The following is an 84,254-nucleotide window of genomic DNA, read 5'->3' on the forward strand; positions in this document are numbered from 1 at the left end:
GGGGGGGGGGGGTTGCCCCGGGGGGGGCCCGCCCCGGGGGTGGTGCGCCCGGATACCGGTGTTGTATCCGGACGAACCTCCAACGCCGCCGGTCGCCGTCTGGGGCCGCCGCAGCCCGGCAATGATCGGCAGGACAGGGCCTTGGCGTCCGGTGGCCCGCCCGTGGCGGGCCACCGGCGCCTCACGGCTTGGGCACGTCGAAGAGTGCGGGGAACCGGTTGACCAGGCCGAGGTCGCCGCGGGCCCGCAGCCGGCCCCGCAGGAACAGCATCCGGGCGTTGGCGTTGCCGGTGGTCATCTTGACGAAGTTGACCGCGTCGAGCGACAGGACCAGCTGGGGCGCCGGCGTCTCGGGCGGCGCCACGACGCACCGGCCCCCGGCGATGCGCAGTTCGAACACGTCCGCGTCGCCGTCGGGGCGTCCGGTGACGCGCCAGTGCACGACGACGTCCAGGGTGCCCGCGCGGTCGGACCGGAACACGTCGGGCATTCCGTCGACCAGCGCGGTGAGAACGTCGGTACGGGACTGCGCCAGGAGTTCTTTCAGCTCGTCGTCCGAGGCCTTCTGCACCCATCGCGCGAATGCGGCGCGATCGTCGGACGGCATGACCTTGATAACCATTTCGCCGCTCCCGTAAAGAACGAATGAATGAGCCGGACCGACAGTCCGGAAACCCATCATTTCGGCCTTGGATGGGCCGGCCAACTCCGAGAATGCCCGCCGCCCGACGGGCGCGAGGGAGGCACCAGTGACCATTCTGATCACCGGCGGCACCGGGTTCGTGGGCTCGCACACCGTGGCCCTACTGCACCGCCGGGGCCGCGCCGTACACCTGCTCGTGCGCGACCGGCGGCGCGCGGCCCGGGCGCTGCGACCGCACGGCGTCGACCTGGCCGAGCTGCGGGTGACGACCGGGGACGTCACCGACCCGGCGACGGTCGCGGCCGCGGTCCGGGACTGCTCGGCGGTCCTGCACGCCGCCTCGGTCTACAGCTTCGATCCGCGGCGCCGCGCCGAGATCCGGGCGGTCACCCGCCGCGGCACGGAGGTGGTGCTGGACGCGTCCCGCGCGGCCGGCGTACCTCGCGTCGTGCACGTCTCGACGTTCGGGGCGCTGGTCCCGGCGCCCGGTCCGGTGACCGCCGACTCGCCGGTGGCCCGGCCGCGCGAGGCCTACCTGTCCGCCAAGGCGGCGGCCGAGCGGGTGGCCCGCCGGCACCAGGACGAGGGGGCCCCGGTCACCATCGTGCATCCGCCCGCGCTGCTGGGCCCGCTGGACCCCAACCTGGGCGACCAGACCGCCCGGATCCGCGACGTGCTGCGCGGGCTGATGCCGATCTGGCCGGACGGCGGCTTCCCGATCGGGGACGTCCGCGATCTCGCCGCCCTGCACGCCCGTCTGCTCGACGGCGCGCCGGGCCCGGCCCGGGTCGCCGGGCAGGGCCGGTTCGTGACGACCCGGGAGCTGCTGGCCGGGCTGCGCCGCGTCACCGGGCGCCGGCTGCCGGCAGTGCACCTGCCCGCGGCCGCGCTGCTGCCGGTCGGCCGGCTCGCCGGGCTGGCCCAGCGGGTCCTGCCAGTGCACGTGCCGGTCGAGTACGGGGCGATCTACGCCTGCCGGGTGGCCCGGCCGCTGGCCACCACCGCGACCGACGAGCTGCTGGGAGCGGCCGCCCGGCCACTCGTCGAGACGTTGACCGACACCGTCCGGTGGCTGCACGAGGCCGGCCACGTCAGTGCCGCACAGGCGGGCCGGGCCGGCGCGGGGTAGCCGCGCCACGGCGGGGGCCGGCACGGCCGTGGCCCGCCGGAGACGATGTCGCGGCGGGCCATGGCGGTACGGCTGTCCTACTCGGACGTGCGGACGTGCAGGGACTGCTCCGCGGCGTTGCGGCGCACCGCCGCCCCGGTCCGGCTCAGTTCCGCCTCGGGGCTGAACATGATGACCTCGGTGCCGGCCTGGTGCTTCAGCGGGGTGTGCCCGGGCGGGGTGTAGAACGCCTCACCGGCGTGGTAGACCTCGTCGGAGTCGCCGACCCGAACGGTCATGGTGCCCTTGAAGACGTATCCCCAGTGCGGGCACTGGCAGCGGTCCCCCGGCAGGCCCTTCAGCAGCGGGGTCGCGTCGATGTCCTCCTCGAACACCGTGAAGTTCACCGAGTAGCCGTCGATGATCTCGAATCGATCCCGGACGGGGCCGACCTCCTCGGTCTTCGTGGCGCTGTCCCGGGAAACCTTCGGCATGTCCATCAGCTCCTTCGTCACGGTCTGGCCGCACCGGATCAGATACGGGAAACGTTAGGCGCGTGCCGCCTCGGGCTCATCTTCCAGGCTGCGCACCGAGGCGGGCCGGTCCTCCGCCGGCCGTCGAGACGTGCTCGGCGACCAGGTCCATCACGGCGCCGGGGATCTCCCCCACCCCGGATCCCAGGACCGGGCTGGACCGTGAGGTCATCGGGCCGGGCTCCAGCACGTGATGCCCGTCTCCGCGCAGCGTCGCGACGGCCCGCCGGACGGCCGGGTTGGCCCACATGCGCGCGTTCATGCAGGGCTGGAAGTAGATGCCGGGGCCGTGGACGGAGATGAGGGCCGTCACCAGCGTGTCGGCGATGCCGACGGCGGCCTTCGCCAGGGTCGTCGCGGTGGCCGGCGCCACCACGAAGGTGTCGGCCTTCTCCAGCAGAGTCACGTGCAGCGGGTCGTCGATCCAGTCCTCGTCGGTGTACAGGGCCACCGGCAACTCGGGGAGGAAGCGGGCGGCCGCCGTGCGGGTGGCGACCACGGTGACGTCGTCGGCGTACCGCAGGGCCTCCTCGACCAGGCGCCCGGTCGAGACGGCTGCGCTGGAGCCACAGACTCCGATCAGCACGGAGCCCAGGAGCGGGCGGGTCGTCATCGGTTCGTCCTTCCGGCCTCGAACGAGACGACGATGGTGCCGCGGGAACCGCGGCACCATCATCATCACGCTACTGCTGAGACGACGTCTCAGACGTCGCAGGGCTCCCCGAGCACGATCGACGGGGCGACGATGGCGTCGCTGAAGTCGACCGAGGCCACCTCGGCGGCGGTCAGCAGCTGCTCGTCGGTCGCGGCCAGCACCGCAGTCATGTTCTCCATGACGATCCTCCAATGTTCGCTGTTGTTTGGAATTTCCCCGGCCAAGGTGGTTCCAGAATGAAACCACTTCGGCCGTCCCGCCACTTCGGAATTGCGGCGCTCACAGCGCAACTCCGGAGTGGCATTCCGGCGGCGACGGATTCATTCTGGTGCCTCACGGGTGCGATGCGGATGGTGGCGCCTCGGGCTGGCGGGACGACCGTTTCCGGAGCCGCCGAGAAAGGTCTCTCGAGATGTCTCACAGCACGGCGCTCCGCGAGCAGGCCGGCGCCGGCCGCATCTTCACCGAGTCAGTGACGGCCGCCGAGGACCGTTCGGTCGGACGGTTCGGGCCGTGGTGGTCCGGCCGGGTGCGATCGAACCGCTTCCACGTCACGCCGATCCGCTTCGACGATCTCGAGCACTGGCGGTTCGACCCGGAGACCGGGAACCTCGGCCACGTCAGCGGGAAGTTCTTCACGGTCGAGGGGCTGGCCGTCCGCAGCGACTACGGGCCGGTGCCGCAGTGGTCTCAACCGATCATCAACCAGCCGGAGATCGGGCTCTGCGGCATCCTCGTCAAGTACTTCGACGGTGTGCCGTACTGCCTGATGCAGGCCAAGATGGAGCCGGGCAACGTCAACACGCTGCAGCTGTCCCCGACGGTCCAGGCGACCCGCAGCAACTCCACCCGGGTCCACCGCGGCGGCGGCATCCGCTACCTGGAGCACTTCGTCGGCGCCGGCCGGGGACGGGTGCTCGTCGACGTCCTGCAATCCGAGCAGGGCTCGTGGTTCTATCGCAAGCAGAACCGGAACATGGTCGTCGAGGTGACCGGCGACGTCCCGCCGCACGACGACTTCTGCTGGCTCTCCCTGCGCCAGGTGCTGGACCTGCTGCACGTCGACAACCTCGTCAACATGGACGCCCGTACGGTGCTGTCCTGCATGCCGTTCGCTCCCCCGGACCGGGACAGCGGCTCGCGGCACGCCCCCCGGGGGTTCCGGGAGGCGTTGGCCCGGTCGCTCGACAACTCCGCCGGCGCCCGGCACGACCTCGCTGAGATCCTCAGCTGGCTCACCGAGGAGAAGACCCGGCGCGAGGTCTGCACCCGGCTCATCCCGGCGCGTGAGGTCACCGGCTGGCGCCGGTCGGCCCGCGAGATCGCGCACGACGAGGGCCGGCACTTCCGGGTGGTCGCCGTGCACGTCGAGGCGAGCAACCGCGAGGTGCCGTCCTGGCGGCAGCCGCTGCTCGTACCGAGCGCGCGAGGGGTCATCGCGTTCCTCGCCAAGCGGATCGAGGGGGTCGTGCACGTGCTCGTGCACGCCCGGGTCGAGCCCGGCTTCATCGACAAGGTTGAGCTGGGGCCCACCGTGCAGTGCACGCCGGAGAACTACGCCGGCCTGCCCGCCGACCGGCGGCCGCGCTACCTCGACCACGTGCTCGGCGCGGACCCGGCGCGGGTCCGGTTCGACGCCCTCCTCTCCGAGGAGGGCGGCCGGTTCCTGGACGCGCAGAACCGGTACCTGGTGATCGAGGTCGAGGAGGACTTCCCGCTGCGGGCCCCGGACGGCTACCGCTGGCTCACCGTCGGCCAGCTGAGCGAGCTGCTCCGGCACGGCCACTACGTGAACGTCCAGGCGCGCAGCCTCGTCGCCTGCCTGCACAGTCTCTGGTGAGAGGACGACTGCGATGCGGTCCGTGGTTCGCGTCGGGGTGCTGGGTTGCGCGAGCATCGCGCTGCGCCGGACCCTCCCGGCGCTGGTCGAGGCCGAGGGCATCGAGCTCACGGCCGTCGCGAGCCGGGATCCCGCCAAGGCGCGGGACGTCGCGCGGCGGTTCGGGTGCGCCGCCGGCGGCGGGTACGACAGCCTGCTGGAGCGGCCGGACGTCGACGCGGTGTACGTCCCGCTGCCCACCGGCCTGCACGCCGAGTGGGTGGGCCGCGCGCTCGCGGCCGGCAAACACGTGCTGTCGGAGAAGCCCCTGACCGTCGACCCCGACACCGCCCAGGACCTGGTGGACCAGGCGGCGAAGGCCGGGCTCTGGCTGATGGAGAACTTCACGTTCCTCCACCACTCCCAGCACGAGACGGTCCGCCGGCTCGTCGCGGACGGCCGGGTCGGCACGCCCCGGGTCTTCACCGCGCGGTTCGGCATTCCCCCGCTCGCCCCGTCGGACGTGCGGTACCGCCCGGACCTGGGCGGGGGCGCGCTGCTGGACGTGGGTGTGTACCCGATCCGCGCCGCCCAACTCCTGCTGGGGGCAGAGCTCCAGGTCGTCGGCGCGGCGCGCCGGCTGGACCCGGCCCGGGGTGTCGACGTGGGCGGCCACGCCCTGCTGTGCACGCCCTCGGGTGTCACCGCCGAGCTGTCCTTCGGCTTCGCGCACGCCTACCGGTCCGGCTATTCGTTGTGGGGCGACCGCGGGCGCCTGACGCTGGACCGGGCGTTCACCCCGCCCCCGACGTGGCAGCCGGTGGTCCGGATCGACAGCCAGGACCGGGCGGAGGAGCTGACGCTCCCGGCGGACCACCAGTTCCGCAACACCCTCGAGGTCTTCGCCCGGTCGATCCTGCGGAAGGCGGACTTCGGCCCGCAGGGCGAGGCCATCCTGCGGCAGGCCCGGCTGGTGGACCAGGTGCGGTCGAGCGCGCAACGGTTCACCACCTGATGCCCGAGAGACGACTCCAGGAGGTCGACGTGAACAGCACGCGCAAGGCGCAGATCATGGCGGAGGTGCGCCGGCTGCACCGGGAGAACGCCACCGACGAGTTCGTCCCCGGCGTGACGCCGATCCTGTCGTCCGGCGCGGTGCTGGACGAGGACGACCGGGTGGCGCTCGCCGAGTCGGCCATCGAGCTGCGGATCGCCGCGGGTGTCGCCGCGCGCAAGTTCGAGAGCGCGTTCGCCCGCACGCTGGGGCTGCGGAAGGCTCACCTCACCAACTCCGGCTCGTCGGCGAACCTGCTCGCGCTCTCGGCGCTCACCTCGCCGCAGCTCGACGACCTCCGGCTGCGCCCCGGCGACGAGGTGGTCACGGTCGCGGCCGGATTTCCCACGACGGTGAACCCGATCATCCAGAACGGGCTCACCCCGGTCTTCGTCGACGTGGAGCTCGGTACGTACAACACGACCGCCGAGCGGATCGAGGCCGCGATCGGGCCGCGTACCCGGGCGATCATGATCGCGCACGCCCTGGGCAACCCGTACCCCGCCGAGGAGGTGGCCCAGCTCGCCGAGGACCGCGGCCTCTTCGTCGTCGAGGACAACTGTGACGCCGTCGGGTCGCTGCACAAGGGCCGGCTCACCGGGACGTTCGGCGACGTCTCCACGGTCAGTTTCTATCCCGCGCACCACATCACCATGGGCGAGGGCGGCTGCGTGCTGACCGCGAACCTGGCGCTGGCCCGCATCGTCGAGTCGATGCGGGACTGGGGGCGGGACTGCTGGTGTGAGCCGGGCGAGGACAACACGTGCTTGAAGCGGTTCGCGTACCAGCTCGGCGACCTGCCCGAGGGCTACGACCACAAGTACATCTTCTCCCACGTCGGATACAACCTGAAGTCCACCGACCTGCAGGCGTCGCTCGGGCTCTCCCAGCTGCGCAAGCTGCCGGAGTTCGGGGCGGCGCGGCGGCGCAACTGGCAGCGGCTGCGCGCGGGCCTGGCGGACGTGCCGGGGTTGCTGCTCCCGGAGCCCACCGCGGGCAGCGACCCGAGCTGGTTCGGCTTCGCCATCACCGTCCGGTCCGACGCGCCCTACACCCGCCGGGAACTCGTGGACTTCCTCGAGTCACGGCGGATCGGCACCCGTCGGCTCTTCGGCGGGAACCTCACCCGGCACCCGGCCTACCGGGACCGCGAGCACCGCGTCGCCGGCCAGCTCACCAACAGCGACATCATCACCGACCGTACGTTCTGGGTCGGTGTTTACCCGGGCATCACGGCGGAAATGATCGATTACGTGGCACAGTCCATTAGGGAGTTCGCCGCCCGGCGCCGCGCGGCGGCGCCCCCGCGACCCTCCGCCCCGGTTCCCGCTCCGCAACTTTGAAGAGGTAACTCCCCGACCCGACCGTGATCCTGACATGAGGGCCGTGGCGACCAGACAACCTGCCCGAACGCCAGGGCCAAACCCTCAAGGAGGTTCCCGTGTTCGACGTGATCGTCATCGGAGGTGGACCGGCCGGTCTGTCCGCTGCACTCACCCTCGGCCGGGCACTCCGGACAACGCTCCTGATCGACTCCGGCGAGTACCGCAACGCACCCGCCGCCGAGATGCACAACTTCCTCACCCGGGACGGAACGCCGCCGGCGGAGTTGCGCGCGATCGCCCGCGAGGAACTCGCCCGATACTCCACGGTGGAGACCCGGAACGTGGCGGTCGACGAGGCCCGGCAGCTCGAGGCGGGCGGGTTCGAGCTGGCGCTGGCGGGCGGTGACACCGTCCAGGCGCGTCGGCTGGTGCTCGCCACCGGGCTGGCCGACGACCTGCCGCCGATCGAGGGGATCGAGGAGTTGTGGGGGCGCGGGGTCTACCACTGCCCGTACTGCCACGGCTACGAGGTCCGGAACACGCCGATCGCCGTGCTGGGCGCCGATCCCGTCATGGTGGACCTCTCGCTGCACCTGCGCAGGTTCAGCGACGACGTGGTGCTGTGCGTCAACGGCCGCGGCGACGACCTCGACGAGGCGACCCGCGCCCGGCTGGCGACGTACGGCGTGCCGGTCCGCGCCGAGAAGCTCGTCCGGCTGGAGTCGGGCGGCGACGAGCTGGAGCGGATCGTCTTCGAGTCGGGTGAGCCCCTCCCCCGGCGGGCGCTCTTCGCCATCGGGCAGTTCGGTCAGCGCTCGCCGATCCCCGCCCAGCTCGGCTGCCGGCTGCTGCCGGACGGCTGTGTGGAGGTGACCGACTTCCACCAGACCAGTGTCGCCGGCGTGTACGCCGCCGGTGACATGGCGCACCGCCCGACCATGCCGGGCCCCACCCCGTTCGTCATCGTGGCCACGGCGGGCGGCACGATCGCCGCGATCGCGGCGGACAAGGACCTGGTCGCCGCCGACACCCCCGTTCCGCCGGCCTGACACCCCCGCCCTGGCTCCGCGGCGCCGTGGGGCCAGGGCCGGGGACGGACGCCTCAGCTCAGACTGAGAAGGCCGGGCAGCGGGTGAGGTACTCCGCTGCCCGGCCTTCGTCGGCCGCCGGTGATCAGTGATCGTGATCGTGGTCGACCTCGACCGGGAGCTCGGTCAGGTACTGCACCTGGCGCGGCCGCTCGCAGTACTTACTGGTGAAGTCCGCCAGCATCGGGTCCTCGACGGCGCACACCTGCCGGTGCATCTCACGGCTGCGCCACGGGTACATCATGATCACCCGAGTGGGCTCGGCGTCGTACTGGTAGAACCCCGCGTGCCCGGACCAGCCCGGATCGGCGTGGGCGTTGGGGCCGACGATGTCGTCGAGCTCCTGCATGATCGGGATGACCTTGTCCGTGAATTCCTCCTTGAGGAACCACGTCTCAATGACGGTGACCATTCTACCGCGCTCCATTCCTTCGAGACTTCCGTTGTCATGCCGCGCCCGATGCGATTGTTCTCGTGACACATTTTCGCGCCCGAGGCGATGGCCCGGCCACTTCGTCGGTGCGCTGGTCACCGCAGGGCTCGGGCGATTTCCCGCAACAGCGTCCGGACCATTCCGGCGGTGGCGGCCCGTCCGACCAGCCCGATCCGGAACGCCCCGTCCGCGAACGGGCTCAGGCCGCCGGCCACCATGATCCCGGCGTCGGCCAGCCGCGCGCGGATGGCGTCGGCGCGCGGGTCGGCCACCACGACCACCAGGTTCGCCGCGTGCTCCTCGGGCGCCGGCACGCGCAGGCCGAGCTGTCGCACGCCGTCGCGGCAGGTGGCGGCGAGCCGGCCACGACGGTCGGTCCAGTCCTGGATCCCGGTCGCCCGGATGCGCCGTACGCTGCTGCCCAGCACCTGGATCAGGCTGGTCGGCATGGTCACCGGGGTGGGTTCCCAGTCCGGGCTCTCCGCGGCCGCATGATCCCAGGTGGCGAGGTCGAGGTACCAGGTGGGCGGCCGCCGGGAGCGGCTCTGGACCCGTTGCCGGCCGCTGTCGCTGAGCGCCACCACGGCGAGCCCCGCCGCCCCGCCGAGCCCCTTCTGGGACGCGGTGACGAGCGCGTCGATGCCCATCCGCGCCATGTCGACGTACTCGCCGCCGGCGGACGCGATCGCATCCACCAGGGTCACCGCCCCGGCCGCTCGCGCGGCCGCGGCGAGCTGCGCCACCGGATGGCGTACCCCGGTGGCCGTCTCCACGTGGGTGACCAGCAGGCCGTCGCAGCCGGGCAGCAGCTCGGCGACGCGTTGCGGATCGGCGGGACGACCCGCGACGCAGGGCGCCACCCGCACATCCAGGCCGTGCGCGCCCGCCATCGCCCGGAGCCGGTCCCCGAAATATCCGGAATCCACCACCAGCACGCGCTGACCGGGTTCGAAGAGGTTGAACAGCGCGGCGTCCAGGCCCGCCGAGCCCGAGCCGGGCAGGACGTAGGTGTGCGCGGCACCGAGCAGCGCGGCCAGGTCGTCCAGGACCTGCCGCAGGTAGGCGGACCAAGACGGGCCGTAGTGCGGTTGGATCGGCCCGCCGAGGAGTTCCGCGTCGTCCGGGTCGAGCCGGCACGGTCCGGGGATCATGAGGTGCTCCACGTGGCCGGCGACCGCCGTGCCGCCCCGGTTGCCGTGGGCTTCGACCAGGTCAGGCATCCGCTGGTTTCTCCTCGTACACCTCGAACACGCCCTCGTCGTGGTCGGTGGGGCGGTCCTCCCAGTCCCAGGCGCCGGCGACCGCGAGGGTCGCTCCGGAGATGTAGGCGGCGCGGTCGGAGACGAGGAACGCCACCGCCTCCGCGATGTCGTCCCCGGTGCCGAGCCGGCCGGCGGGGACCCGCTTGGCCATCCATTCCGTCTGCGGGGGAAGCAGGTGACCGTTGTCGATCAGCCCGGGAGCGACGCAGTTCACGGTGATGCCGTGCGGGGCCTCCTCGACTGCGAGCGACCTGGTCAGCACCGCGATGCCGGTCTTGGCCACGGAGTACGCCGCGATGTTGGGCGCGCCCCGGACGATCAGGGACGCGGAGAGGCCGATCGTCACGACCCGTCCGTACCGCTGGTCGCGCATGGCCGGCAGCGCGGCCCGAGTGGTGTAGAAGGCCGAGTTGAGGTTGCTGTTGATGACCTCGTCCCAGCGCTGTACGGAGGTGGCGGCAACCGGGCTGAGGCTGAACTCGCCGACGTTGTTGACGAGGACCGACACGCCCGTGCCGAAGTGTGCGGTGGCCGCGTCGATCAGGTGGGCCGCCTGTTCGGGGTCGCAGACGTCCGCCTGGATCTCGACCGCCTGCGCGCCGGCCGACCGGAGCCGCTCCACGAGGGACCGGGCGGCGGTCGCGTCGGATCGATAGTTGACCGCGACGCGGAACCCGTCGCGGGCGAGCCGTTCGCACATCGCCCGGCCGATGCCTCGGGCGCCGCCGGTGACGAGGGCGACACGTCCGGAACCGTTCACATGAGTCATCGCTGCGCTACCTCTGTCGGTGTCGGCGATCTTTCTGGCCTGGTGTCTCTGCCACATCGTCGCGACGGCTCCGGCGCCCTCGCATCTCCGAGATTGCCGCCGGGGAGAAACCGGTCGGAAAATGGCGCCGGTCGAAAGGTCACCCGGCACGAAGCACGATCTGAGTAGCCCCCCGATCGCGCGGATGGGACCGTACCAGGCGACGAACCACATCGGTTTTCGAACGGAAGCTCCGTCAACCCCAATGAGTTGCGGAAGGCGCTGAGACCACCCATGAATGAAACCGCACTCCTCCATCGGCTGATCGAGCAGCAGGCGGCGGACCGGCCCGACGCCGTGGCGGTGACCGGCGACGACGCCGAACTGTCCTACGGCCGGCTGGACGACCAGGCCAACCGCCTCGCCCACCGGCTCATCCGCTCCGGCGCCGGCCCCGAGACGGCGGTGGCGGTCCTGGCGGCGCGGAGCAGCGACACGGTCGTCGCGCTGCTCGCCGTGCTCAAGGCCGGGGCGGCGTACGTGCCCGTCGATCCGGCGAACCCGCCGGAGCGCGTCAGTTACCTCATGCGAGACTCCGGCGCCACCGTCCTGGTGGCGCCGCAGCGGCTCGCCGCGACCGCGCCGACCGGTCCCTGGACGACCGTCACCTTCGACGCCGGGCCGGCAGCCGGCGAACCGGCCGGCCCGGTGCCGGACCGGGCCGGGCCGGACAACGCCGCCTACCTCATCTACACGTCCGGGTCGACGGGGCAGCCGAAGGGCGTCGTGGTGCCGCACCGGCAGATCGTCCGGTCCACGCTCGCCCACCAGGAGTTCGGCCGCCCGGAGCCGAGTTGCTTCCTGCTGTTGATCTCGTTTGCCTTCGACGCCTGCGCGGTCGGGCTCTACTGGACGCTGACCACCGGCGGCCGGGTCGTCATCCCCTCCACCGACGACCTGCGCGACCCGCTGGCGCTGCGCACCCTGGCCGCGAAGCATCAGATCACCCATCTGGACTGCACGCCGACCCTGTACTCCCTGATGCTCGCCGACGCGCCCGAACCGCTGTCGACGCTGCGGTGCGCGATCGTCGGCGGCGAGGCGTGCCCGGCCGACCTCGTGGAACGCCACCACCGGCTGCTCCCCGACTGCCTGCTCGTCAACAACTACGGCCCGACCGAGACCACGGTGTGGGCGACCTCGGCGACCGTCACGCCGGCTAACGGCGCGGTTTCCATCGGCGCCGCGATCCCCGGCGTACGGACCTACGTCCTCGACGAGGAGCTCCGGTCGCTGGCGGAGGGAACCGAGGGCGAGCTCTTCATCGGCGGCGAGACGGTGGCGCGCGGCTACCACGGCCGGCCCGGCCTCACCGCGGAACGGTTCCTGCCCGACCCGTTCTCCACCCGCGGCGAGCGGATGTACCGCACCGGGGACCGGGTCCGCCGGCTGCCCGCGGGCGAGCTTGAGTTCCGCGGCCGGTTCGACCACCAGGTGAAGGTACGCGGCTTCCGGATCGAACTCGGCGAGGTGGAGTCGGCGCTGACCGCCCACCCGGACGTGGTGGAGGCGGTCGCGGACGTACGCGACGCCGGTGGAACGGCGACCCTGGTGGCCTGGGCGCGGAGCACCGGGGCCGGCACCGGCGAGATCCTGCAGCACCTGCGGGATCGGCTGCCCGCGCACATGGTGCCCAGCCGGCTGATGCTCCTCGACGCGCTGCCCCGCAACGTCGCGGGCAAGGTCGACCGGGGCCGGCTGCCCGACCCGACCGCGCCGGCGGGCGCCGCGGGCACCGAGCCGACCACCCCGCTGGAGGCCGAGGTGGCGGAGCTGGCGGCCGAGGTGCTCGGCCTGCCGGTCGGCCGGACCGACAACTTCTTCGACCTCGGTGCCACCTCCCTGCACCTGTCCCGGCTGCTGCTCGGCGTCATGAGTCGCTTCCAGGTGTCCGTGCCGACCCACCAGCTGTTCCGGGTGCCGAGCGTGCTCGGCGTGGCGCAGCTCATCGAGGCCGCGCGCCGGCTGGACGACCGGGACGCGACGGGGACCTGGACGCCGGAACAGCTCGCCGCCGCCGGCGAGCTCGACGGGGACATCCGCCCCGACGGCCTGGCCCCGTCGACCTGGTTCGACCCGCGGCACGTGTTCGTCACCGGAGCGACCGGCTACCTCGGCGCGTACCTGGTGAAGGAACTCGCCCAGCGCACCGACGCCACCCTGTGGTGCCTGGTGCGGGCGGCCTCCGAGGACGAGGCGATCGAGCGGATCCGGGCGGCCATGAGCGGCTACCTGATCTGGGACGACGCCTACCTGAGCCGGATCCGACCGGTCGTCGGAGACCTGGCCGAGCCCCGGTTCGGGCTGAGCGAGGCTGCCTACGAACGCCTCGGCCGGGACATCGACGTGATCTATCACAGCGGGGCCGTCGCCAACTTCATGTACCCGTACAGCGCGATCAAGCGGACCAACGTCGACGGCACCGCCGAGGTGCTGCGCCTCGCCACCACGGGAACGCTGAAGGCCGTCCACCACGTCTCCACGATCGACGTCCTCGTGGGTACGGGCATCGAGCGGCCCTACCGGGAGGACGTCGAGATGATCGCCCGGACGGTGCCCGAGGGGTACGCCCGCAGCAAGTGGGTCGCCGAGGCGTTCGCCCGCGAGGCCCGCGATCGTGGAGTGCCGTGCTCCATCTACCGGCCGGGCCTGATCTTCAGCCACACCGAGACGGGCGCGACCCAGCTCAACGACTACCTCCTGGTGGAGATCAAGGGGCTGCTCGACTTCGGCATCGTGCCCGACATCGAGTACCGGTTGCCGGTGAGCACGGTGGACTACGTCTCGCGGGCCATCGCCCACATCTCGGCGCAGGAGCACTGCCTCGGCGGGACGTACCACCTGTGGGACCCCGACCCGGTCCCGGTGGCGTCGATCTTCTCCTGGATCAGGTCGTTCGGCTACACCTTCGATCCGGTCCCGTTCGAGACGGTGATCAAGCGGCTGGCCGAGCTTGACCCGAGCAGCCCGGTGCTGCCGCTGCTGCCGCTCTTCCTCGACGAGGAGCGGCGCCTGCGTACGGAGTCGTTCGAGCCCGACGTGCTGGCCGCCGCCGACCGGCAGGTCGAGTGCGCGCGCACCCTGGCGGCCGTCGAGGGCACCGGCATCGGCTCCGCGCCGATGTCCGAGGAGCTCGCGCACAGGTGTTTCCAGTACCTGGTCGACGTCGGCTTCTTTCCGGAGCCCGCAACGCAGCGGGCGCAGCTGGCCGCGCGTGAACAGGTCGTCGAGTGGAGGGAGCGGGAACATGTCGGGTGAGGCTGGAAGGCGGCGGTACCGGGTCGTCGTCAACGACGAGGAGCAGTACTCGATCTGGCCGGTGGAGCTGGACTGTCCCGGTGGCTGGCACGACGTGGCCGTCACCGGGGACAAGCAGACCTGCCTCGACCACATCGAGCGCACCTGGACCGACATGCGTCCACGCAGCCTGCGCGAGCGCATGTCCCGGGCGAGCGCCGCTCGATAGGCGGCTCGCCAGGCGGGGCCCCCTGTTATCGCGTAGGCGACAACAGGGGGCCGCTGCCAACTTCCGGTCTCAGCAGCGGAGGTAGGAGGCGCCGTTGAGGTGCAGCACGGCTCCGCTGGCCCACTCGGCTCCGGGCGAGGCGAGGTAGAGCACGGCGCCGGCCACCTCGTCGGGCTGGGCCACCCGCCCGAACGGGCTCTGCGCCATGATCGCCTCGGCGCCGGGACCGGTGACGTAGTCGGTGGTCATCTCCGTCTCGACCCACCCGGGCGCGACCGAGGCCACCGCGATGCCCCGCGGCGCGAGTTCGAGGGCGATCGTCTGCCCGAACGCGGTGAGCCCGGCCTTGCTGGCCGCGTCGCCCGAACAGTCCAGCTCGCCCCGGTAGGCGCCCCGCGACGACATGTTGACCACCCGTCCGCCCGCGCCCATGTGCCGTACGGCGCACCAGGTGACGTTGGCCGCTCCGACGAGGTTGACGTCGAGCTCCGCCCGCCACGCCGACTGCCAGTCCTGGTAGGACGACGACAGGATGGGGTGGTCGATGAAGACGCCGGCGTTGTTGACCAGGACGTCGATGCGGCCGAAGGCGTCCGCCACGGTCTCCACCATGCGGTGGACCGCGTCGGGGTCCGCGATGTCGGCCTGCACGGCGAGGTGACCCTCGCCGGGAAGCTCGTCGATCAGCGCCTCGGCGAGCTTGTCGTTGGTGCGATAGTTGACCGCCACCCGGTCTCCGTTGGCGGCGAACGCCTTGGCGATCGCCCGCCCGATTCCTCGTGACGCGCCGGTGACAAGCACGGCGCGTCCGCTGGTCCCGATCATTGCTCGCCTTCCCTCGGGTCGTGTCGCGCAGCCGGCTGCGCGGAATCAGCCGTCTCCTCCTGAGCCCGGAAGTGCTCCTTGAGCAGCGACCTGCCCTCCGGGACGAACTTCTCGCAGACGAGCACGTGGTTCTTGCGGTTGCGGGACTGCGCGGACCACAGCCGGGCGCCCGCCTCGCCCACCGCCGCCGGCAGCTCGCCCGCCCGCTGCAGCTGCTTGAACTGCCGGCGCAGCCCGCGGAAGCGGTCCAACATCTGCTCGTGTTCGAGGTTGAGCACCCCGGAGAATCCCGGGCTCAGGTACGGGGGGGCCATCGACGGGCGGATGAGCGTCTCGTAGGTCGCCGGGCTGAAGTCGGAGGCGTAGCGCATCGTCGCGGTCGCCGCGTCGTACAGGACGCGCAGCTGGTCGAGGCTCTCGGTGAGCTCGCGCCAGCGACGGGATTCGAGTGCCCTGCGCGCATCGACCAGCAGCGTGTTCATCGCGGCCAGGTGCAGGTGGAACAGCTGATGGCCGACCTTCCAGCGGAGCACCGCCTGGCCGGCGCCGGCCGGCACCCGGCCGGCACCCGGCCGGCCGAGCCGGGGCCGGCCGCTCAGCTGACCGCCGCTCACTAGGCCACCTCCCGGCGCCGGTGCCCGCCGGTGGTGACCCACCGCTCGAGTGTCGCGTGCAGGACCACGAGACAGCCCGCCAGGATGTCGCAACGGTCCTCGGCCGACAGTTCGGTCAGGTCGAGGTCGGCGAGGATCTGGCGCTGCACGTCCAGGCAGGACTGTGACCACGCGGTCAGGTCCGGACGCTCGCGGATCAGGCGGAAGTAGTCGTCGTACTCCGCCTTGCCGGCGGCGCCCGTCGCCGCGTCGGGCATCCGGCCGTCGATCGGCAGGGCGATGGGGGTGATGAGCCCGTAGTCCGAGAGCTGGGCTTCTGCCGTTGGCCGGTCAGCGGACATTGCCGTCCTCCAAGTCGCGCAGCACCACGTCGCTCGCGTTGCGGCCGGGCACCCCGAAGACGCCCCCGCCCGGACGGGTCCCGGAGCCGCAGAGGTACAGGTGTGGGACGGGCGTGCGATGGTCGGGGTACCCGGCGACGGGGCGGCCCGCGAACAGGTCGCGGGGCGACATCGCGCCGTGGTAGAGGTTTCCGCCCGGCAGCCCGAAGTCGCGTTCGAGGTCGGCCGGGGTGTGCATCCTGCGGTCGACGACGGACGCCGTCAGGCCCGGCAGGTACGACTCCATGTACTCCAGCACCCGATCGGCGAAGGCCTCCCTCGCCTCGTCCCAGGTCGTGTCGGCGAGCGCGTACGGGATGTACTGCAGGTAGACGCTCATGACGTGCCGGCCGGGCGGGGCGAGGCCGGGGTCCAGGACGCTGGGGACCGTGCACTCCACATGGGGTTGGCTCGGCAGCAGGCCCTGTGCCGCCTCGGCGTGGATCCGGTCCAGGTGGTCGAGGCTGGGGATGAGCATCAGGGTCCCGCGCAGGTGCGGGCCGGCGGCGTCGAGGCCGCGGACCTCGGGGAGACGGTCGAGGGCCAGGTGCATCTTGGCGACGACCCCGGGGTAGTCGGCTCCGGCGACCACGCTGCGGTAGGCGACGGGCACGGCATCGGCGTCCAGGAGGCGGAGGAACGTCGTTTTCGGGTCGGCCGCCGAGACGATCGCCCGTGCGGTGAGCCGAGCACCGTCGCTCAGCTCTACCGCCTCGGCACCGTCCGGCCCGGTGCGGATCCGTTCCACCGACCGCCCAGTGACGATGTCGACCCCGTACTCCCGGCAGGCGGCGGCCAGCGCCTGGGTGATCCCGCCCATGCCGCCCTTGACGTGGCCCCACGCCGGCCGTCCCCACTCACCGGTGGTGAGCTGGTGGTAGAGCATGAGATACGCGGTGCCGGGGGTGGACGGCCCGCCGTCGACGCCGGACGTGCCCTCGGTGCAGAGCGGCACCTTGACCTCGTCCGACTCGAACCAGTCGTCGAGCAACTCCCGCGCGCTGCCGAACAGGGCCGTCACGAGCAGTCGCAGATCCGGGTCGGGCAGGTCCGTGGCGGTCCGCAGCACAGCCTTCAGCGCCGACATGTCGTCGAACAGCGGTGTCCGGGACGGGCCGACCAGATACGGCTCGACCACCTTCGCGAGCCGGCGCATCGTCCGGCCGTACTCGGCGTACGCCTTCGCGTCGCGCGCCGAGAACCGGCTGATCTCGGTGGCGTTCGCGACCTCGTCGGCGCCCAGCGTCAAGCTGCGCCCGCCGGGAAAGAGTGCCGTCACCGAAGGGTCCCGCGCGATGACCTCCAGGCCGTGCCGAGCCAGGCCCAGATCGTCGATGATCTGCTGCGGGAACAGCGCCGTCACCAGGCTCGCCGTGGAGAATCGGTAACCGGGAATCAATTCCTCGGTGACGCAGGCGCCGCCCACGACATCACGTCGCTCGACGACGGCGACCCGGCGGCCGGTCCGCGCGAGATATGCCGCGCACACGAGTCCGTTGTGACCCCCGCCGACAATGACGGCGTCGTACGGAGTTGTCTGCAGCTTGGGTGAATTCACCATGCCATGGTCATGGCGGTGCGTATCTGGTCGCATCTTTGAAACTGCCGCCCTTCCTGGATGGCGCCGGTATTCGAAAGGAAATGAAGTCGTCAATCGATCGGCCGGCCGCGTACCCGCAGCAGCGTGCCGAGTTCGTCCAGGGCGTGCTGACAGGCCGCGTCGTCGGCGCCGACCGCGAAGCCGGCGGCCAGCCGGCCGTCCACGAACGACCGCGGCGGCAGCAGCAGCCGCTGACCCGGTCCGGCGAGGATCGTGCATTCCCAGATACCGGCCGGCAGGCCGGCGGAATCCAGCCGCAACTCCTCCAGCACCATGTCGTGCGGCGGGTAGTAGAACCGTACGGCGGCGGTGCAGCGGCGGCGCGGGGTGAGGTCCGGCACCCCGCCTGCGGCCAGCCGGCCGGCGGCCGCGGCCAGGTCGATCCCGGTGGCCAGCAGCCCGACGTAGGTGATCATGTCACCACCCAGTCGCCCGTTCACCTCGATGATGCGGGGGCCCTTGTCGGTCAACCGCACCTCGGTGTGGGTGACGCCGTGTGAGAAGCCCAGCGCGGTGTGGGCCGACTGCACCACCTCGCGCAGCCGCTCGTCCTCCAGCAGCGGGTCGTCGGCGGTGACGACGTGGCCCGTCTCCTCGAACGTCGGGGCGAGGCGCTGCTCCTTGTGCGAGATGAAGGCGGGCCGGACCTCGCCGCGCCGCACCACCGAGTCGACGGTGATCTCGGGGCCGTCGAGATACTCCTCGACGAGCACCCCTTCGGCGAACCGCGGCGCGTCGGTCACGTGCGCGCCGTCGGCGAAGGCGAACTCGGCGTCCAGCAGGTCGGGCCGGTCGATCCGGGTGACTCCCTCGCTGCCGGCGAGCGCCCGCGGCTTCAGCACCACGGGGTAGCCGATCCGCTCGGCGGCCCGGCGCGCGCCCGCGGCGTCGGCCACCGCGATGGAGCGGACCGCGCCCGCACCGGCGCCGGCCATCCGCTGCCGGGTCAGCCGCTTGTCCCGGCAGGCGAGGACGGCGTCGGGTGTGCTGGTGGGCAGCCCCAGTGCCGCCGCGATCCGCGCCGCGGCCCAGATCCGCATCTCGTCGTAGCACAGCACGCCCGCGATCGGCTGCCGGCTGGAAAGCTCCTTGGCCGCCGCGATGGCCTCGTCCAGGTTCAGCGCGTCGACGGTGGTCTGCCCGACGAGGTACGGCCGGTCCCAGGTGGCCTCCTGCGCGTCCAATAGCCACAGCCGGAACTTTCGGTGCAGGCCACGCAGCGCCCACTCGCGGTAGTCCGCACACATGCTGTTGACCAGAAGCAGCAGGGGGCGAGGGTCGGCCGTGCCGAAGGCGACGTACTCGTCGGTGTCGCGCCGCCGCTCGTCCGCCAGTGGGTCAGGTCCGAGATCTGCCGGGTGCTCCCTCATATCAGAAATGATCGACGCACCGTGATCGGACCGCCCACTCCCACGTTGCGGGAGCGCCCGCCGTCGGCGACGGCCCGGCAGGATGGGCGCCCGCCGGCCGAAAGACCGCCCGATGGAAGAAGACACGGGGGTGGTACCGGCCCCAGGCTGGGTCGTTGAACGCGGTGCGGCAGATCGCCGTCGCGTGTGTCCACCCAGCGGGCAACCGTTCGCGCGCCCACGAGGAGAAGCCTTCGATGAGCACCGTTGCCGCATACACCGTGCCCGCCGCCAAGGAGCCGTTGCGGCGCACCATGATCGACCGCCGCCCGGTCGGCGACCACGACCTGTCCATCGACATCGCCTACACCGGCATCTGCCACTCCGACATCCACCAGGCGCGCGCCGGCTGGGGTGAGGCGATCTTCCCCATGGTGCCGGGGCACGAGATCGCCGGCGTGGTGGCCGAGGTCGGCGCCGGGGTCACCGGCTTCGCGGTCGGTGACCGGGTGGGCGTCGGCTGCCTCGTCGAATCCTGCCGTACCTGCGCGTACTGCCAGCGTGGCCAGGAGCAGTTCTGCGCCGGCATGGTCTTCACGTACAACGCGCGGGACCGCAACGGCGAGCCCACCTACGGCGGGTACTCCCGGCGCATCGTCGTCGACGAGCACTACGTCCTGCGCATTCCGGAGACGCTGTCGCTCGCGGAGGCCGCCCCGCTGCTGTGCGCGGGCCTCACCACCTACTCGCCGCTGCGGTACTGGCAGGCCGGGCCGGGCAGCAAGGTCGCCGTCGTCGGCCTGGGCGGGCTCGGCCACCTGGCCGTGAAGATAGCGCACGCGCTGGGCGCCGAGGTGAGCGTGCTGTCCCGGTCGCCGGGCAAGCGGGAGGACGCGGTCAAGCTCGGTGCCGACCATTTCCACCCGACCAGCGACCCGGCGACCTTCGCACGGCTGACCGGCGCCTTCGACCTCATGCTGTCCACGGTGTCGGAGCCGATCGATCTCGGCGCGTACCTCGCCCTGGTGCGCAACGACGGCACCCTGGTGAACGTCGGCGCGCCGGAGGCGCCCGTGCCGCTCAATCTGTTCGCCCTGATCGACGGCCGCAAGCGACTGGCCGGGTCCATGTTCGGTGGCATAGCGGAGACCCAGGAAACCCTCGACTTCTGCGCGGAGCACGGGATCGGTGCCGAGATCGAACTGATCTCCGCCGATCGGATAAACGAGGCGTACGGCCGGGTACTGGCTGGTGACGTGCGCTATCGGTTCGTCATCGACACCTCGACGATCTGACAGGAGGGTGACCCGTGACTGACACCGTACGGTCCCGTTGGGTGGACTCGGCCGACGCGGTTCCGGCCGGTCCGTTCGACGGGCGTTTCTTCTGTACGACGGTGGCCTGGACCCGGGCCTGGGAGGGCGTCCGCGCCGAGCGGGTCCGCGCGTTCCGTCACCTGGCGCTGGAGGGCGGGCCGGTGCCGGAGCTGGTGCCGTACTACCTGGTGGACCACTCGCCGGTGTGGCGGGGGTACGAGGAGACGGCCGGGGTCGAGCCGGTCTGGTCCGGCCCGGTGGTCTTCTCGTCCACCGTCTACGGCGTGCACGGTGGCGCGGGCGGCAGCTCGGCCGGGTACCGGGAACGTGCCGTCGACCTCGGCCTGGAGCAGGCGCAGCGGTGGGGCGCCGAGGCGCTGGTCTTCGCCAACCTCGACGGCGCCGAGGTCGACGCGTGGTCCGCGGCCCGGCCAGGCGGGTGCCCGGTGCTGCTGGATCGGGCCTACGAGGCGCCGGTGGGCGGCTCCGAGTCGGCGTTTCTCGGCCGGATGACCTCCAAGCCCCGTCGCGAGCTCGGCCGCCAGTGGCGCCGGGCCCTGGAGAGCGGCGTGCGGCTGCGGGTGCTGACCGGCGCCGAGATGGTGCCGCATCTGGACGAGTTCACCCGGCTGGCGATCGGCTCGTCGGAGAAGCACACGGACAACATCTACGGGCCAGAGATGTTCCGCAGCGTGACCGGCGTGCCGGGCGCCGTCCTGCTCGTCGCCGAGCACGAGGGACGTATGGTCGGGGCGTTCTACTGTTTCCTCTATCGGGGGCGGCTCAGTCTGGTGTTCGCCGGGCTCGACAACGAGAGAATGAGCGAGCTGAACACCTACGCCTTCCTCATGTACGAGTCGTTGCGCTACGCGGTGGCCAACGACGCCGAGGTCATCAACGCCGGACGGTGCAACTACGCCTACAAGGAACGGCACGGTTTCGACGGCGCCGACGTGTGGACGTTGGTCTACCCGGTCGGTTCGCGGCCGGAGGTCACCGACGCGCTCGAGCGGATGAACAAGGGAATGCACGAGTACCTCGCGCTGAACACGGGCCGCGAATGATGGCCCTGGGCCGGCGGTTGGGCTATTCGGGGAACCTGGCCGTCCTGCTCACCACCATCGTGGGCACCAACATCGGATACACGGCGCTGTTGCCGTACCTGCCCCGGCTCTCCGAGCGCCTCGGGTTGAGCGCGACGGAGCTGGCGATCTTCCTCACCGGCTTCGCGGTGACGAAGATCCTCGGCCAGCCGGTGGGCGGCTATCTCGCCGATTCCTGGGGGCTGCGGGCGACGGCGCTGGTGGGTCTCGTCGCGGCCGCGATCGGCATGTCCTTCATCATCTTCGCGGACACCGCCGAGCCGGCGATCCTGGGCCGGCTGATCTGGGGGGCCGCCGACGGGGTCCTCACCCCGGTCCTGTACCGATCGTTGACGGTGATCTCGGCCGAGCACGGCCGCGACCCCACCAGCGGGTACGCCCACCTGGGCAGTGTCGCGGTGCTGAGCTTCGCCGGCGGCCCCTTGGTCGTCGGGCTGGTCTATCCGTTCGCCGACTATCCGGCGGTGCTGGCCGCCACCGCGGGCCTGACGCTGGTGAACGCCCTGGTGGCGTGGGCCGTGCTACCCGACCGGGCCAGGAGCGCGCCACCCGCCGAGGACGTGCCGGCGGCCGGATCCGAACGGTTCGGACCGCTGCTGCGCGCCATCGCCTTCTTCGCGATCGTCGACCTGTTCGCGAACCTGCTCTGGGCGGCCGCGGAACCGCTGGTTCCGCTCTACCTGGGACGGGCCTACGAGGACCCGACCGGCCGCGCCGCCTGGGTGCTCGGCATCGGCATGCTGGTGTTCGCCGCCGCGAATCAGCTGCTGGCCCGCCTCTCCGACTGGTGGCGGCTGCCGCGGATGGCCGGCCTCGGGCTCGCCGCGCTCGGCGTGTCCTGTATCGCGCTGAACGCGGTGGCCGTCCTCGCGTGGGGCCTGATCGGGATCGCCGTCTTCATGGTGGCCCAGGCGTACATCTATCTCATCGCCCGCCGGGGGATCCAGCAGTACGGTGGCGGCACCGGCCGGGCCTGGGGGATCTTCGGGATGTTCGGTGACACCGGCCTGGTGCTGGGCTCGGTGATCGCGGTGTGGCTCTTCGAGGTGTTCGGCACCAGAGCCTTCTCGCTGCTCGGCGTAGGCGCGCTGCTGGCCGCCGCCGTGCTGGCCGTGGCGGTCCGCGGCCTGCGGCCGGGCCCGGTCCCGGCCGGCGAGCCGGACCGGCGGATCGAGAGCCAGGTCTCCTGACCGACCGGCCCTGAAAGGCGGGGGCCCTTATCAACAGACGCCTGTTGATAAGGGCCCCAGCCTTGCACCCCTCCGCGGTCCCTTCGCGTCAGGAACCGGATTTGCGGATGAGGTCGGCGGCCTTCTCCGCGATCATGATCGTCGGAGCGTTCGTGTTGCCGCGCACGATGGTCGGCATCACCGAGGCGTCGACGACGCGCAGCTGCGAAACGCCGAGCACGCGCAGCTCGGCGTCGACCACCGAGCCCATCGCGCAGGTGCCGACGGGGTGGAAGATGGAATGGGTGTACCGGCGGATGTAGTCGGCCAGGTCGGCATCGGACTCCGAGGCCGGCGGGCGGAACGGCGACGCCGTGTAGGCACCGAGCGCCTTCTGCCGCGAGATCTCCAGGGCCATCCGCAGGCCCACCACGGCGGCCGCCAGATCCTGCGGGTCGGCGAAGTAGTTGTGCACGATCCGCGGCTTGGTCGTCGGGTCCTCGGAGGCCAGGGTCACGTGCCCACGGCTGCCCGGGGTGATCATCGACGGGCCGAAGGACAGCGCGTGTCCGGTCGGGATGCCGAGTCCGGTGTCGACGAACATCACCGGCGCGGCAAGGAACTCCACGTCGGGCGCCGGCAGGCCGCCGGACGTACGCGCGAAGCCGCCGACCTCCGGGCCGTTGCAGGTGAGCGGGCCGCGCCCCTCGGACATGAACTGCTGCAGGTTCTCCGGCGCGCCGGCGGCCAGCATGCTGATCGGGTGCTCGTGCTGGAAGATCAACGGGATCAGCACGTGGTCCTGGAGGTTCTGCCCGACGTGCGGCAGGTCCACCACGACCGGAAGCCCCAGCGGAGCGAGCCCGGCGGCCGGGCCGATGCCCGAGTACATCAGCAGCTGGGGTGAGTTGTAGGTGCCGGCGGCGAGGATGACCTCGCGCTCCGCCCGGATGGTGACGACCTCGTCGAGGCGCTGCGCGACGACGCCGGCCGCCGAGCCCTGCTCGATGAGCACGCGATGGACCTGGAGGTTGGTCTCGACGGTCAGGTTCGACCGGTTCATCGCCGGGCGCAGGAAGGCGGTCGACGTGCTGGCCCGGCGACCGCCCTTCTGGGTGAGCTGGAAGTAGCCGAAGCCGTCCTGCTCGGCGCCGTTGAAGTCGTCGTTGGCGTGGTGACCGGCCTCGATCGCGGCTTCCACGAACGCCGTCGACATCGGGTTGCGGGACCGGTTCTCCGACACCGCGAGCGGGCCGCCGCTGCCGTGGTACCGCGACTCGCCGCGCTCGTTGTCCTCCGAACGCTTGAAGTAGGGCAGCACCTCGTCGTAGCTCCAGCCCGGCTGCTGCCACCCGTCGTAGTCGAGGCGGTTGCCACGGATGTAGATCTGCGTGTTGATCGAGCTGGTGCCGCCGAGCACCCGGCCCCGCGGGAGATAGACCCGGCGCCGGTCGAGGTGGGGCTCGTCGTGGCTGTCGTAGTCCCAGTCCAGCGCGGTCCGGAAGAGCTTCGCGAAGGCCGCCGGGACGTGGATGTTCTGCGCGGTGTCCGCGGGGCCCGCCTCGATCAGGCACACCGAGACGTCCGGGTCCTCGCTGAGCCGCGACGCGAGCACACACCCCGCCGAGCCGGCGCCGACGATCACGTAGTCATAATTGCTCACCATTCCTCCAATCCTGTCTCCAGGGACAGAATGGGGTGCTCGCCGGTGGAATCCCACTCCGAGGTTGCACAGTTTTCAGCACTGTGGAACAAGAGGCGGAACCAATCCCCGGTTACGATCTGGGCGACAACCGCTCGCGGATCGAAAGGTCGTGACAATGCCGGGGCAGAATGGCACGGAGACTCGCACTCTGACGAGGACGCGGGCCGAGCAGGAATTCGACGAGATGTACCGCCGGTACAACGAGGCGTTCGACGCCCGGGACGTCGACGGTCTCATGCGTTTCTATCGCGACGACGTGACCAAAATCGACTCGACCGGCGACGCCCAGTGGAACAAGGAGCAGGTGGCCGCCCTGTTCGAGGGGTTGTTCCAGATGACCTTCACGTCGAGTTTCGTGACGATGAAGGAGGTCATCGGCGAGCACACCGCCCTGCTGGTCCTCGACAGCACGCTGACGTTCCCCGACTTCGAGGAGCATTTCCTCACCGCGCTGACGTTCACGAAGCAGGACGGCGAGTGGCAGGTCCTGGTCGCGGCCAGCACGAGCTTCCCGAGCTGAGCGCCGGTCGGTTCCTCGACCACACCACGATCCCCGCGCCGGATTTCCGACGCGGGGATCTTCAGGTCTGGTGGCGGTCTACCGCGTGCGGCCGCGATGCGCCGCGGTCAGCTTCTCCAGCAGCGGGACGAGCTCGCTCGGGGTGGGCTGGCCGGCCGATTCGATGCGCAGCTGCTCGGCGTTGCGGGCGAAGGACGGGTCCTCCAGGACGCGGAGGAGTTCCTTGCGCAGTTTCTCCGGGGTCAGGTTGTCGCCGTCGGCGACGTGGACGCCGGCGCCGCGGGACTCCAGGCCGTCGGCAGCGGCGATCGAGCCCCAGTACTTGACGTGCCAGTAGGTGCCGTTGACGATCAGTTGCGGGACGCCGTGTTCCAGCGCCGTGGCGAAGCTTCCCGGGCCGCCGTGGTGCACGATGGCCGAGCAGGTCGGCAGCAGCACGCTCAGCGGCACGAAGTCCACGACGCGGACGTTGTCGGGAAGGCCGCTCGTCCCCCCGATCTGCCGCTCGTTGAACGTGGCGACGACCTCGATGTCGAGATCGGCCACGGCCTCGAGCAGATCGCGTGGCGAGGCCTCGACACCGTGGCCCTCCCGGTTGGAGACGCCGAGCGTCAGGCAGACCCGCTTGCGGGTGGGCGGCTCGTGCACCCAGTCCGGCACGGTGGCCGGGCCGTTGAAGGGGACGGGACGCATCGGGACGTAATGCACGCCGGCGTCGGCCGGATGGAAGACCCACGGGGGCGCCGGATCGATGGTCCACTGCCCGAGCGCGATCTCCTCGTCGAAGTGCGCGCCGCGGCGCCGCAGGAACGGTCCCAGCCACTGCTCCATCGGATCGGGCAGCGCGTCCTCGCCGCGCTCGGCGCGCGCCTGACGGAAGCCGGCCCGGATCTGCGCGTGCGCGTCGACGCCCCAGGGCATGCGCGCGTGTGCCGCGCCGCTCACCCGCGCCGCGACCGGACCGGCGAAGGCCAGCGTGTTCCAGACGATCAGGTCCGGGCGCCAGCGCAGGGCGTAGTCCACCAGATCGTCGATCATCGCGTCCGGGGTGAGCAGCTTGTAGAAGTCCCAGGTCAGGTGCGCCAGCGTCGCTGCCGGATCACCCCACCCGTACTCGGCCTGGGTGGACCTCGCCCGGGTTCGCGGATCGGTTGCCGGAGCGACCGGGTCCTGCTCGGGCTCGGCCTCCTCCATGTCCTTCTTGAGGTCCGTCATCGGCCGGCCGACGGGCGCGGGGGTCAGGCCGATGGAGGCGATGTGCTCGGCCAGATCGGGCTGGCTGGCGACCCGGACCTGATGCCCGGCGGTCCGCAGCGCCCACGCCAAGGGGGTCATCACGTAGAGCTGAGACCTGTTGATGGCCGGTACGAACAGCACGCGCATGGGGAGTCCTTCCCTTGTCCGTGTTTGGTCTCAGCGTCGCCGTCACCGGCCGGGCGGGCATCTCCCAGCGTGCGATTTCGCTGACCCGCCGCTCAGCCGGCGGGTCAGCGCCCGTCCGGTCACCGCCGGGCCGCGCGCGCCACGGCGAGCGCGGCGTCGTACTCCGGGTGCTGCTCGATCGCCGGTACGTACTCGGCGTGCACCACCTCGTCGTGCGCGTCGACGACGAAGACCGCCCGGGCGAGCAGGCGCAGCTCCTTGATCAACACGCCGTACGCGTGGCCGAAGGAGAGGTCACGATGGTCGGAGAGGGTCTGGACGCCGGTCAGGCCGGCGGCTGCGCACCAGCGCTGCTGGGCGAACGGGAGATCGACGGACACGGTCAGCACCTGGAGGCCCTCGATGCCCTCAGCCGCTTCGTGGAAGCGCCGCGTCTGCTGGTCGCAGACCGGCGTCTCCAGCGACGGAACGGCGGAGATGATGCGTACGGTGCCGCGTGAGGAGTCGAGCGTCACCGGCGACATGTCGTTGGCGACGACGGTGAAGTCGGGAGCCTTGTCCCCCACGCTCACCGGCGTCCCGAGCAGGGTGACGGGCCTCCCCCGGAACGTCGTGACGCCGGTCCGCTCCGCGATGATGGTCATGATTTTCCTCTTCCGGAAGATCGCCGAGGATCCGCGGGACCTGGTGGAGCCGGTGCCGCTATCCGGCCAGCTCGACACTCACGTGGTCGCTGATCGCCAGGCGATGGTAGGGACTGCCGTGGTCGATGGACTTGATGGCCGCGGAGCGACCGATGACGGAGCTGCGCAGGCCGCGTACGGACGAGATCGACGATCCGTCCTGCACGATGGACTCGGCCAGGTCGGTGGCGTACAGGGTGCAGGCGCGACCGATCGCGGTGTTCGGCCCGACGTGGCTGTCCTCGATCAACGTGTGCGCGCCGACGATCGCCGGACCTTCGATCCGGGAGCGGACGACGCGTGCGCCGTGTTCGACGACCACGTCGCCGACCACGCTGCTGGCGTCGTCCACCTCGCCCGCGATGTCCGGCCGCAACGCACCGAGGAGCCGGCCGTTGCAGGCCAGGACGTCTTCGGTGTGCCCGATGTCCCGCCAGTAGCCTTCGTAGCGGCTCGCCTCGACCGCCGCCCCGTTCGCCAGCAGCCACTGGATGGCATCGGTGATCTCCAGTTCGCCCCGGTCACTGGGGGCGATGGACGCCACGGCCCGGTGGATGGCCGCGGTGAAGAAGTACACCCCGACGACCGCCAGGTCGGACCGCGGCTGCGCCGGCTTTTCGACCAGCCGCTCCACCGCCCCGTTCGCCGCCACCTCCACGATCCCGAACCGGTGGGGATCGGCGACCTTCTGCACGACGATGTGGGCGGCCGGGCGACGCGCCCGAAATTCCGCGGCGACGTCGGCGGCCCCGTCCGGAAGGACGTTGTCCCCCAGGTACATGACGAAGTCGTCGTCGCCGAGGATCGGTCGGGCCAGCCGCACGCAGTGCGCCAAACCGAGCGGCTGGTCCTGCTCGATGTAGCTGATCCGAAGGCCGAATCGCGCGCCGTCGCCGATCACCCGGACGATGTCCGCCGCCCAGCGCCCGACGATCATCGCGACCTCGGTCACGCCCATCCTGCCGACGTCCTCCAGCACGTACTCCAGGATCGGCTTGTTCGCCAGGGGGATGAGCTGCTTCGGCATCGAATGGCTGAAGGGGCGCAGGCGGGTGCCGGACCCACCCGCCAGCACGAGGGCTTTCACATCAGGTCCTCTCCGGAACCGTCGCCGGTTCCAGTGCTCATACGTCGGTGGAGAGCCTCGCCGAGAGAGGACACCGCCCGGTCAGCCCTTGATCGGGCTCGTCTGGCGCGAGACGATCCGCCAGTCGCGGTCGGTCTTGCGGATGATCCACGTACCCCTCACCAGGTTGGCGGGGTCGACGGCGTTCGCGCCGCGCGGGATGATGCCCCCATCGGTGACCGCCAGCGCGACCGTGTCGTTCAGCAGGCGGATCTCGATGGGCTCCTCGGTCAGCGTCGACCCCTGGTAGGGGCCGCTGAACGCCTCCGCCATGTACGACCGGATCTCCTCGCGGTTCGACAGCTGCCGGTCACCGACGAGCATGCTGCCGTTCTCCACGAACATGTCGGCGAAGGCGTCCGCGTCGTTGGCGTCCCAGGCGGCGCGAACGCGCAGGGCCGCGGTGTACGCGGCGCCCTTCTCGCCGTTCGGGTATCCGCCGTAGTAGGTCGCCCACTGCTTGGCGCTCTCGACGAGCGACGCGGCTTTCTCGGTCATCTGGTCCTCCCTCTTGCCGTGATGCGGTGCGGTTGTCACCAGCGGAGCGTGGCGCCCTCGCCACGGGGGCTGTTCTGGTAGGCGGCGAGTTGCCACTGGCCGTCGCGCCGGACGGTGACCCAGGTGGACCGGACGGCGAGCTCGGGGGCGATCTCGGTCTCGCCGGGCGCGAGGATCCCGCCATGGGTACGCAGCAGCGCGACGTCGTCGCCGACGAATCGCACGTCCACCGGCCGTCCGGTCACGCCGGTGCCCTTGAACGGCCCCGCGAAGGCCGCGGCCATGAAGGAGAGGACCTCCCCCCGGCCCTTCTTGTAGACGTCACCGGGGAGGATCATGATGCCGTCCTCGGTGAACACCTCGGCGATGCCGGCGGCATCGTTCTGCGCCCAGGCCGCTACGAGCCGCAGCGGAACGCTCAGGGCTTGCTTCTCCTTCTCGCCGGTGAACGGACCGTAGTAGGCGGCCAGCTGGGCGCCCTTGTCCACCACACCAGGTGAAGTGCTCGTCGACATGTCAGAACTCCATTCCGCATGGACCGATACAACGTCCAGGACAGGCCATTCGGTGGTGACCCGCGTTGCCACCCCATCCTCGGTCCGGGCGCTCGGGGAACGCATCTCCGTGCTTGCTCCGGGCCGGCGGCGGCATCTGGTGTCAGCCTCTTATCGGGCTGCCCTGATGGGACATCAACTCCAGCACCCCGGGCGCGCGCCGGGCGATTACCCAGACCGCCCTGATTTCCCGCTGCGGCAGCAATTCGTCGTCCGTGGCGTACATGATGCCGCCCTGGGTGACCAGGAAGGCGGCGTCGTCGTTGAGGAACGTGACCTCCAGCGGCCACCCGGTGACCCGGGCACCGCGCAGGGGGCCGGCGAAGCCCTTGGCCAGGTAGGCCCGGATCTCCTCCCGGCTCGTCAGCTGCTCGTCCCCCAGCAGCAGGCTGCCGTTCTCGGCGAAGACATCGGCGAAGGCGTCCGCGTCGTTGGCCGCCCAGGCGGCCTGTATCCGTAGCCCGATGGTGAGCGCGGCCTTCTCGTCGGGCCGGGTGAACCGCCGGTAGTACGACGGATCCTCCGCCACTCCCACGGTCGCCAGCATGGCGCCGGCATCACCCCACGAGGAATTCTCTTCGGTCATTGTCGGGACTCCCTTCGGCACAGCCGTCTGGATCACCAGCGGACCGCGGCCCACCGCAATTCTCGTCGTCGATAAAAAGCGTCAGCACGTCCGTCTCGCCACCGTCCGTGGCCAGACCGGTGGACACGTCGCCCGGGTCGGTCACCGGTCATTCCCGCCGACGGATTCCGGGCCCGCCGGCGGCACCGGAGAAAGGCGGCCGACACCATCGCCGGCCCGGAAAGAAGGACGTCCGCTCGAGCATGCCGTCGGCGGCACGCGCTGTCTTCTCCTCCTGTGCCGACCTTGCGGTCCCGGGCTCCCCGAGCCGGCGCCCGGGTCACCAACGGCGAGCCGGCGCTGCCTCGAACACGCCAGGCGGACTACGCCTTTCGATACCCTGCCTTGCACCCTTCGGCGGTTTGGTTGAACACGCTCACGGGACCTCCTAGGGTCCAAGACGAAGGACGTCGTCGAGCTAGGCAGTGGGCCGATATGACCGAGACTTCAGCCGTGGTGGTTCATCTCGATACGTGGCAGCCAACGCCGAAAGGCATCCAGGTCGAACTCCTGGTCGCCGATGAGTGTGTCCGCCATGGACTCGCCGTCATGTTGAACTCCCTGGCGATGGTCGACGGGGTTCACCTGTGGGGATCGGTGGACTTCGCCCCCCGGGCCGCCGCGGCCTCGCGGGACCGCCGGCCCGATCTGCTCATCCTTCGCTACGGCGACCTCGACGCCGCCGCCACGGAACAGCTGGCGCGCGATGCCCGGGCCCACGGCACGAAGGTTCTCATGCTGCTGAACCGGGATCACGAAGACACCCTGGACCGGGTCGTCACCATTCCGAGCGACGGCTTCATCGTGCAGGAGGATCTCACCTCCGCCTCGCTGGCCGCGGCCGTCACCAGGATCGCCGACGGGGAGACGCCGATGCCGACGATGCTGGCGGACAGACTGCTGACCCGGGCCCGCGAGAGTGCCCTGCGGCCGGCGGCGGCCGGCCCGAACCTGACGCCCCGGGAGCGACAGGTGCTTCAACTGCTCATCGAAGGGCTGAGCAACAAGCAGATCGCCCGGCGGCTGACCATCTCCCAGCACGGGGTCAAGCGTCTCGTGTCGAATGTGCTCGCCAAGCTCAACTGTCCTACCAGGACGCACGCCGTCGCGGTCGCGCTGACGGACGGAATTCTCGCCGGGACCTGACCACCGTGTGTCGCGGCGACTGATCGGGAAAACGGGAGCCGTCGCCCTTATCCTGGGTTCGACTGCCACGAGACCGCTGACGAACACGACAGGTTGGACTGATTATGGAGTTCAAAGCGCTCGACGTGCCGGTGCACTATGCAGAGCACGGCGACGGGGCCCCGGTCCTGGTGCTGCACGGCGCGAACGTGGATCACCGGGAAATGACCGGCGCCATGGAACCGATATTCGACGACATGAAGGATCACCGGCGTGTCTACCCGGATCTGCCGGCCATGGGGCACACGCCCGCGCCGGACACGCTCAACAGCGGCGACGACGTGCTCGACCTCCTGCTCGCGTTCGTCGACGGTGTGATCGGCGAGAAACCGTTCCTGCTCATCGGTCATTCCGCGGGTGCCTACTATGCCCGGGCCATCGCCGGCCGGCGGCCGAAGCAGGTGAGCGGGCTGGCGCTGATCTGCCCGCTCGGCGAAAACGTGCGGGATCTGCCGGCGCACCAGGTCCTGACCGACTCGATCGATCCGGGCGACACCCTGGACCCGGCCGAGGAGAGCACCTTCCGCGACTACTTCGTCGTGCAGACGCCGGCCACGCTGGAGCGCTACCAGGAATACGTGGCCCCCTCCGCCGAGCTGGCCGACGATGACGGCCTCGCCCGGATCGGCGCGAACTGGATGTTCAGCACCAGCCCGGAGAAGGGCCCGAAGTATTCCAAACCCGCCCTGATCGTCACCGGGCGTCAGGACTCCATGGTGGGCTACGCCGGCCCCTGGGACCTGCTCAAGCACTATCCTCGGGCCACCTTCGCGGTGCTCGACCGCGCCGGCCACGCGTTGCCGCACGAGCAGCCCGACCTGCTCAAGGCGTTGATCACCGAGTGGCTCGACCGGGTACGCGAACACGACTCCGCGTGACGGGTGCCGGCTCGGTGCCGCCGACCCGACGGGTCACGGCTTTCCGCTGAACTCGCGGTGGCTCCGCAGCGAGTCCCAGGTCCAGCCGCCGACGCGGCGGGCCGCCAGCAGGCTCGCCCAGGACGTGAGCTCGATGAGCGCCTCGTCGGTCAACCCGGCGTCCCGGCAGTCATCGACGACAGCCGGGCTGACCTGGTAGGAAGCCAGCGCGGTCAGCAGGGCCAGCCGGCCGGCCGGCCGATCGGCGGCCGCGAGCCCCGAGACGGCGTCGGAGACCCAGGCGCGACTCGCGCCCGGCGGCTCGCCGTTCCACCCGGCCAGCTCCGTCCGCACCAGCTCGCGGACCGATGCCGACGCCCACCGTGCGACGGCCGCCTCGACGGTGGCCGCCGCACGCGCGAACGCGTCGACGACGTGCGGGCTCCCGGCGGCCCACACCAGGTCCTCGGGCACCGCCGCGGCGGGCAGCAGATCGGCGGCCTCCCCGGGCCGTCGGGGTGCCCGGGTCACCGGCCGCAGGATCCGGACGAGCAGCCGGAGCAACCCGCCACGTGCGGGAGCGGGCAGGCCGGACGGGAACGGCGACTCGCGGAGGAACACGTTGACCATGCGGTTGAGGTAGTGGAAGGTGACGACCACCCCGATCAGCTCCGCGGCGTGACCGGCGGGAAACGGCACGCGTACGAGGCTTCTCGCGGAGGACGCGGTCGCGCAGTTCGTCGCCCAGGCGACCACCTGTTGCCGGCCGGGATCGGCGACCGGCCCGGCCCCGCCGGTGAGACCGTCCAGCGTGGCGCTGTGCACCTCCACGCAGTACGGGCAGGCGTTGCCGCGGGAGACCGCCGTGCCGACCGCCTCCTTGGTCGGTCGGTCGACCCGGCCGGTGGCGACGAGCGTCTCGCGCAGCATCAGCCAGGCGGCGGCGAGCACGTCGGGGGCCGGTGAGTGCAGCGCGATCGGCGGCGCGAGCATGCCGAAGTCCCGCTCGATCTGGTCGTAGACCCGGTTGACGAGACCGTCGCCGGCGCCGGGCCGGACCGGCACGACGTACCGGATCTGGGCCAGGGAGCTGCGGCGCGCGGCTCGGAGGAACACGCTGGCCATGCCTACCCCCAGTCGGTTGACATTCGCTCGGTCCGGCTCGATTATCCCAACTCGGAGCGGCCTGTCGTTGATTGATCGGCGTCACCTTTGGGGGTAGCCATACGGCTACCCCGGACCCTAGCCACGTTTGCAGGTCGGGCGGGTCTGTCGACATTGAACCGCATTGACGAGCATGAAGATAGCCGGCGCAAAGGACGATTGAAGCTGACATCTTTGGGAGTCGCAATGCAGGCGGTCGAGCAGGCGGTCGAGCGGGCCGTGGAGCATGTCATCGAGGCCATCCACGAGAACTACGGCGAGGAACTCTGCATCGATGACCTGGCCCGCACGGCGAGGTACAGCAAGTTCCACTTCACCAGGATCTTCCAGCGGACGACCGGGCTCACCCCGGGTCGATTCCTCTCCGCCGTACGCCTGCAGAAGGCAAAGCAGTTGCTCACCTCGACGTCATTGACCGTGACCGACATCAGCCACATGGTCGGCTACACCAGTGTCGGCACCTTCAGCTCGCGCTTCGCGTACAGCGTCGGCGTGCCGCCACGCACGTACCGGCGGCTCGGCGGTCGCCGGCCCTGGCGGTCCTTCCCGAACGGCCGCAGCGGTGGGGGACCCCGAGTCGTCACGCACTCACGGTCGACGGTACGGGGCACCATCTCGTGCACCGACACGGTCTGCGCGGGTCCCGTCTTCGTCGGGCTCTTTCCCGGCCGGATCCCGCAGGGCGAGCCGGTGCGGTGCGCCGTCCTCCCCCGCACCGGGCCGTACGTGCTCGACGACGTGCCGCCGGGCACGTGGTACGCGGTGGCCTGCTGCCCGCAGGGCCGGTCGGGCGGGCCGGGCACCGGACCGGGCGCGGCGGCCGACGGGTGCGAGGGGATGGCGATCGGGTACCACGGACCGATCACGATGCATTCGGGCGTGGTGCGGATCGCCGACCTGAAGATCCGTCCGGCCTGCCCGCTCGATCCCCCGGTGCTGCTGGCGCTCCCCGACATGCGCGCGGACATGGTCGTCGCCAACCTCGAGGCGGTCGCGTGACGCCGGCGGGCCGCGGCCCTGGTTCCCCGCCGGCCGCCGGGCACCGGTTAACTCGGTGATGCCGGTGTCGCCGTCCAGGTCGGCTGGGTTCTCCGCGGAAATCGCTCCGGGGCAGATGACGGGGCATCGGGGGAGGTAGTTTGGTGCTTCGCACGCGGCGGAACGGCTTGCCCGGGAGTCCGGTCCCCGGCTTGACTGTCCCGCGGGCGCTGCTGGGACCTGAGAGACGGGGGTCGACCGGGCATTGGCGGGGGCGATCGAGGGACAGTATGGGAACCGGAAAAGTAGGGCTGGCTGGCCCGGCCTTCCCCGCGCTCGGTCTCGGCTGCAACGCGTTGACCGGTGAGTACGGCCCGGCCGACAAGACCGCGATCAGCACGACGGTCCGGCGCGCCCTGGACCTCGGCGTCCGGATGATCGACATGGCCGGCGCGCACCGACCTGGCGATCTCGAGCGGGCCGTCGGAAAGGCGATCCGTGGCAGCCGGGTGCTGATCGCGACCCGGGGCGGACTGCGCTTCGGCGCCGCCGGCGAGCCGGCCGGTGCGGACGGCAGGCCGGGCGCCCTGGCACGCGCCTGCGACGCCTCGCTGCGACGCCTCGCCGTCGACGCCATCGACATCTTCTACCTCGCCGGGATCGACCCTCGGGTGCCGGTCGAGGAGAGTGTGGGCGGCCTGGGTCAGCTGGTCGACGCCGGGAAGATCAGGTACATCGGCCTGTCCCAGGCCTCGGCGGAGGAGCTACGCCGGGCCCACGCCGAACGTCCCGTCGCCGCGCTGGCGCTCGAGTACTCGCTGCTGGAGCGGGGCGCCGAGGCGGCGGAGCTACCGACCGCCCGGGCCCTGGGGGTCACCGCCGTCGCCTCCCGCCCGCTCGCCCGGGGGCTGCTCACCGGGCGCATCAGCTCGGTCGATCACCTGCACGTCGACGACGTTCGACGCGACGACCGGCGCTTCCAGCCGGAGAACCTCGAGCACATCGGGCACCGGTTGCTCGCCGCCCAGCAGCTGGCCGCCGAGAAGCACGTCAGCCTCGGTCGGCTCGCGTTGGCCTGGCTCCTGGCCCAACCGGGCGTCGTGCCGGTGCCGAGCACCCGCGATCCGCTGCATCTGGAGATGGATGCGGCCGCGGTGAAGGTACGGCTGACCGCCGAGGAGCGCGACCGGCTCGAAGCCATCTTCCCGACCGGCTCCGGATCCGGGGCGGCCCGCCGTCGCGACGACGACCTCACGCCTGGTCGTTAGGTGGGACGCCGCCCAGCTTCCGCGGCGTGGGCGGCCGTTCCTTGACCGTGATCAGCGATGCGGCCGCCGCCTTGTTCACGGCGTCGATGCGGGACACCGCGCCCAGCTTGACGAAGATGTTGCGCAGATGCCGCTTGACGGTGGCCTCCGTCAGGCTGAGCCGGGAGGCGATCTGCGTGTTGCTCAGGGCCTCCGCCGTGAGTTCGAGCACCTCGCGCTCGCGGGTGGAGAGCACGTCGGACGCGGCCCCGTCCGCCTGGGCGAGGCTCTCCCGGGAGACCGCGAGAACGACCCGTCCCTCGTCGGAGTGGACGCTGCGGATGGCCGCCACCAGCTCCTGCCGATGCACGTTCTTGAGCAGGTATCCCCGCACGCCGGCGGCGAGCAGGCTGCGCAACAGCTGCGGGCCGTCGTACATGCTCAGGATGATGACTTTGGAGTCCGGGGTGAGGGTACGCAGCCGGCTCACCGTCGTGGTGACGTCCTCCCCGGGGATCTCGACGTCGAGCAGGACGACGTCCGGCCGCGACTCGGCCGCCAGCGTGAGGGCGCTCGCGCTGTCCCCGGCCTCGCCCACCACGGACATGTCGCCCTGCGCTTCCAAGATCTCCCGCAGGCCCTCACGGAGCAACGCGTGGTCGTCGACGAGCAGGATCGTGATGTGATCATTTGGTTGCGACATGCGGTGCTTCCCTGCGGTCAGGTTCGTGAAGAATGTTATCCGAGCCGACCGGCGGCGATGCGGTAAGAATGACGACACCGCGATGACTCGCCCTCACCCCCGCGCACGCCCGGCTTTCTCCGGCGTCGTCGGCGCCGGCGTGCCGAGGAAGCGTGACACCAGGTCGTTGAACGTGTCGGGATCCTCGTAGAACAGCAGGTGCGCCCGGTCGCGCAGCACCGCCAACTGCGAGCCGGGAATGGTGCGGTGCAGCCACTCCTGCACCGAGACCGGGATGTGACTGCGGGTGGCACCGACGACCAGGGTCGGGACGGCGATCCGCGGTATGACGTCGCGCCAGTCGCTGTGGATGTAGTCGAACATCAGCGCCGCCGTGGCCTCGGCGGGCATCCTCAGCACCTCGCCGATCAGCCATTCCACATCCGTCCGGTCATCGGTGACGAACGAGCTCACCAGCTGGCGGACGAGATTTTCCTGGTCGGTGCGGATCGCGCTGACGATCCCGAGCGCGCCGGCCGCGTCCCACGCCGCGCCGGTGTCGGCGATGTCCCGTTCGGTCATGTCCGGCGTCTCGCAGAGCAGAACGCTGCCGTCGACCAGGATCAGCCGCTCCAGCCGCCTCGGCCCGAAGAGGTCGTAGTAGCTCCATGCCACGGCGCAACCCAGCGACCAGCCCATCAACGTTATCTCCGACAGGCCGAGAGCCTCGATGAGTTCGTCCAGGTCCTTGGCCAGCCGGGCGATGCGGTACCCGTGCGCCGGCTTGTCGGAGTCACCGTGTCCGCGCTGGTCGTAGACGATCACCCGGCACCGCTCGCGCAGCCCTTCCACCTGATGGACGAAGACGGACTTCGGCTGTGCGATGCCGGGAATGATGAGCAGCGGCGGTCCGCTCCCCGCCTCGGAGTAGGACAGGCGTACCCCGTCCGATGTCACCACGTCGGGCACAGTGCGACTCCCCCCAGGAAGGACTCCCGTTGCGCTGATCCTTGCCTAGCGTCGACGGGAAGCCAACTCGGGGGGAATCGCGGTGCGCGGGGGGCGCGGGTCAGGCATCCACTTTGGCCTGTCGTTGCGCCGCGAGGTCGGCCGGGGGGTACCAGGCCGGGGGGACGACGGGCTCGTCCGGTTGCACGCGGCCGACGGCGGAGCGGGTGGCGGCCATCGCGGCGGAGACGATGTCCTGGTCGAGCCCGGCCCCCCAGATCGGCCGTGCCTCACCCTCGACCCGGCACTCCGCGTACACGGCGAAGGGCAGGTCGGCGTCGACGGATCCGGCCGAGCCGGACGGCGCCGACTCCACGACGTGGACGGCCAGGACGTCGATCCCCAGCGAGGCCAGCACCGCCTCGATCACCCGGGTCTGCTCCGCGCCGGTCACCTCGTCGACCTGCCGGTTACGCCAGTCCACGTACAGGGTCGCGGCGGCCACCGACGCGCTGGCGCCCGCCGGGTCCAGGTACGCCGTCTCGAAGAGCCGCCACATCCGAGCCGGGTCGATCTCGTCGCCGGTCGCCTCCGAGTGGTCCTGCACCACGCGGGCGAAGTCGACCTGCAGGCCGTACGGAAGGGTGAGGCCGTGCCAGGACCGCATCACGTAGGCCACGCCGCCCTTCCCCGACTGGCTGTTGACCCGGACGATCGACTCGTACGTGCGACCGATGTCCTTCGGATCGATCGGCAGGTACGGCACCGTCCAGGCCGCCTCCTCGGGTGGCCTGCCCTGCGCCGACGCCTCCCGGGCGAGCGCCGTGAGCCCCTTGTTGATCGCATCCTGGTGGGACCCGGCGAACGCGGTGTAGACGAGTTCGCCGCCGTACGGATGCCGGGGGTGCACCGGAATGCGCGTGCAGTGCTCGGTGACGCTCCGGATCCGCGCCATGTCGGAGAAGTCGATCCGCGGATCGATCCCCTGGCTGAACAGGTTCAGTCCGAGCGTGACCAGGCAGACATTGCCGGTGCGCTCGCCGTTGCCGAACAGGCAGCCCTCGATTCGGTCGGCCCCGGCCACCATGGCCAGCTCCGCGGCGGCGACGGCGGTGCCCCGGTCGTTGTGCGGGTGGACCGACAGGCAGATGTGCTCGCGCCGGGAAAGCTGGCGGTCCATCCACTCGATCTGGTCGGCGAACATGTGCGGTCCCGAGCGCTCCACGGTGGACGGTAGGTTGAGAACAGTCTCGCGGCCCGGGCCGGGCTGCCAGACGTCCATCACCGCCTCGCACACCTCGAGCGCGAAGTCCATCTCGGTCTCGTTGAACATCTCGGGCGTGTACTCGAAGCCGAAGTCGCAGTCGCCGAGCAGCCGGTCGGCGTACTGCACCACCCAGCGGGCGCCCTGCACGGCCAGGTCACGGCACTGCTCCCGGTCGATCTGGAAGACCATGCTGCGGCTCGCCGGGGCCGTGGCGTTGAAGACGCAGACCGTGGCCCGGCGCGCGCCGCGCAGGCTGTGCACGGTGTGCTCGATCAGCTCGGCGCGGGCGGGGACCCCGACGGTGATCCGGACGTCGTCGGGAATGCGGTCCTGCTCGATCAGCAGCCGCACGAATTCTGTCTCGTCCTGGCTGGCGGCGGGGAAGCCGACCTCGATCTCCTTGTATCCCATGCTGGTCAGCAGCTCGAACATCCTGAGCTTGCGGCTGGGAGACATTGGTTCGACCAGGGCCTGGTTGCCGTCTCGCAGGTCGGTGGAGAGCCAGCGGGGCGCCTGAGTGAGCGTACGGTCGGGCCAGGTGCGGTCGGGAAGCTGGATGCGGCGGAAGGGGGCGTAGCGGCGGTACGAGTCCATAGCTGCTCTTCCTTAACAATCTCCCGCGCCGCACGTGGCGCAGTTCGGTTCGGCGCCGCAATCGTGCAAGATCGGGCAGCCATTGACCATAGTGAGTTGCTGAAGACACTGAACTCCGTGTCACGAGACAAGCTCGAAATTAACGTGTGACCGACTCCACGGCAAGCGGACCGGCATCTAGACGTCACGGCGCCGCACCCTAAGAGTCGTTCGGGATATCGAAAGTTGTAGTTTGAGCGCCAGCTCGATGCTCCATGTCGCGGCCACCCCCGTGTGATCCGCGATCGCCACGCCGAAGTTTCCAGCGATGAGCCGGAACATTAAGCAACCGGTATCGAAAGTTGAAGTTTCACCAATGTTCCGTCGTGCCGAGTTGGTGCCGGGTTCGCGTCACTCTCTTTATTGTCCCGCTTCGATCAGGCGATAATCCCGCTCATGACGGACATCGAAGTCGCACCGACCTCCCCACGACCGCAGGCCCTCCGGCGCCTGGTGGACGCCGCGCGGCTCTGCGTGGTCGAGGCACGCCCCAGCGTGCTGCTGGTCTTCCTGCTGCGATTCCTCGTGGGCAGTGCGCTCAGCGGCATCGGCGGTCCCCGCGGCGAGCTGGTACGCATCGCCGCGGTAGCGGTCGTGTGGGAACTCGCGGTGTTCGCCGTCTATCTGTTCAACGGCGTCACGGACGTCCAGGAAGATCGGATCAACGGGTCGCGCCGGCCGATCGCCCGCGGCGCGCTCGCCACGTCGACCGCCCGGTGGGTAACGGTGGGCGCGGCGGCGATCTCGCTCATCGGTGGCGCGGCGCTCGGCGGCGGCCTCTTCCTGACGGTGTTGGCCCTGCTCACGCTCGGCTTCTGTTACTCGAGCCCGCTGGTCCAGTTCAAGCGGTACGCGATCACCTCGACCCTCACGGGACTGTCGTTGGGCCTGCTGACCTACTACGCCGGCCACCTCGCGTACTCCGGAGACGGCTTGTCGTCCCCCGGTCCGGAGTTCCTCGTCTTCGTGGCGGGCGTGACCACGTGGATGGGATTGGTGGGCGGGCTGACCAAGGATCTTTCGGACGTCGCCGGCGATGCGGCGGCGGGCCGGCGCACCGTGGCCGGGATGTACGGCGAAACGAGGGCACGGCGCGCGGCGGCCGGCGCGGCGCTGGGGCTGGCCGTGGCCTTCTGCGCGGCCGGGGTGTCGACGTCGCCGTTGCTCATCTGGCCGGGCCTGGCGATGCTCGGCGGTGCCACCGCCATAGCCATTCTGTGTTTGGGTGGCTCCGCTAAGCGAGTCCGGTCGGACACTCGTCGACCATATCGGGCATTCATGGCAACGCAGTACTTAATGAACCTCGGCATGATTGTCGCGCTGGGCGGACAATTGTTGTTCGGTTGAGGGTTCTGTGTGAGGATGGTCGCCGGGGGAGGAGCCGGTACAGCACTTTGCACTAAATCCGGACAACCCCTCACATGAAGCTATCCGGATAACTGGGGTTCCGGAGGAAGCCTTGGCCGACGACGCCCGCGAAGGCGCGGAGCCCGCACGGAACGCCTTGGCGGAGCGCCTCGAGGCGGAACGATCCATCATCCTGACCGACTATGTGCGCGCACTGGACTCGCTGGACAGCACCGTCGCCAGCGACCCGACCGCCCGCGAACAGACCATCGCGCACGCGAGCCAGTCCCTGACGGACCTGGCGCGCAGCATACGGGCGGGCCGGGTGCAGATCGACGAAAGCTCCACGATGCTCGCCTGGGACATCGGGGAGACGCGCGCCGCCCAGGCCATACCGACCCGGGAATCGTGGCGGGCCGCCATGGTTTTCGTCGAGACGGTGCTGCGCTGGGTCATCCAGCATGTGGACGCCGACTCGATGGAAACACTCGGTGTCGTGATGCTGACATTGCACCAGAGCATCACCGTACGGGTTCGCGAAGCGACCGGGGCGTACACCAGCTTCCTGTTGAACCGGATCCATGAAGCCCATCTCGGCGAGCGGCAACGCATCGCCCGAGAGCTGCACGACCGGGTGGGCAACGGGCTCAGCATCGCGCACCGCCGGCTCGAACTCTTCGAGGACCACCGGAAAGACCCGGTCAAGGCGGCGGCCCAGGCGAAGAAGGCGCATCATGCCGTGCTGGACTCCCTCGAGAGCCTGCGGGCCGTGATCACGGACCTGCGGCTCGAGGCGCCGCTCAAGAGCCTCGAGAAGGCGCTGGCGAGCTACATCGAGTCGGTCCCCGCCAGCGACGGCCAGCTGCGGTTGCGGGTGAACGGCGACGAGAACTGGGTGCCGACCACCGTCCGCGACGAGTCGTTCCTCATCATCAGAGAGGCGATCCGCAACGCTCTCGCCCACGGCGCTCCCGGCAAGATCCTCATCCGGGTGGACATCGCGCCGCACGAGCTGCGGGCGGTCGTCGAGGACACCGGACGCGGCTTCGACCATGCCGACATCCGGACCTCCGCGACCGCCGGCCTGTCGTCCATGCGCGAGCGGGCCGCGCTGCTGGGCGGCATGGTGCTGGTCGCATCGCAGCCGGGGCAGGGCACCCAGGTGGAGCTGACCGTGCCGCTGCCGGAGCAACGGGCAGAAGGCGACTTCGACTGATCGGTTCAGTCCCGCGGACGTCGGCCCCAGGCCCGGACGTACGCCCAGAGGGTGTCCCGGAAGTTCGGGTCGTCCACCAGCGCGTGCGCCTCGGCGTAGCCGGCCTCGTCGACCAGCCCCTGCTGCAACAGGAACGGCTTCACCTGGGCGAAGGAGGATCGCCAGAATTCGTCGGTCACGCCGCCGCCGCCGAGGACGTCCACCTTGACCGACATGCCGATGTCGACCAGCCCGGCGCGGCCGAGGAGGAGGGGAAGCCGGCGCGCCCAGCGGGGGTCTGACCCCTGCGACCGGAACAACCGCTCGGCGGCCGTCCACATCTGCCTGATCGCGGGGTACGGTGTCGAGTCGACGGGGAACATGTCGGCCTCGCTGACCGCCAGCCAGCCACCCGGTTTCAGCCAGCGCACCGCCCGACTGAGCAACGCGTCCCGGTCAGCGAGGTGCATGAACAGGGCGCGCGCGTGGATGAGATCGAACGACCCCGGCGGGAACTCCTCACGCTCCACGTCCTGCTGCACGACGTGCAGATTGGGTGAGCGCGACTGGGCCAGGAACGAGGTGTCCACGTCGGCGGCGACCACCCGGCCGTCCGGGCACCGCTCCGCCAGCCAGCGCGCGATGGAACCGGCGCCGGCCCCCAACTCGAGGCAGTGCCACGTCGGCTCGATGCCCAGGCCGGCGAGCGCCGCCATCTCATCGGGATCCAGCATCCGCTCCATGACCTGCAGGCGCCGCATCTCCGTCGGCAACCGATGACTGAGTATGCCCTCGGCATAGCGGTCCGCCGAACCCTTGCCGGGCGCCTGGGACCCATCGGCGTCGAGCTGAAACGTCATCGACCCTCACCTTGATTGCACCGTCACGTCGTAGGCGCCTGACAGTCAGCGGACCGGGATGGCCATCCGACGTCAAGAGGTCAATTCGGCCGACGACGATGTCACTCTACGCCCACAGTGGTGCCGACGGCGCCCGCCGCTCGCCACCGTTGGCGGGCCGCCACCGCTACCCCGGTTCGGCCCGCACCGGGTGCCGGTCGATCACGATTACGGCCAGAAATTGCGCTGCAACAGCTGTGTCCGGAACTGCGCACAATTGAAGGGGAACGTAGTCGATGGCCCGGTTAGCGTGGCCGGACAGGAACAGCCAGGAGGGAAGGAATCGCATGGCCACCGTCGACACCGCCCCCCAGGAGGGGTTCATCGGCCGGCTCAACGGGCGCCATCACCGGGCGGCGCTCACCGCGTACCTGGTCATCGTCCTCGGGCACTGGGCCGAGCACCTGGTCCAGGCGTACCAGATCTGGGTGTTGGGGTTGCCCCGGCCGCAGTCCCGGGGGGTGCTCGGGCAGTGGTTCCCGTGGTTGATCAGCTCGGAGTGGCTGCACTACGGCTACGCGCTGGTCATGCTGGTGGGCCTGTTCCTGCTGCGTCCGGGCTTCACCGGCCGCGCGCGGACCTGGTGGACGGTGGCGTTGGCGCTGCAGTTCTGGCACCACATCGAACACCTGCTGTTGTTCCTCCAGGCGCAGTCCGGGGCGTACCTGTTCGGACGGGCGGAGCCCACCAGCATCATCCAGCTGCTGGTCGGCCGGGTCGAGCTGCACCTGTTCTACAACAGCGTGGTCTTCATCCCGATGGTGATCGCGATGTACCGGCACCTGCGCCCGTCCGACTCGGAGCTGCGGGCCGCGTCGTGCAGCTGCCTGGCGGCGCAGAAGCGAACCCTGGGCGGCGCCCCGTCGGCGCCGGTCCCGGCCTGAGATGCCGCGCGTCACGTACCCCCTCGCGGCGCTGGCCGCGACCGTGCTCGCCGTCCTGGCGGTGCCCGCGGCGGCCCACGCCGCGACGGGGCTGGCCGGCAGCGACCCCCGGGACGGGGCGGTCCTGGTGACGGCGCCCGCGGCGGTGCGGCTGGCCTTCGCCGGCGAGCCGGACCTCGACGACTCGCACGTCGCCGTGCTGGACGACCGGGGGACGATGGTCACCACCGTCGACCCCCGGCCGGTGGATCCGCGCACGCTGCGGCTGCCCCTCGACGCCGGACTCACCGGGGACTTCACCGTCGCCTGGCACGTCAGTTTTCGTGACGGCGGGCAGAGCGAGGGGACGTTGCGGTTCAGCGTCGGCACCGGGCGGCCACCAGCGCCGGCCGGGGCGCAGCTCGACCGGGCCGCCGCCGACCTGCTCGACTCCCACGCGCACGGCATCGACCCGCTCAGCGCGGTGCTGCTGGTCGTCAACGGGGTGGTGGTGCTCGTTGCCGTGACCCTCCTGCTCGTACACAACCCGCGCCGGCCACGGGCCTGGCGCCTACCGGCCGAGTTCGGCGGCGGTGGTACGCCGCCGGCCGGCCCACGGGCGGTACCGGACGCCGGCTCCGCCCGGATCCACGATTCAACAACCGGAAGGGGTACGACGTGACCGCTCAGCAGCAGGACGAGATGGCCGCGCTGGCGGCCGAGGGCAGGGATGTCGACGATCTGGTCGCCGGACTGGCACCGGAGCAGTGGTCGCTGCCGACCCCGGCGCCCGGGTGGACGATCGCCCATCAGATCGCCCACCTCGCCGCCACGTTCCGGGTCGCCGGGATGGCCGCGGCCCAACCGGACGCCTTCAACGCGATGGTCGCCCGGATCGCTGGTGACTTCAACGGCAACGTGGAGGCCGCCCTGTCCGAATACCTCAACGACCCCCCGGAGGTGCTGCTCGAACGCTGGCGGGCCGAGCGGAGCACCGCCGAGAAGGCGATCGCCGCGGTGCCACCGACCCAGTTGGTGCCCTGGTTGGTCCGTCCGCTGCCGCCGGGTGTCCTCGCCACCGCCGGCTTCATGGAGCTGTTCGGTCACGGGCAGGACATCGCCGACACGTTGGGGGTCCGCCGCACGCCCACCGATCGGATCCGTCACCTGGTCGGCTTCGCGGTGCGGTGCTGGGACTTCGGCTACCAGGCGCGCGACCTGCCCACCCCGCAGACGGAACTGCGCTTCGAGCTGACCGCACCGTCCGGCCAGGTGTGGACGTTCGGCCCCGAGGACTCCCCGGAGCGGATCACCGGACCGGCGTGGGACTTCTGCCTGCTGGCCGTCCGGCGCCGGCACCGTGCCGACCTGGCGTTGCGCGCCACCGGTGAGATCGCCGAGCACTGGCTCGACATCGCCCAGGCGTACCGCGGTCCGGCCGGTCCGGGCCGGGAGCCGGGACAGTTCGCCGAGCTGGACCGGCGCTGAACCCAAGGCCACCGCCCCGGCACCGATCGCCCGATCCGTGCCGGGGCGGTGGCCTGCTGTGGCGTCACCGGCGGCGCGGCGTGATCAGGCCCGACTCGTACGCCCACACGACCAGTTGGGCACGGTCGCGGCAGTGCAGCTTCGTCATCGCCCGGTTGACGTGGGTCTTGGCGGTCAGCGGACTGATCACCATCCGCTGCGCGATCTCGTCGTTGCTCAGCCCCCGGGCGACGAGCTCGACGATCTCCTGTTCGCGGACGGTCAGCACGTGACGCCCGGCCGCCGGGTCGGCCGGCGGCGGGCCGGCGACGAACTCGCTGATCAGCGCCCGGGTGACCGCCGGGGCGAGCAGCGCGTCGCCGTGCGCGACGAGGGCGACGGCCCGCAGCAGGTCGGCGGGGTCGGCGTCCTTGAGCAGGAAGCCGCTGGCGCCCGCGCGGAGCGCGGCGAAGACGTACGAGTCGAGCCCGTAGTTGGTGAGGATGAGGACGCGGACCGCGGCGAGGGCGCCGTCGGTGGCGATGCGGTGGGTGGCTTCGATGCCGTCGAGTCCGGGCATCTGCACGTCCATCAGCACGACGTCCGGCCGCAGGCGTCGTGCCAGCTCGACGGCGGCGGCGCCGTCAGCGGCCTCACCGACGACCGCCAGGTCGTCCTCCGCGTCCAGCAGCGCCCGGAATCCGGCCCGCATCAAGGCCTGGTCGTCGGCCAGCAAAACCCGGATCATGTCGACTCCTCCCTCCGGTCGGCGCCGCCACGATCCGTGCCCGACTGAGCCGCCCGGACCTCACGCAAGCGCTCGGTCATGCCGACTCCTCCCCCCGGCCGGCGCCGCCACGATCCGTGCCCGACTGAGCCGCCCGGACCTCACGCAAGCGCTCGGTCATGCCGACTCCTCCACCGGGAACGTGGCCCGCACGGCGAACCCGCCGGCCTCGGCGGCGGCGGCGTGCAGCGTGCCGCCCAGTCCGGTGACCCGTTCCCGCATGCCGCGCAGGCCCACCCCCGGGGTCACCGGCCGGGCCGGCGACGCCTGGCCGTCGTCGGTCACCGAGACGGTGAGCCGCGCCGGGGCGTACTCGATGTGGATCTCGGCGGTGGCGGAGCCGGCGTGCCGGGCCACATTGGTCAGGGCTTCCTGGACGACGCGGTACCCGGCCTGGTCGACCTCGGCGGGCAGGTCCCGGGGCTGACCGGTGACGGCCACCTGCACCGGTACGCCGGCCGCCCGAGTCCGCTCGGCGAGCTCGCCCAGCCGGGCCAGCCCGACCCGGTCCCCGTCGGCGGGTGAGCGCAGGACCTCCAGCGTGGCCCGCAGTTCCCGCATGGCGGCGCTGCTGGCCTCCTGGATCGCCAGCAGCGCGGCCGCCGGCTCGGCGGCCTGCTTGCGGGCCAGGTGCACGGCGATCCCGGCCTGCACCTTGATCACCGAGATGCTGTGGGTCAGCGAGTCGTGCAGATCCCGGGCGATGCGCAGGCGCTCCTCCCCCGCGCGGCGCAGCGCCATCTCCTCGCGGGTGCGTTCGGCCTCGACCGCCCGCTGCTCGACCTGCTCCAGGTACGCCCGGCGCTGCCGCGCGACGAGCCCGGCGACGTTGGCCGCCACGAACCAGCCCAGCAGCAGGGCGGTCCGCTCGGCGATCTGCTGGCCGGGCCGGTCGGCGGGCGCGACCGAGATGTCGCGGGCCAGGAAGCCGCCGAGGAAGACGATGCTGGCCAGGACGGGGACCGCCCGGTGCCCCCGCCAGGCGGCGACGTAGACCGCGCCGAGGACGGGGAACGCGGCGGACACCCCGGGGTGCACCCGCATGTGGACGGCCAGCATGGCGGCGGCCACCGCCACCAATGCCAGCACCGGGTGCCGCCGGCACACCCCCAGGCCCGCCGCCATGACCAGGACCAGGGCGCCGTCGATCGCCCCCGCCGGCGCGGCGTCCGGCGCGAGCGCGGCGTTGCCGAGCAGGAGGACACCGAGGGCGAGGCCGCTGAGGGCGTACGGCAGGTCGCGGCGCATGACCGCACTGTAGATCGGCGGTACGTCGGGCGACATCCTGCGACTGCGGTAGCTGCGGCGTACCACGGATGCGGTATCGGCGGCGGGGCAGGTGCCTACGGCGGCACGACGTTTTCCCGGCCGGTCGGGGCCAGCATCGAGGCCATGACATACCGCTTCTTCACGCCGCCGAGGGCATCGGCGGCGACCGGTCTCACCGCGGAGGTGTACCGGCAACTGCGGGGCGAGTTCCTCGGGCCGGTGCCCACCTTCCAGGCGCTCTCGGCGGTGCCGGAGCTGCTTGCCGCGGCGTGGGCGCTGCTGCGCGAGGCCCTGCTCGCCGGGGACGCGTCCCGGGTCGAGCGCGAGCTCGTCGCCGCGGCGGTGTCCCGGGCCAACCGCTGCCGGTTCTGCGTCGACGCGCACGTGATGCTGCTGCACGCGCTCGGCGAGCACCAACTGGCCGAGGTCATCGCCCGGGGTGGCAGGCCACCGGCGCCGCGGCACGCCGAGCTCACCGCCTGGGCCGAGGCCAGCCGCAGCCCGCGGGCCGCCGGCTGGTCCAGCCCCTACCGACCGGAGGTCACCGGCACCCTGCTCGCCTTCCACTTCATCAACCGGATCGTGTCGGCGCTGCTCGACCCGGATCTGCTGCCCGGTGGCCTGCAGCGGTCCCCGGTGGTGCGGTCCGTCGGGGGCCGGCTCTACGCCAGGGCGGCTCGGGAGCCGAAGGAGCCGGGCCGCAGCCTGTCGCTGCTCGACGCCGGCACGGTGGCGGGACCGGACTGGGCCGGGGACAGCCCGGTGGGCGTCGCGTACGCGTCGTTGCGCAACGCCGCCCTGCGGGGCGGGCACCTCCTGGGCGACGTGGCTCGGCAGACGGTCACGGCGACGGTGCGGTGGGAGGACGGGCGGCACCCGGCCCGGCCCGCGGAGTGGGCCGCCGACCTGATCCGGGACCTGCCCGGCACCGACCGGGTGGGGGCGCGGATCGCGCTGCTGGCGGCGTTCGCACCCGGCGCGATCCGCACCGGGGACGTCGCGCTGTGGCGGCTGTCCCATCCGGCCGACGCCGACATCGTGTGGCTGGTCGCGTACGGGGCGATCACGGCCACCGACCACGTCGCCCAGTCCCTGTCCCCCGCTCGTTCCTAGGAGGTCACCGTGCGCAAGGCCCTCGTCGTCGTCACCCTCGTGTCGCTCGTCGCGTTCGCCCTGCAGTTCGTCTTCGCCGCGGTGGGGGCGTTCACCAAACCCGCCAGTGAGGGCGCGTACGCGCTGCACAGCGTCACCGGGATGGCCGTCATCCCGGTGCTCATCCTGCTCACCACCCTGTTCGCCGTGCTGGCCAAGGCGCCGGGCCGGCTCATCGGCCTGGCGATCCTGCCGCTCGGCCTCGTCGTGCTGCAGGCGCTGATCGCCATGCTCGCGAACGCGTCCACCGACACCGCGGGCGCCAGTACCCCGTTCGGCCTGGCCATCGGCGGGCTGCACGCGCTCAACGGCATCATCGCGGTGCACGTCGTGGTCAGCGTCCACCAGGCGGCCCGCCGGCTGGCCGATCCGACGCCGGCCGGCGCCAGCGCGGTCGTCGGGGAACGGGAGCCGGCATGACCACCGGCTCACTGGTCGTGGCGGACCTCGTGATCGCGGTCCTGGCGACCGCCGGGTGGCTGGGCGGCGGCGCGGCCTCGGCCGCCCGGCGCCGCCGGCTCGCGCTGGGACTGGCCGTCGGCGCGCTGCTGGCCACGGTGGCCCGCGCGGTCACCATCACCGCGTTGGCCCGGGCCGGCTGGTGGTTCGCGGCGGAGAAGGTCCTCGTCGCCGCCCCGCTGTCGCTCGCCGGGGTGCTCGTCGCCGGGCCGCGGTTGCTGCGGCCGCGGGGCGACATCCGGTCCGCGGCGGTGCCGCTGCTCTTCGCCGGATACGCCGGGAGCGGCGCCCTGCTCGTGACGGTCCTGCACGGCTATCCGGTGTCGGCGGGCGCGGGACTGCTCGCGGTCGCCGGGGTCGTCACGGCCACCGCCGTCTCGTGGCGGGCCCTCGACGCGCGCCCCTCGCGAGGGTTGTCCCGGGCGGCCCTCGTGGTGGCGGTCGCGGCGCTGCTGACCGGGACCGGGCTCGCCGTCGCCCCGGGCGCCGCTCCCGCCGTACACGATCATGACTATCGGGAGGCGCGGGCCGTGGGCGAACCGACCAGGCGGTTCACCCTGACCGCCGGGACCGCCACGGTACGGGTGGGTGGCCGGGACGCCGCGGCGTGGGCGTTCAACGCCCAGGTGCCCGGGCCCGAGCTGACCGCCACCGTCGGCGACGTCCTGGCGGTGACCCTGCGCAACCGGGACATCGGGCGGGGCGTCACGCTGCACTGGCACGGGTACGACGTGCCGAACGGTCAGGACGGGGTGCCCGGCGTGACGCAGGCGGCGGTGCTGCCCGGGCAGGAGTTCGTCTACCGGTTCCGCGCCGATCAGGCCGGCACGTACTGGTACCACACCCACGCGGTGTCCGACGTCGGCGTGCGGATGGGGCTCTACGGCGTCCTGGTGGTGCGCCCGGCACCGGTGACCGGCGTCGACGTCACGGTGCCGGTGCACACCCTGGCCGGCCGCGCGTTGCCGACGCCGAGGACGGAGCCCGTCGAGGCCGGGGTGCCCGTGCGGCTGCGCCTGGTCAACACCGACAGCACGACCCACCGGTACGCCCTGGCCGGCACCCCGTTCCGGGTCGCCGCCATCGACGGATCCGACCTACGGGGCCCGACGCCGCTGGTGGACACCGCCGTGCTGATCCCGGCCGGGGGCCGCTACGACCTGGTGTTCACCGCGCCCGCCACGCCGGTGGCGTTGTTCGTCGACGGGCGGGCGGTCTGGTCCACCGGAGCCGTGTCGACGGCCACCGGTGGGTGGCCGTCGCTGGAACCGCTCAGCTACGGCGTCGCCGCTGCGGTGCCGTGGGCCCGGTTCGACAAGGAGTTCACCCTGGTTCTCGATCGCGGCCTCGACCTGCGCGGCCTGCTCCCCCGGTACGCGCACACCGTCAACGGCGCGGCCGACCCGGACATCCCGCCTCAGCTGGTACGCCGGGGCGACGTCGTCAGGTTCAGGATCGTGAACCGGTCACTGGTGGTGCACCCGTGGCATCTGCACGGCCATCATGTCCTGGTGTTGTCCCGCAACGGTGCGCCGGCGACGGGCAGCCCGCTGTGGCTGGACTCCTTCGACGTTCGCCCCGGCGACGTCTGGGAGGTGGCCTTCGCGGCCGACAACCCCGGCGTGTGGGCCAACCACTGCCACAACCTGCCCCACGCCGACGCCGGGATGACGCTGCACCTGATGTACGGGTAGGCCGCCGGTTCAGTGGCCGGCGTCGATGGGCACGTACCAGTCGCCGAGTGCCTGTCGCAGTCCGTAGAACAGGACGCTGGCCGCGATCGACGTCGCTATCCCGATCAGCAGGCCGACGTACCAGCGCTCCCGGGGGTCACGGCCGGTCGGGTCCGGTGGTGGTGTGTCGGCGGGACGCCAGGGGCGTTCCCGGGCCAGCCACCAGAGCAGTCCGAGCCCGAGCGGCACCCCGGTGAGCAGCCAGAACCAGAACCAGCGGGTGCCCCGGGCGGGGGCGGGGCCGAACACCAGCACGGTCAGGATGCTGAGCAGGAGCAGCGTCGGCAGCGCCCCCAACGGCTGTGGGGCATTGAGGACCTGCCCGCTTGGATACCGGTCGGCCGACTGCAGCGCCTGGTCGAAGGCGGCGGCCTGCGGGCCGAAGTACCGCGTCGCGTCGAAGGAATCGGGGAAGGCGGGCCCGGTGGACCCACCGTCGAACTCGGTGTGGTGCACCCGCCAGTCACCGGTACGCCAGACGAACAACGGGCCGGCCCGCCCGGTGAACCGCGGGGTCCGGGCATCGGTCCAGCCCCACCGGCCGCTGCTGTCCCACCCGTCGGTCCACTGGTAGGACACCATCCGACCAGCGGAGAGGTCCGATCGGGCCTGGGCCGTACTCGCCGCACGCGGCGCCGACCACCAACTCGACGCCGCCCAGCCGACCCACACCACCACCAGTACGATCCGCAGCACCCGCCACCACCCGCGCCAGCGAGCTGGCTCTCCCGCGCCGGTGACGTCCTGCCGCGCCACGTCCCCCGTCATGGTGGCATCGTGTCAGTACCACGCACGGCGGGGGCCGGGCGGCCGCGTCGGTCGCCCGGCCCCCGCCCGGAGTTGTCAGCTCCGCTGGCTCCACTGCTGGTTGGCGCCGCCGTGGCAGTCCCAGAGGACGATCCTCGTCCCGTTTGCGGTGCCCCAGTTGTACGCGTCGAGACACCGTCCGGACTGGACGCCGCGGATGGTGCCCGCCGTGAAGGTCCACTGCTGGCTGGCGCCGCCGGTGCAGTCCCAGATGATCACGCGGGTGCCGTTCGCGCTGCCACCGCCCTCGGCGTCCAGGCACTTGGTGCCCAACACCTGCAACTGGCGGCCGGAGGTGTAGGTCCAGCGCTGCATGCTGCCGCCCCAGCAGTCGTACAGCTGGACGAGGGTGCCGTTGGTGGTGCTGCCGTTCGGCACGTCCAGACACCGGCCGGACTGCGCGCCCACGATCGAGGTGGGCGACCCACCGGTGCCACCCGGGGTGCCGATGCTGCCGGGCACCGCCTGCAGGGCGGCGTACCAGACCGCGGCCATCTTGTCGTAGCCGTTCGCGGTGGGGTGGATGCCGTCGATCAGGTCGGCGGTCGTCACGGCGCTGTGCATGTCGACGAGATGGACGCGCTTGCCCGCGTTCACCTTGCTCTGCACGATGCCGGGGATGGCCGCGTTGAAGCCGCGCACGGCCGATTCCTGGCCGCTGTTGGCCAACGGAGTCAACTGCGCGACGAACACGTCCGCCGCGGGGGCGGTGTTCGTGATGCGGTCGATCAGGGTGGAGAGCCGGTTCGGCGCGGTGGAGACGTTGAAGTTCTGCAGGATGTCGTTGGTGCCGATGTGCAGCAGGACGGTGCGCGGCTGGTAGCTGTTGAGCCAGCCGACGATGTTGGCGTCGATCTGGTCGATGCGCCAGCCCGGGTGGCCCTCGTGGTCGTGGTCGCCGAGACTGGCGGGCCCGTTGTACTGGGATCCGACGAAATCGGTGGTGTACCGGCCGTTCGCGAGGCGCTGCCACAGGCCGATCCGGTAGCCGCCCGGCACCTGGGTGCCCTCGGTGATGGAGTCACCGAGCGGCATCACCCGCGTGCCACCGTTCGACTCCGCGCCGGCCGGGCTGGCCGGGGCGACCAGGCCGGCGACCATGACGGCCGTTGCGGCGCCCGCGGCGAGCCATCTTGCCATTGTCCGCATGACTGTTCCTCTCAGATCTCGACGGCGCGCAAGCGACCCTTGCCACCACCGCAGACCGCTCCGACCCCGTCGAATGCCGGGCTGCCGGAGGATCCGCCGATGGTGATCGAGGTCGCGGCCTGGGCCGCGCCGGTGGTCGCCCGTCACCACCGGCGCTCAGAACCGCAGCGGCCGGTGCCGCCACCGGTTCCGAACGGTCACCTGCATGTTATCGATAACATCGACATGGGTGATTAAAGCACATCCGCGTCGACCGCGCCGCATCCCGGCTTCCGCGGGCGATCTCCTGGCGGCCACGCGGAACTGCTCGCACGCGGACATCGCGACCTGCCCGAACTACCAGGCCCACTTCGCCAAGCTGGTGGAGGTCACGGGCAGCCAGGAAGCGGCGGGGCCGGCTCCGGCGGACGGCGCAACAGAAAAGGCAAGGAGACTTCTCTCTCCCTGCCACTATCAACGTATACCGCACCCGGGGGCTTGCGGCAAGACCCCTGCGCTGGCGCAGAATCGTCGGCCGAGACCACAACCTGCGGAAACGGGGAAAAGAACGTGCGTGTGATCGGGCGGTACGTGTTGGACCTTCACGATGTCGACGAGACGCAGATCGCGGTCGTCGGCGGCAAGGGCGCACACCTGGGCGGGCTGGCCCGGATCGAAGGCATCCGCGTGCCCACCGGCTTCTGCGTGACGACGGACGCCTTCCGGCGGATCATGGCGGAGGCGCCGTCGATCGACGATCGGCTCGATCAGCTGTCGCGCCTGAGCCCGGACGACCGGGACGTGGTCCGCACGCTCAGCGCGGAGATCCGCCGGACCATCGAGGCGGTCGCCATCCCCGACGACCTGGCGGCGGCGATCACCCGTGCGCTCGCTCGGTTCGGCGAGCAGGCCGCCTACGCCGTCCGATCCAGCGCGACGGCGGAGGACCTGCCGACGGCCTCCTTCGCCGGCCAGCAGGACACCTACCTCAACGTCGTGGGGGCGGCGGCGATCCTGCGGCACGTCAGCCGGTGCTGGGCGTCGCTGTTCACCGAGCGGGCCGTGACCTACCGCCAGCGCAACGGCATCGACCACCGTACGGTCCAGATGGCCGTGGTCGTACAGCAGATGGTCTTTCCAGACGCGGCCGGCGTGCTGTTCACGGCCGATCCCGTCACCGGCAACCGGAAGGTCGCCACCGTGGAGGCCAGCTTCGGCCTCGGCGAGGCCCTGGTCGCCGGCCTGGTGAACCCGGACGTCTTCACGGTGCGCGACGGCGGGATCGTCGCCAGGGCGGTGGCCGCCAAGCAGCGTGCCGTGCGCGCCCTGCCGGCCGGCGGTACGCAGGAGGTGACGATTGACCCGCAGCGGCAGGAGCAGCCGGCGCTGACCGACGCGCAGGTCGTACGGCTCGGACAGCTCGGCCGGCGGATCGAGGCGCACTTCGGCCGCCCGCAGGACGTCGAATGGTGCCTGGTCGACGACGACTTCCAGATCGTCCAGAGCCGGCCGATCACCACGCTGTTCCCCGTTCCCGCGGCGCGCGACGCGGAGAACCACGTCTACCTGTCGGTCGGCCACCAGCAGATGATGACCGACCCCATGCGGCCGCTGGGCATCTCGGTATGGCAACTGACTGCCATGGCGCCGATGCACGAGGCCGGCGGGCGGCTGTTCGTCGACGCCACCCCGGGCCTGGCCTCGCCCGCGAGCCGCGCCGGCCTGCTGGACCTGATCGGGAGATCCGATCCGCTGACCAGGGACGCGCTGGACACCGTCCTCGACCGCGACGACTTCGTCCCGTCGCTGCCGGACGCGGGCCCCGGCGGGCCACCGGCCGGCGGCCGGCCGGCCCCGATCGAGACCGATCCGGGCATCGTCACCGAGCTGATCGGGCGCAGCGAGGCGTCCCTCGCCGCCCTGCGGCGCGACATCCGCACGAGGACCGGACCGGCCCTGTTCGACTTCCTGCTGGCGGCCTTCGACGAGCACAAGCGACTCCTCAGCGACCCGCTGAGCATCCAGGCGATCATGGCGGGCATGGAGGCCACCTGGTGGCTCAACGACCGGCTGCGCGAGTGGCTGGGCGAGAAGAATGCGGCCGACACGCTCACCCTGTCCGCCCCCCACAACGTCGCCTCGGAGATGGGACTGGCGCTGCTCGACGTCGCCGACGTGATCCGTCCGCACCCGGAGGTGGTGGCGTTCCTGCGCGACGTCGAGGACGAGGGCTTCCTGGACGAGCTGCCGAAGCTCGCGGGCGGGACCGAGGCGCGCGACGCCATCGAGTCCTACCTCGACCGATACGGCATGCGCTGCGTTGGCGAGATCGACATCACGAGGCCGCGCTGGAGCGAACGCCCCAGCACGCTCGTACCGCTGATCCTCGACAACGTCCGGAACTTCGAGCCGGGCGCCGCCGGGCGGCGCTTCGAGCACGGGCGGCAGGAGGCGCGGAAGAAGGAACAGGACGTGCTCTCCCGCTTGCGGGCCCTGCCCGACGGAGCGCAGAAGGCCGACGAGACCAAGCGGATGATCGACCGGATCCGGACCTTCATCGGCTACCGGGAATACCCGAAGTACGGCATCGTCAGCCGCTACTTCGTCTACAAGCAGGCCCTGCTGGCAGAGGCCGAGCGCCTCGTGCGGGCCGACGTGCTCGCGGAGAAGGAGGACATCTACTACCTCACGTTCCAGGAGCTGCACGACGTCGCGCGCTCCAGCCGGGTCGACGACCGGCTCATCCAGCAGCGCAAGGACGCTTTCCGGTCGTACCACGCGCTCACGCCGCCCCGGGTGCTCACCTCTGACGGCGAGGCCGTCACCGGCGCGTACCGGCGCGACGACGTGCCGGCCGGCGCCCTGGTCGGCCTGCCGGTCTCCGCCGGGACCGTCGAGGGGCGGGCCCGCGTCATCCTCGACCTGGCGGAGGCCGACCTGGAGGCGGGCGACATCCTGGTCACGGCCTACACCGATCCGAGCTGGTCGCCGCTGTTCGTCGCGGTCGCGGGTCTGGTGACGGAGGTGGGCGGCCTGATGACCCATGGCGCGGTGATCGCCCGGGAGTACGGCCTGCCTGCGGTCGTCGGCGTGGTGGACGCTACCCGGCTCATCCGGGACGGGCAGCGGATCCGCGTGCACGGAACCGATGGGTACGTCGAGATCCTGCCCTGACCGACGCCGGATCGGAGCTTGCCATCGCATCGGCTCCTGGCTATGTTATCGATCACGGGGAGTGTTGCTGCGGGAGCAGCTCGCCGATCGCCGCGGACGCCTCGGGCAGCGTTCGCGCACCACGTCTCCGGCCGCGCCGTCAGGCGGCTCACGGCCTCGGCGTGACCGTCGCACCATCGGCCTTGCGGGCCGCCGTCGGCAGCACCATCCGGCGACTGGAGGACCATCGGGCTGGACGGGCCGGACCGGGTGGACGTGCGACGACCTCGCCAGCACGGCGAGGAGTCTCCGGATGAGTTCGCGGCATGCCTCGAACGACGCCCGGCGGCGACCCACACTTCGGACAGCCGATCGACAAGGCCAAAGTATCGGGGAGTATCTATTACATGAACGCCCGGTCCACTGACGCTCGACCAACCGGCGAGATCGCCACCCCCGGCGAGGACTCCGCCGTCCGGGAACCCGGTGGGCGGGGCAGGTGGCGCTGGCCCCGTCCCGAATGGACCTGGGCGACCCTGGCTGGCCTGCTGCTGGCGGTGGTGCTGACCTGGCCGACCCTGCGGCACCCGGCGAGCACGATCCCCGGCGACCTCGGCGACCCGACGTTGCAGGCGTGGCAGATCGCCTGGTCGGGGCATGCCCTGCTCAGCGACCCGGCCGGCCTCTGGCACTCGAACACGTTCTATCCCGAGCGGTACACGTACGCCTACAGCGACACCCTGCTCGGGTACGCCCCGCTCGGGATGCTCGGGTCCGGCTTCGAGGCGGCCGTGGTCCGGTACAACGTGGCGTACGTGCTGCTGCACGCGCTGGCGTTCGTCGGGGCGTACGCGCTGGCCCGGCAGCTCGGCGCGGGCCGGTGGGGCGGGGCGGTCGCCGGGGTCGCGTGGGCGTACGGGCCGTGGCGGTTGGCGCACGCCGGTCATCTGAACATCCTGTCCAGCGGGGGGATCGCGCTGTCCATGGCGATGCTGGCCCGCGGGCACGGCTGGTCGCTGCGCCACGGATACCGGCCGGAGCGACGACGGCCCGGCTGGGCGGTGGCCGGGTGGCTCGTCGCCGCCTGGCAGGTCGCCCTCGGCTTCGGCATCGGGCTGCCGCTGGTGTATTTCCTGCTGGCCGCGGCGCTGCTGGCGGCCGGCTGCTACGGCTGGTCCTGGTGGCGGAGGCGGGAGCGCCCGCCGTTCGGCCGGCGGCTGCTGCTCGCGGATCTGGTCGGCGGAGCCGCGTTCGGCGCGGTGACGCTGCTGCTCGGCCTGGTCTACCTGCGCGTCGTCGACCTCAATCCGCAGGCTGTGCGGACGCTGGACTGGACGAAGATGTTCTCCCCGCCGCTGATCGGGTTCGTCACCGCGCCGGCGGACTCGTGGTTGTGGGGCGAGCGGCACGCCGCCGCCCGCGAACAGCTGTCCTGGCCGCCGGAGATGGCGCTGCTGCCGGGGATGACACTGATCGGACTGGCCGCGGCGGGGCTGATCGTCTCGGTGTACCCGCTCCGGCACCGGGTCGCGCTGGGGCTCGGCGTGCTCGGCACGGTGCTGCTGGGTTTGGGCGCCACCCTCGGCGGTGACGGGGATCCCGGCTATCTGACCCTGTCCACCCACCTGCCGGGCTGGGACGCGTTGCGCACGCCGGGGCGGATGATGCACTGGACCAGCCTGCTGCTGGCGGTGCTGGCCGCCGGACTGGTGACGGCGCTGGCCGAGTCGTCGGGTCAGCCCACGACCCGCCGCCGGAGTCGGGTCCTCACGTCGGTGATCCTGCTGGTGCCGCTGGCCCTGGTCACCCTGGAGGGTGTCAACCGGACACCCCACCCGGTCGTGCCCCGGCCACCGGCCGCGATGCGGACGGCGCAGGAGCCGATCCTGATGCTGCCCGCCGGCGGGGCGGGCGACCTGACGTACATGTTGTGGACGACCGACGGATTCCCGCGGGTGACCAACGGTCTGGCCGGGTTCGAGCCGGCCAGCCAGGCACAGACCCGGGCGGCGGTGGCATCGTTCCCCGACCCGGGCAGCGTGGCGTACCTGCGCGGGATCGGGGTGCGGTCGGTGGTGGCCGTGCCGAGCAGCGCCGCGGGGACGCCGTGGGAGGGCATCGAAGCGCGGCCCGTCGACGGGCTGGGCATCACCCGGGAGGAACTCGATGGCGTGCTGGTCTACCACCTCTGAGGGGCATGCCGGACGGCCCGGCGGCGAATGCCCGGGCCCGGGCCGGGCAGGGTGACGACGATGCGGCTGTCCGTGGTGGTGCCCTGCTTCAACGAGGAGGCGTCGGTCGAGCGGTTGCACCAGACCGTGCGCGACGCGCTCGCCGAACTGACCGATGTGGACATCGAGGTGGTGTACGTCGACGACGGCAGTGAGGACGGCACCCTCGCGGCGCTGCGCCGGCTCGCCGCCGCCGACCCGGTCGTCTGCTACACGTCGCTGAGCCGCAACTTCGGCAAGGAGGCGGCGATGCTCGCCGGCCTGGAGCGGGCCACCGGCGACGCGGTCGTCATCATGGACGCCGACCTGCAGCACCCGCCGCGACTGCTGCCCGAGATGGTGGCGTTGTACCGGCAGGGCTTCGACCAGGTGATCGCCCGCCGCGACCGGCGCGGTGACCGGTTCGTTCGGATGGTCGCCTCGCGGTCCTTCTACCGCGTGGTCAACTGGTGGATCGACGTGCGGCTGCTGGACGGGGCGGGTGACTTCCGGCTGCTGTCCCGGCTCGCGGTCGACGCGGTGCTGGCCATGCCGGAGTACAACCGGTTCTCCAAGGGACTGTTCTCTTGGATCGGCTTCCGGACGGCGGTGGTGGCCCACCACAACGAGACCCGGCAGGCGGGGCGGAGCCGGTGGACGTTCAGCAAGCTCTTCAACTACGCGTTCGACGGCCTGCTGTCGTTCAACAACCGGCCGCTGCGCCTGGCGATCTACGGCGGCCTGTTCCTCACCCTGATCGCAGTGGCCTACATGACCTGGGTGGTCGCAGACGCCATCGAGAAGGGCATCGACGTTCCCGGTTACACCACCATCATCGTCAGCGTGATCGGGCTCGGCGGCATCCAGATGATGATCCTGGGGGTGATCGGGGAGTACATCGGCCGGATCTATTACGAGACCAAGCGCCGGCCGCACTACCTGGTGCAGGAGACCGAGCACCTGGTCACGGAGGCCGGCGGCGTGCCACGTCTGCCGGCCCGGCCCGCGGCGCGGTCGACCGAACGCGGCCAGCGGGCGGCGCCGGCCCGGGAGAACCCGACCCGACGCCGCTCACCACGGCGGGCCGCCGAGGACTCGATGACCGGCGACACCGGCTGACCGTGACCGGCTATCCCGCCAGGCAGTCGCGCACCGCCGCGCTGAGCAGGTTGGCCCGCTCGTCGTCGATGCCGCCCATCTGGTTCACCACGTAGCCGAAGCCGACCTGGTGGGTGTCGTCGGCGAAGGCCAGGTGCCCGCCCGCGCCGTCGTGGCCGAAGCTGCGCTCACCGACCATCGGGCGCGGCACCGAGTGCACCAGGAATCCGGTGCCCCACCGGTGGCCGGCGTCCGGATGCCCGTACACCTGCTGGCCGGCGGCGCGAACGGTGATGGCGTCGTCGACGGACGCGGTGCTGAGCAGTCGCGGCCCGCCGACCTCGGAGACGCAGGCGGCGTAGAGGCGGGCCAGGCTCTCGGCGGTGCTGACCGCGCCCGCGCCCGGGATCTGGGCGGCCTGGATGGCCGGGTCGTTGAAGCTGACCAGGCCGTTCTCGTCGGCCGGGAAGGCGAAGGCGCCGCCCATGGTGATGCCGCGCTCGGCGACCGGATGGCTGGCTGGGCCGGGGTCGCCGATCGGGGCCAGCATCCAGGCGACCGCGTCGCGCTCGGCGGCCGGCAGGCCGACCCAGGTGCGCAGGCCGAGCGGCTCGCCGAGGGTCCGGGCGAAGTAGGCGCCGGGCAGCTCACCGGTGATCCGGCGGATCACCTCACCGATCAGCCAGCCGTAGGTGATCGGGTGGTAGCTGTGCGCCGTACCGGGTTGCCACAGCGGGGTCTGCGCCTCGATCGCCTCGATCACCGGGTCCCAGGCGAGCACTTCCTCGCGGGTGAACGGCTTGTCCAGCGCCGGCAGACCGGACTGGTGGGTGAGCAGCCAGCGCACCGGGATCTCCGCCTTGCCGTGCTGGCCGAACTCGGGCCAGTAGCGGGTGACCGGCGCGTCCAGGTCGAGCTGGCCGTGCCGCACCAGTTGGTACGCGCAGATCGCCATGATCCCCTTGGTGACGGAGAAGACGACCGCGGGCGTCTGCGCGGTCCAGGGCCGGCCGGATCGCGGATCGGCCAGCCCGCCGTACAGGTCGACGACCTTACGGCCGGCGACGTAGACGGCGACCGCGGCGCCCACCTCTCCCCGGCTGGCGAAGTTGCCCCGGAACACGTCGGCGACCCGGCCGAAGCCCTCGTCGGCGTGCCCGTGGATCTGCGGGTCGGTCAACTCGTCATCCCTTCACGGACCCCTGCAACAGGGCCTTGATGAACTGCCGCTGGAAGATCACGAACACGATGAGGGTCGGGGTCAGGATCAGCAGCGATCCCGCGCAGAGCAACACCAGGTCGGTCCCCCACTGTCCCTGGAAGGCGCCGAGCGCGCCGGCCATCGTCCGCTTGGTGGCGTCGTCGACGAGGACGATGGCCAGCAGGAACTGGTTCCAGGTCCAGAGGAACAGCAGGATGGTCAGCGACGCGACGGCCGGTCGGGCCAGCGGCACGTGCACCCGCCAGAACAGTTGCCAGGTGTTGCTGCCGTCGACCCGCGCCGCCTCGGACAGCTCGCGCGGCACGTTGATGAAGTGCGCCCGCATCCAGAACACCGCGAACGGCATGTACAGGCCGATCAAGGGCAGGATGATCGCCCACCGGGTGTTGAGCAGACCCAGGTCCCGGATCTGGTAGTACAGCGGGGTGACCACCGCCTCGAAGGGCAGGGTCAGGCCGAGCAGCAGCAGCCCGAAGGCGATGTGCCCGCCGGGCACCCGCAGGTGGCCGAGCCCGAAGCCGGCCATGGTCGCGATGACCACGGCGAACGGCACCACCCCGGCCACGATCAGCATGCTCGACTTCAGCAGGGCGCCCATGTTCGCGGCGGTGAAGGCGTCGACGAAGTTGCCCCACTGCGGATCCGACGGCCAGGCCAGCCCGGTGGGCACGGTGCCGCGCGGCTGCAGGGCCGCCGACAGCATGCTGAGGAACGGCAGCAGGGTGACGACGACCAGCGCGATCAGGAAGATCCGTCCGGTCAGCCGCTCACTGCGACTGGTCAGGTTCATGGCTTCTCCCCCCGGGTGAGCCGTTGGATCGGCAGCACGCACACCAGGACCAGCACCATCAACACCACACCCAGGGCGGAGGCGAGCCCGACCTGCCGCTGGGAGAAGGCGAGCCGGTAGATCTCCAGGCCCGGCACGGTCGTCTGGATGCCCGGGCCGCCGCTGGTGGAGATGTAGACGATGTCGAAGCTGGCCAGGGCCGCGATGACGGTCACGGTGAGGCAGATGCCGATCTCCTGGCGCAGGCTGGGCAGGGTCACCGCGAAGAACTCCCGGATCGAGCCGGCGCCGTCCATCCGGGCGGCCTCGTAGAGCGACGGATCGATCTTGCTCATGCCGGTGATCAGCAGGATCGTGCAGAGGCCGAGCATGACCCAGGCACCGATCACGCCCACCGCCGGCAACGCGGTGTTGAACTCACCGAGCCAGGGCCGGGTGATCGCCTCCAGTCCGACGGCCCGCAGCACCTGGTTGACCAGACCGCTGCTGGACATCACCCAGCTCCAGGCGATGCCGGCCGCCACCAGGGGAATCACCTGGGGCAGGAAGAGCACGGTACGGACCATCGTGCCGGCCGGGCCGACGGCGATCCGCCGTACCAGGCTGGCCACCACCAGGCCCAGCACGACCGGAATGAAGCTGAAGAAGATGATCAGGATGAACGCGTTCGAAATGATCTTCAGCAGGTCCCGGTCGGTGAAGACGGTCGCGTAGTTGTCCAGCCCGACCCATCGGGCCGCCCCGATGCCGTTCCAGCGGTACAGCGAGTACTGCACGGTGAGCACGAGCGGGCGCAGCACGAAGAACCCGTACATGAGCAGCGCGGGCAGGACCCACAGCCAGCCGATCCACCGGGCCGTGCGGCCCCACCGCTTCCGGTGAGGCCGCACGGGTGATCCAGGATTCCCCCGGCCGGGTCGGGACGCGATGCCCGACCCGGCGGAAGCGCCGCCAAGGGCAGACGTCATCGGGACAGTTCCTTCTCGTACTCGGCCTGGACCGCCTTCACGTACCCCTCGGGGGTCTGCTGGCCGGCGATCAGCTTCTGCATCTCGGGCGTGATGGCCGAGGCGAAGATGCCGCCCGTCGCGTTCGCGGTGAAGTCGACCGCGCCGTTGTCGGCGCCGAGCTGCTGCGAGGCCTTCAGGGTCTCGGCCAGCACGGTGCCCTCGCCCACCGACGGCAGGGGCAGGTCGGCCGGACCGCCCGGGTGCGAACCGCCGACGTTCACCGAGATCTCCCGGGCCTTGTCGTTGGTGTGCACCCAGTTGAGGAAGAAGGCGGCGGCGTCGGCGTTCTTGGCCTTGGCGCCGACGCCGAAGGTGTTCGGAGCCGACATCGCCACGTGCTTGGCCTCGGCGGTCTCACCCGGGAAGAGGAAGAAGCCGATCTTGCCGGCCATGTTCTTGTCCAGGTTCGCCGACTCCCAGTCGCCGTTGAACATGAACAGGCCGTTGCCCTTCCCGAACTCGCCCATCATCGCGGTGTAGTCGATCGCGTTGGCGTCCTTCGGGAAGTAGCCGGCCTTGGCCCACTTCTGGATGGTCTGGGTGGCCTTCAGCGCGGCCGGGGTGTCGAAGGTGGCGCCCGGCTTCTGGAAGATCCAGTCGGCGATCTGGGCCGGGTCGCCGTACTGGTTCTGCAGCGCCTGGTGCGGGAAGTTGATGCCGGCGGTGTTCTTGTTGAACTGCATGATCGGCTGCAGGTTGGCCGCCTTGGCCTTGGCCAGCAGCTCCTCGAACTCGGCGATGGTGGTCGGCGGCTGGGTCATGCCGATCTTCGCGGCCTGCTCCTTGTTGTAGAACACGCCGGTCACGCTGTAGCCCAGGCCCATGCCGTACAGGGAGCCGGTGCCGCGCACCCCGCCGCCCTCGGCGATCCGCAGCTGGACCAGCTGCGAGGCGGGGAACTTGTCCCAACCGTACGCGTCGAAGTACGGGTCCATGTTCTTCAGCAGCCCGTCCTTGACCAGGTCGACCATGGTGGGCAGCCGGATGATGTCGGGCGCGTTGTCCGAGGCGAGCACCCGTGGCGCGTTCTCCACGATGACGGTGAACTGGTCCTCGCGGACATTGAACTTGACGTTCGGGTGCTGCTTGGTGAACTCGTCGGCGAGCGCCTTGGCCAGCGGGAAGCCGGTCTCGGCGTACATTTCCAGGGTGATCTGCGCAGACCCCAGCTCCGTGCTGACCTTGGCGTCGGAGCCACCCGATGTCGTCTGCTCCTCGCCGGGCGGGCTACAGGCGGTGATGGTCAGGCCGGCGGCGAGCAGTGGCACCAGCACTGCGAACCGACGGCGGGTGATCTTCGAGAACTCCGGCACGTCAATGGCTCCCTCTGACTAGATCCGCGCGCCCCGGCCGTCGACGGCGGCGGTGGCCGGAGCCACGCGCCCGGCCGCCGGCCGCCACGTGTCGCACGTCGCGCGCCGATTCCCGGCCCGCGGTACCCGATATGGCGTAGGAGGCCGCGGTGGCGCCCTCCGAAGCAGCGGAACAGCTTCGCTAAACTGATTTAGCAGAGCATGCGCGTACGACCTGAGACTGTCAAGCAGCAGTTGGCAACGGTCCGGAAACGGCGCGTTCACGAGACGGTCTCCGCAGGCCGGGACCGGAGACCGGTGACGGACACCGCGACCGGACGCATCATGATGGGCAGCAGCGGCGGACGCATCGCCCGGGATCGGAGGACTGATGGGCAGCAACCGAGCAACCCTGGCCGATGTCGCCAAACGGGCCGGGCTGTCCAAGACGGCCGCGTCGATGGTGCTCAACGGCCGGGAGGGCACCCGGCTCTCCGCGGAGGCACACCAACGGGTCTTCGCGGCGGCCGAGGAACTCGGTTATCGCCCCAACGTGGCCGCGCGGAGCCTGCGTACCCGCAAGACCGCCACCATCGCGTTCGTCTCCGACATCGTCGCCACCACCCGTTTCGCCGGCGGCCTGATCCGGGGCGCGCTGGACGCGGCCCGCGAGCGCGATCACGTCCTGCTCATCACCGAGACCCAGGGCGACGCGGCGTTCGAGCAGTACGCGATCGAGGCGATCCTCGACCGCCAGGTCGACGGCGTGATCTACGCGGCCATGGCGACCCGCCGGCTGACGGTCCCGCCGGCGATCCTCGGCGGCCGGGTCGTGCTGCTCAACGCCACCAGCGCAGAGCAACTGCCACGGGTGCTGCCGGACGACGAACGGGCCGGCGTCACGGTCGCCGAGACGCTGCTCGCGCACGGCCACCGGGACCGGATCGCCCTGATCGGCCGCAACCGGGAGAAGGAACGCGACCCCGAGATCTCCCTGGCCGCCGCGGCCCGGCTGCGCGGCATCCGGGGAACCCTCGCCGACTCCGACGTCCAGTTGTCGACCGAGGGATTCTGCACCGAGTGGCAGCCGGAGAACGGCTACACCGCGACCCGGGCGCTCCTGCGGCGGCCGGAACGGCCGAGCGCCATCATCTGCATGAACGACCGGCTCGCCCTCGGCGCCTACCAGGCGCTCGGCGAGGCCGGCCTGACCATCCCGGACGACATCTCGGTGATCTCCTTCGACGACGATCCGATCGCCACCTGGCTGCGTCCGAAGCTCTCCACCGCCGCGCTGCCGCACGAGCAGATGGGACGGCGGGCGGTCGAGTTGCTGCTGGACGGCGACGATCACGAGCCGTCGTACGTGCCGATGCCGTTGCGCCGCCGCCGCTCCGTCGCCGCCCCGGCCAGCTGACCCCCGCACCGCTCCTCCTGGCACCCGTCCGTCCGTGCGCTCTCAGGTCACCGCCCGTAAGGCGTCCTAGGATCCTCGGTGGGTGGCCCGAGCGTGCTCTGGCCGCTAAACCGATTTACTGGTAGCTTTCCCGCCATGTTACGTCTGCCCGACCACTGGGTGTGGGACAGCTGGTACGCCCAGGACGACGACGGTTCGTGGCACGTGTTCTTTCTGCGTGCCTCCCGGGCCCTGCTGGACCCGCACCGCCGTCACCGGCGCGCCTCGATCGGCCACGCCGTCTCCACCGACCTCCGCTCGTGGCGGCTCGTCGCCGATGCCCTCGTACCCGCGGACTCTCCCGGCTGGGACGACCTGGCCACCTGGACCGGCTGCACGGTCCGCGGCCCGGACGGGCGGTGGTACCTGTTCTACACCGGCGTCGGCCGGGCGGATGACGGACTGGTCCAGCGCATCGGTCTGGCCGTCTCCGACGACCTGATCACCTGGCGGCGGCACGGCGACGGTCTGATCGTCGAGGCCGACCCCACCTGGTACGAGGTGCTCGACCGCGAGATGTGGTACGAGCAGGCCTGGCGCGATCCCTGGGTCTTCCCCGATCCCGACGGCAACGGCTGGCACATGCTCATCACCGCCCGCGCCAACCAGGGACCGGCCGACGAGCGGGGCGTCATCGGCCACGCCACCTCGCCGGACCTGCTCACCTGGACCGTCCAGCCGCCGCTGTCCGCGCCGGCCGGGTTCGGTCACCTCGAGGTGCCGCAGGTCGCCGTGGTGGACGGGCAGCCGCTGCTGCTGTTCTGCACCAACGCCATCGCCGCCGGCCGAGAGTCCACGCACCAGGTCTGGGTGGTGAGCTCGCCGACCGTCCAGGGTCCCTGGGACGTGGCGTCGGCGCAGCCGGTGGCACAGCCGAACCTCTACGCGCCGCGGCTGGTCTCCGGCGCCGACGGCTGGTCCCTGATCGGTTTCGTCGATCACGTCGACGGCGAGTTCGTCGGTGAGCTCAGCGACCCGATGCCCGTCCGCTACGACAGCACCGCCGGTCTGGTCACCCGGGCGACGGTTCCCGCCGCCGTCGCCTGACCCGCGGGCAACAGCCGGGCCGGTTGCCCAGCCCGCCCGATGGTGCGGCGGGACCGGCCGGTCATCGCTCGTGCTGGTCGCCGGTGGCTGGCGGGTCAGCCCCTCGCCGCCGGCGTCCGGCCGAGCCGTTCCACACTGCCAGCCATCAGCCCGCCAAGCTGGCGTTAAGGGTCCGCCAACTCCGGCCTGGCCTCATGGAGTCGCGCCTCGTCCCGCAGCCGCGGGACAGCGGAGGAAGGACATTCATGAGAACCAGGCAGGACGGGCCATCGTCGACCGGGTCCGGTGAATCCCACGGCCGCGCCGGGCTGACACTCGGTGTGCTCGGCCCGACCGTCGTGCGGTACGACGGCCGGGCCGTCGCCGTCGGTGGCCCGGCACCCCGTACCGTGCTGTGCCGACTGGTCATCGCCGACGGCCGGTTCGTGACGATCGACGCCTTGGTCGACTGCCTGTGGCCCCACGTCCCGCCGCCCAGTGCCCGGGTCACCACCCAGGGATACCTGTCGGTGCTGCGCCGGGCGCTTGAGCCCGACCGGACGCCACGGCAGCCCGGCCGGGTGCTCGTTCGGGACGGCACCGGGTACGCGTTGCGGCTGGGTTCGCGCACGCTCGACGCCGACCGGTTCAGCACGGCGGCGGCTCACGGACGGGAGCTGCTGGCCGCGGGCCAAGCCCCGTCCGCGCTGGCCCGCTTCGACGCGGCGCTCGCACTCTGGCGGGGACAGGCGTACGCCGACTGCGCAAGCCACGAGTTCGTGGTCGCGGAGTCGCATCGGCTCCAGGAACTGCGGACCGCTGCGATGGAACGTCGCCTGGCCGCTCTGGTCGAGTTGGGCGCCCACGACACGGCCGTCGCGCAGCTCCGGGCGTTCCTCACCGACAATCCGCTGCGCGAGCGGGGTTGGGCGCTGTTGGCACAGTCGTTGTACCAGACGGGTCGTCAGGGGGACGCTCTGGCGGTGCTGCGCGAGGCGCGGAACCGCCTGGTGGACGACGTCGGCGTCGAGCCTGGGCCGGAGCTCGCCGAGCTGCACCGGGGCATCCTGACCCAGACCCTCCCCTCGACGCTGGCAGCCAGGGTCAACGGTCGAGGTGCCGCAGGTGCGCGGCGGACGCTTCCTCGGGTAGGTGGACGCCGGTGAGCTCACCGCAGTGTGTGAGCAGCTCCTCCAGCAGTGCCGGGTCGAGGCTGGAGCGGGACGGCCGCCAGTCACGTTCACTGAAATAGTGCCCACTGACCAGGACGTCGAGGTCGGTGCCGGCGGCGAGGCGCACCTGGGCCCGCGCCGCGTCGTCGGGGCTCGTCGGCGCGGCGTCGCCGCCCATCCTGGTGCGCACCCAGCCGGGGTCGACGGCGTTGCTCAGGGTTCCCGGCCAGCGACGGGCGACGGCGAAGGCGAGCATCAGGTCCAGCAGCTTCGAGCTGGAGTACGCCTCGATCCCGTTCCACGGCCGGGCGTCGTACCGCGGGTCGGTGAGGTCGACCACGCCGTCCGCGGCCATCGCCGACGACACGAACACGAGACGCTCCGGCTGCGGGAGCAACGCCGTCAGCAGGTACGGCGCGAGAACGTTGACCTGGAAGGTCGACTCCAGCCCGTCCCCGGTCAGCTCCCGCTCGGGGGCGTCCAGCCGGGCGATCCCGGCGTTGTGCACGATACTGTCGAAACGTCCGAACGCGGCCAGCGACCCGGCGAGCGCAGCGGTCTCCTCGATCGAGCCCAGATCGCCGACCGCGATCCCGGCCGCCGCCGGAAGCGCCGCCTTGGCGACCGCCGCCCGCTCCTCGTTGCGGGCGTGCAGGACCACCTGATGCCCGCCGGCGATCAGTTGGGCCGCGGTTCGCAGGCCGATGCCGTCCACCGAGCCGGTGACAAGAACAGTGCGCATGTCGTTCCTTCCGTCGTTGTGCCCTTCACCCTGGCGCGACGGTTGGGAATCGATTGGAGCCTCGTTGGCGACCGGCCCGGCCCGCAGCGGCAGCAGCGACTTGAGGATCTCGACCCCGATCCCGTGGTAGCGATCCGTCGTGTCGCGACGGACCAGATTCGGCGTCCGCTCGAACCGGGTCGGCGGAAGTGTCGTCGGCCAGACCTGCACCGCGCCGAGGCGCAGCAGACGAGCGTTGGCCTGGAAGTCGTCGGCGTGCTCGGGCACCATCACCTACCGCAAGACGTACGGGCCGGGCGAGTTGACGATCTTCTGCAACACCTCCAACGGTGGCACGACGCGAAACCGCGCGGGTCACCGGCACCGCGAACTACCGCGTCGCGGCGGAGGGCTACATCGACTGGCAGGGGTACCCGTACTACATCAGCAGCGGGCGTCAGGGCTGCTGACTTCCGGGTCCCCCGCGTGACGACGGCGGCCTCCGATGTGGAGGAATGCCCGCCCCGAGCGGGAAGCCCTGGCCAGCGCGTTCCGCTGGCCAGGGCTCTGGACCCAGGCGCGCGTAGGGCCAGCTGGACCTCCGCCACCCTGGGTGTCCCATGCGACTCCGAAGAAGGCTGCTCGCAGCCGCGTCCACCCTGCTCGTCGGCCTGGGCAGCAGCGTCCCCCTCGCCGCGCCCGCGCACGCCGAACCCGCGTACCCGAGGGTCTGTGGACCTGCCACGGCGGAGCCAACCACCAGTGGAACCTGCGCAACTGACCGTGCCCCGGCCGGTACGCGATTCCCGCGTACCGGCCGGGGTCGCCGAGGCGTCTCGGCACCGCTCCGCATGGCTGGAGTTACGCGGTACCCACCTTGGTCAGCAGTTCGGGCCCGTGGGCCGCCAGCCGGCGGTGTGCCAGCCGCCCGAAACCCCAGGCGATCAGCAGGCCGAGGGTGACGGCCAGGGGAACGGCCGACCAGCGCAGCAGCTCGATGTCGCGGACGGTGCCGACGGCGAGCAGGGCCAGCACCGGCGATGCCAGCACCGCGAGTGCCAGCAGCGCGATCCAGACGATGCCGGCGATTCCACCGCCGTCCGCCGCCGGATTGTTGCCCCGGCGGTGCGGGTCGTTCATCCGCGTCGGCAGGTAGACCGAGATGAGGATGAACAGCCCGGCGCCGGCGCCCAGTGCGATCGGAAGCAGTCCCACCGCCCATGGCACCATGTCCGCCCTGCCGTGCCAGAGCAGCCCCGCCAGGGTCAGCACGACCGCCACCGGCCCCACGACAAGCAGCCAGGTCAGCTGCCGGCCGCGCACATCGGCCCGGGCCCCGTCCGGCACCATCAGCGTCTGCCAGAGGCCGGTGCCGTCCGAGCTGTGCAGGTGCGCGCTGCAACCGACCGCCATGATCACGAGGAACACACCGGTCATCGGCAGGAAGTCGGTCACGTTGATCAACAAGGGTAGGAGAGTGTAGGTCAGCGCGTAGACCAGGGCGAAGACCAGGAAATGAATCCGCACCAGGTCACGACTCCAGGTGCGCCGCTCCTTGCCGGCCACAGCCGCCAGCCGGCTCGACGGACGCCACGACGACCGGGAGCTGGTACCGCGGATCACGGTCGGCGCCGCGGGCCGCCGCAGCAGCAGGCCCCACAGGGCCAGCGCGACCGCGATGACGGCGGCAAGGCCGGCCAGCGATGCCAGCACGAGCGGCCAGTCACCGCGACCGGCGGCCTCGACGGCGACGACCGGCCAACCCGACGGCGAGACCCGCAGCCCGTGCGCGATCGACGGCGGCAGCGCCCTGTCCGGGCCGCCGGTGACTGCGGCGATGATGACCCAACCCTGCGCGGCGAGACAGACCAGCACCCCCCACGGAATCGCCATCAGCGCCGCGCTGAGCCGGCCGTCGAGCACCTTCCCGACGGCGGCGACGATCACGTTGGACAGGGACACGAGCAGCAGGACCGAGAGGCCGACCGCGACGACCGCCACCGCGACGCCGGCAACGTCGTGCCGGGCGCCGTACCCGACCAGGGAACCCGCGGCGATCAGGGTGACCGCCGGTCCGACGCCGACCAGCGCGGACCCGAGCAGGCCGACCGCCCGCTGGCGGTTGGTCAGCGGCACGTGGTGGAGGTGCTCGCGCCGCAGGCCCGGGTCGGCACCGCCCATCATCGGACCGACGAGCCAACCGAGCAGCCACGACGCGAACGTCAGCACCAGCGCGTCGCCGGCGCGCGGACCGGCCGCCGCGGTCAGCCAGATCGTCGTGCCGGCGGCGGCGAGACCGGCCACCGCACCCGAGATCGTCGTCGCCGCCTTGGCGCCGGTGAACGAATTGCCCAGGATCTGAAGCTTCATCCGCATCAGGACGCCAACCACGACAGTTCCTCCTCTCCGACGGTACGGGCCCCCACCAGTTCGAGGAACGCGTCGTCGAGGCTGCGGCCGGCGCGGACCACGTCGATCGGGCCCGCGGCGACCACCCGGCCCCGGTTCATCACGGCGACCGTGTCGCAGAGCTGCTCCACCAGCGCCATCATGTGACTGGAGAGCACGACCGAGCCGCCGGCCGCGACGAAGCGCCGCAGGATCGAGCGGATCGTCTGCGCCGACACCGGGTCGACCGCCTCGAACGGCTCGTCCAGGACCAGCAGGCGCGGCGCCGCGAGCAGCGCGGTCGCCAGGCCGATCTTCTTCCGCATGCCGGCCGAGTAACCGACGATCAGCGTACGGTCCGCGTGGTCGAGGTCGAGGACCGTGAGCAGCTCGTCGACCCGTTCCTCGACGGTCCTTGTCGACAGCCCGTGCAGCCGGCCCAGGTACGTCAGCATCTCCCGGCCGGTCAGCCGCTCGGTCATCGCGAGGCTGTCGGGGAGAACACCGACGAGCCGCTTGGCGGCGATCGGCTCGCGCCACACGTCGGCACCGAAGATCTCGGCGGTGCCGGCGTCGGGACGCAGGAGGCCGACGGCCATGGAGAGCATGGTCGTCTTGCCGGCGCCGTTCGGACCGACGAGGCCGAAGAACGAGCCGGCCGGGACGGTGAGGTCGGTGGCGTCGACCGCTGTCGTATCGCCGAATCGTCTGGTGAGCCCGGTGAGCCGCAGCGCCGGAGCCGCGGTCGCCTGTGCCGTTGTCGTCATGCCGTCGACGTTAGGAACCGGAACGGTCGGTGAGAATGCGTCCAGGGACCCGTCCGGGGTGGGGCTGGCTACCCCCCGGCCCGGCGCGTGGACGCAGTGTGTCGGCGGCGGCGGGTCGGTCAGACTGGTCGTCATGACCGGCGACTGGGTGGTACGAGGGTTCGTGGCAACGCTGCATGCCCTGGCCCGGGGCGGATGCGCGGTCCTGTCTGTGCTGCTGCTGGCGGCCCACGTCGCGCTCATGGTGCCCGGGTTCGGCCTCGGGCTGGTCTTCCTCCTCCCGTGGCCGTTCGTGGTGATGCGTCGGGCGACGAATGCCGTGCGGCGCCTCTCCGGTGGCGTGCCCCTCCCCTACCTCCCGCGACCGCCCGCACCCGCACCCGAGCCGGACGGGCGCTACCAGTACAACCGCCGGCTCTACCGGTCGCCGTTCTGGCCGAGGCAGCAGCGCTACCTGGAGTGGACCCTCGGAGACCAGGCCACCTGGCGCGACATCGGCTGGATGGTCGCCAACCCGGTCGTCGGCGGCCTCCTCGGGTTCGCGCCCGCGGCACTCGTCCTGGGCGGTCTCGCGGCGGTGATGACCGCGGCCGTCGGTTTCCTCCCCTGGTGGGCCCTCGTGCCGGGCCTGGCCGCGGCAACGGCCGGGCTCGCGACCGCGCCGGCGCTGGTGCGGGCCCACGACGCCTGGGCGCGCCGCATCCTCGGCCCGCCACAAACCCGGATCGGCTCGCTCAAGGCATGGCTCGGGATCCGCCTGCTCGCCCTGCTCCGGATGCTCGCCCTCGCCGGCCTGGCGGTCGTCAGCGCCCTGCTGGCCGTCGCGTCCCTGGCCGCGCTTACGGCGTCCTGCCTCGGCTTCGTCGTGGCGCTGCCACCCGTCGTGCGGTGGACCCGCGCGGTCGCCACGGTGCGCCGCCGCCTCGCCGACCGCTGGTCGGGCGTACGGGTGGACCAGCCCTACCGGCCCGAGCCCGCGCTGCCGCCGCTGCGGCCCGACGGCCTCTACGAGGTGGGCGGCCACCTCTACCGGTCGCGGACCTGGACCCGTTACCACCAGCAGCTCAGCTGGCTCCGGCGGGACCCGGCGACCTGGCGGGACATGTCGTGGACCGCCGCCGACCCGATCGTCGGCGGCGCCCTCGTCCTCGGTTCGGTCGGCGCGCTGGCCTACGGCTTCCTCGGCCTCGTCATCGCGGGGCTCCTGCACATCGTGCATGCCCCCGAGCCGCCCGGCCTGCGGGTCTTCGCCGACCGTCCCTGGCTCGCCGTGGTGACCGGCGTCGCCCTCGCCGTCGCGGGCGTCCTCGCCGCACCGGCCGCGCTCCGGGCACACGGTCGGTGGACCGCGGTGCTGCTCGCGCCGACCGCAGAGGCCCGGCTCAACCTGCGAGTGCAGCAGCTGACCGAGAGTCGTGCGGACGCCACGCAGGCGCAGGCCGCCGAGCTGCGCCGCATCGAACGCGACCTGCACGACGGGGCGCAGGCCCGGCTGGTGGCGCTCGGCCTCGCGCTCGGGACGATCGAGCAGTTGGTCGAGCAGGACCCGGCCGGTGCCCGGCGAATGCTCGTCGAGGCCCGGCAGACGTCCGCCAAGGCCCTCACCGAACTGCGCGACCTGGTCCGTGGCATCCACCCGCCGGTGCTCGCCGAACGAGGGCTCGTCGACGCCGTACGGGCGCTGGCCCTCGACGCCCCGCTGCCCACCACCGTGACCGCCGACCTGCCTGGCAGGCCGCCCGAACCGGTAGAGGCGGCCGTGTACTTCGCCGTCAACGAGGCGCTGGCCAATGCCGGCAAGCACGCCGGTGCCGCACGGGTCGCGGTGACCATCGATTACGACGGCTCAGCCCTGCGGGTCACCGTCGGCGACGACGGGTGCGGTGGCGCCGACCCGACGCTCGGCAGCGGGCTGCGGGGCGTGCGGCACCGGCTCGCGGCGTTCGACGGTACTGTCCGGGTGAGCAGCCCGACGGGCGGCCCGACCCTGGTAGTACTGGAGGTACCGTGCGCGTTGTCCTCGCCGAGGACCTCTATCTCCTGAGGGAAGGGCTCAAGCAGCTGCTGACCGCGCACGGATTCGAGGTCGTCGCGGCGGTCGAGACCGGACCCGAGCTGCTCCGTGCGCTACTCGACCTGCGGCCCGACGTGGCCGTGGTCGACGTGCGGCTGCCACCCACGCAGACCGACGAGGGACTTCAGGCCGCGCTCGCGGCACGCAAGCAGATTCCCGGTCTGCCCGTGCTCGTGCTGTCACAACACGTCGAGCGCCTCTACGCCCGGGAACTCCTTGCCGACGGCACCGGCGGCATCGGCTACCTCCTCAAGGACCGGGTGTTCAACGCCGACCAGTTCGTCGACGCGATCCGACGCGTCGCCGCCGGCGGCACCGCGATGGACCCCGACGTCATCGCCAAGCTGCTCGCGCAGGACGAGAGGCGGGCCGAGAGCACGGTCGCCCGCCTGACCGTCCGCGAGCGGGAGGTGTTGGAGCTGATGGCGGAAGGCCGCTCCAACGCGGCCATCGGACAGCGGCTCTTCCTCAGCGAGAGCGCGGTCGGCAAGCACACCGCGAGCATCTTCGGCAAGCTCGGCCTCGCCCCCTCCGACGACGACAACCGGCGAGTCCTCGCCGTGCTCGCGTTTCTGGACCGGGGGCCATGACCGTGCCGGTGCAGGCGGTGTCCGCCTGTCGAGCCCGGCGCACCATGCTTGCGGCCTAGGCTGGATGAATCGGGTCGGTGGTCGGTGCTGGCCCCGCACGGGGAGACCGAGATGACCGAGAGCGGCCGCCGGCCGGGTCCGGCCGGGGGCCACGGCGACGACCAGTGGCTGACGGATGTGGCCCGCGAGGCGAGCGCCGATGCCGGTGGCGTACCGGTGGAACTGCTCGGCGACTATCTCCGGCTGCTCAGGGACGCGGCGGTGACCGGCCGCCGGCCACGCCGTAGCGAACTCGACGCGGTGGAGGCGCTCGGCCGGCGGGCCGCCGAGCAGGGCGTGTCGGCCGGCCGGGCGGTCCGCCTCTACCTGTCCGCGGCGCGGCGGCTCTGGCGGCAACTGCCGCACCTGGCCCGTTCCACCGACAGTGAAACGGTCCGTGCCGCGGCGGACGCCGTCCTGCACGTGGTCGACAGCGCCGTCGCCACTCTCGCCGAGGGCTATACGGCGGCCCGCCGGGAACTGGTCCGCCGCGAGGAGTCGCTGCGCCGCGAACTTGTCGATGATCTGCTGCGGGGCGACTCCGACCTCGGCGGGTTGGTGGAGCGGGCCGAGCCGTTCGGGCTGGACCTCGCCCGCGTGCACCAGGTTGCGCTCGCCGCACCGGGTCGGCGGCTGCCGGACACCGGGGCGGCGATCAGCACGCTGGAGCGGGTCATCTTCGACCGGTTGGGTGACCGGGACGTGCTGGTGGCCACGAAGGAGGGGCTGCTCGTCGTGGTCGCCCCGGCGGATGCGGTGACGCCCGACCGGAGCCGCGGCGGCGGCGAGTCGAGGGGGGATCTGGGCCGACTGATGCACGGCGAGTTGGACCGCCTGGTGCGGGGCCGGCCGTGGCAGGTGGCGGTGGGCCGCCCGCACCCGGGTCTCTACGGCATCGCCCGCTCCTACGAGGAGGCCCGCGAGGCCCTGGCCACGGCGCGGCGCCTGCACGCCGAGACGTCGGTGATCGACGCCCACGACCTGCTCATCTACCGCGTCCTGTTGCGGGACCAGCCGGCAATGGTGGACCTCGTGCAGGCGGTGCTGACACCGTTGGGCCAGGCCCGGGGCGGCGCCGGGCCGCTGCTGGACACGTTGACCGAGTACTTCGCGTGCGGCGAGGTCGCCACCGAGGCGGCCCGCCGCCTGCACGTGTCCGTCCGCACCGTCACCTACCGGCTGGACCGGATCCGGGCGTTGAGCGGCTACGACCCCTCCGATCCTCGGGACAGGTTCACCCTGCACGCCGCCGTGCTCGGCGCGCGAGCGCTGGACTGGCCGCGCCGGCCGCTGCCGACGTAGGGAGTCAGGCGGGGACGGCGACCAGTTCCGGGAAGCCGAGCAGGTTGGCCAGCGCGGTCGCCTCGGTACGGGTGAGACAGAGGCTGACCATGCCGTCGGGGTCGTCCGGGTCGTCGTGGAAGACGTCTCGACGGTCACCCGCCTGATACTCGATGACGCCGATCCGGCGGCCCTGTTCGGTGGTCAGGGTGTGTCGTACCCCGATGCCTGGCAGGGGTGTGCGTTCGATGGTCACAGGGAGAGCTCCTTCGGGGACGGCTGTCGAGAGCCGGCCGGGAGCAGGTCGGCGCTACGGCAACGCGGTGGACAGTCGAGTGTGGACCACGGCCGTGGGCGGAGCTCGGTCGGCCGACCAGGCGGGAACACAGCCCGGCACGGCGCGGCTCAGCCGCACGACGATGCACACGCCCAGCGCGCGGCCGCCGCGAAGCGCTGTGACGACAACTGCCAGCACCGCCAGCATCGACAGCACGAGCGACCGCTCGATGGCTGCGTGGTGCTGCTGGTTGCGCATGCGCCCACCATAGCGTCCGTCGATCGTCGCCCGGTGGCCCGATGCGAGGCCCTTTCCCGGGTGGCCGAAAGCGGCGTGGAGCAGCGCTGCCGGCTCCGGCCGGGCCCCCCGGGAACGAGGTTGCTCTCCTGCGGCCGGCAATCAGGCGACCCGTTGTTGGCCGGTCACACGCAGTGCCGACGCTCGTTTTTCCGGCGACGCTGGAGATCCCACGCGGAACCGGCCGTCCCTGCCCACCGCACCCGCCCCACCGGGCGGTGCCCAACCCACTCGGAAAGAGGTCGGTATGTCCGGCTATGTCACTTCCCTTCACCCTCCGGTGCGCACAGGGATGCTGGTCGGGCGGTCCCACACCACCGGGCCGGCGGTGGCCGTCGACGTCGCGCCCGTTGCCGTGGACCTGGGCAGCGCCCAACTACGGATCTGGCTGGGGCCAGGCGGGATACTGAGCGTCCCGGTCGGCCACGGCTTGCGGAAACCGGTCATCCGGCGCGGACGGGTCGTCGATGGCCCGGGGTGCGCCGCCGAACTGCGGCGGCTGCTACGCGAGCACCGCACCCCGGTGCCGGTGGGGGCGCTGGTCGTGGCCTGCCGCCCGGTACTGACCCGTCCGGCCGACCAGGAAGCGACCCGCCGCGTGCTCACCGCCGTCCTCGCGCCGTCCCGGCTGCTCTTCGTCGACAGCGTCCGGGCGGGCGCCATCGGCGCCGGCGCAGCCGCCGGCACCCTGCTGCTCGCCGACATCGGCGCACAGCTCACCGAGGTGGCCGTGTTGGAGGACGGCCAGGTCGTCGCCGCCCGGCGCGCCGAGGTCGGCACCCGGGACCTGAACCACGAGGTGACCGCCGCCATGCTCGCCGACACCGTCTCCCGGCTGATCCGCGAACTGCGACAGGAGTCGGCGTTGCGCCCGCTGGTCCGCGCCGCCCTGGCCCGAGGCGTGATCGTCATCGGCGACGGAGCGACTCGACCCGACCTGACCGCCCGGCTGGTCGCCACGCTGGGCGCGACCGTGCACCGCGCCGCCGCACCGCGCATCGCCGCGCTGACCGGCGCAGGTCTGGCCGCCGTGTCGGCGCTGCGCCACCGCGCGTGAACCCGAGCCTCGTCCGGAAAGGAGCACCCCGACCATGACGCACACCCTCGACGACCGCACCAAAACGCTGCGCGAGCTGCTGGAACGGCAGTTCGGGGAGTACACCGACCAGCTCACGGAGTTGACGCTGCACTCCCGGCAACGTGACCACGGCGGCCATGACCCGGACACCCTGCGCCGGCTGGTCGAGGTCGCCCAACAAGGAGTCGCCGACACCGCCCAGGCGCTGAAGCGGATGTCCGAGGGCAGGTACGGCGTCTGCGAGCGCTGCGGCCACGACATCCCGACGGCCCGCCTGGAGATCCTGCCCTCGGCCCGCTTCTGCGTACCGTGTCAGCAACGGCGCTGACGGTGGCGGCTCCCGCCCCGCGGCACCGCCGTGCTCACCAGCGCGGACGGCGCGCACCACAACGCCAGGTCAGCGGTCGCGCCGGCCGCGGAGAGCACGGCGGCGTCGACGTACGACAGCGTGCGGAACACCAGGTCGCGCCGGTCGCGGTAGGGCTTGCAGCGGTGCGGGCGACGAGCAGCCTGGTGGTCAGTTCCGGCCCTCCCGCTTCGGGTCGATCAGCACCTTGACGTGGTCACTCTGCCCCGAATCGAGTTCCTCGAGAATGTCTCTCAGCGATGACAGGCCGAAGGTGCCGCTGTGCAAGGACGCCACGTCGATTCGGCCCGCGGCAATCGCCTGCATGGCGCCAACGAAGTCCTCATGGTTGTAGGCCAGTGACCCGATCACCGTCAGCTCGCGGCTCTGCCAATCGCCGTAGCTGACGCTCGAGTTCTCCAGCGGATAGCCGAGCAACGCGAGCACCCCACCCCGGCGCACCAGCTCCGCCGACGGCTGCAACAGGGCTGGAACACCGGTGCACTCGTAGACCACGTCGGCGCCCAGGCCCCGCGTGAGCCCGTCCAGCACGGTGCGGAGCTCGGCGGGCTCGACGACGTGGGTGAATCCGAGCCTGGCGGCCAGCGCACGACGGGCCGGCGCGGGCTCGGAGATGATCATCGGGCCGGCTCCGGCGTTGCGCGCGTTCTGAGCGGCGAGCAGCCCGATCGGGCCGGCGCCCTGGACCACGGTGATCGCGCCGTACTCCGCCGCCACCCGGCGCACGGCGTGGAAGGTGACAGTGGTCGGCTCCACCAGCGCCGCCTCCGCATCCGAGAGGCCCTCGGGGACCGGTATCACCCGCCGCGCCGAAACCTGCACCCGCGTGGCGAAGGCACCGTGGGACGGCGCGTCGGCGTCGACCCCGTTGGCCTCGGCGAAAACGGTGTCGCAGTTGCGGGCATGCCCGGCAACGCACTGGGGGCAGTGGCCGCACGCCGGCCCCACGCCACCCACCACCCGCTGGCCGACCTGCAGCCCCGCCACGCCATCGCCCACCGCCGAGATCAGGCCGGTCCACTCGTGCCCGAAGACCGCTGGCGGCAGCATGTGCCCGTCGGTGTATCCATGGACATCCGTGCCGCATATCCCCGTGTACGCGATGTCCACCACCACGCGTCCCGGCCCAGGCTCAGTCACGGCGTCCTCGCCCGCGCGAAGCTCCCGTGGACCGGCGACTGCGAGATAGCGGTCGGCAGACATGCGGATCCTCCCTTGACGCCTGCCCACAGTCTTCCACTCGACCTGCTCTGGCAGGCCCCAGCGGGGAGAATGGTCGCTGCGCGGGCCCGGGTTGGGCGACCAGAACACTGCGATTCGGCGCGACTCGCCCGCTTCCGTCGGCCGGGATCCTTCCCACCGTCGGCAGTCAGCCATCCGGGGCCATGGCGCCCTTGTGGGTTCGAGGCCGGGCCTCGAACCCACAAGGGCGCACGTGAGGTCGGGTCAGAACTTCGCGAGCAGGCCCGCGTCCACGGGGATCGCGATCCCGGTGACGTAGCGGGACTCCTCCGACGCCAACCAGAGCACCGCGTTGCTCACGTCCTCCGGCTCCACCCACGCCACCGGCAGCAGGGCCAGGCCGCCGAAGACCCGGGCCACGTCGTCGAGCGTCGGGTTCTCCACGCCGGGGATGTACGCCCTCAGCAGGCGTTCGTTCATCGCCATCTCAGTGTTGACCATCCCCGGGTTGACGGTGTTCACCCGGATGTTGTGCGTCCCCAGCTCGTTCGCGAGCGTGCCCATGAGGCCCTGGAGCCCGTGCTTCGACGCGGTGTAATGGGCCTGGTTCGGCGCGCCGATGAGCCCGGCCGTGGAGCTGATGATGACGACCGATCCGCCACGACCGCGCTCGATCATCCCGGGCACGACGGCCTTGACGGCGTGCCAGGCGCCGACGAGGTTGACCGCCAGGATGTCCTGCCATTGCTTGTCGGTCAATTCCAGGGCTGGGTTCTGGTTCGCGATGCCGGCGTTCGAGACCAGGATGTCGATCCCGCCGAGTTTCTCGGTCGCCTCGGCGACCACGGCCTCAAGTGCACCCTGGTCACGTACGTCGGCTGCCCGTGCGATGATCCGCCGGCCCGCAGCCTCGACCAGGGCGACGGTCTCGGCAAGATCTTCCGGCGTGCCCTGGCGGTAGTCGAGATCCGGCTCGTTCCGGGCCAGATCGACCGCGACGATGTCCGCGCCCTCCTGAGCCAGCCGCACCGCGTGCGCCCGACCCATGCCGCGCGCCGCCCCGGTGACGAACGCTACCTTCCCCTCAACACGCCCCATGCTGAATCGTCCTCTTCCTCATATGGGGGCGAGGCCCGAACTCGCCCGCCGCTGCTGTGTTCGCACCCGGTACAACATTGTTGAAGCTTCAACCATTCCTCCCCGGACCGCGCCCAGCGATGGCGGCTACGTCCCTGTTCCGCACCCGGTCGACGCCGGACCGGCGCTGCGGCAAACCGGCTGCGGAGTTGATGGTGGATTCGCCGACGACCAGGTCGTTGACCTGGCTGAGGTAGCCGACGTCGTCGTGGCCGCCTGGACGGGCGAAGGTCGGCTCGGGCGCCCGGCCACGCCGACCCGGGCGAGACAGCCCACCGGGCCGCATTTCCAACCATAGAACCGACGGGCCTCGGCCGTCCGCTCGTGCCGCAGGTTTGGCTGCTCGTCCGACCGCATCAAGATGCGGGATCAGGTGCTCGCTGGAGTTTCCTGCTCCATGCCGCGCGACCGCTCGGTGAGCACGGCGTCGTTCCTGGTGTCGGGCTCGTCGGTCGGGGTGACGATCGTGGTCACCGCGGCGCCGCGGTCGAGCAGGGCCTTGCGGTTCACCACGGCCACCACGACCGCCGTCGCGACGAACAGCCACATGTCCCACGGTTGGGCATCGGGCCATACCGGGTTGTTCATCTGCGCGTGGAACAGGAACGCCACCAGCAGGCTTCCCCGCCCGGCGTTGAACATCGGCGTGAGGATGACACTGATCGCCACCACGCCGAAGAAGAACGGCCAGAACGCCCACGCGGACTGCTTCGTCCCACTCAACAGGAACGACGGCGTGTGCCAGAACGCCACCAGCAGGCCGAGCAGAAGTCCAGCCCACAGCGGCGAGAACCGCCGCTGCAGCAGCGGCAGCGCCACGCCCCGCCAGCCGAGCTCCTCGATGGGGCCGATGAACAGCATCGCCAACAAGGCCGGCAGCACGGCCGACCACGAGGAGATGGGGAACGGATCGGCCAGCTTGCCCGTGATGGCCGCTGCGCCGTAGAACACCGCCGGCATGCCAATCAGCAGCACCAGCCACCACGACAGCGACATCCGCCACAAGCTGAAGCGACGGAAGAAGCCACCCAGGCCAGACAGCCCGTAGTGGCGCCACACCGTGAACACGCCCACGATCCCGGGTGCGTAGACCATGAAGATGAACACCGGGTTGGTGTAGCCCATCGGCCCGAAGATCGCCTCGACCTTCGCCTGGAACAGCACGTACAGCATGCCCATACCCCAGGACAGAGCGAACGTGGCGAGGAAGAATCCGCGGAGCGAACGGACCGTCGGACCGGCTGTCCTCGGCACTGCTGTGTTGCGCCTGCGCACGTTCATGCCACTCTTCCCGAGGTCGTCGCTCTGCGCCTGAAGCCAGCCAACATCGGCCGGGTGAGCCATCTCGATCAATCGGACGCGGTCGGCCTGCCTGCCGCCCGCATCCAGCGTTCCAGCGGGCCGGACCGCGGGCATCGGGACCTACCCCTGGCCGGCCCCTGACTTGTCCCTGACCTGGTGTTCTTCGTCGGTCGGCGGGGTGGGGCGCTGGTGCGCGGCGGTCATCACACCGTCGGGGTCCAGCCGGTCGAGGATCGCGCCAGTGATGCTGGCCAGCTGCGCAACCTGCTCCGGCGTGAGCGCCTCGAACACGTGATGCCGGACGTTGTCGACATGCCCGGGCGCGGATTCCACCAGTTTCTGCCAGCCCGCCTCGGTCAACCGGGCGTTGGTGGCACGCTTGTCCTGTGGGCAGGGGAGCCGCTCCACCAGGCCGCGGTCTTCCAGCCGCCGGACCACGTGGGACAGCCGCGGCAAGGTGGCGTTCGTGCGCGCGGCGAGGGCGGTCATCCGCAGCGTGCGCTCGGACGCCTCCGACAGCATCGCGAGGACCATGTACTCGAAGTGGGTCAGTCCGGCGTCACGGCGCAGCTGCGAGTCCAAGGCGCCGGGAAGCAGCTCCACCATCGCGGCCAGCCGCACCCACGTCGCCAGCTGCTCGCTGGTCAACCACTGCCTGCTCATCCTCACACCCTACCCAGTTGGTTGACGGAACAAGTAAATCTGCTACGGTGTTACTTGAAGCTTCAACCTTCCACTCCGAAAGGAATTCCTCATGGCACACGTCTCCATCATCGGCACCGGCAACATGGGCCAGGCCATCTCCAGCGTCGCCACCAAGGGCGGCAACACCGTCGAACTGCTCGGCAAGGCCGACGCCGACAAGCCGGCCACCGGCGACATCGTCGTCCTCGCGGTCCCCTACCCGGCCGTCGACCAAGTGCTCGCCCAGCGTGGTGACCAGCTCAAGGGCAAGATCGTGGTCGACATCACCAACCCGCTGAACTTCGAGACCTTCGACTCCCTCACCGTCCCCGCCGACGGCTCCGCCGCCGCCGAGATCGCCGCCAAGCTGCCGGGATCCCGGGTGCTCAAGGCGTTCAACACCACCTTCGCCGGCACGCTGGCCGCCGGCACCGTCGGCCCGTTGACCACAACCGTCCTGGTCGCCGGCGACGACGCCGACGCCAAGGCCACCCTCATCGGCGTGATCAGCGCGGCCGGTCTGCAGGCCATCGACGCCGGCGCGCTCAAGCGGGCCCGGGAGATGGAGTCCCTCGGCTTCCTGCAGATCAGCCTGGCCGCGAGCGAGAAGGTCTCCTGGACCGGCGGCTTCGGCGTCGTGGCCTGACCCGCCCCGGCGGTCAGCTGGCCGCGTCGGTTCACGAGCGCCGGCATCCAGGACGGGGCCAGCGCCCGCGACGCCATCACCCGTCACGTCCCGAAGCCGGCCTCACCGTGTCCTGGGTCCGCGCCACTGCACCCGAGCCTGTGCGCGCCGGCCCGTCACCGGCGCCACACCTCTCCGAGGAGAACCCATGACCAACCGCGCCGCCGCCGGTGCCACCGCGGCAGCCGACGCGCTTGTCCCCGCCCAGCACCCGTTCACCAGGCACCTGCGGCGGGCCGCCACCCTCGAGAACGCGCAACGGCACCGGCCGTGGACGCCGGCCGACGGGCCGCTGCCCGCGCTCTACCTCAGCCACGGCGCCCCGATGCTGTTCGAGATGTCCGACTGGATGACTCAGCTGCACACCTGGGCCCGGGCCCTGCCCAAACCGCGGGCGATCCTGATCGTCTCCGCACACTGGGAGTCCGCGCCGCTGAGCATCACCAGCACCCAGCCGGCTGAGCTGGTCTATGATTTCGGCGGCTTCCACCCGATGTACTACCAGATGCGCTACGACACCCCACCCGCCGTGGACCTCGCCCAGCAGGTCGTCGCGCTGATGCCGGACACCGAGCAGGTCCACGAGCACCGCAATCGCGGCCTGGACCACGGCGCCTGGGTGCCGCTGAAGATCATGTACCCCAAGGCGGACATCCCGGTGTTGCAGCTGAGCATGCCCACCCATGACCCGGACCGGCTGATGGCACTGGGCCGGCGGCTCCGGGCGCTGCGGGAGTCCGGAGTGCTGGTGATCGGGTCGGGGTACATGACTCACGGGCTGCCGTTCCTCGACTGGCAGAACCTCGACAAGGTGCCCGGCTGGTCGTCCGACTTCGACCACTGGGCCGCCGAGGCGCTGGCCCGCGGCGACGTTGACGAGCTCGCCAGGTTCCACTCCAACGCCCCGGGTATGCCCTACGCCCACCCCACCGTCGAGCATTTCACCCCGCTGTTCGTCACACTCGGCGCTGCCACCGACCCCACCACAGCACCGACCACCACCATCGACGGCTACGCTCTCGGCCTGGCGAAGCGGTCGCTCGAGGCCGCCTGACCGGCCATCGACCGCACCCACCTGATCTGCAGCTCAGGGCGTCACGTTGAGCGAGCCCTTCGGGATCCCTGCCGCGGCGGGCAAGGGCGTCGACGGCAGTTGCCGGCGCGCGTCGGGCGGCGACGCATCACGGGGAGCCGAGTGCGGCGGCACCAGTCGGTGGCGTCACCGCCGTGCCGCTGCGCTGGGCGCTCGCTGCTCGGAGCCCAGGTGCGGCGGTGTCACCGCGGGACGGGCGCTGCGCTTCTCGTGTAGCGAGAGAAGGACGACCGAGGTCAGCACCAGGACGAGACCGATCCACTGGCTGGGGCCGAGCCGGCCGTTGAGCAGGGTGATGCCGACGACCGTGGCGGACAGCGGAAAGGCGAGCTCGGCCAGGGTCGCGCGGGTGGCGAGGGTGCAGTGCAGGGCGTGGTAGTAGAGCAGCAGCGCGAGGAGGCCCGGTACGGCCGCGAGCACCACCAGCCGGGGCAGCAGCGCCGGCGGTACGGCGACCGGCGTCCTCGTCGCCACGGCGAAGCCGGCGAGCGTGACGAGGCCGACAACGAAACGCAATGTGGTGATGTGCAGGTAGGACAGTTCCTGGCTGACCATCCGGCCCAGCACGGTCCCGGCGGCCCAGAGCAGGGCCGCGCCGAGCGCGAGCGCCGCCGCGCCCGCGCTGTGGACGGTCACACCGAACGGATCGGGGAAGGCCAGCAGCCAGGCCCCGACCAGAGCCGGCACCGCGAACAGGGGAAACCGCCGGGTCACCCGCTCGCCGAGCAGGGCGGCGGCCAGGATGAGAGCGATCAGCGGCTGCAACTTCTGCAGTACCTGTGGAGTGATCGGATCGCCCAGCCGGAAGGCCGCGGTGAACAGTGTGGTGGCCAGCGCCGATGATCCTGCGCCGATGACCAGCACCCCCAGCTTGGCGCGCGGGCTGCACCGGCTTAGGGCGCGCAGCGCGGGGATCAACCAGGGCGAGACCAGGAGTACGAGGACAACGTGCTCCACGAGGACGACACTCAACGCCGGCAGTTGACGGGCGAGGGGTTCTCGCAGCAGGCCGGAGAAGCCCCAGAGGCTGGCTGCGACGGCGACGAGCCAGGTCCGGTCGGCCCTGCGGCCGATAGTTGCGTGGAACATCGCTGGTCTCTTTTCACAACGGGTGACCGCGCCCAGGCTTTCGATCTCCGACGAGGACCGACGATCGGCACGCGGGCGTCGGTCAGATGTCGGTGATCCGGATCCCGGCGTGCGCCTTGTACCGCCGGTTCACGCTGATGAGGTTGGCGGTGAGCGCCTCGACCTGATGCGCGTTGCGGAGCCGTCCCCCGTACACGCCTCGCACGCCGGGGATACAACTCGCGAGTTCCTGCACCAGGTCGCTCGCCTGCCGCACGTCGGCCAGCACCAGGACGTCGGTGTCGACCGAGGCGGTTTCGGGGTCGTCGAGTTTGACCGCGCTGACGTTGTGGAACGCCCCGACCACGGTGCTGTCCGGCAGCAGCGCCTGTGCCTGCTGGGCGGCCGATCCCTCCTCGACCGTGAGCGCGTAGGCGCCCTGCTTGTCGAAGCCGAGCGGGTTGACGCAGTCGACCACCAGTTTGCCGGCCAGCTTGGTCGCCAGCCCTTTCAGCAGGTCGGCATGCCCCTGCCACGGCACGGCGATCACGACGATGTCGCCGGCGACGGCCGCGTCCGTGTTGTCCGTGCCTGACACCATGCCGCCGGTGGCTCTGGCCAGCTCGGTGGCGGTGTCGGCGGCTCGCTCCGGGTCGCGGCTGCCGATGACGACCGTCAACCCGGCGGCGGCGAATCGTCGGGCCAGGCCGCGGCCTTGCGGGCCGGTACCGCCCAGGACGGCGATGGTCTTGCCGGCGAGCGACTCGGGTGGGAGATCTGTCATGAGGTCGGGCTCCTGTTCCGGTGGAGGGACGGGCTGGTCGGTCAGGCCTGCCCGTCACTTGCGCTTGCGGATCTCCTCGGCGGCCTGTGGGACGATCTTGAACAGGTCGCCGACCACGCCGTAGTCGGCGAGTTCGAAGATGGGTGCTTCGGCGTCCTTGTTGACCGCGACGATGGTCTTCGAGGTTTGCATGCCGGCCCGGTGTTGGATCGCGCCGGAGATACCCAACGCGACATACAGCTGCGGGGAGACGGTCTTGCCGGTCTGGCCGACCTGGAACTGGTGCGGGTAGTAGCCGGA

Annotated in this window: 81 protein-coding genes; 37 read left to right on the forward strand and 44 right to left on the reverse strand. The window is 71.3% G+C overall.

What is annotated here, in order from left to right; all coding sequences use genetic code 11:
* Window positions 1-181: 181 nt before the first annotated feature.
* Window positions 182-757, reverse strand: coding sequence for an SCP2 sterol-binding domain-containing protein (locus AB0H57_RS16985; protein ID WP_357507485.1), 576 nt, complete (start codon window positions 755-757; stop codon window positions 182-184).
* On the opposite strand from AB0H57_RS16985, the gene AB0H57_RS16990 reads away from it, so the two are divergent.
* Window positions 750-1,772, forward strand: coding sequence for an NAD-dependent epimerase/dehydratase family protein (locus AB0H57_RS16990; RefSeq protein ID WP_357507330.1), 1,023 nt, complete (start codon window positions 750-752; stop codon window positions 1,770-1,772). The genes AB0H57_RS16985 and AB0H57_RS16990 overlap by 8 nt on opposite strands.
* A 77-nt stretch (window positions 1,773-1,849) precedes the next feature.
* Here AB0H57_RS16990 and AB0H57_RS16995 read toward each other — a convergent pair whose 3' ends face one another.
* The 3 genes from AB0H57_RS16995 to AB0H57_RS17005 form a co-directional block, all read right to left on the reverse strand.
* Window positions 1,850-2,245 (reverse strand): cupin domain-containing protein, encoded by a 396-nt coding sequence (locus AB0H57_RS16995; protein ID WP_357507331.1) that lies wholly within the window; start codon window positions 2,243-2,245, stop codon window positions 1,850-1,852.
* Between the two features lie 76 nt (window positions 2,246-2,321).
* Window positions 2,322-2,897, reverse strand: coding sequence for a flavoprotein (locus AB0H57_RS17000; RefSeq protein WP_357507333.1), 576 nt, complete (start codon window positions 2,895-2,897; stop codon window positions 2,322-2,324).
* An 89-nt stretch (window positions 2,898-2,986) separates the two neighbouring features.
* A complete protein-coding gene (locus tag AB0H57_RS17005; RefSeq protein WP_357507335.1) occupies window positions 2,987-3,118 on the reverse strand; it encodes a hypothetical protein in 132 nt (43 codons plus the stop codon).
* A 233-nt stretch (window positions 3,119-3,351) separates the two neighbouring features.
* Here AB0H57_RS17005 and AB0H57_RS17010 point away from each other — a divergent pair, with 233 nt between their 5' ends.
* From AB0H57_RS17010 to AB0H57_RS17025, 4 genes are all read left to right on the forward strand, one after another.
* A complete protein-coding gene (locus AB0H57_RS17010; RefSeq protein ID WP_357507337.1) occupies window positions 3,352-4,779 on the forward strand; it encodes an NDP-hexose 2,3-dehydratase family protein in 1,428 nt (475 codons plus the stop codon).
* A 13-nt stretch (window positions 4,780-4,792) separates the two neighbouring features.
* Window positions 4,793-5,773: a Gfo/Idh/MocA family oxidoreductase gene (locus AB0H57_RS17015; RefSeq protein WP_357507339.1), complete on the forward strand. Its 981-nt coding sequence runs from the start codon at window positions 4,793-4,795 to the stop codon at window positions 5,771-5,773.
* Between the two features lie 29 nt (window positions 5,774-5,802).
* Window positions 5,803-7,155, forward strand: a complete 1,353-nt coding sequence (gene rfbH, locus AB0H57_RS17020) for a lipopolysaccharide biosynthesis protein RfbH (RefSeq protein WP_357507341.1) — start codon at window positions 5,803-5,805, stop codon at window positions 7,153-7,155.
* Between the two features lie 98 nt (window positions 7,156-7,253).
* Window positions 7,254-8,186, forward strand: a complete 933-nt coding sequence (locus AB0H57_RS17025) for an NAD(P)/FAD-dependent oxidoreductase (protein ID WP_357507343.1) — start codon at window positions 7,254-7,256, stop codon at window positions 8,184-8,186.
* Between the two features lie 124 nt (window positions 8,187-8,310).
* Here the strand turns inward: AB0H57_RS17025 and AB0H57_RS17030 are convergent, their stop codons facing one another.
* The 3 genes from AB0H57_RS17030 to AB0H57_RS17040 all read right to left on the reverse strand — a co-directional run bounded on the left by AB0H57_RS17030 (window position 8,311) and on the right by AB0H57_RS17040 (window position 10,689).
* Window positions 8,311-8,637: a hypothetical protein gene (locus AB0H57_RS17030; protein WP_357507345.1), complete on the reverse strand. Its 327-nt coding sequence runs from the start codon at window positions 8,635-8,637 to the stop codon at window positions 8,311-8,313.
* A gap of 116 nt (window positions 8,638-8,753) precedes the next feature.
* A complete protein-coding gene (locus tag AB0H57_RS17035; RefSeq protein ID WP_357507347.1) occupies window positions 8,754-9,878 on the reverse strand; it encodes an aminotransferase class V-fold PLP-dependent enzyme in 1,125 nt (374 codons plus the stop codon).
* Window positions 9,871-10,689: an SDR family oxidoreductase gene (locus AB0H57_RS17040; RefSeq protein ID WP_357507349.1), complete on the reverse strand. Its 819-nt coding sequence runs from the start codon at window positions 10,687-10,689 to the stop codon at window positions 9,871-9,873. The genes AB0H57_RS17035 and AB0H57_RS17040 overlap by 8 nt, the downstream gene beginning before the upstream one ends.
* Window positions 10,690-10,962: 273 nt before the next feature.
* On the opposite strand from AB0H57_RS17040, the gene AB0H57_RS17045 reads away from it, so the two are divergent.
* Both AB0H57_RS17045 and AB0H57_RS17050 read left to right on the forward strand, forming a co-directional pair.
* Complete coding sequence (locus AB0H57_RS17045) at window positions 10,963-13,986, forward strand: amino acid adenylation domain-containing protein (protein WP_357507351.1); 3,024 nt, start codon at window positions 10,963-10,965, stop codon at window positions 13,984-13,986.
* Window positions 13,976-14,194, forward strand: a complete 219-nt coding sequence (locus tag AB0H57_RS17050; RefSeq protein WP_357507353.1) for an MbtH family NRPS accessory protein — start codon at window positions 13,976-13,978, stop codon at window positions 14,192-14,194. The genes AB0H57_RS17045 and AB0H57_RS17050 overlap by 11 nt, the downstream gene beginning before the upstream one ends.
* 69 nt (window positions 14,195-14,263) lie before the next feature.
* Here AB0H57_RS17050 and AB0H57_RS17055 read toward each other — a convergent pair whose 3' ends face one another.
* The 5 genes from AB0H57_RS17055 to AB0H57_RS17075 are packed head-to-tail and all read right to left on the reverse strand — an operon-like array spanning window position 14,264 to window position 18,983.
* A complete protein-coding gene (locus tag AB0H57_RS17055) occupies window positions 14,264-15,019 on the reverse strand; it encodes an SDR family oxidoreductase (protein ID WP_357507355.1) in 756 nt (251 codons plus the stop codon).
* Window positions 15,016-15,633, reverse strand: a complete 618-nt coding sequence (locus tag AB0H57_RS17060; protein WP_357507357.1) for a hypothetical protein — start codon at window positions 15,631-15,633, stop codon at window positions 15,016-15,018. Before AB0H57_RS17060 ends, AB0H57_RS17055 begins: the two co-directional genes overlap by 4 nt.
* The gene (locus AB0H57_RS17065; protein WP_357507359.1) at window positions 15,633-15,974 is read right to left on the reverse strand and encodes a hypothetical protein; all 342 of its coding nucleotides are present in this window, start codon (window positions 15,972-15,974) and stop codon (window positions 15,633-15,635) included. The genes AB0H57_RS17060 and AB0H57_RS17065 overlap by 1 nt, the downstream gene beginning before the upstream one ends.
* A complete protein-coding gene (locus AB0H57_RS17070; RefSeq protein ID WP_357507361.1) occupies window positions 15,964-17,607 on the reverse strand; it encodes an NAD(P)/FAD-dependent oxidoreductase in 1,644 nt (547 codons plus the stop codon). Before AB0H57_RS17070 ends, AB0H57_RS17065 begins: the two co-directional genes overlap by 11 nt.
* Window positions 17,608-17,663: 56 nt before the next feature.
* Window positions 17,664-18,983, reverse strand: a complete 1,320-nt coding sequence (locus AB0H57_RS17075) for an ATP-grasp domain-containing protein (RefSeq protein WP_357507363.1) — start codon at window positions 18,981-18,983, stop codon at window positions 17,664-17,666.
* A 236-nt stretch (window positions 18,984-19,219) separates the two neighbouring features.
* Here AB0H57_RS17075 and AB0H57_RS17080 point away from each other — a divergent pair, with 236 nt between their 5' ends.
* Genes AB0H57_RS17080 through AB0H57_RS17090 form a run of 3 tightly spaced genes read left to right on the forward strand, consistent with a single transcriptional unit; the run spans window position 19,220 to window position 22,571 of the window.
* Window positions 19,220-20,257 carry an NAD(P)-dependent alcohol dehydrogenase gene (locus AB0H57_RS17080; protein ID WP_357507365.1) on the forward strand — a complete coding sequence of 346 codons (1,038 nt, stop codon included), beginning with the start codon at window positions 19,220-19,222 and terminating at the stop codon, window positions 20,255-20,257.
* A gap of 14 nt (window positions 20,258-20,271) precedes the next feature.
* The gene (locus AB0H57_RS17085) at window positions 20,272-21,342 is read left to right on the forward strand and encodes a GNAT family N-acetyltransferase (RefSeq protein WP_357507367.1); all 1,071 of its coding nucleotides are present in this window, start codon (window positions 20,272-20,274) and stop codon (window positions 21,340-21,342) included.
* On the forward strand, window positions 21,339-22,571 hold the full coding sequence (locus AB0H57_RS17090) for an MFS transporter (RefSeq protein ID WP_357507368.1): 1,233 nt from the start codon (window positions 21,339-21,341) through the stop codon (window positions 22,569-22,571). Before AB0H57_RS17085 ends, AB0H57_RS17090 begins: the two co-directional genes overlap by 4 nt.
* A gap of 88 nt (window positions 22,572-22,659) precedes the next feature.
* Here AB0H57_RS17090 and AB0H57_RS17095 read toward each other — a convergent pair whose 3' ends face one another.
* Entirely contained in the window at window positions 22,660-24,216 is a 1,557-nt protein-coding gene (locus tag AB0H57_RS17095) for a GMC family oxidoreductase N-terminal domain-containing protein (protein WP_357507370.1), read from the reverse strand.
* Between the two features lie 154 nt (window positions 24,217-24,370).
* Here AB0H57_RS17095 and AB0H57_RS17100 point away from each other — a divergent pair, with 154 nt between their 5' ends.
* On the forward strand, window positions 24,371-24,775 hold the full coding sequence (locus tag AB0H57_RS17100) for a nuclear transport factor 2 family protein (RefSeq protein ID WP_357507372.1): 405 nt from the start codon (window positions 24,371-24,373) through the stop codon (window positions 24,773-24,775).
* A 78-nt stretch (window positions 24,776-24,853) separates the two neighbouring features.
* Here the strand turns inward: AB0H57_RS17100 and AB0H57_RS17105 are convergent, their stop codons facing one another.
* The 6 genes from AB0H57_RS17105 to AB0H57_RS17130 all read right to left on the reverse strand — a co-directional run bounded on the left by AB0H57_RS17105 (window position 24,854) and on the right by AB0H57_RS17130 (window position 29,605).
* Window positions 24,854-26,158 carry an activator-dependent family glycosyltransferase gene (locus AB0H57_RS17105; RefSeq protein WP_357507374.1) on the reverse strand — a complete coding sequence of 435 codons (1,305 nt, stop codon included), beginning with the start codon at window positions 26,156-26,158 and terminating at the stop codon, window positions 24,854-24,856.
* Between the two features lie 119 nt (window positions 26,159-26,277).
* A complete protein-coding gene (tpx, locus tag AB0H57_RS17110) occupies window positions 26,278-26,802 on the reverse strand; it encodes a thiol peroxidase (protein WP_357507376.1) in 525 nt (174 codons plus the stop codon).
* A 58-nt stretch (window positions 26,803-26,860) separates the two neighbouring features.
* On the reverse strand, window positions 26,861-27,928 hold the full coding sequence (locus AB0H57_RS17115) for a glucose-1-phosphate thymidylyltransferase (RefSeq protein ID WP_357507378.1): 1,068 nt from the start codon (window positions 27,926-27,928) through the stop codon (window positions 26,861-26,863).
* Window positions 27,929-28,009: 81 nt separating this feature from the next.
* The gene (locus tag AB0H57_RS17120; protein WP_357507380.1) at window positions 28,010-28,465 is read right to left on the reverse strand and encodes an SgcJ/EcaC family oxidoreductase; all 456 of its coding nucleotides are present in this window, start codon (window positions 28,463-28,465) and stop codon (window positions 28,010-28,012) included.
* 35 nt (window positions 28,466-28,500) lie between these two features.
* Window positions 28,501-28,980: an SgcJ/EcaC family oxidoreductase gene (locus tag AB0H57_RS17125; RefSeq protein ID WP_357507382.1), complete on the reverse strand. Its 480-nt coding sequence runs from the start codon at window positions 28,978-28,980 to the stop codon at window positions 28,501-28,503.
* Between the two features lie 142 nt (window positions 28,981-29,122).
* The gene (locus AB0H57_RS17130) at window positions 29,123-29,605 is read right to left on the reverse strand and encodes an SgcJ/EcaC family oxidoreductase (protein WP_357507384.1); all 483 of its coding nucleotides are present in this window, start codon (window positions 29,603-29,605) and stop codon (window positions 29,123-29,125) included.
* Window positions 29,606-30,079: 474 nt separating this feature from the next.
* Here AB0H57_RS17130 and AB0H57_RS17135 point away from each other — a divergent pair, with 474 nt between their 5' ends.
* On the forward strand, window positions 30,080-30,790 hold the full coding sequence (locus AB0H57_RS17135) for a response regulator transcription factor (RefSeq protein ID WP_357507386.1): 711 nt from the start codon (window positions 30,080-30,082) through the stop codon (window positions 30,788-30,790).
* A gap of 104 nt (window positions 30,791-30,894) precedes the next feature.
* Complete coding sequence (locus tag AB0H57_RS17140; RefSeq protein WP_357507388.1) at window positions 30,895-31,707, forward strand: alpha/beta hydrolase; 813 nt, start codon at window positions 30,895-30,897, stop codon at window positions 31,705-31,707.
* Window positions 31,708-31,740: 33 nt separating this feature from the next.
* On the opposite strand, the gene AB0H57_RS17145 is transcribed toward AB0H57_RS17140, so the two are convergent.
* Window positions 31,741-32,811, reverse strand: a complete 1,071-nt coding sequence (locus tag AB0H57_RS17145; RefSeq protein WP_357507390.1) for a carboxymuconolactone decarboxylase family protein — start codon at window positions 32,809-32,811, stop codon at window positions 31,741-31,743.
* A 225-nt stretch (window positions 32,812-33,036) separates the two neighbouring features.
* Here AB0H57_RS17145 and AB0H57_RS17150 point away from each other — a divergent pair, with 225 nt between their 5' ends.
* Both AB0H57_RS17150 and AB0H57_RS17155 read left to right on the forward strand, forming a co-directional pair.
* A complete protein-coding gene (locus AB0H57_RS17150) occupies window positions 33,037-33,849 on the forward strand; it encodes an AraC family transcriptional regulator (RefSeq protein WP_357507393.1) in 813 nt (270 codons plus the stop codon).
* A 269-nt stretch (window positions 33,850-34,118) separates the two neighbouring features.
* A complete protein-coding gene (locus AB0H57_RS17155) occupies window positions 34,119-35,096 on the forward strand; it encodes an aldo/keto reductase (protein ID WP_357507395.1) in 978 nt (325 codons plus the stop codon).
* Here AB0H57_RS17155 and AB0H57_RS17160 read toward each other — a convergent pair.
* The 3 genes from AB0H57_RS17160 to AB0H57_RS17170 all read right to left on the reverse strand — a co-directional run bounded on the left by AB0H57_RS17160 (window position 35,080) and on the right by AB0H57_RS17170 (window position 38,566).
* Window positions 35,080-35,778: a response regulator transcription factor gene (locus tag AB0H57_RS17160; RefSeq protein ID WP_357507397.1), complete on the reverse strand. Its 699-nt coding sequence runs from the start codon at window positions 35,776-35,778 to the stop codon at window positions 35,080-35,082. The two genes, AB0H57_RS17155 and AB0H57_RS17160, sit on opposite strands and share 17 nt — an antisense overlap.
* Window positions 35,779-35,871: 93 nt before the next feature.
* Window positions 35,872-36,717 (reverse strand): alpha/beta hydrolase, encoded by an 846-nt coding sequence (locus AB0H57_RS17165; RefSeq protein ID WP_357507399.1) that lies wholly within the window; start codon window positions 36,715-36,717, stop codon window positions 35,872-35,874.
* Between the two features lie 109 nt (window positions 36,718-36,826).
* Window positions 36,827-38,566 carry a 2-isopropylmalate synthase gene (locus AB0H57_RS17170; protein WP_357507401.1) on the reverse strand — a complete coding sequence of 580 codons (1,740 nt, stop codon included), beginning with the start codon at window positions 38,564-38,566 and terminating at the stop codon, window positions 36,827-36,829.
* A 435-nt stretch (window positions 38,567-39,001) separates the two neighbouring features.
* Between AB0H57_RS17170 and AB0H57_RS17175 the strand changes: the two genes are divergently transcribed.
* Together AB0H57_RS17175 and AB0H57_RS17180 are read left to right on the forward strand one after the other, a co-directional pair.
* Window positions 39,002-39,952 carry a UbiA family prenyltransferase gene (locus AB0H57_RS17175; RefSeq protein ID WP_357507403.1) on the forward strand — a complete coding sequence of 317 codons (951 nt, stop codon included), beginning with the start codon at window positions 39,002-39,004 and terminating at the stop codon, window positions 39,950-39,952.
* Window positions 39,953-40,064: 112 nt separating this feature from the next.
* The gene (locus tag AB0H57_RS17180) at window positions 40,065-41,168 is read left to right on the forward strand and encodes an ATP-binding protein (RefSeq protein ID WP_357507405.1); all 1,104 of its coding nucleotides are present in this window, start codon (window positions 40,065-40,067) and stop codon (window positions 41,166-41,168) included.
* A gap of 5 nt (window positions 41,169-41,173) precedes the next feature.
* Here AB0H57_RS17180 and AB0H57_RS17185 read toward each other — a convergent pair whose 3' ends face one another.
* Complete coding sequence (locus AB0H57_RS17185; protein WP_357507407.1) at window positions 41,174-42,007, reverse strand: class I SAM-dependent methyltransferase; 834 nt, start codon at window positions 42,005-42,007, stop codon at window positions 41,174-41,176.
* Between the two features lie 326 nt (window positions 42,008-42,333).
* Between AB0H57_RS17185 and AB0H57_RS17190 the strand changes: the two genes are divergently transcribed.
* The 3 genes from AB0H57_RS17190 to AB0H57_RS17200 are packed head-to-tail and all read left to right on the forward strand — an operon-like array spanning window position 42,334 to window position 44,397.
* Window positions 42,334-42,930, forward strand: a complete 597-nt coding sequence (locus AB0H57_RS17190) for a hypothetical protein (RefSeq protein ID WP_357507409.1) — start codon at window positions 42,334-42,336, stop codon at window positions 42,928-42,930.
* A gap of 1 nt (window position 42,931) precedes the next feature.
* On the forward strand, window positions 42,932-43,591 hold the full coding sequence (locus AB0H57_RS17195) for a copper resistance CopC family protein (protein ID WP_357507411.1): 660 nt from the start codon (window positions 42,932-42,934) through the stop codon (window positions 43,589-43,591).
* 20 nt (window positions 43,592-43,611) lie between these two features.
* Window positions 43,612-44,397, forward strand: coding sequence for a TIGR03084 family metal-binding protein (locus AB0H57_RS17200; protein ID WP_357507487.1), 786 nt, complete (start codon window positions 43,612-43,614; stop codon window positions 44,395-44,397).
* Between the two features lie 64 nt (window positions 44,398-44,461).
* On the opposite strand, the gene AB0H57_RS17205 is transcribed toward AB0H57_RS17200, so the two are convergent.
* The gene (locus AB0H57_RS17205; RefSeq protein ID WP_357507413.1) at window positions 44,462-45,124 is read right to left on the reverse strand and encodes a response regulator transcription factor; all 663 of its coding nucleotides are present in this window, start codon (window positions 45,122-45,124) and stop codon (window positions 44,462-44,464) included.
* A 156-nt stretch (window positions 45,125-45,280) separates the two neighbouring features.
* Entirely contained in the window at window positions 45,281-46,411 is a 1,131-nt protein-coding gene (locus AB0H57_RS17210; protein WP_357507415.1) for a histidine kinase, read from the reverse strand.
* Between the two features lie 144 nt (window positions 46,412-46,555).
* Here AB0H57_RS17210 and AB0H57_RS17215 point away from each other — a divergent pair, with 144 nt between their 5' ends.
* Genes AB0H57_RS17215 through AB0H57_RS17225 form a run of 3 tightly spaced genes read left to right on the forward strand, consistent with a single transcriptional unit; the run spans window position 46,556 to window position 49,737 of the window.
* Window positions 46,556-47,545, forward strand: a complete 990-nt coding sequence (locus tag AB0H57_RS17215) for a carboxymuconolactone decarboxylase family protein (protein WP_357507417.1) — start codon at window positions 46,556-46,558, stop codon at window positions 47,543-47,545.
* A gap of 9 nt (window positions 47,546-47,554) precedes the next feature.
* The gene (locus tag AB0H57_RS17220) at window positions 47,555-48,004 is read left to right on the forward strand and encodes a DUF6220 domain-containing protein (RefSeq protein ID WP_357507419.1); all 450 of its coding nucleotides are present in this window, start codon (window positions 47,555-47,557) and stop codon (window positions 48,002-48,004) included.
* Window positions 48,001-49,737: a multicopper oxidase family protein gene (locus tag AB0H57_RS17225; protein WP_357507421.1), complete on the forward strand. Its 1,737-nt coding sequence runs from the start codon at window positions 48,001-48,003 to the stop codon at window positions 49,735-49,737. Before AB0H57_RS17220 ends, AB0H57_RS17225 begins: the two co-directional genes overlap by 4 nt.
* A 9-nt stretch (window positions 49,738-49,746) precedes the next feature.
* Here the strand turns inward: AB0H57_RS17225 and AB0H57_RS17230 are convergent, their stop codons facing one another.
* Together AB0H57_RS17230 and AB0H57_RS17235 are read right to left on the reverse strand one after the other, a co-directional pair.
* Entirely contained in the window at window positions 49,747-50,544 is a 798-nt protein-coding gene (locus AB0H57_RS17230) for a hypothetical protein (protein WP_357507423.1), read from the reverse strand.
* 75 nt (window positions 50,545-50,619) lie between these two features.
* Complete coding sequence (locus tag AB0H57_RS17235; RefSeq protein WP_357507425.1) at window positions 50,620-51,732, reverse strand: RICIN domain-containing protein; 1,113 nt, start codon at window positions 51,730-51,732, stop codon at window positions 50,620-50,622.
* Between the two features lie 99 nt (window positions 51,733-51,831).
* Here AB0H57_RS17235 and AB0H57_RS17240 point away from each other — a divergent pair, with 99 nt between their 5' ends.
* The 4 genes from AB0H57_RS17240 (at window position 51,832) to AB0H57_RS17255 (ending at window position 58,193) form a co-directional block, all read left to right on the forward strand.
* Complete coding sequence (locus AB0H57_RS17240; RefSeq protein ID WP_357507427.1) at window positions 51,832-51,969, forward strand: hypothetical protein; 138 nt, start codon at window positions 51,832-51,834, stop codon at window positions 51,967-51,969.
* A gap of 318 nt (window positions 51,970-52,287) precedes the next feature.
* Window positions 52,288-54,885: a rifamycin-inactivating phosphotransferase gene (gene rph, locus AB0H57_RS17245; protein WP_357507489.1), complete on the forward strand. Its 2,598-nt coding sequence runs from the start codon at window positions 52,288-52,290 to the stop codon at window positions 54,883-54,885.
* 386 nt (window positions 54,886-55,271) lie between these two features.
* A complete protein-coding gene (locus tag AB0H57_RS17250) occupies window positions 55,272-57,056 on the forward strand; it encodes a hypothetical protein (protein WP_357507429.1) in 1,785 nt (594 codons plus the stop codon).
* A gap of 51 nt (window positions 57,057-57,107) precedes the next feature.
* Window positions 57,108-58,193, forward strand: coding sequence for a glycosyltransferase family 2 protein (locus AB0H57_RS17255; RefSeq protein ID WP_357507431.1), 1,086 nt, complete (start codon window positions 57,108-57,110; stop codon window positions 58,191-58,193).
* A gap of 10 nt (window positions 58,194-58,203) precedes the next feature.
* On the opposite strand, the gene AB0H57_RS17260 is transcribed toward AB0H57_RS17255, so the two are convergent.
* From AB0H57_RS17260 to AB0H57_RS17275, 4 genes are all read right to left on the reverse strand, one after another.
* Window positions 58,204-59,352, reverse strand: a complete 1,149-nt coding sequence (locus AB0H57_RS17260; RefSeq protein ID WP_357507433.1) for a serine hydrolase domain-containing protein — start codon at window positions 59,350-59,352, stop codon at window positions 58,204-58,206.
* A 4-nt stretch (window positions 59,353-59,356) separates the two neighbouring features.
* The gene (locus tag AB0H57_RS17265; protein ID WP_357507435.1) at window positions 59,357-60,184 is read right to left on the reverse strand and encodes a carbohydrate ABC transporter permease; all 828 of its coding nucleotides are present in this window, start codon (window positions 60,182-60,184) and stop codon (window positions 59,357-59,359) included.
* Complete coding sequence (locus AB0H57_RS17270; protein WP_357507437.1) at window positions 60,181-61,074, reverse strand: sugar ABC transporter permease; 894 nt, start codon at window positions 61,072-61,074, stop codon at window positions 60,181-60,183. Before AB0H57_RS17270 ends, AB0H57_RS17265 begins: the two co-directional genes overlap by 4 nt.
* 74 nt (window positions 61,075-61,148) lie before the next feature.
* Window positions 61,149-62,507 (reverse strand): extracellular solute-binding protein, encoded by a 1,359-nt coding sequence (locus tag AB0H57_RS17275; protein ID WP_357507439.1) that lies wholly within the window; start codon window positions 62,505-62,507, stop codon window positions 61,149-61,151.
* 370 nt (window positions 62,508-62,877) lie between these two features.
* Here AB0H57_RS17275 and AB0H57_RS17280 point away from each other — a divergent pair, with 370 nt between their 5' ends.
* From AB0H57_RS17280 to AB0H57_RS17290, 3 genes are all read left to right on the forward strand, one after another.
* The gene (locus tag AB0H57_RS17280) at window positions 62,878-63,903 is read left to right on the forward strand and encodes a LacI family DNA-binding transcriptional regulator (protein WP_357507441.1); all 1,026 of its coding nucleotides are present in this window, start codon (window positions 62,878-62,880) and stop codon (window positions 63,901-63,903) included.
* Between the two features lie 135 nt (window positions 63,904-64,038).
* Window positions 64,039-64,989, forward strand: a complete 951-nt coding sequence (locus AB0H57_RS17285) for a family 43 glycosylhydrolase (RefSeq protein ID WP_357507443.1) — start codon at window positions 64,039-64,041, stop codon at window positions 64,987-64,989.
* A gap of 245 nt (window positions 64,990-65,234) precedes the next feature.
* A complete protein-coding gene (locus AB0H57_RS17290; RefSeq protein ID WP_357507445.1) occupies window positions 65,235-66,134 on the forward strand; it encodes an AfsR/SARP family transcriptional regulator in 900 nt (299 codons plus the stop codon).
* Here the strand turns inward: AB0H57_RS17290 and AB0H57_RS17295 are convergent.
* The 3 genes from AB0H57_RS17295 to AB0H57_RS17305 form a co-directional block, all read right to left on the reverse strand.
* A complete protein-coding gene (locus AB0H57_RS17295) occupies window positions 66,073-67,152 on the reverse strand; it encodes an SDR family NAD(P)-dependent oxidoreductase (protein WP_357507447.1) in 1,080 nt (359 codons plus the stop codon). The two genes, AB0H57_RS17290 and AB0H57_RS17295, sit on opposite strands and share 62 nt — an antisense overlap.
* A gap of 570 nt (window positions 67,153-67,722) precedes the next feature.
* The gene (locus AB0H57_RS17300) at window positions 67,723-69,252 is read right to left on the reverse strand and encodes a hypothetical protein (RefSeq protein ID WP_357507449.1); all 1,530 of its coding nucleotides are present in this window, start codon (window positions 69,250-69,252) and stop codon (window positions 67,723-67,725) included.
* The gene (locus AB0H57_RS17305; protein ID WP_357507451.1) at window positions 69,237-70,016 is read right to left on the reverse strand and encodes an ABC transporter ATP-binding protein; all 780 of its coding nucleotides are present in this window, start codon (window positions 70,014-70,016) and stop codon (window positions 69,237-69,239) included. The genes AB0H57_RS17300 and AB0H57_RS17305 overlap by 16 nt, the downstream gene beginning before the upstream one ends.
* A 133-nt stretch (window positions 70,017-70,149) precedes the next feature.
* On the opposite strand from AB0H57_RS17305, the gene AB0H57_RS17310 reads away from it, so the two are divergent.
* The 3 genes from AB0H57_RS17310 (at window position 70,150) to AB0H57_RS17320 (ending at window position 74,021) form a co-directional block, all read left to right on the forward strand.
* Window positions 70,150-72,060, forward strand: coding sequence for a sensor histidine kinase (locus AB0H57_RS17310; RefSeq protein ID WP_357507453.1), 1,911 nt, complete (start codon window positions 70,150-70,152; stop codon window positions 72,058-72,060).
* On the forward strand, window positions 72,024-72,680 hold the full coding sequence (locus tag AB0H57_RS17315) for a response regulator transcription factor (RefSeq protein WP_357507455.1): 657 nt from the start codon (window positions 72,024-72,026) through the stop codon (window positions 72,678-72,680). The genes AB0H57_RS17310 and AB0H57_RS17315 overlap by 37 nt, the downstream gene beginning before the upstream one ends.
* A gap of 111 nt (window positions 72,681-72,791) precedes the next feature.
* Entirely contained in the window at window positions 72,792-74,021 is a 1,230-nt protein-coding gene (locus AB0H57_RS17320; protein ID WP_357507457.1) for a helix-turn-helix domain-containing protein, read from the forward strand.
* Between the two features lie 4 nt (window positions 74,022-74,025).
* Here the strand turns inward: AB0H57_RS17320 and AB0H57_RS17325 are convergent, their stop codons facing one another.
* Window positions 74,026-74,256 carry a potassium transporter TrkA gene (locus AB0H57_RS17325; RefSeq protein WP_357507459.1) on the reverse strand — a complete coding sequence of 77 codons (231 nt, stop codon included), beginning with the start codon at window positions 74,254-74,256 and terminating at the stop codon, window positions 74,026-74,028.
* 54 nt (window positions 74,257-74,310) lie between these two features.
* Window positions 74,311-74,535 carry a hypothetical protein gene (locus AB0H57_RS17330; RefSeq protein ID WP_357507461.1) on the reverse strand — a complete coding sequence of 75 codons (225 nt, stop codon included), beginning with the start codon at window positions 74,533-74,535 and terminating at the stop codon, window positions 74,311-74,313.
* A gap of 319 nt (window positions 74,536-74,854) precedes the next feature.
* Between AB0H57_RS17330 and AB0H57_RS17335 the strand changes: the two genes are divergently transcribed.
* Entirely contained in the window at window positions 74,855-75,631 is a 777-nt protein-coding gene (locus AB0H57_RS17335) for a cell shape-determining protein MreB (RefSeq protein ID WP_357507463.1), read from the forward strand.
* A gap of 34 nt (window positions 75,632-75,665) precedes the next feature.
* Entirely contained in the window at window positions 75,666-75,980 is a 315-nt protein-coding gene (locus tag AB0H57_RS17340) for a TraR/DksA C4-type zinc finger protein (protein WP_357507465.1), read from the forward strand.
* 189 nt (window positions 75,981-76,169) lie between these two features.
* On the opposite strand, the gene AB0H57_RS17345 is transcribed toward AB0H57_RS17340, so the two are convergent.
* The 4 genes from AB0H57_RS17345 to AB0H57_RS17360 all read right to left on the reverse strand — a co-directional run bounded on the left by AB0H57_RS17345 (window position 76,170) and on the right by AB0H57_RS17360 (window position 80,288).
* Entirely contained in the window at window positions 76,170-77,222 is a 1,053-nt protein-coding gene (locus AB0H57_RS17345; protein ID WP_357507467.1) for a zinc-binding dehydrogenase, read from the reverse strand.
* Between the two features lie 243 nt (window positions 77,223-77,465).
* Window positions 77,466-78,299: a mycofactocin-coupled SDR family oxidoreductase gene (locus tag AB0H57_RS17350; protein ID WP_357507469.1), complete on the reverse strand. Its 834-nt coding sequence runs from the start codon at window positions 78,297-78,299 to the stop codon at window positions 77,466-77,468.
* 408 nt (window positions 78,300-78,707) lie between these two features.
* A complete protein-coding gene (locus AB0H57_RS17355; protein WP_357507471.1) occupies window positions 78,708-79,754 on the reverse strand; it encodes a lysostaphin resistance A-like protein in 1,047 nt (348 codons plus the stop codon).
* A 6-nt stretch (window positions 79,755-79,760) separates the two neighbouring features.
* Entirely contained in the window at window positions 79,761-80,288 is a 528-nt protein-coding gene (locus AB0H57_RS17360; RefSeq protein WP_357507473.1) for a MarR family transcriptional regulator, read from the reverse strand.
* A 106-nt stretch (window positions 80,289-80,394) separates the two neighbouring features.
* Here AB0H57_RS17360 and AB0H57_RS17365 point away from each other — a divergent pair, with 106 nt between their 5' ends.
* Entirely contained in the window at window positions 80,395-80,970 is a 576-nt protein-coding gene (locus AB0H57_RS17365; protein ID WP_357507475.1) for an NADPH-dependent F420 reductase, read from the forward strand.
* A gap of 187 nt (window positions 80,971-81,157) precedes the next feature.
* Window positions 81,158-82,063: a class III extradiol ring-cleavage dioxygenase gene (locus tag AB0H57_RS17370; protein ID WP_357507477.1), complete on the forward strand. Its 906-nt coding sequence runs from the start codon at window positions 81,158-81,160 to the stop codon at window positions 82,061-82,063.
* 165 nt (window positions 82,064-82,228) lie between these two features.
* Here the strand turns inward: AB0H57_RS17370 and AB0H57_RS17375 are convergent, their stop codons facing one another.
* The 3 genes from AB0H57_RS17375 to AB0H57_RS17385 form a co-directional block, all read right to left on the reverse strand.
* Window positions 82,229-83,191, reverse strand: a complete 963-nt coding sequence (locus tag AB0H57_RS17375) for an EamA family transporter (protein ID WP_357507479.1) — start codon at window positions 83,189-83,191, stop codon at window positions 82,229-82,231.
* 82 nt (window positions 83,192-83,273) lie between these two features.
* Window positions 83,274-83,954, reverse strand: a complete 681-nt coding sequence (gene npdG / locus AB0H57_RS17380) for an NADPH-dependent F420 reductase (RefSeq protein ID WP_357507481.1) — start codon at window positions 83,952-83,954, stop codon at window positions 83,274-83,276.
* A 54-nt stretch (window positions 83,955-84,008) separates the two neighbouring features.
* On the reverse strand, window positions 84,009-84,254 hold a 246-nt coding region (locus AB0H57_RS17385; RefSeq protein ID WP_357507483.1), incomplete at its 5' end, for an electron transfer flavoprotein subunit alpha/FixB family protein.

The organism is Micromonospora sp. NPDC050686 (genome assembly GCF_040654475.1).
Taxonomy (GTDB): domain Bacteria; phylum Actinomycetota; class Actinomycetes; order Mycobacteriales; family Micromonosporaceae; genus Micromonospora.

What these genes read in the sequence shown, in the direction of transcription:
- AB0H57_RS16985 (WP_357507485.1), bottom strand. Translation starts at nt 757, where the DNA reads ATGGTCACTGGTGCCTCCCTCGCGCCCGTCGGGCGGCGGGCATTCTCG.
- AB0H57_RS16995 (WP_357507331.1), bottom strand. Translation starts at nt 2,245, where the DNA reads ATGCCGAAGGTTTCCCGGGACAGCGCCACGAAGACCGAGGAGGTCGGC.
- AB0H57_RS17000 (WP_357507333.1), bottom strand. Translation starts at nt 2,897, where the DNA reads ATGACGACCCGCCCGCTCCTGGGCTCCGTGCTGATCGGAGTCTGTGGC.
- AB0H57_RS17005 (WP_357507335.1), bottom strand. Translation starts at nt 3,118, where the DNA reads ATGGAGAACATGACTGCGGTGCTGGCCGCGACCGACGAGCAGCTGCTG.
- AB0H57_RS17010 (WP_357507337.1), top strand. Translation starts at nt 3,352, where the DNA reads ATGTCTCACAGCACGGCGCTCCGCGAGCAGGCCGGCGCCGGCCGCATC.
- AB0H57_RS17015 (WP_357507339.1), top strand. Translation starts at nt 4,793, where the DNA reads ATGCGGTCCGTGGTTCGCGTCGGGGTGCTGGGTTGCGCGAGCATCGCG.
- AB0H57_RS17030 (WP_357507345.1), bottom strand. Translation starts at nt 8,637, where the DNA reads ATGGTCACCGTCATTGAGACGTGGTTCCTCAAGGAGGAATTCACGGAC.
- AB0H57_RS17035 (WP_357507347.1), bottom strand. Translation starts at nt 9,878, where the DNA reads ATGCCTGACCTGGTCGAAGCCCACGGCAACCGGGGCGGCACGGCGGTC.
- AB0H57_RS17040 (WP_357507349.1), bottom strand. Translation starts at nt 10,689, where the DNA reads ATGACTCATGTGAACGGTTCCGGACGTGTCGCCCTCGTCACCGGCGGC.
- AB0H57_RS17045 (WP_357507351.1), top strand. Translation starts at nt 10,963, where the DNA reads ATGAATGAAACCGCACTCCTCCATCGGCTGATCGAGCAGCAGGCGGCG.
- AB0H57_RS17050 (WP_357507353.1), top strand. Translation starts at nt 13,976, where the DNA reads ATGTCGGGTGAGGCTGGAAGGCGGCGGTACCGGGTCGTCGTCAACGAC.
- AB0H57_RS17055 (WP_357507355.1), bottom strand. Translation starts at nt 15,019, where the DNA reads ATGATCGGGACCAGCGGACGCGCCGTGCTTGTCACCGGCGCGTCACGA.
- AB0H57_RS17065 (WP_357507359.1), bottom strand. Translation starts at nt 15,974, where the DNA reads ATGTCCGCTGACCGGCCAACGGCAGAAGCCCAGCTCTCGGACTACGGG.
- AB0H57_RS17070 (WP_357507361.1), bottom strand. Translation starts at nt 17,607, where the DNA reads ATGCGACCAGATACGCACCGCCATGACCATGGCATGGTGAATTCACCC.
- AB0H57_RS17075 (WP_357507363.1), bottom strand. Translation starts at nt 18,983, where the DNA reads ATGAGGGAGCACCCGGCAGATCTCGGACCTGACCCACTGGCGGACGAG.
- AB0H57_RS17080 (WP_357507365.1), top strand. Translation starts at nt 19,220, where the DNA reads ATGAGCACCGTTGCCGCATACACCGTGCCCGCCGCCAAGGAGCCGTTG.
- AB0H57_RS17090 (WP_357507368.1), top strand. Translation starts at nt 21,339, where the DNA reads ATGATGGCCCTGGGCCGGCGGTTGGGCTATTCGGGGAACCTGGCCGTC.
- AB0H57_RS17095 (WP_357507370.1), bottom strand. Translation starts at nt 24,216, where the DNA reads ATGGTGAGCAATTATGACTACGTGATCGTCGGCGCCGGCTCGGCGGGG.
- AB0H57_RS17100 (WP_357507372.1), top strand. Translation starts at nt 24,371, where the DNA reads ATGCCGGGGCAGAATGGCACGGAGACTCGCACTCTGACGAGGACGCGG.
- AB0H57_RS17105 (WP_357507374.1), bottom strand. Translation starts at nt 26,158, where the DNA reads ATGCGCGTGCTGTTCGTACCGGCCATCAACAGGTCTCAGCTCTACGTG.
- tpx (WP_357507376.1), bottom strand. Translation starts at nt 26,802, where the DNA reads ATGACCATCATCGCGGAGCGGACCGGCGTCACGACGTTCCGGGGGAGG.
- AB0H57_RS17120 (WP_357507380.1), bottom strand. Translation starts at nt 28,465, where the DNA reads ATGACCGAGAAAGCCGCGTCGCTCGTCGAGAGCGCCAAGCAGTGGGCG.
- AB0H57_RS17125 (WP_357507382.1), bottom strand. Translation starts at nt 28,980, where the DNA reads ATGTCGACGAGCACTTCACCTGGTGTGGTGGACAAGGGCGCCCAGCTG.
- AB0H57_RS17130 (WP_357507384.1), bottom strand. Translation starts at nt 29,605, where the DNA reads ATGACCGAAGAGAATTCCTCGTGGGGTGATGCCGGCGCCATGCTGGCG.
- AB0H57_RS17135 (WP_357507386.1), top strand. Translation starts at nt 30,080, where the DNA reads ATGACCGAGACTTCAGCCGTGGTGGTTCATCTCGATACGTGGCAGCCA.
- AB0H57_RS17140 (WP_357507388.1), top strand. Translation starts at nt 30,895, where the DNA reads ATGGAGTTCAAAGCGCTCGACGTGCCGGTGCACTATGCAGAGCACGGC.
- AB0H57_RS17145 (WP_357507390.1), bottom strand. Translation starts at nt 32,811, where the DNA reads ATGGCCAGCGTGTTCCTCCGAGCCGCGCGCCGCAGCTCCCTGGCCCAG.
- AB0H57_RS17150 (WP_357507393.1), top strand. Translation starts at nt 33,037, where the DNA reads ATGCAGGCGGTCGAGCAGGCGGTCGAGCGGGCCGTGGAGCATGTCATC.
- AB0H57_RS17155 (WP_357507395.1), top strand. Translation starts at nt 34,119, where the DNA reads ATGGGAACCGGAAAAGTAGGGCTGGCTGGCCCGGCCTTCCCCGCGCTC.
- AB0H57_RS17160 (WP_357507397.1), bottom strand. Translation starts at nt 35,778, where the DNA reads ATGTCGCAACCAAATGATCACATCACGATCCTGCTCGTCGACGACCAC.
- AB0H57_RS17170 (WP_357507401.1), bottom strand. Translation starts at nt 38,566, where the DNA reads ATGGACTCGTACCGCCGCTACGCCCCCTTCCGCCGCATCCAGCTTCCC.
- AB0H57_RS17175 (WP_357507403.1), top strand. Translation starts at nt 39,002, where the DNA reads ATGACGGACATCGAAGTCGCACCGACCTCCCCACGACCGCAGGCCCTC.
- AB0H57_RS17185 (WP_357507407.1), bottom strand. Translation starts at nt 42,007, where the DNA reads ATGACGTTTCAGCTCGACGCCGATGGGTCCCAGGCGCCCGGCAAGGGT.
- AB0H57_RS17190 (WP_357507409.1), top strand. Translation starts at nt 42,334, where the DNA reads ATGGCCACCGTCGACACCGCCCCCCAGGAGGGGTTCATCGGCCGGCTC.
- AB0H57_RS17195 (WP_357507411.1), top strand. Translation starts at nt 42,932, where the DNA reads ATGCCGCGCGTCACGTACCCCCTCGCGGCGCTGGCCGCGACCGTGCTC.
- AB0H57_RS17200 (WP_357507487.1), top strand. Translation starts at nt 43,612, where the DNA reads ATGGCCGCGCTGGCGGCCGAGGGCAGGGATGTCGACGATCTGGTCGCC.
- AB0H57_RS17205 (WP_357507413.1), bottom strand. Translation starts at nt 45,124, where the DNA reads ATGATCCGGGTTTTGCTGGCCGACGACCAGGCCTTGATGCGGGCCGGA.
- AB0H57_RS17210 (WP_357507415.1), bottom strand. Translation starts at nt 46,411, where the DNA reads ATGCGCCGCGACCTGCCGTACGCCCTCAGCGGCCTCGCCCTCGGTGTC.
- AB0H57_RS17215 (WP_357507417.1), top strand. Translation starts at nt 46,556, where the DNA reads ATGACATACCGCTTCTTCACGCCGCCGAGGGCATCGGCGGCGACCGGT.
- AB0H57_RS17225 (WP_357507421.1), top strand. Translation starts at nt 48,001, where the DNA reads ATGACCACCGGCTCACTGGTCGTGGCGGACCTCGTGATCGCGGTCCTG.
- AB0H57_RS17230 (WP_357507423.1), bottom strand. Translation starts at nt 50,544, where the DNA reads ATGACGGGGGACGTGGCGCGGCAGGACGTCACCGGCGCGGGAGAGCCA.
- AB0H57_RS17235 (WP_357507425.1), bottom strand. Translation starts at nt 51,732, where the DNA reads ATGCGGACAATGGCAAGATGGCTCGCCGCGGGCGCCGCAACGGCCGTC.
- AB0H57_RS17240 (WP_357507427.1), top strand. Translation starts at nt 51,832, where the DNA reads ATGGTGATCGAGGTCGCGGCCTGGGCCGCGCCGGTGGTCGCCCGTCAC.
- AB0H57_RS17250 (WP_357507429.1), top strand. Translation starts at nt 55,272, where the DNA reads ATGAACGCCCGGTCCACTGACGCTCGACCAACCGGCGAGATCGCCACC.
- AB0H57_RS17265 (WP_357507435.1), bottom strand. Translation starts at nt 60,184, where the DNA reads ATGAACCTGACCAGTCGCAGTGAGCGGCTGACCGGACGGATCTTCCTG.
- AB0H57_RS17280 (WP_357507441.1), top strand. Translation starts at nt 62,878, where the DNA reads ATGGGCAGCAACCGAGCAACCCTGGCCGATGTCGCCAAACGGGCCGGG.
- AB0H57_RS17285 (WP_357507443.1), top strand. Translation starts at nt 64,039, where the DNA reads ATGTTACGTCTGCCCGACCACTGGGTGTGGGACAGCTGGTACGCCCAG.
- AB0H57_RS17290 (WP_357507445.1), top strand. Translation starts at nt 65,235, where the DNA reads ATGAGAACCAGGCAGGACGGGCCATCGTCGACCGGGTCCGGTGAATCC.
- AB0H57_RS17295 (WP_357507447.1), bottom strand. Translation starts at nt 67,152, where the DNA reads ATGGTGCCCGAGCACGCCGACGACTTCCAGGCCAACGCTCGTCTGCTG.
- AB0H57_RS17305 (WP_357507451.1), bottom strand. Translation starts at nt 70,016, where the DNA reads ATGACGACAACGGCACAGGCGACCGCGGCTCCGGCGCTGCGGCTCACC.
- AB0H57_RS17310 (WP_357507453.1), top strand. Translation starts at nt 70,150, where the DNA reads ATGACCGGCGACTGGGTGGTACGAGGGTTCGTGGCAACGCTGCATGCC.
- AB0H57_RS17320 (WP_357507457.1), top strand. Translation starts at nt 72,792, where the DNA reads ATGACCGAGAGCGGCCGCCGGCCGGGTCCGGCCGGGGGCCACGGCGAC.
- AB0H57_RS17330 (WP_357507461.1), bottom strand. Translation starts at nt 74,535, where the DNA reads ATGCGCAACCAGCAGCACCACGCAGCCATCGAGCGGTCGCTCGTGCTG.
- AB0H57_RS17340 (WP_357507465.1), top strand. Translation starts at nt 75,666, where the DNA reads ATGACGCACACCCTCGACGACCGCACCAAAACGCTGCGCGAGCTGCTG.
- AB0H57_RS17345 (WP_357507467.1), bottom strand. Translation starts at nt 77,222, where the DNA reads ATGTCTGCCGACCGCTATCTCGCAGTCGCCGGTCCACGGGAGCTTCGC.
- AB0H57_RS17350 (WP_357507469.1), bottom strand. Translation starts at nt 78,299, where the DNA reads ATGGGGCGTGTTGAGGGGAAGGTAGCGTTCGTCACCGGGGCGGCGCGC.
- AB0H57_RS17355 (WP_357507471.1), bottom strand. Translation starts at nt 79,754, where the DNA reads ATGCCCGCGGTCCGGCCCGCTGGAACGCTGGATGCGGGCGGCAGGCAG.
- AB0H57_RS17365 (WP_357507475.1), top strand. Translation starts at nt 80,395, where the DNA reads ATGGCACACGTCTCCATCATCGGCACCGGCAACATGGGCCAGGCCATC.
- AB0H57_RS17370 (WP_357507477.1), top strand. Translation starts at nt 81,158, where the DNA reads ATGACCAACCGCGCCGCCGCCGGTGCCACCGCGGCAGCCGACGCGCTT.
- AB0H57_RS17375 (WP_357507479.1), bottom strand. Translation starts at nt 83,191, where the DNA reads ATGTTCCACGCAACTATCGGCCGCAGGGCCGACCGGACCTGGCTCGTC.
- npdG (WP_357507481.1), bottom strand. Translation starts at nt 83,954, where the DNA reads ATGACAGATCTCCCACCCGAGTCGCTCGCCGGCAAGACCATCGCCGTC.